At 64.6% G+C, this 115,343-nt stretch carries 100 protein-coding genes, 3 tRNA genes, 1 pseudogene and 1 riboswitch (1 of these 105 running past the window's edge); of the genes and pseudogenes, 61 read left to right on the top strand and 43 right to left on the bottom strand.

Going from position 1 to position 115,343, the window contains the following annotated elements:
• From HK353_RS09190 to HK353_RS09180, 3 genes are all read left to right on the top strand, one after another.
• A protein-coding gene (locus tag HK353_RS09190) for a hypothetical protein (protein WP_173155431.1) crosses the window boundary here: on the top strand, positions 1-295 show its final stretch. Its footprint begins 641 nt before the window's first position; 295 of the gene's 936 nt are visible here — the last part of the coding sequence; its start codon lies beyond the left edge, outside the window; it ends in the stop codon at positions 293-295.
• Positions 296-362: 67 nt separating this feature from the next.
• Entirely contained in the window at positions 363-1,112 is a 750-nt protein-coding gene (locus tag HK353_RS09185; protein ID WP_173155429.1) for an SDR family oxidoreductase, read from the top strand.
• Positions 1,113-1,214: 102 nt separating this feature from the next.
• Positions 1,215-1,754, top strand: a complete 540-nt coding sequence (locus HK353_RS09180) for a DUF421 domain-containing protein (protein WP_173155427.1) — start codon at positions 1,215-1,217, stop codon at positions 1,752-1,754.
• Positions 1,755-1,757: 3 nt separating this feature from the next.
• On the opposite strand, the gene HK353_RS09175 is transcribed toward HK353_RS09180, so the two are convergent.
• Positions 1,758-2,768, bottom strand: a complete 1,011-nt coding sequence (locus tag HK353_RS09175; protein WP_342589868.1) for an amidohydrolase family protein — start codon at positions 2,766-2,768, stop codon at positions 1,758-1,760.
• A gap of 86 nt (positions 2,769-2,854) precedes the next feature.
• Here HK353_RS09175 and HK353_RS09170 point away from each other — a divergent pair, with 86 nt between their 5' ends.
• Positions 2,855-3,697, top strand: a complete 843-nt coding sequence (locus HK353_RS09170) for a ribonuclease FAU-1 family protein (RefSeq protein ID WP_173155425.1) — start codon at positions 2,855-2,857, stop codon at positions 3,695-3,697.
• 75 nt (positions 3,698-3,772) lie between these two features.
• A complete protein-coding gene (locus HK353_RS09165) occupies positions 3,773-4,795 on the top strand; it encodes an NADP-dependent oxidoreductase (RefSeq protein WP_173155423.1) in 1,023 nt (340 codons plus the stop codon).
• Positions 4,796-4,917: 122 nt separating this feature from the next.
• Here the strand turns inward: HK353_RS09165 and HK353_RS09160 are convergent, their stop codons facing one another.
• Positions 4,918-5,919: an asparaginase domain-containing protein gene (locus HK353_RS09160; RefSeq protein WP_173155421.1), complete on the bottom strand. Its 1,002-nt coding sequence runs from the start codon at positions 5,917-5,919 to the stop codon at positions 4,918-4,920.
• Between the two features lie 53 nt (positions 5,920-5,972).
• Between HK353_RS09160 and HK353_RS09155 the strand changes: the two genes are divergently transcribed.
• From HK353_RS09155 to poxB, 8 genes are all read left to right on the top strand, one after another.
• Positions 5,973-6,404, top strand: coding sequence for an MmcQ/YjbR family DNA-binding protein (locus HK353_RS09155; RefSeq protein ID WP_173155418.1), 432 nt, complete (start codon positions 5,973-5,975; stop codon positions 6,402-6,404).
• Positions 6,405-6,459: 55 nt separating this feature from the next.
• Positions 6,460-7,923 (top strand): DUF3375 domain-containing protein, encoded by a 1,464-nt coding sequence (locus HK353_RS09150; protein ID WP_173155416.1) that lies wholly within the window; start codon positions 6,460-6,462, stop codon positions 7,921-7,923.
• Positions 7,924-7,979: 56 nt separating this feature from the next.
• Entirely contained in the window at positions 7,980-8,636 is a 657-nt protein-coding gene (locus tag HK353_RS09145) for a DUF4194 domain-containing protein (protein WP_173155728.1), read from the top strand.
• On the top strand, positions 8,633-12,166 hold the full coding sequence (locus HK353_RS09140; RefSeq protein WP_173155414.1) for an SbcC/MukB-like Walker B domain-containing protein: 3,534 nt from the start codon (positions 8,633-8,635) through the stop codon (positions 12,164-12,166). Before HK353_RS09145 ends, HK353_RS09140 begins: the two co-directional genes overlap by 4 nt.
• Positions 12,163-13,440, top strand: a complete 1,278-nt coding sequence (locus tag HK353_RS09135; protein WP_173155412.1) for a Wadjet anti-phage system protein JetD domain-containing protein — start codon at positions 12,163-12,165, stop codon at positions 13,438-13,440. Before HK353_RS09140 ends, HK353_RS09135 begins: the two co-directional genes overlap by 4 nt.
• A 67-nt stretch (positions 13,441-13,507) precedes the next feature.
• Complete coding sequence (locus tag HK353_RS09130; protein WP_173155410.1) at positions 13,508-13,756, top strand: hypothetical protein; 249 nt, start codon at positions 13,508-13,510, stop codon at positions 13,754-13,756.
• A complete protein-coding gene (locus tag HK353_RS09125) occupies positions 13,753-13,998 on the top strand; it encodes a hypothetical protein (RefSeq protein WP_173155408.1) in 246 nt (81 codons plus the stop codon). Before HK353_RS09130 ends, HK353_RS09125 begins: the two co-directional genes overlap by 4 nt.
• A gap of 129 nt (positions 13,999-14,127) precedes the next feature.
• Positions 14,128-15,843 carry a ubiquinone-dependent pyruvate dehydrogenase gene (poxB, locus tag HK353_RS09120; protein ID WP_173155406.1) on the top strand — a complete coding sequence of 572 codons (1,716 nt, stop codon included), beginning with the start codon at positions 14,128-14,130 and terminating at the stop codon, positions 15,841-15,843.
• Positions 15,844-16,038: 195 nt separating this feature from the next.
• Here poxB and ribH read toward each other — a convergent pair whose 3' ends face one another.
• The 5 genes from ribH to HK353_RS17075 all read right to left on the bottom strand — a co-directional run bounded on the left by ribH (position 16,039) and on the right by HK353_RS17075 (position 20,307).
• The gene (gene ribH / locus HK353_RS09115) at positions 16,039-16,509 is read right to left on the bottom strand and encodes a 6,7-dimethyl-8-ribityllumazine synthase (protein ID WP_173155404.1); all 471 of its coding nucleotides are present in this window, start codon (positions 16,507-16,509) and stop codon (positions 16,039-16,041) included.
• A gap of 64 nt (positions 16,510-16,573) precedes the next feature.
• Positions 16,574-17,992 (bottom strand): GTP cyclohydrolase II, encoded by a 1,419-nt coding sequence (gene ribA, locus HK353_RS09110; RefSeq protein ID WP_173155402.1) that lies wholly within the window; start codon positions 17,990-17,992, stop codon positions 16,574-16,576.
• Positions 17,985-18,632 carry a riboflavin synthase gene (locus HK353_RS09105; RefSeq protein ID WP_173155400.1) on the bottom strand — a complete coding sequence of 216 codons (648 nt, stop codon included), beginning with the start codon at positions 18,630-18,632 and terminating at the stop codon, positions 17,985-17,987. The genes ribA and HK353_RS09105 overlap by 8 nt, the downstream gene beginning before the upstream one ends.
• A gap of 52 nt (positions 18,633-18,684) precedes the next feature.
• Positions 18,685-19,779: a bifunctional diaminohydroxyphosphoribosylaminopyrimidine deaminase/5-amino-6-(5-phosphoribosylamino)uracil reductase RibD gene (gene ribD / locus HK353_RS09100; RefSeq protein ID WP_245395903.1), complete on the bottom strand. Its 1,095-nt coding sequence runs from the start codon at positions 19,777-19,779 to the stop codon at positions 18,685-18,687.
• A 114-nt stretch (positions 19,780-19,893) separates the two neighbouring features.
• A riboswitch (FMN riboswitch) is annotated at positions 19,894-20,022 on the bottom strand.
• 57 nt (positions 20,023-20,079) lie between these two features.
• Positions 20,080-20,307, bottom strand: a complete 228-nt coding sequence (locus HK353_RS17075; protein WP_245395932.1) for a hypothetical protein — start codon at positions 20,305-20,307, stop codon at positions 20,080-20,082.
• On the opposite strand from HK353_RS17075, the gene HK353_RS09095 reads away from it, so the two are divergent.
• The 3 genes from HK353_RS09095 (at position 20,227) to HK353_RS09085 (ending at position 22,886) form a co-directional block, all read left to right on the top strand.
• Complete coding sequence (locus tag HK353_RS09095) at positions 20,227-20,637, top strand: MarR family winged helix-turn-helix transcriptional regulator (RefSeq protein ID WP_342589881.1); 411 nt, start codon at positions 20,227-20,229, stop codon at positions 20,635-20,637. The two genes, HK353_RS17075 and HK353_RS09095, sit on opposite strands and share 81 nt — an antisense overlap.
• A gap of 89 nt (positions 20,638-20,726) precedes the next feature.
• On the top strand, positions 20,727-22,040 hold the full coding sequence (locus HK353_RS09090; RefSeq protein ID WP_173155396.1) for an MFS transporter: 1,314 nt from the start codon (positions 20,727-20,729) through the stop codon (positions 22,038-22,040).
• Between the two features lie 279 nt (positions 22,041-22,319).
• Positions 22,320-22,886, top strand: coding sequence for a DUF805 domain-containing protein (locus HK353_RS09085; protein ID WP_173155394.1), 567 nt, complete (start codon positions 22,320-22,322; stop codon positions 22,884-22,886).
• A gap of 80 nt (positions 22,887-22,966) precedes the next feature.
• On the opposite strand, the gene HK353_RS09080 is transcribed toward HK353_RS09085, so the two are convergent.
• A complete protein-coding gene (locus HK353_RS09080; RefSeq protein ID WP_173155392.1) occupies positions 22,967-23,344 on the bottom strand; it encodes a TDT family transporter in 378 nt (125 codons plus the stop codon).
• A gap of 365 nt (positions 23,345-23,709) precedes the next feature.
• On the opposite strand from HK353_RS09080, the gene HK353_RS09075 reads away from it, so the two are divergent.
• On the top strand, positions 23,710-24,567 hold the full coding sequence (locus HK353_RS09075; protein ID WP_173155390.1) for an ATP-binding cassette domain-containing protein: 858 nt from the start codon (positions 23,710-23,712) through the stop codon (positions 24,565-24,567).
• Between the two features lie 40 nt (positions 24,568-24,607).
• Positions 24,608-26,785, top strand: a complete 2,178-nt coding sequence (locus HK353_RS09070) for a YhgE/Pip domain-containing protein (protein WP_173155388.1) — start codon at positions 24,608-24,610, stop codon at positions 26,783-26,785.
• Positions 26,786-27,252: 467 nt separating this feature from the next.
• On the opposite strand, the gene HK353_RS09065 is transcribed toward HK353_RS09070, so the two are convergent.
• Positions 27,253-27,852 (bottom strand): LysE/ArgO family amino acid transporter, encoded by a 600-nt coding sequence (locus tag HK353_RS09065; protein ID WP_342589867.1) that lies wholly within the window; start codon positions 27,850-27,852, stop codon positions 27,253-27,255.
• 70 nt (positions 27,853-27,922) lie between these two features.
• Between HK353_RS09065 and HK353_RS09060 the strand changes: the two genes are divergently transcribed.
• A complete protein-coding gene (locus HK353_RS09060; protein ID WP_245395902.1) occupies positions 27,923-28,822 on the top strand; it encodes an ArgP/LysG family DNA-binding transcriptional regulator in 900 nt (299 codons plus the stop codon).
• A 37-nt stretch (positions 28,823-28,859) separates the two neighbouring features.
• On the opposite strand, the gene HK353_RS09055 is transcribed toward HK353_RS09060, so the two are convergent.
• Positions 28,860-29,444 carry a TetR/AcrR family transcriptional regulator gene (locus tag HK353_RS09055; protein ID WP_173155382.1) on the bottom strand — a complete coding sequence of 195 codons (585 nt, stop codon included), beginning with the start codon at positions 29,442-29,444 and terminating at the stop codon, positions 28,860-28,862.
• Positions 29,445-29,592: 148 nt separating this feature from the next.
• Here HK353_RS09055 and HK353_RS09050 point away from each other — a divergent pair, with 148 nt between their 5' ends.
• The 3 genes from HK353_RS09050 (at position 29,593) to HK353_RS09040 (ending at position 32,630) form a co-directional block, all read left to right on the top strand.
• Entirely contained in the window at positions 29,593-30,066 is a 474-nt protein-coding gene (locus tag HK353_RS09050; RefSeq protein WP_173155380.1) for a hypothetical protein, read from the top strand.
• Between the two features lie 21 nt (positions 30,067-30,087).
• Positions 30,088-30,417: a hypothetical protein gene (locus tag HK353_RS09045; RefSeq protein ID WP_173155378.1), complete on the top strand. Its 330-nt coding sequence runs from the start codon at positions 30,088-30,090 to the stop codon at positions 30,415-30,417.
• 74 nt (positions 30,418-30,491) lie between these two features.
• Complete coding sequence (locus HK353_RS09040) at positions 30,492-32,630, top strand: RecQ family ATP-dependent DNA helicase (protein WP_173155376.1); 2,139 nt, start codon at positions 30,492-30,494, stop codon at positions 32,628-32,630.
• A 2-nt stretch (positions 32,631-32,632) separates the two neighbouring features.
• Here HK353_RS09040 and HK353_RS09035 read toward each other — a convergent pair whose 3' ends face one another.
• The 3 genes from HK353_RS09035 to HK353_RS09025 form a co-directional block, all read right to left on the bottom strand.
• Complete coding sequence (locus HK353_RS09035) at positions 32,633-32,929, bottom strand: hypothetical protein (protein WP_173155374.1); 297 nt, start codon at positions 32,927-32,929, stop codon at positions 32,633-32,635.
• 331 nt (positions 32,930-33,260) lie between these two features.
• The gene (locus HK353_RS09030) at positions 33,261-34,022 is read right to left on the bottom strand and encodes a VOC family protein (RefSeq protein WP_173155372.1); all 762 of its coding nucleotides are present in this window, start codon (positions 34,020-34,022) and stop codon (positions 33,261-33,263) included.
• A 66-nt stretch (positions 34,023-34,088) separates the two neighbouring features.
• A complete protein-coding gene (locus HK353_RS09025) occupies positions 34,089-34,862 on the bottom strand; it encodes an isocitrate lyase/PEP mutase family protein (RefSeq protein ID WP_173155370.1) in 774 nt (257 codons plus the stop codon).
• A 99-nt stretch (positions 34,863-34,961) separates the two neighbouring features.
• Here HK353_RS09025 and HK353_RS09020 point away from each other — a divergent pair, with 99 nt between their 5' ends.
• Positions 34,962-35,696, top strand: a complete 735-nt coding sequence (locus HK353_RS09020) for a DUF998 domain-containing protein (RefSeq protein ID WP_173155368.1) — start codon at positions 34,962-34,964, stop codon at positions 35,694-35,696.
• Between the two features lie 4 nt (positions 35,697-35,700).
• Here HK353_RS09020 and HK353_RS09015 read toward each other — a convergent pair whose 3' ends face one another.
• Complete coding sequence (locus HK353_RS09015; RefSeq protein WP_173155366.1) at positions 35,701-37,425, bottom strand: amidase; 1,725 nt, start codon at positions 37,423-37,425, stop codon at positions 35,701-35,703.
• 143 nt (positions 37,426-37,568) lie between these two features.
• Between HK353_RS09015 and mobA the strand changes: the two genes are divergently transcribed.
• Complete coding sequence (mobA, locus tag HK353_RS09010; RefSeq protein WP_173155364.1) at positions 37,569-38,180, top strand: molybdenum cofactor guanylyltransferase; 612 nt, start codon at positions 37,569-37,571, stop codon at positions 38,178-38,180.
• Positions 38,181-38,186: 6 nt separating this feature from the next.
• On the opposite strand, the gene ykgO is transcribed toward mobA, so the two are convergent.
• Both ykgO and HK353_RS09000 read right to left on the bottom strand, forming a co-directional pair.
• Positions 38,187-38,309 carry a type B 50S ribosomal protein L36 gene (gene ykgO, locus HK353_RS09005; RefSeq protein ID WP_039212194.1) on the bottom strand — a complete coding sequence of 41 codons (123 nt, stop codon included), beginning with the start codon at positions 38,307-38,309 and terminating at the stop codon, positions 38,187-38,189.
• Between the two features lie 78 nt (positions 38,310-38,387).
• A complete protein-coding gene (locus HK353_RS09000) occupies positions 38,388-38,921 on the bottom strand; it encodes a hypothetical protein (RefSeq protein WP_173155362.1) in 534 nt (177 codons plus the stop codon).
• 94 nt (positions 38,922-39,015) lie between these two features.
• On the opposite strand from HK353_RS09000, the gene HK353_RS08995 reads away from it, so the two are divergent.
• Positions 39,016-39,384, top strand: a complete 369-nt coding sequence (locus tag HK353_RS08995; RefSeq protein WP_342589866.1) for a CobW C-terminal domain-containing protein — start codon at positions 39,016-39,018, stop codon at positions 39,382-39,384.
• A 105-nt stretch (positions 39,385-39,489) separates the two neighbouring features.
• Here HK353_RS08995 and HK353_RS08990 read toward each other — a convergent pair whose 3' ends face one another.
• Positions 39,490-39,891, bottom strand: coding sequence for a Fur family transcriptional regulator (locus tag HK353_RS08990; protein ID WP_173155358.1), 402 nt, complete (start codon positions 39,889-39,891; stop codon positions 39,490-39,492).
• 216 nt (positions 39,892-40,107) lie between these two features.
• Here HK353_RS08990 and HK353_RS08985 point away from each other — a divergent pair, with 216 nt between their 5' ends.
• Complete coding sequence (locus HK353_RS08985; protein ID WP_173155356.1) at positions 40,108-41,265, top strand: CobW family GTP-binding protein; 1,158 nt, start codon at positions 40,108-40,110, stop codon at positions 41,263-41,265.
• A gap of 73 nt (positions 41,266-41,338) precedes the next feature.
• On the opposite strand, the gene HK353_RS08980 is transcribed toward HK353_RS08985, so the two are convergent.
• The gene (locus HK353_RS08980; RefSeq protein WP_173155354.1) at positions 41,339-42,124 is read right to left on the bottom strand and encodes a FadR/GntR family transcriptional regulator; all 786 of its coding nucleotides are present in this window, start codon (positions 42,122-42,124) and stop codon (positions 41,339-41,341) included.
• 236 nt (positions 42,125-42,360) lie between these two features.
• On the opposite strand from HK353_RS08980, the gene HK353_RS08975 reads away from it, so the two are divergent.
• The 3 genes from HK353_RS08975 to HK353_RS08965 all read left to right on the top strand — a co-directional run bounded on the left by HK353_RS08975 (position 42,361) and on the right by HK353_RS08965 (position 46,645).
• Positions 42,361-44,049: an L-lactate permease gene (locus HK353_RS08975; protein WP_173155352.1), complete on the top strand. Its 1,689-nt coding sequence runs from the start codon at positions 42,361-42,363 to the stop codon at positions 44,047-44,049.
• 100 nt (positions 44,050-44,149) lie between these two features.
• Positions 44,150-45,418, top strand: coding sequence for an alpha-hydroxy acid oxidase (locus HK353_RS08970; RefSeq protein WP_173155350.1), 1,269 nt, complete (start codon positions 44,150-44,152; stop codon positions 45,416-45,418).
• A gap of 198 nt (positions 45,419-45,616) precedes the next feature.
• The gene (locus tag HK353_RS08965; protein ID WP_173155348.1) at positions 45,617-46,645 is read left to right on the top strand and encodes an ABC transporter substrate-binding protein; all 1,029 of its coding nucleotides are present in this window, start codon (positions 45,617-45,619) and stop codon (positions 46,643-46,645) included.
• A 53-nt stretch (positions 46,646-46,698) separates the two neighbouring features.
• Here the strand turns inward: HK353_RS08965 and HK353_RS08960 are convergent, their stop codons facing one another.
• Genes HK353_RS08960 through HK353_RS08950 form a run of 3 tightly spaced genes read right to left on the bottom strand, consistent with a single transcriptional unit; the run spans position 46,699 to position 49,522 of the window.
• Positions 46,699-47,862 carry a PDR/VanB family oxidoreductase gene (locus HK353_RS08960; protein WP_173155346.1) on the bottom strand — a complete coding sequence of 388 codons (1,164 nt, stop codon included), beginning with the start codon at positions 47,860-47,862 and terminating at the stop codon, positions 46,699-46,701.
• A gap of 19 nt (positions 47,863-47,881) precedes the next feature.
• The gene (locus HK353_RS08955; protein WP_173155344.1) at positions 47,882-48,334 is read right to left on the bottom strand and encodes a hypothetical protein; all 453 of its coding nucleotides are present in this window, start codon (positions 48,332-48,334) and stop codon (positions 47,882-47,884) included.
• A 6-nt stretch (positions 48,335-48,340) separates the two neighbouring features.
• Complete coding sequence (locus HK353_RS08950; RefSeq protein ID WP_173155342.1) at positions 48,341-49,522, bottom strand: aromatic ring-hydroxylating oxygenase subunit alpha; 1,182 nt, start codon at positions 49,520-49,522, stop codon at positions 48,341-48,343.
• 181 nt (positions 49,523-49,703) lie between these two features.
• On the opposite strand from HK353_RS08950, the gene HK353_RS08945 reads away from it, so the two are divergent.
• The 6 genes and pseudogenes from HK353_RS08945 to HK353_RS17070 all read left to right on the top strand — a co-directional run.
• Positions 49,704-50,360 (top strand): GntR family transcriptional regulator, encoded by a 657-nt coding sequence (locus tag HK353_RS08945; protein WP_173155341.1) that lies wholly within the window; start codon positions 49,704-49,706, stop codon positions 50,358-50,360.
• Positions 50,361-50,517: 157 nt separating this feature from the next.
• A complete protein-coding gene (locus HK353_RS08940) occupies positions 50,518-51,564 on the top strand; it encodes a M14 family metallopeptidase (RefSeq protein ID WP_245395901.1) in 1,047 nt (348 codons plus the stop codon).
• Positions 51,565-51,674: 110 nt separating this feature from the next.
• Entirely contained in the window at positions 51,675-52,502 is an 828-nt protein-coding gene (locus HK353_RS08935; protein ID WP_173155337.1) for an ABC transporter substrate-binding protein, read from the top strand.
• Positions 52,503-52,540: 38 nt separating this feature from the next.
• A complete protein-coding gene (locus tag HK353_RS08930; RefSeq protein WP_173155335.1) occupies positions 52,541-53,500 on the top strand; it encodes an amino acid ABC transporter permease in 960 nt (319 codons plus the stop codon).
• Positions 53,497-54,303 carry an amino acid ABC transporter ATP-binding protein gene (locus HK353_RS08925; RefSeq protein WP_281063467.1) on the top strand — a complete coding sequence of 269 codons (807 nt, stop codon included), beginning with the start codon at positions 53,497-53,499 and terminating at the stop codon, positions 54,301-54,303. Before HK353_RS08930 ends, HK353_RS08925 begins: the two co-directional genes overlap by 4 nt.
• Positions 54,304-54,500: 197 nt before the next feature.
• Positions 54,501-55,822 (top strand): annotated as a pseudogene (locus HK353_RS17070) (excinuclease ABC subunit UvrA); the annotation flags it as partial.
• Positions 55,823-55,995: 173 nt separating this feature from the next.
• Here the strand turns inward: HK353_RS17070 and glsA are convergent.
• The gene (glsA, locus tag HK353_RS08915) at positions 55,996-57,024 is read right to left on the bottom strand and encodes a glutaminase A (RefSeq protein WP_173155331.1); all 1,029 of its coding nucleotides are present in this window, start codon (positions 57,022-57,024) and stop codon (positions 55,996-55,998) included.
• A 583-nt stretch (positions 57,025-57,607) separates the two neighbouring features.
• On the opposite strand from glsA, the gene dnaK reads away from it, so the two are divergent.
• The 5 genes from dnaK (at position 57,608) to HK353_RS08890 (ending at position 62,819) form a co-directional block, all read left to right on the top strand.
• Positions 57,608-59,470, top strand: coding sequence for a molecular chaperone DnaK (dnaK, locus tag HK353_RS08910; RefSeq protein WP_173155329.1), 1,863 nt, complete (start codon positions 57,608-57,610; stop codon positions 59,468-59,470).
• Complete coding sequence (locus HK353_RS08905; RefSeq protein WP_173155321.1) at positions 59,470-60,144, top strand: nucleotide exchange factor GrpE; 675 nt, start codon at positions 59,470-59,472, stop codon at positions 60,142-60,144. The genes dnaK and HK353_RS08905 overlap by 1 nt, the downstream gene beginning before the upstream one ends.
• A 181-nt stretch (positions 60,145-60,325) precedes the next feature.
• Positions 60,326-61,339, top strand: a complete 1,014-nt coding sequence (locus HK353_RS08900; protein ID WP_173155319.1) for a DnaJ C-terminal domain-containing protein — start codon at positions 60,326-60,328, stop codon at positions 61,337-61,339.
• A 14-nt stretch (positions 61,340-61,353) separates the two neighbouring features.
• On the top strand, positions 61,354-61,794 hold the full coding sequence (locus HK353_RS08895; protein WP_173155317.1) for a heat shock protein transcriptional repressor HspR: 441 nt from the start codon (positions 61,354-61,356) through the stop codon (positions 61,792-61,794).
• 149 nt (positions 61,795-61,943) lie between these two features.
• Positions 61,944-62,819 (top strand): DUF1206 domain-containing protein, encoded by an 876-nt coding sequence (locus HK353_RS08890; RefSeq protein WP_173155315.1) that lies wholly within the window; start codon positions 61,944-61,946, stop codon positions 62,817-62,819.
• A 144-nt stretch (positions 62,820-62,963) separates the two neighbouring features.
• Here the strand turns inward: HK353_RS08890 and HK353_RS08885 are convergent, their stop codons facing one another.
• From HK353_RS08885 to HK353_RS08875, 3 genes are all read right to left on the bottom strand, one after another.
• The gene (locus tag HK353_RS08885; protein ID WP_173155313.1) at positions 62,964-64,307 is read right to left on the bottom strand and encodes an LPXTG cell wall anchor domain-containing protein; all 1,344 of its coding nucleotides are present in this window, start codon (positions 64,305-64,307) and stop codon (positions 62,964-62,966) included.
• A gap of 241 nt (positions 64,308-64,548) precedes the next feature.
• Positions 64,549-66,726, bottom strand: a complete 2,178-nt coding sequence (locus HK353_RS08880; RefSeq protein ID WP_173155311.1) for a hypothetical protein — start codon at positions 66,724-66,726, stop codon at positions 64,549-64,551.
• 222 nt (positions 66,727-66,948) lie between these two features.
• Positions 66,949-68,064, bottom strand: a complete 1,116-nt coding sequence (locus HK353_RS08875) for a diacylglycerol/lipid kinase family protein (RefSeq protein WP_245395900.1) — start codon at positions 68,062-68,064, stop codon at positions 66,949-66,951.
• Between the two features lie 81 nt (positions 68,065-68,145).
• Here HK353_RS08875 and serS point away from each other — a divergent pair, with 81 nt between their 5' ends.
• A complete protein-coding gene (gene serS, locus HK353_RS08870; RefSeq protein ID WP_173155309.1) occupies positions 68,146-69,426 on the top strand; it encodes a serine--tRNA ligase in 1,281 nt (426 codons plus the stop codon).
• A 111-nt stretch (positions 69,427-69,537) separates the two neighbouring features.
• Positions 69,538-70,398: an HAD family hydrolase gene (locus HK353_RS08865; RefSeq protein WP_245395899.1), complete on the top strand. Its 861-nt coding sequence runs from the start codon at positions 69,538-69,540 to the stop codon at positions 70,396-70,398.
• 68 nt (positions 70,399-70,466) lie between these two features.
• On the opposite strand, the gene HK353_RS08860 is transcribed toward HK353_RS08865, so the two are convergent.
• From HK353_RS08860 to ilvA, 5 genes are all read right to left on the bottom strand, one after another.
• Positions 70,467-71,309, bottom strand: a complete 843-nt coding sequence (locus HK353_RS08860) for an HAD family hydrolase (protein ID WP_173155307.1) — start codon at positions 71,307-71,309, stop codon at positions 70,467-70,469.
• The gene (locus HK353_RS08855) at positions 71,306-71,902 is read right to left on the bottom strand and encodes a hypothetical protein (protein WP_342589865.1); all 597 of its coding nucleotides are present in this window, start codon (positions 71,900-71,902) and stop codon (positions 71,306-71,308) included. Before HK353_RS08855 ends, HK353_RS08860 begins: the two co-directional genes overlap by 4 nt.
• On the bottom strand, positions 71,899-72,495 hold the full coding sequence (locus HK353_RS08850) for a proteasome activator (protein ID WP_173155305.1): 597 nt from the start codon (positions 72,493-72,495) through the stop codon (positions 71,899-71,901). The genes HK353_RS08855 and HK353_RS08850 overlap by 4 nt, the downstream gene beginning before the upstream one ends.
• 3 nt (positions 72,496-72,498) lie before the next feature.
• Positions 72,499-73,503: an NAD(P)H-quinone oxidoreductase gene (locus tag HK353_RS08845; protein WP_173155303.1), complete on the bottom strand. Its 1,005-nt coding sequence runs from the start codon at positions 73,501-73,503 to the stop codon at positions 72,499-72,501.
• A 216-nt stretch (positions 73,504-73,719) separates the two neighbouring features.
• Positions 73,720-74,991 (bottom strand): threonine ammonia-lyase IlvA, encoded by a 1,272-nt coding sequence (gene ilvA, locus HK353_RS08840; protein WP_173155716.1) that lies wholly within the window; start codon positions 74,989-74,991, stop codon positions 73,720-73,722.
• A gap of 265 nt (positions 74,992-75,256) precedes the next feature.
• Here ilvA and HK353_RS08835 point away from each other — a divergent pair, with 265 nt between their 5' ends.
• On the top strand, positions 75,257-77,779 hold the full coding sequence (locus tag HK353_RS08835; protein ID WP_173155301.1) for a maltokinase N-terminal cap-like domain-containing protein: 2,523 nt from the start codon (positions 75,257-75,259) through the stop codon (positions 77,777-77,779).
• A gap of 174 nt (positions 77,780-77,953) precedes the next feature.
• Positions 77,954-78,041 (top strand) — tRNA-Ser (locus HK353_RS08830).
• 315 nt (positions 78,042-78,356) lie between these two features.
• On the opposite strand, the gene HK353_RS08825 is transcribed toward HK353_RS08830, so the two are convergent.
• From HK353_RS08825 to HK353_RS08815, 3 genes are all read right to left on the bottom strand, one after another.
• Positions 78,357-78,896, bottom strand: a complete 540-nt coding sequence (locus HK353_RS08825; RefSeq protein ID WP_173155299.1) for an MOSC domain-containing protein — start codon at positions 78,894-78,896, stop codon at positions 78,357-78,359.
• 331 nt (positions 78,897-79,227) lie between these two features.
• Positions 79,228-80,604: an APC family permease gene (locus tag HK353_RS08820; protein ID WP_173155297.1), complete on the bottom strand. Its 1,377-nt coding sequence runs from the start codon at positions 80,602-80,604 to the stop codon at positions 79,228-79,230.
• A 2-nt stretch (positions 80,605-80,606) separates the two neighbouring features.
• Positions 80,607-80,816 carry a hypothetical protein gene (locus HK353_RS08815; protein ID WP_173155295.1) on the bottom strand — a complete coding sequence of 70 codons (210 nt, stop codon included), beginning with the start codon at positions 80,814-80,816 and terminating at the stop codon, positions 80,607-80,609.
• Positions 80,817-80,915: 99 nt separating this feature from the next.
• Here HK353_RS08815 and HK353_RS08810 point away from each other — a divergent pair, with 99 nt between their 5' ends.
• Both HK353_RS08810 and HK353_RS08805 read left to right on the top strand, forming a co-directional pair.
• Positions 80,916-81,998, top strand: coding sequence for an MBL fold metallo-hydrolase (locus HK353_RS08810; RefSeq protein ID WP_173155294.1), 1,083 nt, complete (start codon positions 80,916-80,918; stop codon positions 81,996-81,998).
• 94 nt (positions 81,999-82,092) lie between these two features.
• The gene (locus HK353_RS08805) at positions 82,093-83,241 is read left to right on the top strand and encodes a C45 family autoproteolytic acyltransferase/hydrolase (RefSeq protein WP_173155292.1); all 1,149 of its coding nucleotides are present in this window, start codon (positions 82,093-82,095) and stop codon (positions 83,239-83,241) included.
• 15 nt (positions 83,242-83,256) lie between these two features.
• Here HK353_RS08805 and HK353_RS08800 read toward each other — a convergent pair whose 3' ends face one another.
• Together HK353_RS08800 and HK353_RS08795 are read right to left on the bottom strand one after the other, a co-directional pair.
• A complete protein-coding gene (locus HK353_RS08800) occupies positions 83,257-84,273 on the bottom strand; it encodes a hypothetical protein (RefSeq protein ID WP_173155290.1) in 1,017 nt (338 codons plus the stop codon).
• A 97-nt stretch (positions 84,274-84,370) separates the two neighbouring features.
• Entirely contained in the window at positions 84,371-85,033 is a 663-nt protein-coding gene (locus HK353_RS08795; RefSeq protein ID WP_245395897.1) for a TetR/AcrR family transcriptional regulator, read from the bottom strand.
• A 202-nt stretch (positions 85,034-85,235) separates the two neighbouring features.
• Between HK353_RS08795 and HK353_RS08790 the strand changes: the two genes are divergently transcribed.
• Positions 85,236-88,196 carry an MMPL family transporter gene (locus HK353_RS08790; protein WP_173155288.1) on the top strand — a complete coding sequence of 987 codons (2,961 nt, stop codon included), beginning with the start codon at positions 85,236-85,238 and terminating at the stop codon, positions 88,194-88,196.
• On the top strand, positions 88,193-90,565 hold the full coding sequence (locus tag HK353_RS17465) for a YhgE/Pip family protein (protein ID WP_173155286.1): 2,373 nt from the start codon (positions 88,193-88,195) through the stop codon (positions 90,563-90,565). The genes HK353_RS08790 and HK353_RS17465 overlap by 4 nt, the downstream gene beginning before the upstream one ends.
• A gap of 443 nt (positions 90,566-91,008) precedes the next feature.
• Here the strand turns inward: HK353_RS17465 and HK353_RS08780 are convergent, their stop codons facing one another.
• Together HK353_RS08780 and HK353_RS08775 are read right to left on the bottom strand one after the other, a co-directional pair.
• Entirely contained in the window at positions 91,009-93,288 is a 2,280-nt protein-coding gene (locus HK353_RS08780) for an FAD/NAD(P)-binding protein (protein WP_342589864.1), read from the bottom strand.
• A complete protein-coding gene (locus tag HK353_RS08775; protein WP_342589863.1) occupies positions 93,285-95,564 on the bottom strand; it encodes an LCP family protein in 2,280 nt (759 codons plus the stop codon). The genes HK353_RS08780 and HK353_RS08775 overlap by 4 nt, the downstream gene beginning before the upstream one ends.
• A 606-nt stretch (positions 95,565-96,170) precedes the next feature.
• Between HK353_RS08775 and HK353_RS08770 the strand changes: the two genes are divergently transcribed.
• From HK353_RS08770 to HK353_RS08755, 4 genes are all read left to right on the top strand, one after another.
• Positions 96,171-96,259: transfer RNA gene (locus HK353_RS08770), tRNA-Ser, on the top strand.
• A gap of 186 nt (positions 96,260-96,445) precedes the next feature.
• A complete protein-coding gene (locus HK353_RS08765) occupies positions 96,446-97,060 on the top strand; it encodes a hypothetical protein (protein ID WP_173155284.1) in 615 nt (204 codons plus the stop codon).
• Positions 97,057-97,659: an OmpA family protein gene (locus HK353_RS17055; RefSeq protein WP_173155282.1), complete on the top strand. Its 603-nt coding sequence runs from the start codon at positions 97,057-97,059 to the stop codon at positions 97,657-97,659. Before HK353_RS08765 ends, HK353_RS17055 begins: the two co-directional genes overlap by 4 nt.
• 226 nt (positions 97,660-97,885) lie before the next feature.
• Positions 97,886-98,890, top strand: a complete 1,005-nt coding sequence (locus tag HK353_RS08755) for an Ldh family oxidoreductase (protein WP_173155280.1) — start codon at positions 97,886-97,888, stop codon at positions 98,888-98,890.
• An 87-nt stretch (positions 98,891-98,977) separates the two neighbouring features.
• Here the strand turns inward: HK353_RS08755 and HK353_RS08750 are convergent, their stop codons facing one another.
• Positions 98,978-100,687, bottom strand: a complete 1,710-nt coding sequence (locus tag HK353_RS08750; protein ID WP_173155278.1) for a PucR family transcriptional regulator — start codon at positions 100,685-100,687, stop codon at positions 98,978-98,980.
• Between the two features lie 113 nt (positions 100,688-100,800).
• Here HK353_RS08750 and HK353_RS08745 point away from each other — a divergent pair, with 113 nt between their 5' ends.
• The 5 genes from HK353_RS08745 (at position 100,801) to HK353_RS08725 (ending at position 106,944) form a co-directional block, all read left to right on the top strand.
• Positions 100,801-102,285: a CoA-acylating methylmalonate-semialdehyde dehydrogenase gene (locus tag HK353_RS08745; protein WP_173155276.1), complete on the top strand. Its 1,485-nt coding sequence runs from the start codon at positions 100,801-100,803 to the stop codon at positions 102,283-102,285.
• A 78-nt stretch (positions 102,286-102,363) separates the two neighbouring features.
• Positions 102,364-103,794 carry an aspartate aminotransferase family protein gene (locus HK353_RS08740; protein ID WP_173155274.1) on the top strand — a complete coding sequence of 477 codons (1,431 nt, stop codon included), beginning with the start codon at positions 102,364-102,366 and terminating at the stop codon, positions 103,792-103,794.
• Positions 103,795-104,122: 328 nt separating this feature from the next.
• The gene (locus tag HK353_RS08735; RefSeq protein ID WP_173155272.1) at positions 104,123-105,550 is read left to right on the top strand and encodes an inorganic phosphate transporter; all 1,428 of its coding nucleotides are present in this window, start codon (positions 104,123-104,125) and stop codon (positions 105,548-105,550) included.
• Positions 105,547-105,780 (top strand): hypothetical protein, encoded by a 234-nt coding sequence (locus tag HK353_RS08730; protein ID WP_173155270.1) that lies wholly within the window; start codon positions 105,547-105,549, stop codon positions 105,778-105,780. Before HK353_RS08735 ends, HK353_RS08730 begins: the two co-directional genes overlap by 4 nt.
• A 618-nt stretch (positions 105,781-106,398) precedes the next feature.
• On the top strand, positions 106,399-106,944 hold the full coding sequence (locus HK353_RS08725) for a hypothetical protein (RefSeq protein ID WP_173155268.1): 546 nt from the start codon (positions 106,399-106,401) through the stop codon (positions 106,942-106,944).
• A 211-nt stretch (positions 106,945-107,155) separates the two neighbouring features.
• Here HK353_RS08725 and HK353_RS08720 read toward each other — a convergent pair whose 3' ends face one another.
• Positions 107,156-108,988, bottom strand: coding sequence for a phosphoenolpyruvate carboxykinase (GTP) (locus HK353_RS08720; RefSeq protein ID WP_173155266.1), 1,833 nt, complete (start codon positions 108,986-108,988; stop codon positions 107,156-107,158).
• Positions 108,989-109,366: 378 nt separating this feature from the next.
• Between HK353_RS08720 and HK353_RS08715 the strand changes: the two genes are divergently transcribed.
• Together HK353_RS08715 and HK353_RS08710 are read left to right on the top strand one after the other, a co-directional pair.
• A tRNA-Arg gene (locus HK353_RS08715) sits at positions 109,367-109,439 on the top strand.
• A gap of 113 nt (positions 109,440-109,552) precedes the next feature.
• Positions 109,553-110,266 (top strand): hypothetical protein, encoded by a 714-nt coding sequence (locus HK353_RS08710; protein WP_173155264.1) that lies wholly within the window; start codon positions 109,553-109,555, stop codon positions 110,264-110,266.
• A 79-nt stretch (positions 110,267-110,345) separates the two neighbouring features.
• Here the strand turns inward: HK353_RS08710 and HK353_RS08705 are convergent, their stop codons facing one another.
• The 4 genes from HK353_RS08705 to argG all read right to left on the bottom strand — a co-directional run bounded on the left by HK353_RS08705 (position 110,346) and on the right by argG (position 114,378).
• Positions 110,346-111,812: an anion permease gene (locus HK353_RS08705; protein WP_173155263.1), complete on the bottom strand. Its 1,467-nt coding sequence runs from the start codon at positions 111,810-111,812 to the stop codon at positions 110,346-110,348.
• 229 nt (positions 111,813-112,041) lie between these two features.
• On the bottom strand, positions 112,042-112,242 hold the full coding sequence (locus tag HK353_RS17295) for a DNA alkylation repair protein (protein WP_281063465.1): 201 nt from the start codon (positions 112,240-112,242) through the stop codon (positions 112,042-112,044).
• 7 nt (positions 112,243-112,249) lie between these two features.
• Positions 112,250-112,750, bottom strand: coding sequence for a DNA alkylation repair protein (locus HK353_RS08700; RefSeq protein WP_281063464.1), 501 nt, complete (start codon positions 112,748-112,750; stop codon positions 112,250-112,252).
• Positions 112,751-112,956: 206 nt separating this feature from the next.
• Positions 112,957-114,378 carry an argininosuccinate synthase gene (gene argG, locus HK353_RS08695; RefSeq protein WP_173155261.1) on the bottom strand — a complete coding sequence of 474 codons (1,422 nt, stop codon included), beginning with the start codon at positions 114,376-114,378 and terminating at the stop codon, positions 112,957-112,959.
• A 130-nt stretch (positions 114,379-114,508) separates the two neighbouring features.
• Between argG and HK353_RS17050 the strand changes: the two genes are divergently transcribed.
• On the top strand, positions 114,509-114,769 hold the full coding sequence (locus tag HK353_RS17050; RefSeq protein WP_245395896.1) for a GNAT family N-acetyltransferase: 261 nt from the start codon (positions 114,509-114,511) through the stop codon (positions 114,767-114,769).
• Between the two features lie 33 nt (positions 114,770-114,802).
• On the top strand, positions 114,803-115,021 hold the full coding sequence (locus tag HK353_RS17045; RefSeq protein ID WP_245395895.1) for a hypothetical protein: 219 nt from the start codon (positions 114,803-114,805) through the stop codon (positions 115,019-115,021).
• Positions 115,022-115,343 lie beyond the last annotated feature (322 nt).

Genomic DNA, 115,343 nt, shown 5'->3' with positions numbered 1-115,343 from the left:
GGGAACCGTCGACCTCGACTTCACCGATCAGGCGATGCCCACCGGCGGAATCATCGCGAAGACAGAAGAAGGCTCGATCGACATGCGAGTGCCGAATCTCAAGCTCACCTCAGAAGAGCTTGATAAGGACTTCTTCTACCGGATCAACGCGAAGTCCAATGACGGCACCGTCGACCTCGCTTCCGATCTGAAGAAGTACGATGTGGCGGACGACCCGAAGGAAGCCAAGGGCAAGATCCTCGTTCCGATCTCGGCCACAGCCGATACTGGTACCGTCACAGTCAACCAGAACTGAGAAACGACCGGCGCACGGGCGGGTTCGAATTCGGGCCGCCCGTGCGGCGTCTGAGGGGTCGACGATCATGCAGATCACCGTCTATGGAGCCACCGGAACCTTCGGCGCGCAGTTGGTGCCCCAGCTGCGGGAACGCGGTCACAGAGTCATCGCCGCTCATCGCGGGAGCGGGGTCGACACGGTGACCGGTCAGGGAGTCGCCGAGGCGGCCGAGGGCAGCGACGTGCTCGTCGACTGCGTCAACCAGCTGACGATGAACGCCCAGAAAGCCATCGACTTCTTCTCACGCAGCTCCCGTTCGATCGCCGAGGCGGCGGCCGAGCAGCCCGGCACCTCCGTGGCCGTCCTGTCGATCGCGTTCCGCCCCGAGGCCGCCGAGTCGCGGCTGATGGGCTATTACCAGGGCAAAGCCATGCAGGAGCGGATATTTCGCCGGCTCGTCCCGGACAAGCGGCTGCTGATGTTCCGGTCGGCTCAGTGGTTCGAACTCGTCGACACGATGACGGTCAAGGCCGGGCCGCTGCGCTTCGTGCCGAAGATGCGCGTGCAGGCCCTGGCCGTCACCGAGGCGGCCCGCATGATGGCCGAAGCCATCGACGCACGCGAGCGCGGCACCATCGAGGTCGCCGGTCCTGAGATCAGCGACTTCGCCGAGATCGCCCGCCGACTTGCCATGGCACGTGCCCGGAGAGATGGGACCAGGCGTTCGAGGGTCGTGGGCATTCCCCTGCCCGGACCGATGGCCCGTGACGGCCTCATCCCACCGTCACCGAGAATATCCGATAAGACCGTCGACGAATGGCTGCGGTCGGTCTGAGTCCCAGATGAGGCGCTGAACCGGGTGCGAGGCGCTGAACTCCAGGCACAATGCACAACCCCGATCTCGGGGAACGGCGTATTATCCGTTCCGGAGGTTGTCATGGATTGGATGGAATACGGGCTCAACTGGGTCGATGCGGTCAGGATCGTCGTCTCATGCGTGGCCTTCTACTTGGGGATCATTCTGCTCTTGCGCATCTTCGGTCAGCGCACTCTGGCGAGCCTGTCGAGCTTCGACGTGGCCGCGATCATCGCGATGGGAGCGATCATCGGGCGGTCCATCCTCGGTGATACCCCGACCCTGGCCGCGGGCATCCTGGGTCTGGCGACCCTGCTGATCCTGCAGGCGCTCAGCGGATTCGGCCGACGCTTCGGATTCGTGCGCAGCGTCGTCAACTCCCCGGCGGTGGTGCTCATGGCCGGCCCTGAGATCCTCACGGACAACCTGTCGAAGAGCCACGTCGACCATGACGAACTCATCGCCAAACTGCGATCGGCCGGCATCCGCAACCGCGACGAGGTGGCGTGCGTGATCCTCGAATCGACCGGTCAGATCAGCGTCATCCGACGCGGCGCACCCATCGCCGAGGAGATGCTCACCGGGGTCGTCGGCGCCGACCGAGTGCCCCGCGACGGCTGAGACTCAGTCGAGCCCGAGCACCTTCGCGCCGTTGGTCCACAGCACCGAGCGCATCCAATCATCGCCGAGGCCCAGGGCGGTCAGGCCTGCGATCTGGTCGACGTAGGGGTAGGGAATGTTCGGGAAATCAGAGCCGAGGATGACCTTGCCCTCAAGCTTGGCCAGGCGTTCGCGGTAGGCGGGGGTCACCTCGGCGGGGGTGGAGAAATACCCGGTGGCGAACATCGTCGTATCGAGATAGACGTTGTCGAATCTCTCTGCGAGATCGGCGAACTCGCCGTACTCGGGCATGCCCATATGGGCGATGACGAACGTCAGCTGCGGGAACTTGGCCAGGACGTTCGCCACCGCCTGCGGCCCGGTGTACGTGCCCGGCAGGGGAGCGGATCCGGCGTGGATGACGATCGGCACTCGGGCTTCTTCGAGCGCCTTCCACGCGGGGCCGAGGACCTCATCGTCGGGGGAGAACACACCGACCTGGACGTGGACCTTGAACAGCTTCGCACCGGCGGCAATCGCGGCCGGGACGTAGTCGGCTGATTCGGGTTCGGCATAGAGGGTGCCGCAGTGGATGACATCGTCGTGGGCGCCGGCGAACTCGGCATTCCATTCGTTGAGCCACGCGGCCATTCCGGGTTTGTGCGGGTAAGTCAGGGCCGGGATCGCGCGCAGGCCGAGCTCGCGGACGATATCCAGGCGGGTGTCCGTGTCGTACCGGTAGGTGATCGGCCAGTCGCGGCCGTAGTTGTCCGCGGCATTGTCGAAGTACTCCCACACCTTGTCGAGCACGTTCTGCGGAAGGAAGTGGACGTGGATGTCGGCGAGGCCCGGCAGGCCGAGGGCGCGGACGTAGTCGGGGACATCGGCATCAGTGCGCGGGGGAGCGGTCATCGTCTCCGGGACCTCGAAAGTCCGACCGATCGTCGTCTCCGGGGCAGGGTTCGCGGTCGGGGGAGTGGGTGCGGTCTGGGCTGCCGAGGGGGTCTGAGTCGCTGCGTCATCGGAGTCGTTCATGGCCCCACTCTATGGCCTCGCCGCCCAGGTCTTCACGGGTGGTCGGTATTCAGCGCTCGCCCATGCCCGACGCATAGACTGCCCGCATGAGCCTGCGCGATCCGTTCACGATCCCCACTCCGTCCCAGGTCAGACCCGTGGGGAAGGCGCCGTACTGGACTCCGGGGCAGACCGTGGCCTGGACCTTCCGGCGTTTCGATTTTGACCGCGACCTCGCCGAGGTGGCCCGCCCGATGCGTGTCATCGCCGACGGGCCGTCCGGCTCTGTTCTGTGGTTGGCCGGGGGTACGCCGACGCAGGAGACCCGCATCGTCGGGTGGGAGGACACGAACGCCCACGATGTGCCGTTGAAGGCACGGTTCCGACCACTGGCCGAGGCGCCGACAAGGATCAATGTCGAGGGCACGTGGCGGGGCCGTGGTGTGCTCAAGATCGTCCCGCCCGAGGTTCCGTTCTCCGTGTGGGTGCTGCTCAAAGATGCTGGGGATGATGTCGATCGTCCAGAGTCTGGCGGCGTGCGGGTCGAGTGGTACATCAATCTTGAGTCCACGCACCGACGCACCGATGATGCGCTGTTCACCAGCGATCACATCCTCGACATCACCTTCCCGATCGCGTCTATTCCTCTGCACGCAGAGGACGGCCGGCTCGACCCGACCGGCGCCGTGTTCAAGGACGTCGACGAACTCGCTGCGGCGGCGAATTACGGCGCGTGGCCGAAGGAATGGTCGGAGACCATCCGGGACAATGGCAGCCATCTGCTCGACCACCTCGGCGATTTCGGGTGGGCCTTCGAACTCGAATGGGAGACGGTGGCCCGCGATCTGGTTGGGAAGGCCCGACTTGGTGCCGCCTCGGCGTCAGAAAAATCGTTCGATCAGGAACATCGGGTGATCCCGAATGGTTGTTATGACCGACAGCATCGGTGATCGCCGCGGATGCGCCTGTCACCGCAAAGAAGCACACAAGTGAAGAATGATCTGCTGCTGAAAGGAACCGTCTCCATGACGACCAACCATCGGATTCGCCTGAACTCGCGCCCCGTGGGCGCTCCCACTGCAGAGAACTACCTGCTCGACGAGGTGCCTGTGCCGACGCCGGGCGAGGGGCAGGTGCTGCTGCGCACCCTCTATCTCTCGCTCGATCCGTATATGCGCGGTCGGATGTCGGACGCGAAGTCCTACGCCAAGCCCGTCGAGGTCGGCGATGTGATGGTCGGCGCCACCGTGTCCGAGGTCGTCGAGTCCAATGCCGAGGGCTTCACCGCCGGTGAGATCGTGCTCGGCTACGGCGGTTGGCAGGAGTATTCGGTCGAGTCGACCGGACACTTGCGCAAGATCGACCCGGAGATCGCACCGATCTCCACCCACCTCGGTGTGCTCGGCATGCCCGGGTTCACTGCGTACGCGGGTCTGCTCGAGATCGGTCAGCCCAAGGCCGGCGAGACTGTGGCCGTGGCCGCTGCGACCGGTCCCGTCGGATCCGTCGTCGGTCAGATCGCGAAGATCAAGGGAGCGACAGCCGTCGGCATCGCCGGCGGGCCGGACAAGGTCGCTCACCTGCGTGAGCTCGGGTTCGACGTGGCACTTGACCACCGCACGGGGAACCTGCGGCAGGAGCTGAAGGAGGCGGTGCCGCAGGGCATCGACGTCTACTTTGAGAACGTCGGCGGGGAGGTCTTCGATGCTGTGCTGCCGCGGCTCAATACGTTCGCTCGCGTGCCCGTGTGCGGTCTCGTCGCCAACTACAACCTCACCTCGCTGCCCGAGGGGCCGGACCGTTCGGGAGCGCTCATGGGCAACATCCTGTCGAAGTCGCTGCTCGTGCGCGGATTCATCCAGACCGAGTTCGCCGAGCGTCTGACCCCGCAGTTCCTTGAGGACATGAGCGGCTGGCTCAAGGAGGGCAAGGTTCGCTTCCGCGAGGACATCCGCCCCGGTCTCGAGAAGGCTCCCGAATACTTCAACGATCTGCTCACCGGCGGAAACTTCGGCAAGATGGTCGTCGCCGTGGGTGCCGAGAGCTGAGGCTGTCGGTTCATCCCTGAATCGGAAACGAGGAGGCGGCGTCGGCCAGTTCTGGCCGACGCCGCCTTTCTTTGTTGGTGAAGTCGGTATTGCCGTTCAGACGGGCATGTGCCTCGGCGAACTCACGCGAAGTGAGCGAACACCTCGGCGGGGTCAAGGCCGAAGCTCAGCGCCAGGTTGAGCACGATGCGAGCCTTGCGGGCATCGAGGATGCCAGCGGGCACGAGGCCCGCTTCGAGCAGGCCGATCTCTCCTCCCGGATAGCCGTAGGTGCGGTGCAGGCTCGCACCCGAACCGGTGCGTGAGGCCAGCACCACGGGCATCCTCTCCGCCAGTCGAGCCACAGCGGGTAGCAACTCCTCGGGGACGTGGCCCCCGCCGACCCCGGAGACCACGGCGCCGTCGAGGCCGGAACCGGCGATGAGATCAAGGGTCTCTTCCGGTTCGCCCATCCCCACCTCGGCGAGGGCGACCTTGCTCAGCTGAGACGGACGGGGAAGTCCGGCGAACGGGGATTTCGGAGCCTGGGGCGCGTGGGGGAGGTGGAGGTCGTCCTCGCTCAGCCATCCGATCGCGCCGAGGATGGGCCCGGAGGAGAACGCGGCCGTCGAGGTCGTGTGCGACTTCGAAACGAACCTCGGATCGTGGACTTCGTCGTTGAAGACCAATGATGACGGCAGTTGGCTGACCTGGTCGGACAGAGCAGTGAGGGCGGCGGAACGGACGTTGGCCGGTCCGTCGGCTCCGGGCAAGGTCGGGTTGCGCATGGCCCCGGTGACAGAGATATGCGTGCCCGAGTCATTGAGCAGCCAGAGCCCGAACGCGGACTCTTCAAGAGTGTCGGTGCCTTGGGTGAGGACGATGCCGTCGGCCTCGGTTGAGCGGGCGAGCTCGACGACATCGAAGAGCATCTCGAGGGTGACATTGGCGCTCGAGACCTGAGCGACCTGAGTGAAATCGGCCTGCAGATCCGGCCAGACCTGATCGAGTCCCGATGCTGCAGCGATCTCCGCGCCGCTGAGGGCTGGAGCAACCCCACCTGATGCATTGGCGGTCGACGCGATGGTCCCGCCGAGAGCGGCCAAGAGCAGGTGAGGGGCGGTGTGGAGTGAGGTCTCAGGCATGATTCGAGTCTATCGTCATCTCCCGCGTCAGTGGCCTTTGCTAGTCTCCACGCATGGACCCCGCCACCGTGCTCCGCTTGGCCAACGACCAAGCCATGCAGTACCCCTCGGTCGAGCTCGACCACCCGTTCGGGCCTGACAATGCCGTGTACAAAGTGCGCGGAAAGATGTTCATGATGGCATACGAGCTGCGGGGAGTTCCGAGTCTCAACCTCAAGATCGATCCCCTCGACGGTGAGGTGCTGAGCGACGCCTATGCGGAGATCTCACCCGGCTATCACATGAACAAGAAGCACTGGATCACCGTTGCAGGGGAGGAGGGTGGAGTCGGCGACCCCGGCGTTGCAACTGCCGGCGAGCGTCTCGATCCCGATCTTCTCCACGACCTCGTGCTCGAGTCCTATTGTCTTGTCGTGGCCAAGATGCCCAAGAAGGACCGACCTGTTGACCCTGACACCTTCGGAGGGAGGAACGACAGCCGTTGACCTCACTCGACTCGCGAATTGGCGCGCACCCGCCTAGGCGCAGAGAATAGTTCCTATGTCCGCCCTGTCATCCGCGCTCGCCTACCGGCGACTGCTCGAATCGAATGCCACCCTGCGCATGCTCCGGGCCGACAACCTCGCGGTCATGGCCGGAACCCTCGACGCGCATCTCGGCAAGCCCGGCACCAGGATGAACACTGAGGATCTGCACGAAAGCATCGATGCCGACCTCGAGGAGCTCCGCGACCACTTCGACCTTTCGCTGCGGACAGCGAAGGCCTACTGCGATGACTGGCGTCGCGCCGAAATCCTCGTCCGCCGTCCTGCCACCGCCGCCAGAGGCGAAACCTACGAACTCTCCGCCGCCGGCTTCGATGCCATCCGCATGCTCGAACAGCTGCGCACCCCACCACAGACCGCCACCGAATCCCGGCTGGTCAGCCTCGCCCAATCCGTGCGACAGCTGGCCATCGACACCGACCCGGACAGCTCTCGCCGCCTCGCCTCCTTGCGCGCCGAACGCGACCGCATCGACGCCGAGATCGCCCGTGTGCGCCGCGGCGATCCGCGCTCAGTCGTCCTCGACAGGCGCCGCGCGAACGAACGCGTCTCCGACATCCTCCAGCAGGCGCAGGGGCTGCCCGCTGACTTCGCCCGCGTGCGCTCCCGCTTCGAAGAACTCAATCAGGAACTGCGGGTCTCGATCCTCGCCGCCGAGGACTCCCAGTCCCAAGTACTCGACGAAGTGTTCCGCGGCGTCGACCTCATCGAGTCCTCTGACGAAGGTCGGACGTTCTCGGCGTTCTCCGCCCTCGTCCGCGACCCCGAACAGTCCGCGGCCTTCGACGACGACATCGCCGCCATCCTCGACCGGGACTTCTCCGCCACCCTCTCTTTGGCCACCCGCCGTTCCCTGCGCACCCTGATGCGCCAGATGAAGGACGGGTCTCATGAGGTTTCGGACATCCTCACCGAGTTCGCCCGTGGACTGCGCCGCTACGTTCACTCCCACGAATTCCAACGTGACCGCGTCATGCGCACTCTCCTCCAGGAGGGTCTCGCCGCGGCCGCGCCCGTGTCGCAGGAGCTCAAACCCTACGACGAGATCGGCATCGACCTCGAACTCTCCAGCGTCTCACTCGGCAGCGTCGGCGAGGTCATCCTCCACGACCCCGAGGAGTTCGACGCCGGAGCGGAACTCGGCGAGGCCACGGACTCCGAGATCGACTTCGCCGAACTCATCGCAGTCGCCCGCGAATCCGAGATCGATTTCGCCGAACTCACCGAGAACATCAACTCCGTCGTCACCTCCACCCACGAGGCCTCCGTCGCGGAGGTGCTCGAAACCTTCCCCGCCACACAGGGCCTGGCCAGCGTCGTCGGCCTGTTGTCCCTGGCCAGCACCTATGGCCACGTCGATGTCGGCAACCGTGAAATCCTCACCTGGGCCGGCATCGACGGCATCGTCCGCACCGCCGCGATCCGCCGCCACTACTTCACCGAAGGCATCACCCTATGAGCCCCACCCACCACGACAACGACACAGCCCCCGCCGAGGTGGGGGCCGCCTCGGCGATGGAATCCACCGATTCTGCGGACGACCTCAGCCACAACCCCAGCGGTCTGTGGTTCGGTGACACCGGAACGCTGGGGGAGCGCACCCGCCGAGTGCTGCTCGAACTGCTCAAAGGGCCGTATGTGTCCGGGACGCAGGCCCCGCAGCTGTGGGCAGCTCTCGTCGCGGACGAGAGCCTCGTCCGTTCGCGCCTGCACGATCTGTTCCTGGACCTCGTCATCGACCGGGTCGACGAATTCGCATTCACCCGCAAGATCGTCACCGACGAGATCGACGCGCCCGCCGCGGTGCGCAGCGAACGACTCACCTTCCTCGACACGGCAATGCTGCTGGTGCTCCGGCAGCTCCTGTTGGCCGCGCCGGGGGAGAAGCGCGTGATCGTCGATCGCGAAGAGGTCTATGAACGCCTCGCGATCTACCGCACAGGGGACGAATCGACCTTCCAGCGCAATCTCAACGGCGCGTGGTCGCGGATGAGCAACCGACTGCGTGTGCTCCACAAAGCCGGTGAAGACCGCTTCGAGATCTCTCCCATGGTGAAGTTCCTCATCGACGAGGACCGCGTGCGCGAGCTCATCGCGGTCTACGAACGCATTGCCGCTGGTGAGACCGATGCTGGAGAAATCGACGCCGACACCGAGGAGGACGAAGCGTGACAGAGGCACTCTTCCCGCTCGACGCGGCGTTCGTCGCCGACCAGGCGCGTGCTCGCGGAGCGAACCGACCCGACGTCGGCAGCCAGTGGCGCCTGAGCGAGATCCAGATCGCGAACTGGGGCACCTTCGACGCCGACATCCACCGCATCCCCGTCTCCCACAAGGGCCACCTCATCACCGGTCCCTCGGGCTCGGGCAAGTCCTCCCTCCTCGACGGAATCGCCGCAGTGCTCACCCCGGACAAGTGGCTGCGCTTCAACGTCGCCGCTCAGACCGCGGGCGCGCGCCTCGACCAGCGCAGCCTCGTCAGCTACGTCCGCGGGGCCTGGACTCGCACCGCGGATTCCGAAGAGGACCGGGTCGTCAGCAAATATCTGCGTCCGCGCGCCACCTGGAGCGGAATCATCCTCCGCTACGACAACGGCAGCGACAAGCCCCTGTCGTTGGCCCGACTCTTCTTCATCAAGGGTTCGGGCACGAAAACGACGGACCTCTCCGACGCCTGTGTCCTCGAGCGCGCGGACCTCGACCTCTCCGACCTGCAGCACTATGCGCGCTCCGGACTCGAGACCCGCAAACTCAAGGCCGACCATCCTGATGCGGTGGTCACGTCGAACGGCCACCACGGGAAGTTCTATGCACGGATGCGCAAGACCTTCGGCATGGCCGACGAGTCCGCACTCCAGCTGCTGCACAAGACACAGTCGGCGAAGAGCCTGGACAGCCTCGACCGGCTCTTCCGAGACCATATGCTCGAAAGTCCGGTGACCTTCGACCTCGCTGAGACCGCCGTCGCCCAGTTCGGTGACCTCAAGGACGCTCATGACCATGTCGTCGAACTGCGCAAACAGCGAGATCATCTGCTGCAGCTGCGCGAAGCCGCCTCCCGTTTCGAGACCGCCAATGACATCGCCGCGAAGTCGATCGCGCTCAGCGAAGCTCTGCTGCCGTACCAGAAGCGGCGCGAGCTCGATATCCTCCGCGCCGACCTCTCGGCGCTGACCAGGCAGATCGTCGAACTCGAAGTCACCGCCGACCGCGCCAAACGTGACTTCGACGCCGCAGTCGACGAATACGACTTGGCCCGACGGGCCACTTTGGAACTCGGTGGTTCCGAGGCCGAGCACCTTCAGCAGCGCATCGACACCGCCGAAACCGAACGCCGCGCCATCGCCGAACGCTGGTCTGGGCTGGCTCGCCAGCTTGAGCAGGCCGGCATCGAGCACGCCCCGACCACGGCCGCCGAGTTCGCCGAACTGCAGGCTCAGATCGTCTCCAGCCTCGACGACGCCACGCAGGTCGCCGGACCCAGCCACGCCGATCACGACCGGTTCTCCCAGGCAAGGGCGAAGGTCCGCGAACTCGAAGGGGAGATCGACTCCCTGCGGCGGTCCGGATCGACCGTGCCGAACAACCTCATGACCATCAGGTCCGAGCTCGCCGCCGGCACCGGACTGAGCGAGAAAGCGCTGCCGTTCGCGGCCGAACTCATCGAAGTCGACCCCGCCGAGGCCCGGTGGACGGGTGCCGTCGAGAGGGTGCTGCGGCCCATGGCACTGACTGTCCTCGTCCGTTCTGAGAACCTCTCGGCCGTGCGCACGTGGGTGGATTCCCACCGCATCCGCGGTCGCCTCGTCTTCGAGGAGATCCCGCGCTCAGTGCCGAGCCCCCGCCCCGTGGGCAGTGAGAAGTCGCTGGTCAGCAAGGTGAATGTCAGCGACACCGGCTTCGGCGACTGGGTCCGGACGACCTTGTCCGAACGCTTCGACTTCGCCTGTGTCGACCACCCGGACGAACTCGACGACCATCCGCGCGCCGTCACCGTCAAGGGCCAGGTCAAGACCTCACGCACCCGGTACGAGAAGGACGACCGGCGGGCCATCGACGATCGCAGCCAATGGGTCCTCGGCGACCGCGAAGCGAAACTCGAAGCCCTCGTCGAATCCCTCAAGGAGGCTCAGTCGGAACTGGCCGCGGCCGAACAGGTGGTCGCGGCTGCTGATGCCGAAACCGCACAGGCTCACCGTCGCCGCGGCATCCTCGCCGGTATTCGCGAACAGTCCTGGCGCGACGTCGACCGAGACGGAGCGGCCGAGAAGGTTGCGACTCTCGAGCGGCAGCTGGCCGAACTCGAAGATGCCGACGGCGACCTGCAGCAGGCGATCGGCGCCGAACGCGAAGCCAAGGCGGTCAAGGACGAAGCCGAGAAGGCGAAGAACGACGCCGACTATGCTCTTCGCCGAGCGAACGAGGAATCGACGGGTCTGCGCTCGAACATGACCCGGATCGAAGACGACGTCAATTCCGGTCGGGTCGCGGAAGTCGAGGGCCACCTCGGCGAACAATTGGACGAACGGTTCCGGAAGATCCAACGCAGCATCAAGCGGGAGAACCTCGCCGAGGTGGGCCAGCAGGTCTCGCAGGTGCTGCAGGAGGAGAAGGACCGGGCGCAAGCCGATGCAAGTCGGTCGGGGCAGTCCGTGACTCGGTTGGCTGCCGAGTTCAAGGCCGCATGGCCGTCGGTATCGTCCCAGCTCACCGCGGAAGTCGATGATCGTCGCGCCTATCTATCGATGCTCGATGAGATCCTCGCGCACGGCTTGCCTGATCATGAGAACCGGTTCCGGGATCTGCTGCAGCAGCGGTCCCGGGATCTCATCGGCGAACTCCTCAACGAGATCCATGCGGCTCCCCGGGAGATCGAGGACCGGGTCGCGCCGATCAACTCCTCCTTGCTGCGCTCGCAGTTCGACGAGGACCGGTACCTGCGGCTGAAGGTCAAGACCCGTCGGCCCGAGACCGTCAATGCCTTCATCGCCGATCTCCGCCTCGTGGCGAGCGGCAGCTGGGGTGAGGACGATATGGAGACTGCGGAGAGGAAGTACGACACCCTCGCCGAGGTGATGCGCCGATTCGCGTCCAGCGAACACGTCGACAAGGTCTGGAAGAACCAATGTCTGGACACACGCCTGCACGTGAGCTTCCTCGCCGAGGAGATCGACGACCACGGGCGCGCGCACGCGACCTACGATTCGGGTGCGGCGATGTCCGGCGGTCAGCAGCAGAAGCTCGTGATCTTCTGCCTGGCGGCAGCGCTGCGCTATCAGCTCGCCGACCCGGATGAGGCGATCTCGAAGTACGGCACGATCATCCTCGACGAGGCCTTCGACAAAGCGGATACGCGGTATACCCGTATGGCCTTGGACATCTTCATCGAGTTCGGGTTCCACATGGTGCTGGCGACTCCGCAGAAGCTGCTGCAGACGATCGAACCCTATGTGGGTGCGGCGACCTCGATCGAGAATCCGAGCAGGCAGAAGACCCTGACCTCGACGATGGTGTGGGACGAGTCCGTGCGCGGGGACGGAGCTGGCGCGGAGCCGGGCACGGAGTCAGAATCGGCTGATCGCGCGGGCGAGGAGTCCGCTGGGCCTGGTGGGTTAGGTGTTTCCAAGGGTTCGGACAGTTCAGAGAGTGTCCGTGTGACCGGTGAAGTCGAGCTTGAGTTCGAGGAGTCGGACGCCCGATGACGATGCTCTCCGTCGCCGAGGCTCGGACGAAGGCACGTACTCGCCTGAGTTCGTCCATGGCCTCGTGGGCGGCGGAGGCAACAGGTCAGGTGCGTGTTGAGATCGCCCTCCAACCACCGACGGAGAAGCAGGTGCTCTCCGATCAGGCTGCTGCCGCCGACTGGGCCGGCAGTTGGCGGGCGGTCCGGGAGCGTGCGGGGGCGGCAGCCGCGGGCGCACCTGCAGAGCTCGAGGTCGATTGGGAAGAACGCAGCTGGGCTCGCGTCGGAAGTCAACGCGTGCCGGTCCGACTGCGACTGTTGACCCCTGATGCAGTGGCCGCTTTCGTCGGCGGCGACACCGCTCGAGAATGGCGGAGACTGCGAGACCGTGCCGTCGGCATCCGGCAGCGACTCGGGTCCGTGCCGAACGGCATCGCGGCGACTCGCGACGCGGACGCAGAGGTCAGCTCGGAGGAGGACTCCCTTGCCGCGGCGATACGTTCCCAGTCGAAACGGATCCTCTCCCTGTCCGACGCTGCGTTCGTTACTGTCATCGACGTCGTCGACTGGCTGTGCACCCATCCGCTCGGATCGCTGCGACCCAGACAGCTGCCCATCCGCGGGGTGGACTCGAAATGGTTCGAGACCCACCGCAGCCTCGTCACCGCCCTGCTCGGAGGGATCGGCCACGCCCATGCGGTGACCGTCCTCGACGCCGAACCGCGACTGCGGCTGCGTATCCTCGACGGGACCCTGATCGGCGCCGCGGATCATGAGGTCACCGTCGATCGCACCTCGGTCAGAGCAGCCGCCGCGCCCCTCGACGATGTGACCGCTCTGATCTCCCAGCTCGGTCGACTGCCCATAAAGCCTAGGGTGGTCTTCGTCTTCGAGAACCTCGAATCCGTGCTCGCCATGCCGGATTGGCCGGGCGCCGTGGCCGTACACGGCTCCGTCTATGGCGTCGACGGGGTCGCTCGATTGGACTGGATCGTCGGTGCGCGTGTGATCTATTGGGGCGACCTCGACTCCCATGGTTTCGCGATCCTCAACCGTTTGCGCAGCCACCTGCCGGAGGTCGAATCCGTGCTCATGGACGAAGCAACACTGCTCGCGCACCAGGATCTCTGGGTACCGGAACCGAAGCCGAGCACCGGCACTTTCGCGCATCTCACCGGCACCGAGGCACGAGCCCTCGAACGACTACATGCTGAAGGAGGCGTCCGGCTCGAACAGGAACGCATCCCGTGGGATACGGCTCTGAACCGCCTGCGGACCGCGGTCGAGGTGTAGACCTCGGGTCACCTCATCGAAGGAACGGGACCTGGCGTGGGAACGGAGCACCGCCTCGGCGAGTGCCTTGACGACGACCGATAAGCCGCGCGGGGGACTGGCCGCCCTCTGCGTCGCCGAACTGGTGTGCTGGGGCCTGCTCTACTACTCCCTGCCGGTGGCGGTCACCCCGATCTCTGACGATATGGGTTGGAGCCACACGACGGTGACGGTCCTCAACCGCACCTGGACCGACGAGGCGGCCGACCGCACCGAACGCCCGAGCCGGGCCGAACTGCTCCACGTCACCCGCGGTTCATCACCCTCCAGATCGTGATCGCGACCTTCACCCTCTTCGCGGTGACGATCAACATCATCCCGCTCATCATCGAACGCGGTGCCGACTACGGTCTGGCGGCCATCTCCCTCGGCCTCGTCGGCTTCGGTCAGGTGGCCGGCCGATTCAGGTACCCAAGCCTTGAACGGCACTCGTCGACACGGTCGCGGACGGTCGTCCTCTCCGCCTCGGCGAGGCCGTTCCCAGACCGATACGGGAGATATTCCCGCATTCGGGGGTGAGGAATCGGACAGCCGCCCTGCTGGACTTCGGGGCTAGACTGAAAGTGCTGTCAAGGTCTCGATCACGGGGCCGCCCCTGCCGGGGCTGTGAATGCACCCCCGGTGCCATGGTTCAACGGAAGGAAGTCAATGCCCACCGTCGCCAGAAACATCGTCGATACCCTCGTCGCCAGCGGAGTCAAGCGCGTCTACGGCATCCCGGGAGATTCGCTCAACGGATTCACGGATGCCCTCCGCGTGAACCCGCAGCTCGAATGGGTTCACGTCCGCCACGAGGAGGCCGCTTCCTTCGCCGCCAGCGGCGAGGCCGCCCTGACCGGTGAACTCGCTGTCTGCGCCGGCAGCTGCGGACCCGGCAATCTCCATCTCATCAACGGGCTCTTCGATGCCCAGCGTTCGCGGGTTCCCGTGCTGGCCATCGCCGCCCAGATCCCCAGCGACGAGATCGGCTCGAACTACTTCCAGGAGACCCACCCGACCGAGCTGTTCCGTGACTGCAGCGTCTACGTCGAGAACGTCTCCTCGGCCGAGCAGATGCCCCGACTGCTGCGCATCGCCATGCGCGAAGCGATCGAGAAGCGCGGTGTCGCTGTCCTCGTAATCCCCGGTGACATCGGTCTGTCCGAAATCGACGCCGCCGCCGAGGTGGTCAAAGGCTACCAATCGCACATGATCCCGGCCGAATCCCAAATCGAGGCCGCTGTCAAGGCGCTCAATAAGGGCAAGAAGACGACGATCCTCGCCGGTGCCGGCACCGAGGGTGCCCATGATGAGCTGCTCGCGATCGCCGAGAAGCTCCAGGCTCCGATCGTCCATTCGCTGCGTGGTAAGGAATTCGTCGAATACGATAACCCCTACGACGTGGGCATGACCGGACTGCTCGGATTCTCCTCCGGTTACGCTGCGCTCAAGGACTGCGACACCCTGCTCATGCTCGGCACCGACCTGCCCTACCAGCAGTTCTACCCCGAGGACGCGACTGTTATCCAGGTCGATGTGCGCGGTTCGCAGATCGGGCGGCGCACGAAAGTCGACATCCCGCTCGTCGGAACGGTTGCCGACACCGTCGAGGCCCTGCTGCCGCAGCTCAAGCCCAACCGCAGCAGCACACATCTCAAGGCGATGACCAAGCACTATGCGAAGACCCGCAAGGATCTCGACGAGCTCGCGACCCCGTCGAAGCGGAGCATCCACCCGCAGTACCTCACCCGGCTCATCGACGAGATGGCCGATGACGATGCGGTCTTCGTTCCCGACGTCGGATCGCCGGTGGTGTGGGCGGCCCGATACCTGACGATGAACGGCAAGCGCCGCCTCATCGGCTCCTTCAGCCACGGCTCGATGGCCAACGCACTGTCGCAGAGCGTCGGCGTCCAGTCGGCGTTCGACAGCCGGCAGACCATTGCGCTCGCCGGCGACGGCGGCCTGTCCATGCTGCTCGGTGAGCTCATCACGCTCACCCAGAACAAGCTGCCGGTGAAGACGGTCGTGTACAACAACTCCTCACTCAACTTCGTCGAGCTCGAGATGAAGGCGGCCGGTTTTGTCACGTTCGGCACCGACCTCGACGATCCCGACTTCTCCACCATCGCCGAGGCGGTCGGGATCAAAGGCTTCCGGGTCGAGAAGTCCAAGGACCTGCCGAAGGTCGTCAAGGAATTCCTCGCCTACCCGGGGCCGGCTGTCCTCGATGTCGTCACCGAACGCCAGGAGCTGTCGATGCCGCCGTCGATCACCGTCGAGCAAGCCAAGGGCTTCGCGCTCTACGCGATCCGCACGGTGCTCTCGGGCAAGGGCGACGAACTCATCGATCTCGCCCGGACGAACATCCGCCAGCTCTTCTGAGCTGAGTAAGGTCGCAGGTCCTGCGCCGCCGGCGCAAACTGGCGCAGACCACGATAAGTGTGCGCAGATTGCCACTTGGGACACCCAAACGGGCAATCTGCGCACACTTATCCTTGGGGGAAGCAGGCTCTGCGGTCCGATCGGTCTGAGGAAGGCAGGGGCGGCCGACCCACTCACCCGTGGAGGCCCCGCCACTCAACCCAGCGAGTAAGACACCAGTGCCTGAGCGGTGACGAGGGCGGCGGTCATCGCCTCATGCCCCTTGTCCTCGACAGACCCTTCGAGCCCGGCACGGTCGAGCCCCTGCTGTTCGGTGTCGCAGGTCAGGACGCCGAATCCGACGGGCTTGCCGGAGTCGATGGCGACCCGGTTGAGGCCGTCGGTGGCGGCTTGGCAGACGTAGTCGAAGTGCGGGGTGCCGCCGCGGATGACGACTCCGAGGGCGACGACCGCGTCGAAGTGCGGTGCCAGGCGGGCCGCGGCGACGGGCAGTTCGAAGCTGCCGGGCACACGGATGAGCGTGGCTTCGGCTTCGGCCTCGGCGGCGGCGCGCTGGGCCCCGTCGACGAGCCCGTCCATGATCTGGGTGTGCCAGGAGGCGGCGACAATAGCGACGCGCAGGTCAGCGGCGTCGACGGTGAGTTCTGGTGCTCCGGAATGAGCCATGATTGTGTCCTTTGTTCGAAGGCTCCGAAGAGCCTGGTTCGTGTTCTGAGTGGGTGCGCGGGTTTCAGCTGGCGACGGCCCCGGCGGCACCTGCACCGTTGCCCGCGCCCGTGCCGACAGTACCTGCGCCAGTACCGGATGTGCCCGTGACCTCCGGCAGTGAGAGCACATGGTGCATGCGTTCGCGCTTCGTGGCCAGGTAGTGCGTGTTCTCCGGCCGCGCCGCGACCTCGAGCGGAACCACAGCTTCGACCGTGATGCCCAGCTCTTCGAGAGCCGAGGTCTTCGCCGGGTTGTTCGTGAGCAGGCGGATGCGAGTCAGCCCGACCGAGTGCAGGATGGTCGCCGCGGCACGGTAGTCGCGGGCGTCGTCGGTGAACCCGAGGTCCCGGTTCGCATCTACGGTGTCCCGCCCCTGATCCTGCAGAGCGTAGGCGCGCAGCTTGTTGCGCAGCCCGATTCCGCGACCCTCGTGTCCGGTCAGGTAGAGCACCGCCCCGCCGTGTTCGGCGATGAGGTCGAGCGCCAGGTCGAGCTGCTCACCGCAGTCGCACCGGTGCGAACCGAAGACGTCCCCGGTCAGGCACTCCGAATGCAGCCGCACGAGAGGCGCCGGACCCTCCGTGCCGGAATCCGGGGGTCCCGCAAGAACGCCGAGGTGGTCATGCCCGTTGATCGTGAACGCGCGGGCCCGCAGGCTGCCGTGCTTCGACGGCAGAGCCACCTCCGCGGTCGCCTCAACCGACTCGTTACCGCCAAGGGCACCGGCAGCCGTCACCGAGGCGGTCGCCTCAGTGCGGGAATCATCCGCCGCCGACGAGAGGGCCGCCGGGGAGTCGTTCGACGCATCCGCGTCACGCAGCTCGAGGTAGGCGATGAGCTGTTCGATCGAGACCATGACGAGGTCGTGGTCATCGGCGAACTCACGGACGGCGTCGAAGCGCATCATCGACCCGTCGTCGTGGACCACCTCGGCGATCATCGCCACCGGCTGCGCACCGGCCAAAAGCGCGAACTCCACCCCGGCCTCGGTGTGGCCGGGGCGCTCCCGGACACCGCCGTCCTTCGCGATGAGCGGGAAGACATGGCCGGGCCGCGAGATCGCCGCCGGATCAGGGCGGGCGGCGGCGAGGACCCGACCGGTCTCGGCGCGTTCGGCGGCGCTGATTCCCGTGGTCACCCCCACCGCATCGCAGCTGACCGTGTAGGCCGTGCCCTTCGGGTCCTCGTTGTCGCTGACCATCGGCGGCAGGCGCAGGGCGTCGGCCCTGGCGGCGGTCATCGGTGCACAGATGACGCCCGAGGTGTGGCGGACCAAGAAGCCCATCGTCGTGGCGTCGGCGAACTCGGCGGCCATGATGAGGTCGCCCTCGTTCTCCCGGTCCTCATCGTCGACGACGAGGATGGGCCGGCCGGCGGCGACGGCTGCGATGGCCGCATCGATGGGATCGAGGCGGCTGGCGTGAGCGATGGGATCAGTCATGATCGACTCCTTGCTGGGTGTTGGTGCGGAAGGACAGGAGACGCGCGGTGTACTTCGCGAGCACATCGACCTCGATGTTCACGGCCGCGCCGACCGGCATCTGTCCGAACGTCGTGTGCGTGAGCGTGGCCGGGATGAGTCCGACCTCCACCCACGCGGAGGATACGCTCGGCTCGGACACGGCCGTCACGGTCAGTGACACCCCGTTGAGAGCGATCGAGCCTTTGACCGCGGTCAGTGGAGCGAGCTCGCTCGGGATCCCGATGCGCAGGGTCGACCAGTCGGGACGGTCGGTGCGGTCGAGGAGTTCGCCCCGGCCGTCGACGTGTCCTTGGACGACATGGCCGTCGAAGCGCCCCGAGGCGGGTGTGCAGCGCTCCAGATTGACTCGGTCGCCCGTGCCCAGAGTGCCGAGTCCGGTCAGGCGGAGGGTCTCGCCCATGGCCTCGGCGGTGAAGAGGCCGGGGTGCTGCTCGGTGGGCCGCCTCGTCGAGGTCAGGCAGACGCCGTTGACGGCCAGCGAGCCGCCGAGTTCGAGGTCGGCGACGAGGGCGCCGGCGTCGATGGCGATCGCGGCCGAATCGTTCGTGTGCTCGATGGACTCGACGGTGCCGAGCCCTTCGATGATTCCGGTGAACATGTGACTCCCGATTCTCAAGCGGTGGTCGGTGGTGGCTGTAGGAGTGCGGCGGCTAGGTGACTGATTCGGGTAAGCCGGTTGAGTCAGGTCCCGGATCCGCAGTTGCGAAGTGCAGCAGGAAGTCCGGGCCGAGCCGTGACACCGCCGGTGTCTCCGTGTCGTCGGGGATCAGCTGCAGCGCCTCGGACAGGGTGCCGATGTCCAAGCCGTCGACGCTGCCGCGGCCGGGTCCGATGAGCAGCGGAGCCTGATAGCAGAAGACCTCGTCGACGACCCCTGCGGAGAAGAACGCGCCCAGCACTGTCGGCCCGCCTTCGACGAGGAGGTGGCGCGCTCCGGCGGCGTACAGCTCGTCCAGGGCCTCACGGACATCGTGGGTGCGCAGATGCAGAGTGTTGGGATTGAGGGCGAGGAACGATGTGACCGGCAGCTCCGAGGTGCCGAGCACGACAGGCCGCGGCTGGTCGTCGAGTGCGATTCCGTCCGGGCCGCGGGCGTTGAGACGCGGATCGTCGGCCGCGGCGGTGCCGGTGCCGACGAGGATGGCGTCGACGCGTGAGCGGACCTCGTGAGCGTGTGCGCGAGACTCCGCCGAGGTGATCCACTGACTGGTCGCGTCCGCGGCGGCGACGGCACCGTCGAGGCTCTGCGCGATCTTGGCCGTGACGAACGGGCGGGCCTCGGTCAGGGAGCGCACCCACCGCGCATTGAGTGCGCGGGAGTCCTCTTCGCACAGTCCCGAGCGGACCGTCAGCCCCGCCTCGGCTAGGGTCTTTCCACCGCCCGCTGCCAAGGGATTCGGATCGGGGGAGGCGAAGACGACGGAGGGGATCTCAGCGGCGAGGATCGCCTCGGTGCAGGGCCCGGTCCGGCCGTGGTGGTCGCAGGGCTCGAGCGTGACGAGCAGCGTCGCGGTGGTCAGATCGATGTCGAGGTCGTGAGCGGTGGTGATCGCGTCCACCTCGGCGTGGGGTGTTCCCGTTCCTCCATGGTGACCGGTCACGATCTGCCCATCGGCTGTTAGGATTGCCGCGCCCACCAGCGGATTCGCTCCGCGAACACCTTCGCGGGCCGCGTTGAGAGCGGCGGTCATCGCCGCGGATTCGAGATCCGTGAATTCCGCTGCGTCGCCTGGCCGCGCGCCCATGAAAAAACCTCCCGAGCCTTCGCCGGGAGGGAGGATATTGCGGGTGCAACCATCAGGGCGTCTCAGTCGCGTGCGACGGTGCGGTCGAATGCACCAAACACAGCGGCCGAGGCCACCATGCTCCTCCCATCCAGACTCTGACTGTCGGTTTCGGAATTTCACCGAATCAACCGCCTGCACGAATGCGAGCGGCTCGCGGACTGTGACCGCCGGTACGGAATTTCACCGTCCCCGGAACATGTGAGGCCAGAGTAGCATGACCATCACCGAGTCGTCCGCGAGGTCTGTCACATAGTGACATCAGGGCGGGGCTGCGCTCGCGATGACCGTGATTTGCCAAAATGCATAACCTGGGTATATAAAGAAGTTATGGATGATGTGGATTCGGCCGAACTCGTGTCGCGGCTCGTTGTCGTCTCGTCGCGCCTGACCAGAGCGTTTCGACGAGTGATCGGCAACGAGAATTCTTTGGCGGCGCTGCGTGCGCTCGCCGTAGTCGAGCAGTATCAACCCGTTCGTGTCGGTCATTTCGCGCAAGGATATTTGAGTTCTCAGCCCGCGGCGACAAAGCTTCTCGCCAAGCTCGAGGAAGCCGGGCTCGTCGTGCGTGAGCCCAGTCCGACGGACGGGCGCGCGTCGCAGTTCTCGCTCACCGAAGCCGGGCGGGAGAGGCTGGCGGAGAACCGCTCGATCATGATCGAGCAGATGCAGCCCTACTTCGAGTCGCTGAGCGTCGAGGAGCGGCAGAGCGTCGATCGTGCGCTCGGACTGGTCTCGGACTTCCTCAAGGACCGTCACCCGGTCGACGGCGTCGACGAACCCGACGACGAATCGGACTTCGACTCGGCCACGGGCTAGCCGTCGAGCACATCTCAGTTTTTCAATCACGTTTCCGAAGCGGACTTCGCAAGCGGAACGCACCATAGGAAAGGGGACGCGACCAGCAGATGAGAGCGTCAGCAGACAACGAAACAACAGGGGACGAAACACCCGGCGATTCCGGGGCGGGAGCGTCGATCCTTCGCCAGCCGCGTGCCGTCTGGGCGGTCGCGTTCGCCGCGGTCATCGCCTTCATGGGCATCGGCCTGGTCGATCCGATCCTGCCGGCCATCTCGGCCGAGCTCGACGCCACCCCCGCCCAATCGATGCTGCTGTTCACCAGCTACCTGTTCATCACCGGTGGAATGATGTTCTTCACGAGCTTCCTGTCATCCCGCATCGGTGCGAAGACCACGCTGCTCATCGGTCTCGTCCTCATCGTCGCGTTCGCGGCTCTGGCCGGATTCTCCGGTTCCGTCGACCAGATCATCGGCTTCCGTGCCGGTTGGGGTCTCGGCAACGCGCTGTTCATCTCCACCGCTCTGTCGACGATCGTCGGTGCTGCGTCCGGTGGTGCTGAGAAGGCGATCATCCTCTACGAGGCGGCTCTCGGCGTCGGCATCGCCACCGGCCCGCTGCTCGGCGGGCTCCTCGGCGGAATCTCCTGGCGGGGGCCGTTCTTCGGCACCGCCGTCCTCATGGCTATCGGCTTCATCGCGATCATCGTGCTGCTGCCCAGCGGCACGAGCTCGAACGGAGCGTCGGCGGAGCCGATCAGGCTCAGCGCCACCTTCCGTGCGCTGGCTCGCCCGGGTGTGGCCATCCTCGGCGTCTCCGCTCTGCTGTACAACTTCGGCTTCTTCATCCTGCTGGCCTACAGCCCATTCCCCGTCGAGGCTGCCGCCGCGAAGCTGGGCATGGAGGACTTCGGCGCCATGGGCCTCGGCTACGTCTTCTTCGGTTGGGGCATCTGCGTGGCGATCACCTCGGTGTTCGGCGCTCCCGTGCTGACCAAGCGGATCGGGCGTCGTCGCAGCCTCATCGTCACCCTGGTCGCACTGGCCGTGCTGCTTGGCGTGATGTCCTTCCTTGTCGAGTCGCTGGCCGGGATCATCGTCTGCATCATCGTGGCGGGCATGCTTCTGGGCGTGCTCAACACGGTGTTCACGGAATCGGCGATGGAGGTCAGCGACCTGCCTCGTCCGGTCGCATCTGGCACGTATTCGGGTGTGCGCTTCATCGGCGGTGCGGTGGCGCCGATCGTCGCTGGTGCGGTGTCGGAATCGATCAGTGCAGGATCTCCGTACCTCTTCGGTGCGGGGGCCGTGCTGCTGTCGGTCCTCGTCATCTCACTAGGGTGGAAGGCGCTGCGCCGCGTCGACGGGCACATCGATGAGTCGCCGGTCGACGAGGCTTATGCCCTCACCGGAGGCGACGCCTGAGTCTCACGTCCGTTTCGAGGCTGGGCACCCGGGACTGAACCCGATGTGGAGTGCGGCGCCCGCGCAGACAGTTGATCTGTGCGGACGCCGTTTCCGTGTCCGGACCATGACAAATGAGTGAATCATGCGCTGTGTTGCAGATCTGAAACCGCTTCGACAAATGATCGACGCAGAGCCTAGGGCAGAATAGAATTCGCGCAATCTGAAGATCGACTGAGAGAACTCTGCTTATCGACGACGGAATGCGACCAGAAACGTCACCTACAGATGAAGGTCATCATGTCCTACGACGCGAATGCAGCATACAACTCCGGCACACCCGGTCAAGGAGCTCCCGGTGCCGCCGGCCAGGGCTACGGAGGGCGGGTCTTCGGTGGAGCGCCACGCGGCGCCGCCAGCCCCGATGACCTCTCGCTGCCGCTCTACGGCGCATCCTTCGGCCAAGCCGTCAAGCGCTTCTTCAAGAACTACGCGAAGTTCAGCGGGCGGGCCTCGCGCAGTGAGTTCTGGTGGGCGACGCTGTTCTGCGTTCTCGTTGCGCTGGTGCCCTACATCCTCGTCGTCATCGGAGCCGTGATGATGGCGGCGTCTGCTTCCGCCGATCCCTACGGGGGCGGGGCGCCCTCAGGCGGCGGCGTTGCACTGATGGGCATCGGCGGAGTCCTTCTCGGCGTGTTTGTCCTGGCCACGATCGTGCCGTCGATCGCTGTCTCCTGGCGCCGACTCCATGATGCAGGCTTCTCCGGCCTCTTCTACCTGCTCAACCTGACCTCTATCGGCGGAATCGTTGTGCTCGTCATGGAGATCATGCCGCCTAAGCCCGAGGGTCAGCGCTTCGACGTCTGATTTCGAGGTCTGACTGCGGCGCCTGCGCTCAGACGGAGCATCACGTCTGGTTGCTGACACGTAACACAGCTGCGCGGTCATCACGCCCCGTCAGTGTCATCTCGCACCGTTGCAAAGGTGCGAGATGACACCGGCGGGGCGTTGTGCTGCTGGGAGGGCGCACTGCGAGGACCAGGGCGAGGTGCGACGTGTGGTGCGAATTGAGCACGGCGGTGCCCGATGCGCGACTGCAATCCCCTCGCCGAGGAGGCGCCGACCAGCACACGTGTCGCCTCGAGCAGGGAAGAGTCGCCGATAGAGAACAGACCGACTGACAGCGTAGGCAGCCCTTTGAGCTCGGCACCGATCGACATGACGCCGGTCGCCATCACCGAGGCGAAACATCCGGGTGCCAGCGTCGACGGGCTCAGCCCCCACCGTCTGCGCAGTCCGGTGAGGTTGCGATCGGCCGTGCTCATTCGCTTCTCATTCTCGTCGCCGTGTGTCAGGGGACATCGACGTCTTCGATAGTACGACCCCACCCCTGAAACCGCGTTGCAGCCCCGGCTGTCTAGAGGGTGCCGCGGTCCCATCGAAAGACCGCCCGATAGCCTCTGTACAGAGAATCGATGTGCAATTCGTGACATCTGGGTCTTCCCAAGTCACTCTCCCAGCATTTCCATGAGAGAATTCACTGGTGTTACCAACAAGTAACTTCATGTGGAGTCGCCCGCTTCACATCCCCACGTGCCGGTGATGGCGTAGTCTGCAGTCACCTGCGCGGTTCAGAATTCTCCGGCACTGGCCGGATCGACGAGGGCACAGACGATTGGGAGCGATGGCTATGGAGAGCACAACGAACACTCTCGCCGAGGGCACCGACATCGACGCGCCAGCGGTCGCGCTGCACGGTTGGTCGCTGTCCGGCAAACAGGGCGATGTGTTCACCGATATCGACCTCGAGGTGCCGACCGGTGCCATCGCTGTCGTCCGTGGTCCCGCTGGCAGCGGGAAGACCTCTCTCCTCCTGTCCTTGGCAGGAAGGATGCGGGTCTCCGATGGGGAGGGCCGCCTCGGCGATATCGATATCCGCAAGCAGGCCCGCACCGTGCGCGGACAGGTTGCGGTCGGACATATCGGCGGGCTGACGGACCTTGAGGACGATTTCACGGTTGCGCAGCACGTCGCAGAACGACAGATCATGCTCCAGCCCTGGTACAAGCCGTGGGCGTCGAAATCGACCTTGCGTGAGGTCATCGGTCTCATTCGGGACACCTTCACCACGGCCACGGAGATCATTGACGAACTCCCGCCGGGGACGTTCTCGAAGCAGGACGCCCAGCGCGCGGACTTCCTCATCGACGATGACGGAGAGGTATTCGTCTCCGAGCTGAGCGAGCTGCAGAAATTCTTCCTCGAATTCGGGCTGGCAAGCCTCAGCCGCCCACCTGTCGTCGTCATCGACAACATCGACTACCTGCGCGAATCCGCCGACCGAGCCCGTGCTTGGGCCGGGATCCTCATCTACCAGCAGCTGCGCAGATCACGGGATCCCGAGGACCTGCTCACGGTCATCGTCTCCTGCGAGGACTCGAGCGAACTCGACATCGCCACCAGGTCGCTCGGCTCCCGCGCGGAGCCATCGATTGTCGAACTCGAACTGCCGCCCCACCCTCCCGCTCATCGCGGGTCCAAACACTGAACCGCCTGCCCCACGTATACGAATCCGAGGAGATTCCCGAATGTTCTCCCTGCCCTGGTTAGAACTCTCACGATTCAAACGCCACACGATCACGCGCTTGGCGATGATCGTCATCATCGTCATCCCGTCGATCTACGGTGGGCTCTACCTCGCCTCGAATTGGGATCCGGCCGGGCACCTCGACAAGCTGCAGGCAGCGATCGTCAACGAGGATACCGGCGCCGAGAAGCCCGACTCGGACGGAGAGAGGCTCGACGCCGGTCAGGAACTCGTTGACGAGATCACGCCGAAGGGCGAAGGCGGATTCGACTGGCAGGAGACCAGCCGGAAAGAAGCCGACGAGGGGCTGGCTGAAGGGAAGTACTTCGCGGTCCTCGAGATCCCCTCGGACTTCTCCGAGATGCTCGTGTCGACCGGCGGTGACGATCCGGAGCAGGCAGGGCTGCGGCTGCGCACCGACGACGCCCACAACTTCATCGTCGGGCAGATGGCCGGGACCATCCTCTCCGAGATCAAGGACGGACTGAGTAAGACGACGACCGCCGAGTACGTCAACCAGGTGTATCTCGGATTCAACGATATCCACTCCGAGACGGAGAAGGCCGCGGACGGTGCGGCCGAACTGCACGACGGAGCGGGCCAACTCCACGACGGTACCGGCGAACTCGTCGGTGGGACGACGAAGCTCGACAAGGGCATCGGAACCCTGCAGACAGGGCTCATCGACCTCGATAAGGGCGCAGGTGAGCTGAAGAAAGGCAGCGGCGACCTTGCCGACGGTGCCGACACCCTGGCCGAATCCACTACAGAGGCGAAGAACGGTTCGAAGAAACTCGCCGACGGCGCAGGGCAGGTCGCCGACGGCACCTCGGAGCTGCGTGATACCGCCGACGAGGCCACGAGGAAGGCCGAGGACGTCAAACGCAAGGCCGATGACGTCGTCGATGGGGCCCGCCCCAAGCTCGAGCGCGCCGAAGGGGACTTCGACGATGCCCGAACCACCGTGCGAGGGGACATGGACGACCGGATCAAGCAGCTGCAGGAGGACTATCCGGACGACCCGAACGTCAAGAAACTCGCCGAGGATGCCAACGGCCTCGGCGAGGACCTCGATTCCGCGCACAAGCGCGCCTCCGATGCCAAGGATGAAGCCAAGAGCCTCGAGGACAAGCTGACCGACGCGGTCGACGGGGTGATGGACAAGATCCGCACGGCGGATAAGAAGATCGGTCAGCTCGACGACGGAGCGCAGAAGGTCGCGACCGGTGCCGACGACCTCCACTCCGGGCTGATCAAGCTCGACGCAGGTGCGGGAAAGCTCGCCAAGGGAGCCGGTGACCTCCATGATGGTGCCGTCCAGCTCAAGGACGGCACGGCGAAGGCTAAGGACGGAGCCGGTGATCTCAAGGACGGTTCGGAACAGCTCGTTGACGGGTCGACCGAACTCGACAAGGGCGCGGGCAAACTCGATGACGGCTCCGGCGAACTCGCCGACGGGCTGGAGAAAGGACTCGAGCAGATCCCGACCTATGACAAGAAGGACCGGGAGAACCGTTCGGAGGTCGTGGCTGTTCCCGTCGATGCAGACAAGGTCAAGGACAACGCGGTCGACGCCTACGGCGAGGGACTGTCCGCGTTCTTCGTCTCCTTGGCCCTGTGGATCGGCGGAATGATCACCTATATGGTCATCAACGCCATCCCATACCGAGCACTGTTCTCATCGGCGACTTCGTCGCGCATCGCATGGGCCGGCTACGTTCCCGGGCTCCTCTTCGGTATCGCTCAAGTCGCAGTTCTCTATGCGATCCTCGCATTCACCTTGGACTTCTCGGCCGGAGCGTGGCTGTGGACGCTGCTGTTCTCGATGCTCGCGGCGGCGTGTTTCCACTCCGTGCACCAGTTGTGTGTCGCGGCCTTGGGCGGTGTCGGCAGGCTGATTGCCCTCGTTCTGCTGATGCTGCAGATCGCATCGGCAGGCGGGACCTATCCGGTGGAGACGGCGCCGAAGATCTTCCAGATCATCTCGCCGTTCCTGCCGATGACGCACGCGGTCAAGGGCCTGCGGACCCTGGTCGCCGGCGGTGACATGTTCATCGCCGCGCAGGCGTCAGTGGTCCTGCTGCTGATGACTGCAATCTGCCTGGTCGCCACAACCGTGGTCTGCAGTCGCAAGCGTATGGTCACTCTCACTCAGCTCCACCCGAGCCTGCAGCTGTAGGCGGGGCCGGGTGCAGGGCGTGGGGCGGGATTGTCCACGGCCCGCAGCCGAGCGGGTACTGGGGTGCCAGGGCGCTGCCAGCGGCTGGCGCCAGACGCTGTCGGCGCATTGTTGGGTCGATCCGCGGTGTTTCTACGGCGTGAAACGCCGCGGATCGACCCAACAATCCAGCGAAACCCTGTGGGGAAGTGGTTGAGCAGGCGCCGCCGAGGTGTTTGGGGATCTCTCAGGTGCAAACTGCGCGTGTCAGCAGAGCAAGGAGTGGGTCAGAATGTCGCGGACGGCCGGCAGTTCGCGCAGCCAAGGGCTCAGCTCCCGAGGGGACAGGGCATGCTCGGCCACAGTACGCAGTGGCAGGTCGACGCGGGGATCCATGTCTGGGACGGTATCGCTCGGCTCCGACACGATCGCGGAGCCTCCGTCTGCATGCCGACCCGAGTGCCAGCTCCCACCGGGGCGACTTCCCGCTACTCCATTGCCAGCCGCGCGGCCAGCAACACGAGCACGACGGCGATGATGACGTCGAGGACCTGCCAGACTCGCGGCCGCCCCAAGTAACGGGAGAGCCCACGGGCGCCGTAACCGATGACGAGGAACCAGCTGATCGAGCCGAGCATTGCCCCGAATGTGAACGGCCACACCCCGCCCGGACCCTGCTGATTCGCGAGATTGCCGAGCATGACGACGGTGTCGATGTAGACGCCGGGGTTGAGGAACGTCAGCGCCAGAGTGGTGACGATGATGGACTTGAGGGACCGCTGATGAGTGTCAGCCTTCAGCCCGGTGGCTTCGCGCGCCGATTTCAGGCTCGTCCACGCGAACCACAGCAGGTAGGCCACGCCTAACCAGCGCAGGACCTCGAGCGCCCACGGCGCGAGCAGAACGATCGCCCCGATCCCCACCGTGCCTGCTGCGATGAGCAGTACGTCGGCGACGATGCAGATGGCGACGACGACACCGAGGTGCTCGCGCCGGATCCCCTGCCGCAGCAGGAGTGCGTTCTGCGGGCCGACGGCGATGATGAGGGACCAGCCGGTGAGGAGTCCGATGACGAGATGAGTGAGCACGGGCTCAACATTAGAGACCGACTGATCAGAAGAAAAACAACAGAATATGCATCTGATGCACAATTGCTTCATGAACATCGATCACGTCAAAGCGCTCGCCGCCGCTGTCGACGAAGGCACCGTCGAGGGTGCGGCCTTCGTCCTCGGCATCACTGCCTCGGCGGCGAGTCAGCGCATCCGCACACTCGAGTCCCGCCTCGGGCAGGTGCTCATCCGACGAACGAATCCGATCACTGTCACCGAGGCAGGGCAGGCGATCCTCCGCTACGCCCGGCAGGTCGAGCTGCTCGAGTCCGAAGCGCTCGACCGGCTGCACGGCATCGACGCCGACTCCCTCGGTGCGGGCGGATCCGGTGCGGGGCGGAGCGAGCCCACCGTACTTCGGGTGGGTGTGAACGCCGATTCGATGGCGACGTGGTTCCGCCCGATCTTCGCCGAGGCGGCCAGCTGGGACGACGTCGTCCTCCGCATCGAGATGGTCGACCAGGACAAAGCGCTGCCGCTCTTGGCCTCGGGGGAGGTGCTCGGCACGATCACCTCGACGGCGACCGGCGGGTACGGGACGACGGTCGCCGAGCTCGGGACGATGCGCTACACCGCCGTGGCCGAACGCTCCCTGCTCGAGCGGCATTCCATCGGCGCCGATGCGGATCTGACCAGGTTGCCTATGGTGAATTTCGGACAGGACGACGACCTGCAATTCGAGTTCCTCAGCCGCTGCGGTGTCGACGGTCGGCCGCCGATGTCGGTCGTGCCGGGATCGGCGGAGTTCGCAGCCGCAGTGGAGGTTGGCCTCGGTTGGGGGATGGTTCCGGTCATGCAGCGCGACGGTCTCGAATCCGACCTCGTCGAGATCGGTTCCGAGCCGCATATCGACGTCCCGCTGTACTGGCACCACTGGACTCTGGCCTCGGACAAGCTCTCTCGCCTGACTGGCGCGCTGCGCCGCGCTGCCGCCGACATGCGGTGATTCGGCGGCGGAGCTGAACTGCCCTCTGTTGGTCCGCTCAGGAGCTGAGGAGCTTGCTGATCGTCCACTTGACCTGCTCATGTGCGGCGTCGACGGTCATGGTCTCGGGCGAGATTATCGAGTGCAGGGCGATGCCGTCGACGGTGGTGAAGAGCGCTGTAGCGGTCGGAACCACCTCGGTGGGGTCCAGATGCCCCTCCTCGGCGAGCAGATTCAGCCAGCGATGCAGGCTGTCATAGGTGACACGGTGACCGTGTTCGAGGAGGCGCCGAGAGACTGCCCTCTTCTCCGCCCCGAGGGCATGCAGGTGCATGGAGAACCAGGTTTCAAGCTGCACGTCACGATGCTCATGGGTCGGCAGGAACTGAGCGCAGCACTCATAGAGCCGGTCGGTCGGGTCGCGGTTCGCATCAGCGATGGAGAAGTCCTTGACGACGGTGTCGATGGAGCGCCTCGCGACTGCTTCGTGGAGGTCTGCCTGGGTGGGGAAGTAATGGCGCAGCGTCGATGGTCCGACCCCTGCTTCCTTGGCCACGGCGCGCACACTGAGGTTCGCATGCCCAGGCTGCGACCCCTCAGCCAGGCGGATGGCTGCGGCGACGATCTCGTCTCGCTTCGACAACCGTGACTCCTCGCTTCATTGACAACGATAGTTTCGTTCAGTGTATAGTACGTTGTACTAGTACGGTGTGCCAAGGCGTCGAAACGGCGCGGCAGGAACAGTGTGCTGACCCGACCAGAGGACCCGAACGGAAGAAGAGAGAGCCCTCATGATCGACAGTCTGCAGGAATTCGCCGGAAACATCCCCGACTGGCTGCAGTGGGCAGGCATTCTGCTCGTCTCGGCCATCCCCTTCGTCGAGTCGTACTTCGGCGCTGTCATCGGCGTCGCGATTGGGCTCCACCCCGTGGTCGCCATCCTCATGGCCATCATCGGCAACGTCATCTCAATGCTCGGCTTCGTCTACGGGGCCGGTGCGATCCGGGACAAGGCGACGAAGAACAAAGAGGGCGAGGGGAAGCCGAAACGACAGCGGCTCAAGCGCATGTTCGACAAGTTCGGCGTGCCGGGAGTCTCGCTGCTGGGCCAGACGCTTCTGCCTTCGCAGATCACCTCGTCCGCGATGGTCGGTTTCGGTGCCAACCGCAATGTTGTGGCCTTCTGGCAGGTCATCTCGATCATCCTCTGGGGTGTCCTCTTCGGAGTGCTCGCCACCTTGGGCATCGAGCTGGCGCTGCGCTGATTGGTCAATTTCGGAGAGACGATGAACCCCGCCCTGGATGACCTCGCACAGAAACTGACGTCGATCGGTCATGTCGACCGCATCAGTGAGACATCCTTTGCTGTCCGCACTGCTGATCCGGTGCTGCCCAGGTCGGCGATCGTGGAAACAACTCAGGCGGATCTCGAGTTGCGGCTCACCGACCTAGCCAGCGGGCACCCGGAGCAGATCTGGGGCCAGCTTGGGCTGACGTCTGACGTGGCAGCCTGGAGGCTGCTGGCTGTGCATGTGGAGGAGGTCATCGACTGCATGGACGAGGATGGTCAGACGGTTGTGATCCTCGCGGGCGGTGTTTCGGTCAAGGGCAGGTAGCCCTTCCCCGAGGCGGCCGACCGTCAACTGCCCGTGCAGACAGTCGTGTCACACCCTCCACCTAGACTGGCCCCATGACGGAATCCACCCCGACATCCCCACCCGTTGCCGAGTCGCCCGAAACCCCTGACGGCTTCGCGATCGAGGCGCAGCGCATCCTCGCCGAGCTCACCGCGAATCCGAACGCGCAGTTCCGCGACGGCCAGCTCGAGTCCATCCGCGACCTCGTGCAGGCGAAGAAACGCGTCCTCGTCGTCCAGCGCACCGGGTGGGGCAAGTCCGCGGTGTACTTCGTGGCTACTCGGATGCTCCGGGCCTCCGGGACCGGGCCGAGCCTCATCATTTCCCCGCTGCTGGCGCTCATGCGCGACCAGATCGCCGCGGCCGAACGCGCCGGAGTCCGTGCCGCCAGCCTCAACTCCTCGAACGTCACCGAATGGGACTCGGTGCTCGAGGACCTCAAAGCCGGCAGCCTCGACGTCCTCCTCGTGTCCCCGGAGAGGCTGAACAATCCGCAGTTCCGCGACGAGGTGCTGCCGCAGCTGCTGGCCTTCCTTGGCCTCATCGTCGTTGACGAAGCCCACTGCATCTCCGATTGGGGCCACGATTTCCGTCCCGACTACCGCCGCATCGGCCGGATCCTGTCCGAACTGCCACGTGACACCCCGGTGCTCGCGACGACAGCGACCGCGAACTCCCGCGTCGTCGCCGACGTCGCCGAACAGCTCGGCGACGACACCACCGTCGTCCGCGGTGAACTCGCCCGAGATTCCCTGCGTCTCGGCGTCCTGCCCGGGCTCGACGCCAGTGCCCGCATCGCCTGGCTGGCCTCCCATCTCAACGACTTCACCGGGTCCGGAATCGTCTACACGCTTACAGTCTCCGCCGCCGAGGACATCACCCGAATGCTGCGCGAACAAGGCCACGAGGTCCGCGCTTATACAGGCCGCACCGATGCCGAAGAGCGGGCGGAACTCGAGCAGCAGCTCAAGGACAATCGGCTCAAGGCGCTGGTGGCCACCTCGGCGTTGGGCATGGGATTCGACAAACCCGACCTAGGATTCGTCATCCACATCGGCGCGCCCTCCTCAGCTGTGGCGTACTACCAGCAGGTCGGTCGCGCCGGGCGCGCCACAGACTCCGCAGACGTCCTCCTGTTGCCCGGCCCAGAAGACGAACAGATCTGGGAGTACTTCGCGACCGCGTCGATGCCCAACCAGGATGATGCGAACGCCGTGCTCGCAGCCCTCGCCGCGGCGGACGGCCCCCTGTCCGTGGCCCGCTTGGAGACCTTGGTCGGAACCAAACGCTCCCGTCTCAACCTGCTGCTCAAGACCCTCGAAGTCGAAGACGCAGTATCGAAGATCAAGGGCGGATACGTCTCAACGGGGCTGGGGTGGACCTATGACCGGGAACGCTATGAGAAGGTCGCAGCCGTCCGGGCCGAAGAGGCCCAGGCCATGCTCGATTATGAGGCGACCGGGCAGTGCCGGATGGAGTTCCTCATCCGTCAGCTCGACGATCCCGACCCGCGGCCGTGCGGCCGCTGCGACAACTGTGCGGGAGTGTGGTTCTCTGCCGAGGTCTCCGACGAACAGCGCCAAGCGGCGGCCGGAAACCTGCACAAGATCGGTTTGCCGATCGAGCCGCGCAGCACCTGGCCCAGCGGCCTGGCCAACATCGGCGTCCCGCTCAAGGGCCGGATCCCGGCAGAGGAGCTCGCCGATGAAGGACGTGCCATCGCCCGCCTGTCCGACCTTGGTCAGGGGCAGACCCTCCGGTCGTTCCTCGCCCCTGACGCTCCCGATTTAGAAGTGCCCGGTCAGATCGGCAAGTGGTGTCTTGAAGTCCTGGCACAGTGGGATTGGAAAACACGGCCCGAGGTGGTCGTATCGATCCCGAGCAATCGTCGACCCGTGACGGTGCGGTCCTTAGCCGCGAATCTCGCTTCGGTCGGCCGCCTCGTCGACGGTGGCGAACTGCTGCAGGTCGGCGACCATGGCACACCTGATGTCAACAGTGCCTTCCGCGTCAAGGACCTCTATGAAGCGTTCGTTGTTCCTCCCGAGGTCGAGGGGGCAGTGGCGGGGAAGTCCGTGCTGCTCGTCGACGACGAGGTCGTCTCGCGGTGGACGATGACGGTCTGTGCACGATTGCTGCGGCGGGCGGGAGCCACCTCGGTGCTGCCATTCGCCCTTGCACTCCGGGCCTGAGGTCAATTCGACGAGCCGTCCCGGAGCTGACCCCAGCCGAATTCGGTCTCCGATATTTCATCTCGAAGATCTTCGAAGAATCGATCTCGCGCCTCATCCATGCTTTCGTGCATATAACAATCTGAAACGATGACGCTGAGGGTCTCTCCGCATGCCTGAATAGACGCTACGAATCGATCGAGCCTAGGCCCCTCAGATTCGATAGTAAGTTGTTCGAATTCGGCATCAGTAAGCAGCTTCTGAATCGCTGGAATTACTATATATTCGAGCCTGCCATTCAGTTCCGTGCTGATGTCCAAATGGATCCGCCCTCTTTGACTTCCAGACGTGCGACACTCTCGGCCGTCGGCTTGTTGGTTTCGAGCTTAATCGTCGGGAATGAAGATGCCATAAATACAGAGACTGTCGCGATGTTCATTCTGAGACTATTCAGTGACCGCATGATTTCAAAGCTCACCATCAAGGTCTTGGAATCGGGGCCGGCAGATGATGCCGAGCGACCAGCCAATAGACTCCGGCTTGGACGAGGATGAAGAGCAGAGGTTCAAAGCGGTCGGCAGCGGTCACGGGCGGTTCAGCGACTGCCGCAATGCGGCCGACCGGAACTGAACCGAGCCGCCTCCGTGACAGTCACAGATTCTGCTGGAGCTGGAACGTCGCGCCTTCCGGATCGGTGACCGTGACGATGCGTCCGTACGGGGAGTCTTCCGGACCAGCGAGCACCTTGCCGCCGAGCTCGGTCACCTTCGCGGCAGAGGCATCGGCGTCTTCGACGTTGAAGTAGGTGCGCCAAAAGGAATTCTGTGCCCACTCGCTGGCATCGCAGATTCCGGCCACGGCCTCGTCGCCGTCGCCGTGCGTCGAATACGGGAAGCCCTCCATCGGGGTGATGTCGAATGAGAAGACGTTGCCGTAGAACTCGTTCGCAGCCTGGTAGTTCGTTGTCATGAGTTCGAACCACACGGGGGTTCCCGGGGTGAGCGGAGTATCGAAGCCGGAGAACTCGCCGGGCTGCCACATGCCGATAGGTGATCCTGTCGGATCGACGACGACAGCCATTTGGCCGAGCGGGCCGACCGGCATGGGGCCGACGACATCGGCCGCCTCAGCGGCCAGAGCTGCTTGGTGGGTTCCGGCGATGTCCCCGGTGTGCAGGTAGGTCGACCAAGCCGTGGGCATCTCCGGGCTCGGGGTGCCGTCCATGTTCATGGCTCGCATGGCGCCGCCGACGTTGCCTCCGTCCTTCGTAATCATGTTGTAGTGGCCGAAGTCCTCACCCATGTCGGTGAATTCCCAGCCGAAGAGCTGATTGTAGAAGTTCTGGGCGGCCTCGAAGTCCTGACAGACATAGTCGATCCAGATGGGCTGGCCTTCGCGGGGGTTGGCAGGCATTGCGTCTCCTCTTGTGATGGGTGGAGGTGAGTTGCAGCTAATGGTGCCGACGGCAGGGGGATGATCCTACTGCCAAGCGCGCGTGAAGTCCGCGAAGCAGTCGGTCAGCGCCGCTTGCAGAAGCGGACCGAAGGTCACGCGCCCGACCCCGAGCTCAGTGAGCTGAGCGAGGTCGAGTTCTTCGGGCACCGCGCCCTTGATCGGGTGCGCGGTGACATTGAGCGGCAGAGTGATCTGCGCGAGGATCGACTTGAGTGTGCCCACATCGGGCAGACGGACGGGGTAGGCGGAGTCCGCGCCGGCGTCGGTGCACAGACGCAGACGTCGGACCACCTCGGCGGTGGGATCCTCGAAGTCGCCTGGATATTTGAACACATCCGTCCGGGCGTTGATGACAACATGGACCCGCTGTGCTTCCGCGGCTTGGCGCAGGCTCCAGATGTATTCGGCATGCTCCTCGGGGCTGCGCATGCTGCCCCGGCTGTGCACCGTGTCCTCGATGTTCACACCGACCGCTCCGGCATCGAGGAGGCCGGCGATGAGCTCGGGAGCGGGGGTGTCGTATCCGGACTCGAGATCCGCGGTGACGGGAACGTCCACCGCCGAGGTGATCCGTGAGATCCCCTCGAGCGCTTGCTCGAGCGTCATCTGCTCACCGTCGCCGTGGCCGAGCGAATCGGCGAGCGGGTGTGACCCGATGCTCAGAGCGTTGAAACCGACATCGACCATCGCACGAGCCGACCAGGCATCCCAGACAGTCGGCAGCACGAGAGGTTCGTCCTGGTGATGTCCCTGCAGGAGGGTGAAAGCGCGTTCAGCGAGAACCGTGTAATCGACCATGGTCAATACTTTTCCACTGTTGTGCCTCGACACGCCAGGGGTCGGACTGGTTCACCAGAAGGTTTCAGGCAGGCGCAGTGATAGCGTGAACAACATCCGATGTCGTCGTACGGAGGAGCAGAGGTGGCCGGTTCGGGCACCATCCGCGTTTCGCCCAAACCCGAGCGGGTATGGGCACTCCTCGCCGTGCTTGCCGGCATGGCCACGATCCTCATCGAGATTCCCGCGGCGCTGATGTCCGAATCCGGCTATTCGTTCACTCGGCAACCCATCAGTCATCTGGGGATGACCGGATGTGGGGACTGGGGAGACGTCGGAACTCCGATCGAGGTCTGCTCGCCAGCTCATCCCTTCGTCAACGGTGTTTCCATCATCGCCGGATCGATGCCCGCGATCATCGCCTTCATCTGGCATGACTGGATCGCCCCGAGTCGCTGGGGCAGGTGCGGGTCCTTCCTGCTCGCCGCCGGCGGAATGCTGTTGGCCGGAACCGGGATGGTCCCCGCCGACATCGATCCGACTCTGCATACTGTCTTCGGTTTCGGCGGATCCGCAATCCAGAATCTCGGTCTGCTCGCCGCCGGCATCGCCTTGAGGCGTTGGCCCGAGAAGCGCTGGATCGGCCCCGTCGAATTCGGCGGGCTCACGCTCGGGCTGGGCGCTTTCGGTCTCGCCGGGGTACTGTTCTTGGCCGCTCCCGAGACCTGGAACCTGCCCATCGGCATCGTCGAGAGAGCCGCGTCCTACCCGTTCCTCATCTGGTTCATCGTCGCCGGATGGATGCAGCTGCGTGACGCCTCCAGGCGAAAGCGCGAACTCGCTTCCGGGCGTTGAGGCTCTACAGCCGCGGAGTCCGCGGCGGCACCTGGCGACGGTCGCCCGTCGCCTCGAACGCTGCGGCGATCTCGATGAGCGCAGAATCGTCCCAACCCCGTCCGGCGATCGTCAGGCCCACGGGAATCCCGGTATCGGACATGGTGCCCATCGGCACCGTCACCGAGGGGATGCCCAGATGCCTGGGGACGAGGTTGCCGTTGGCCACCCATGTGCCGTTGCGCCAACCGAGGTCGGCAGACGCTTCGTTGACGTCCATATCGGCCGGTCCCACATCGGCCATTGCCGGGAAGATCACCGCGTCGAGGCCCCGCTCATCCATCCATTCCTCGAGGTCGACCCGCCTCGTGTCCTCGAGCCCGCGCACACCGGATTCGAGCTCGGGGATCTCCGTGACCGAGGCGTAGCGATTTGTGCGCACCTGCTCCGGGTAGGTTGCGATGTCATCGTCGAACCCAACGTAGCGATCCGGCAATGCACCAGCTGGGCGGGGGAAGATCAAGGATCCGTCCACCTCGGCGAGGGTGGAAAGCTTCGGATCGCCGTTCGCGGCGAGGAAATCATCCCAGGCCCACGAGGAGAGGTCATTGATCTCCCGGTCGAGATAGTCGGCGGTGACGAACCCCCGCGTCGCGATCGACGGGGCACCGGGACGGTCGCCCTCGTAATTGCTCACGACCGGGAAGTCGGTCTCGACCACCTCGGCGCCTGCGGATTCGAGATCGGCTCGCGCCGCCTGCCAGGCTCCCATCACCGAGGCGCGAGTCTCGACGCGTTGTCCCGTGGGCCCGCCGATACCACCGTCCGGGTTCGTTCCGGCCCCGTCATCGGCGTTGATGTACATCCGCGGAACGGCGAGGCGTTTGCCGGCCAACACCGTCTGTGCCGCTGCGAGCGATTCCGGCAGCAGCGCAGCATAGGAGTCAGGGCGCACCGCGCTCGTCTTCGGGATCTCCACCCAGGGTTGGACGCGCCAGAAATCTCCGCGAGTCTGCTCGTCGTCGGCGACGATGACGTCGAGAACCTCAGCCAGGTCGGCCATCGTGCGAGTGTGGGGGACGACGACGTCCATGGTCGGCACGAGCGGCCAGTTCCCGCGCACGCTGATGACCCCGCGCGAGGGTGTGTACGCGATGAGGGCGTTGTGCGAGGCCGGGGCGCGGCCGGATGACCAGGTCTCCTCGCCGAGACCGAAGGCAGCGAAGCTCGCCGAGGTGGCCGTGCCCGAACCGTTGGACGATCCGGAGGCGAAGGCGCTGGTCAGCCAGTCGGCGTTATAGGGGCTTTCGGCGCGGCCGTAGAGTCCGCGCTGCATGCCGCCGTTGGCCATCGGCGGCATGTTCGTCAGACCCAAGCAGATGGCGCCGCCGGCGCGCAGCCGTTCGATCGTGAACGCATCTTTCTGTGCCACGAGATCGGTGAAGGCCGGTGATCCAGAGGCCACGGTGAGGCCCGCGACCATATAACTGTCCTTCGCGGTGTACGGAATCCCGTCGAGGGGGCCGAGCGTCTGTCCCGCGGCGCGCCGTTCGTCGGAGGCGGCCGCCTCGGCGAGGGCTTGCGGGTTCTTCACGATCACGGAGTTGAGCTTCGTGTCGGTGTCGGGACCGTCGAACGCGGCGATCCGGTCCAGATAGGCCTCGACGAGCTCCACCGAGGTGGTGCGGCCGTCCTCGAGGGCGGCTCGCAGATCGGCGACGGACGCTTCGACGACATCGAACTTCGACATGATCTTCCTCCGGGCACTCGACGGTGCCTGCGCGATGTGGGTGTGTTCCAGCCCAGAGTAGCGCCGATTCGCCGAGGATGGGCTGCGGATTTTGTTGTCTTCTAGGTGCTGAGTGCGGTATTCGCGGTCTGTACGATCGAGGCATGACGGTCAACGCGATCATTCTCACCGGCGGTCGCTCGCGACGCTTCGACGGTGTTCACAAACCCGGCGTCGAGGTCGACGGACGGTCGACGATCTCCCGGATCCTCCAGAGCGTCCGCGGTGCGGCAGCCGACGCCGAGGTGTGGGTGGCCGGACCCGCAGACGGGCTCACGGAGGCGGAGCAGAAAGGCGTCCGCGTCGTGCGGGAAGAACCCGAGTTCGCGGGCCCGTTGGCCGGGATCGCGGCCGCAGTCGCAGCGATGCCGACGGAGACGGCGTTCCCTACCGAGACGGCCGATGTCACCCTTGTCCTGGCCGGGGACATGCCGATGATCACGGCGGGCCACCTCGGTGAGCTCATCTCTGCGTGTCGTGCCACCGGGCGTCCGGTCACGGGCACAGACGATCGAGGGAAGGCGCAGTTCCTCTGCGCGGCTTGGCCGACTCGGCTGCTGCGTGCCCGTCTTGCGGAGATCGGCGACCCGACGGATGGGGCGGTGAAGCTGCTCTTCGCGGGACTCGAGCCGGTCGCGGTCGCTGTGGACCCGGAGGTAGTGAGCGACTTCGACACTGCAGCCGAGCTCGAAGTGATTCGTGCCCGGCTGGAATAGCCGACGTCAGCCCTGGCGGGCCTTGAACCGAGGATTCTTCTTGTTGATGACGTAGACGCGACCGCGGCGGCGGACCACCTGCGAACCGGGCTGGGACTTCAGCGAACGCAGCGAACGACGAACCTTCATGAGCGTGACTCCTTAATGAGAATGAGTATCATTAGCGTCAATACTATGTTCTCGAGCGAAGGGAAGCGAATGCAGGGATCAGTTACGCGAGGGCAGGGCCCTGTCGCCGACGGAATCGAAGCGATCGCCGTCGTCGGACTCTGCGCGGCCGAGCGCAGACGCTACGCGATGGGTCCGGTCCGTGACCGTGGTTATGTCTTCGTGCCTGCGGAGCAGACCGTCCAGGGCATCGATGCGATCGACCGCCTCGTCGATCTGGTCGGAATGACTTCCGGGGTGCAGGGGTTCATTCTCGAATACGGGGAAGGCGCGGACTGCGCGGAGATCATCGGGGGCCTGAGCAACCCCGAGGCGCGGGCTGTCCTCACCGACCTCGTCTGCGTGCTCGACCTCGCGTGCCTGCACCGCGATCTCGATTCGGAGACACGTGCCGGAGCGCTCGTTGCGCAGATCGAATTCGCTTCTACCCTGGTCCTGTTGGCCCCCGATGGTGCGGATTCGGGCGAGGTCGATGTGGCCATCGGGCTGATCTCGCACTTGGCGCCCGAGGCCGAGCACTGTCTTCTGCGCGACGGTGTGGTTCATGAGCCCGTGTGCTGGCAGTTCGGGCACCGACCTCCAGCCGCAGGGGTGGACGGCGATACTCAACTCGGAGTTTCAGCCCCCGGCCCGATCGGGCAGTGTCCGGGCCTGCCGGTTCGAATAGGTGCGCCCCTTTCATCCGCAGCGACTGCAGGCAGTGCTGAATGCCGCACTCGGCGAAGGCTGCTGGGGGCGCATCGTACGATCTGCTGGCTTCGCGAAGCTCGCTTCCCGGCCCTACGTGACCGCACACTGGGACCAGATGGGCACGCTGCTCGCGCTCTCACCGCTGTCCGTCGATCCTCTTCCAGGCGCAGAACTGTTGGCTCTCGGTCAGGAACTCGCATTCATCGGCATCGACCTCGACGAGGCGGGACTGCGTGAAGCGCTCGACCGGGCCGTCCTCACAGATGCCGAGCTGCTGGCAGGCCCGATGGCCTGGCTGGAGTACCACGACGAGTTCCCCGCATGGGATTCCGCGCACCGAGGCTGACCTCTCACCGGCTCGGTGGCGAAATGCCTGCTTGGTGAACCTGCATCAGCTCGGCCCCTGCGCCAAGCTGATGCAGGTTCGCCAGGCTGATAGCCGAACTTGAGGTCAGCCGGCCGCCCGGCAGTCGGCGCACAGGCCGAAGATCTCGAAGATGTGATGTGTGATCTCGAAGCCGTTCGACGCCGCGATCTGACGCATCCAATCCTCGCTCGGCGGGTCGATCTCGACGGCGGTGCCGCAGCGCTCGCAGACGAGGTGGTGATGGTGCTCGCTCTGTGCGCAGGCACGGAAGAGCTGGGTCTCGGCGATGGTGATGGTATCGGCATCACCGCTGTGCGCGAGCGCATTGAGCTGTCGGTAGACGGTGGCGAGGCCGACACTGGCACCTTCGTCTTCGAGGCGGCGGTGGAGCTGCTTGGCGGAGACGAAGCGGGTCTCGGATTCCAGAGCAGAGCGGATGAGCGCCTTCTGCGTGGTGCTGCGCGTCTTCTTCTGTGGAGCTGCCATGGTGAGTCCTCCTCGGTCGTCTCTGCCGAACTGAGCGTCTTGGCCCGAGCGCATATGCGTGAACGTGCATATGCGAGAGAAATAATGAAACACGTTACCATTAACGGGCGGTTCACCCCACTGCGGTGAGGTTCACTCCCACCCCTACGATGGACCACGTACGCACAGCAGAGCCCGCGCTGCCGAACCACCGAGCACGACCACCGAGGAGGCACTATGAGCGGACCCCAACGCAAACCTGCGATCCCGGTCATTCTCCTCACCGGCTACCTCGGGGCCGGAAAGACGAGCCTGCTCAACCACCTGCTGCGCCACCCCGATGCCCGCATCGGCGTCATCGTCAACGACTTCGGCGACCTCAACATCGACGCCGGACTCGTCGTCGGCCAAGTCGACGAACCGCTGTCGATCTCGGGCGGATGCGTGTGCTGCCTGACAGATGACTCCGAGCTCGAAGACGCGCTTGTGGCGATGACGAACCCCAAGCTGCGCCTCGACGCGATCATCGTCGAAGCCAGCGGATTCGCCGAGCCCCTGACCCTGGCCCGCATGATCACCCGCATGGGCCACCACCGATTCCACCTCGGCGGGGTCATCGACGTCGTCGACGCGACCATGTACTTCGACACCGTCGATACCTCGAATCTGCCGCCTCTGCGTTTCGCCGCGACGACATTGGCGCTGGTCAACAAGCTCGATCAGGTGCCGGCCGCCGACCGTGACGCCACGGTCGACGCCGTGCGCGCCCGCGTCCACGAACGCAATCCGCGCGTCATCGTCATCGACACCCATCACGCCCGCCTCGACCCCACGCTGATCTTCGATCCAGGCGTTGGAGAGCAGGACCGTCGCCGAAGCGGCTCCGACGCCGGTGACGACCCGATCCAACCTGAGCTGCCGATCCGGGAACTGCTGCGTCAGGCCTACGCCGAGGCGGCGGCCGACGAGATCGGCGACGACGAGGTCGAGGCGGAAACCATGCCCCACCGCCACGCCCAGTCGGTGACCGTAGCCGGCCACGGTCCTGTCGATTCGGATGCGGTGATGGATTTCGTCGAAGACCTCCCGCCCGGGGTATACCGGGTGAAGGGCACCGTGCTCGCGGCTGTGGGATCCCGCCGGCGCAGCTTCGACGTGCAGGCAGTGGGCCCGAACGTCTACGTCGCCGAGGCGGCCCGACCTGTCCCGGAGGCTCCGTCCTCGAGTGCAGGGAATGGTGATCGGTCGGATGCCGACAGCGTCCTCGTCGCCATCGGAGAGGACTTCGACACCGAGGCGGCCGAAGCCACTCTGACCGCCGCGCTCAACGGCGTTGCCACAGACCGACCCGACCGCACCGAACGCTTCCTCCACCACGTCCGCCTCCACACCTAATTGCTACCTGACGGCGGCCTAGCAACCTGGCGCCAGGTTGCTAGGCCGCCGTCAGGTAGCAATTAGGTGTGGGTTAGGTGTCGGAGAGGCCGGGTAGGCGTGAGGCGGCGAAGCGGATGTGTTCCTCGGTCAAGGCTGCAGCCTCCTCGGCGCGACCGGCGGTGACGGCGTCCATGATCCCGTGGTGTTGGGACTGCAGCTTCGCCATCAGCGCCTGCTGGTCGTCGACGCGGCTGAACGAGGAGAAGATCGACTTCCGCAGAGAAGTGCGGATGGCCCCGGTGAGGTCGGAGAACAGCTGATTGCCCGCCGCCTGCGCGATGGCGACGTGGAACGCGGTGTCCGCGTCGTTGAAGGTCTCCAGGCTGATCCCGGGAGTGTCCATCATCGCCAGCTGCGCATTCACCTCTGCCAGTGCGTCCTTATCGGCACGGGTCGCCGCGAGGATCGCGCTCGAGCGTTCGAGCTGGATGCGCGTCTCCGTCACGTCATCGATGCTGAAGTTCGTGAGCGCCACATGAAGACGGAGGAACCGGGTGAGCGCGGCCGAGGGCATGGCGGCGATGAACGTGCCTGCCCCGCGGCCGGACCCGCCCGAGGACCGGACGACTCCGAGGCTGTCGAGGACGCGCAGCGCCTCGCGCACACTGGCGCGACTGACGCCGAGCTTCGTCGCCAGGTCGCGTTCGGCAGGAAGAGGGTCTCCGACCCCCAGCGAACCGGTCATGATCTGCTCTTCGACGGCATCGATGACGAGCTCATAGGTGCTCGCACGGTTCACGGGTTTCCAATTGGGGCCCGCAGCCGCCTCGGCGCCGCATGCCTGATCCGGGCGGACCTCGTTCGTATCATCATTCATGGTCGTCTCCACCGCGCCATCATGTCATGCCTCTCATTGCTCATCGTCCTGCCCGTGGGGATGCGACCCGAACCGCCGCCGGAGAACATTTGACGCAGATCACACCCTCGACCTATGCTCAGATTAATGGTCTGACCTCACAAAGGCCATACTGAACATTTTGATCTTTCGAGTTCGGAGCGCGTTCACAGGGGAACGGACCCGATGTGGGCATGCCCGGCCGATTTGGAGAAGCCATGTACACACCTGAAATCGCACCGGTGTCCGACAGCCTGCTGTGGTCGTCCCTGCTGGCGATCCTGCCGCTGCTGACGATCTTCGTCACCCTCGGCGCACTCAAATGGAAGGCTCACTGGGCCGGACTGACCGCCGTCGGCGTCGCTCTCATCGTCGCGATCGCCGCCTACGGGATGCCGGTCGGGCTCGCCGCACTCTCGGCGACGCAGGGGTTCGCCTTCGGACTGTTCCCGATCATGTGGATCGTCATCACCGCGATCTGGCTCTACGAACTCACTGTGCGCTCGGGGCACTTCGAGGACCTGCGGTTGGTCATCAACGTCATCTCCGATGACCCTCGCATTCAGGCCATCATCGTCGCCTTCTGCTTCGGCGGCCTCCTCGAAGCGCTCGCCGGATTCGGCGCCCCGGTAGCGATCACCGGTGTCATGCTCGTCGCCGTCGGCTTCACCGCTATGCGAGCTGCCGTCGTCGTCCTCGTTGCCAACACCGCCCCCGTGGCCTTCGGCGCCATCGCCATCCCGATCATCACCGCCGGCACTCTGACGGGAATCGACTACCAGGACATCGGTGCCATGGTCGGTCACCAGACCCCGTTCCTCGCCGCAGCCGTGCCGCTCTTCCTCGTCCTGCTCGTCGATGGGCGTCGCGGGCTGAAGCAGATCTGGCCGCTGGCCCTCGTTGTGGGCATCGCCTTCGGCCTCGCCCAGTGGGTCTCCGCCACGTTCCTCTCCGTCGAACTCACCGACATCATCGCCTCCCTCGTCGGCCTCGCCGCGGTCGTCATCATGCTGCGCTTCTGGAAGCCGAAGGGCGGTCAGGACGCACTCGATCGTATGGCCGACGAGCGCAAGCACGAAGGCGCCGACGTTCCCGATGCCGGCGGTGCCTCCGCGGCCGTGGCCACCGACGTCAATAAGGAGACCGCGCCGCTGACCGGGTCCCGGGTCTTCCTCGCGCTCTTCCCGTACCTGCTCGTGATCGTCATCTTCTCCGTGGCCAAGCTCGTGCCGGTACTCAACAACTGGCTGGCATCGACCGATGTGAAGATTCCGTGGCCCGGACTGCACGGGAACATCCTCAGCGCCGCCGGCGAAGTCTCGACCAGCACGGTCTACAACTTGCAATGGCTGTCCTCGCCGGGCACTCTGCTGCTCATCTCCGGCATCATTGTCGCGATCGTGTACAAGATGTCGGCGAAGGACGCCGTCGATGTCTTCATCGTCAACGTCGTGAAGATGAAGTTCTCGATCCTCACCGTCGGCTCCGTTCTCGCGCTGGCCTATGTCATGAACCTCTCGGGCCAGACGATCACCATCGGCACCTGGATCGCCGGCACCGGAGCCTTCTTCGCCTTCCTCTCGCCGATCCTCGGCTGGCTGGGCACTGCTGTGACCGGTTCGGACACCTCGGCGAACGCACTGTTCGCGACCCTGCAGCAGACCGCCGCACACGAGGCCGGGCTCAATCCGCTGCTGCTCGTCGGCGCCAACAGCTCCGGCGGCGTCCTCGGCAAGATGGTCAGCCCGCAGAACCTCACTATCGCGGCCACCGCCGTCGGACTGCTCGGCAAGGAGGCCTCGATCCTCCGCCGCGTCATCGGCTGGTCCCTGGGCATGCTCGTCGCCATGTGTCTGCTGGTCGGACTCCAGTCGACGGTGCTGTCCTGGATGGTTCCCGGGCACTGAGATCGGCTCGGCGCCGCCGACACGGTGACCGGGCCGCTTGCACTCGACGAACCCCCGGCCGCTTCCAATAACCAACCCCGCTTAAGAAGGAGCGATAAACATGGTCAAGAGGCAGATTCCTCAGCCGGCCGAGATCTTCGAACTGATGAAGTTCAAGAAGTTCGAACTCGACCCGAAGAAGCGCCGCCTGGAGAATGCGCTGACGATCGAGGACCTGCGCACGATCGCCAAACGCCGGACCCCGGCCGCGGCCTTCGACTACACGGATGGGGCCGCCGAGGGCGAGATCTCGATGGAGCGCTCGGTCCAGTCCTTCCGCGACATCGAATTCCACCCCTCGATCCTCAAGGACGTCACGAACGTCGACATCTCGACCCAGATCATGGGCGGCAGCTCGGCCATGCCCTTCGGCATTGCGCCGACCGGCTTCACCCGGCTCATGCAGACCGAGGGTGAGACCGCCGGTGCCGGAGCCGCCGGTGCCGCGGGAATCCCGTTCACGCTCTCGACGCTGGGCACGACCTCGATCGAGGACGTGAAGAAGACCAACCCGCACGGGCGCAACTGGTTCCAGCTCTATGTGATGAAGCAGCGCGACATCTCCTATGGCCTCGTCGAGCGCGCGAAGAACGCCGGATTCGACACCCTGTTCTTCACCGTCGACGCTCCCGTCGCCGGTGCCCGACTGCGCGATACCCGCAACGGCTTCTCCATCCCGCCGCAGCTGACCCCGCAGACGATCCTCAATGCCATCCCGCGTCCCTGGTGGTGGTGGGACTTCCTGACCACCCCGAAGCTCGAGTTCGCCTCCCTGTCGGAGACCGGCGGCACCGTCGGCGAGCTCCTCGATTCGGCGATGGACCCCTCGATCAATTTCGATGATCTCGCGGAGATCCGCGCTATGTGGCCGGGCAAGTTCTCCGTCAAGGGCGTGCAGACGCTCGAGGACGCGAAGAAGCTCGCCGACCTCGGCGTCGATTCAATCGTCCTGTCCAACCACGGCGGACGTCAGCTCGATCGTGCGCCCGTTCCCTTCGAACTTCTCCCCGAGGTGGCTCGTGAGATCGGCAAGGACGTGGAGATCATCATCGACACTGGAATCCGCAACGGCGCCGACATCGTCGCGTCGCTCGCATTGGGTGCTGACTTCACGCTCATCGGCCGCGCCTACCTCTTCGGCCTCATGGCCGGCGGTCGGGCCGGAGTGGACCGGACGATCGAGATCCTCGTCGAGCAGGTCGAGCGCACCATGCGCTTGCTCCAGGTCGCCGATGTCTCCGAGCTCAACCCCTCACACGTGACCCAGCTGCGTCAGTTCAACCGCGACGAGCGCGCGGAGATCATCAGCTCCCATCCCGCGAAGAAGTGATCGCCAGGAATTGAGCGCCAAGCGATGCTCGCGAAGGTGGCTGCCAGTACCGAATGACGTTATCGGCCCTGGTGGAAGTTCGAAATCGGTGTCATCGGTTCTATTTCGTGTGCTCAGTAGCAGGTGGGGTCTTCATCACATTTAGGCTATGTGAGCCTAACCTAAGAACTGAGAGGCTGGTCAGGTTAGACTGCCCTTATGACGATTTCTTTTCCTCGGAGCGCCGCGGCGCTTGCTGCAGCAACCTTGACCATTGCCCTCCTCGCAAGCGGCTGCGCCGCCGATGGTGACCAGGGAGGTAGCAGCGAATCGGGCAACAAAGATGTCGCCACTGGTGGTGAGGCCTTCGGAACCGCGGATGAGGAGACTGCGAAGCTCGGCACCGACGCCGAGGCGGGGGAGTTCCCACGCACGATCAAGCACGCGAACGGGTCGACGGAGATTGAAAAGAAGCCTGAACGGGTCGTCGTCCTCGACACCGGCGAACTCGACGACGTCCTCTCGCTGGGCATCAAGCCTGTCGGAATGGTGACCACCGAAGGGGCAAACCCGGTGCCGAGCTACCTTGAAGACAAGGTCGACGGTGTCGAGACCGTCGGTACGATCAATGAGCTCGATCTCGAGAAGATCGCCTCGCTCGAACCCGACCTCATTCTCGGCAGCCAGCTGCGGGCAGACAAGCTCTACGATGAGCTCGACTCGATCGCCCCGACCGTATTCTCGATCCGACCTGGGTTCCCGTGGAAGGAGAACTTCCGCCTCGTCGGCGACGCCTTGGGAATGGAGAAAGAGGCCACCGCGGACCTCGAGGAATATGCGGAGGAAGCGAAGACGCTGAAGAAGTCCGTCGACGGCGACCCGACGATCTCTCTCGTACGGTTCATGCCCGAGAAGCTGCGCCTCTATGCGAATCAGTCACTCATCGGAGTCATCCTCGGCGATGCCGGCTTCAAACGCCCGGAGAAGCAGGACGTCGACGAGCTCGCCGTTGAGATCTCACCGGAGAACCTCGACCAGGCCGGCGGTGACTATATCTTCTACACGAGCTACGGTGATCCCAGGGCCACAGGCGAGGACAAGGCCCTCAAATCGAGTCAGTGGAAGGGTCTTGACACGGTAAAGGACGGCAAGGCGATTCGTGTCGAGGACGATGTGTGGTTCCTCGGCCTCGGACCCACAGGCGCTGGGCTCATCCTCGACGATCTCGACGAGTACCTGACTAAGTAAACGTGCTGGGCAGTGCCCCGGTGGCTGCTACGGCAGCAGATGCCTGAAACCGGTCATTCGAGTTCGAGAGTGAGGCCGGAAGTTCCACACGAACGCGAGACGCAGATCATCATCGTCTCACTGTCCGTCCTCTCCTCCTCGGACAGGAGGCTGTCGCGGTGATCGACCTCGCCGTTGATCACCGCGGTCTCGCAAGTGCCGCAGATTCCTTCGCGGCACGAGCTCAGGGGTGCAAACCCTGCGTCTTCCAGTGATTCGAGAACCGACCTGTCAGCGGGTACCTCGACCGACTCGCCTGTGGTCAGCGTGACAGTAAAAGGAGCATCGCCGGTCGATCTGCTGTCGTCGGGGCCGTCGAAGAGCGAAGCTCCCGATTCGGCACTGCTCGGCCCGGTGCCATCTGAGCCGACACCGGCAGTGGTTGAACCGTCGGAGGGCTGAGCCAGGAACAGTTCGGTGCGTAGCAGATCGGGGTTTTCCCATGACTCCGCTGCTTCGGCCAGCTCATTGAGCAGCCCCGCCGGTCCACAGGCGTATGCCAGCTCCCCGGCGTCCGGTTCGATGAGATGTGCCCCGAGATTGAAGCGACCGTCCGCGCCGCTTTCATGGATGTACACGCAGTCGCCGAAATCTTCGAGCTCAGCGACGAAGGCCATTGTCTCACGCGATCTTCCGAGGTAGTCGAGCGTCCAGGAGATGCCCCGTCGATGGGCCTCGCGCACCATGGCGATGATGGGCGTGATTCCGATCCCCGCGGCGATGAATCGATAGTGCTCGGCGGGCTCGAGTGGGAAAGTGTTCTTGGGGCCACGCAGCCTAACCTGAGAACCCGGCCGAAGAACCTCATGAACGTGAGCTGATCCGCCGCGCGATTCGGGTTCGCGCAGCACGGCCACCTTCAGAGGCTCCCCCGGTCGGGAGCACAAGGAGAACTGGCGCACCAGTCTCTCGCCCATGAGGACGTCAAGGTGCGCTCCGGGCTCCCAGCGGTGGAGGTCCACAAGTGATGGTGTCCCGGCTTCGCTCTCGCTCGGCGTGAACTCGACGGACAGCACGCCATCGGCTTCCACTCGCATCTGCGTGACGTATGCGTCGAAGAACGACAGCCGTGTGCGCGACCGGGGGCCTGCCTCGGCGGGGGTGTTGGATTCGGCGCCGGCGCCGGCTCCATCGCGAAGTTCTGCTGCGGCGGTGGGCGTCTCGACTGTTGATGGCATTCTCAACTCCTTGTGCGCTTCAGGGGACCCAGCGAAGAGCAGCGGTCCTGGTGGGGGTGAGGCAGTAGACGGTTGCGGTCGATTGCGTGTCGGTGAGCTCGACACGAATGGTCTCGTTCACTTCGCCCTCGAGGACGAAGGAGTCACCGGGATGGATTCGCCGCTGCCAGGGACCATCGGGCACCGTGATGAGCGCGTCCCCCGTCTTGACAGCGACGACGATGACATCGCCGGTGCATCGTGTGAGCACAGTCGAGCAGTGGATTTCGTCGAGAAGCTCGACCGTGTGGACGACGAAGGACTCATCAGTCTTCACAGAGGTGCTTACCCCGTCCGGTGACGTATGAAGAGTGATCGACCAGCGCCACGGGTCGCCGCGTTCGGCGCTGTCAGGGTTGGCGGCCAGGACGCGGCTGCCATCGGGCATGGTCGGTGCGGCGCTGAGGGAGTTCGCGCGCTCGAGCATCCACATCCCCGATCACCTCCCGCCGGCTGCGGTGCCCATGGCTTCCGCCGAGGTGGTCGACTCGGCTGCGGACCTTCCCGCCCCGGCTGCCGCCGCTTTCTGCGCTTGTCGGCGAGCTGCTGCACCGATGGGCTTTGTATTCGCCGGCGCGCCGGGTCGGCGAGGTTCCTTCGCCTCGCGTTCCTTGGCTTCCTTCTTCAATAGCGCCTGGTGGATGCGACGGGCCTTGGCGACGCCGCCGTCCTGGGCAATGAGGACGTCGAACTCCTGACCGGGGCGTGTCTGCATTCCCAGCTCCTGCGCCTCGAGCGCGTCCTTGTCCTCTTCGAGCACCAGACCCAGACCCTCACGAAGCTGCTCGGTGGCTTCGACATTGTCGACGGCGAAGTTGCGGGCGAATGAATAGTAGTACCAGCAGGTATGAGCATCGATCGGGGTGATGGCGTTGAGCACTTTGATGAGGTAGCCCTCGTCTCGTGGCGCGCCCTCTGCCGTGATGCCCGAGTGAAGTGTGAGATTGTTGGGGACAAAGAATTCGGTGGCGTGGAAGCGATCCCAGTTTCCGTCGATTCCCATCGTATCTGCGTACAGTGGCGGTGCGGGTACGGAGGGCATGAGTCTGTCCACCAGCACCACATTGTCGTCGACTTCGACTGTGATGCCGTATTCGTAGATGTAGTCGTCGCCGACAGTCGTCTTGTGGAGGAAGGACTCGTGGGTGAGGTCGAGCAGATTGTCGTGCACGAGTTCGGCTCGACAGTCGACTTGGAGGGAGTGCTCGACGGAGGCCCAGTTGGGATCATTCATCCAATGGGTGTCCGGAATATCGCTGGGATCGGCATCCGCAGGGTCGTCCCCCATCCATACCCAGATCCAGCCGTCCTTCTCGTGAAGGGGGTAGGAACGGACGACTGCCCGCTCTGGCAGCGTCGTCTGGCCGGGAACCTTCGTGCACCGCCCATCAGGTCCGTAGATGAAGCCGTGGTAACCGCATTCGATGGAGTCACCCAGCATTCGACCTTTGGACAAGGGGAACGCCCGATGGGCGCAACGGTCGGCAAGCGCCTTGGCCTGATCATCGGAAATGCGGTAGAGAACGATGGATTGTTCGCAGATCATTTTCCGGATGGGTTTGTTCGTCACTTCATCCGACCATGCAGCAACGTACCAGGTGTTAAGGATGTAATCAGCCATGGGGGAGCCTCCTTGCTTGAGTAAGCAGAACTTCTTCAGTCTACTGTATACAGTGTGTACTGTGTCGACATGATTTTGCAATCCGAGGCAATCGCGGAAGAGTAGAGGTAGCAGCAGCGCGGATCACGAGGATCGTGGTCGGCGGATCGAGCACGGACGCTGAGATCGCCGGGAGGAAACGATGGGCACGGAAGACGCGGCAGGCAAGCCGTTGGCCGAGCAGGTCTATGAGAACGTCAGTCGATTGATCGTGAGCGGGGAACTGGCCGCCGGTGAGCCTCTGGTGCAAGAGAAGATCGCGGCGCAGTTCGACGTGTCCCGGACTCCTGTGCGCGACGCGCTGACTCAGCTGACGACCGATGGTCTGGCGACCTTGGTGGCCTCGCGCGGGTACTTCGTCACGGATCTCTCGCGAAATCAGGTCGAAGATGTCTTCGAGGTGCGCGCGGCTCTCGAAGAACTCGCGCTCCGATCGGCTTTCGGCCGGCATACACCCAAGGACCTGCTTCATCTGCGAACCCTTGCTGCTGAGGCGAGGCTGTGCAGCCCGACGGATGGTATGGAGGTTTTCGACGTCTCTCTCCGGTTCCATCGTCGATTGGTTGAGCCGTGCCCCAATGGCTACATGCTCGAGCTCCTGGGCTCGGTCTGGAGCCACCCTGTGCAGCGACGCATCGCACTGACGTACAAGCCGGGGCAGGAGCATGTGGAGCGGGTCGCTTCCGATCATGAACGGATCATAGACGCCTTGGAGGCGCACGATCTGGCGAAGGCCACGGAGATTCTGCGGATCTGCCACGATCCCGCGGACGAACGTGGAGGCCCCATCGTGGAATGACCGCCGCCGATACGATTCGCCTCCGGCGCGATGTTGCCGACTGAAACGTTTCTGTATACAGTGTGTCCAACACTGGAGAGGCTCGGGTTCTATCAATACGGTGAGAACATTCCCGCCAGGAATTCGAGCGATGCCACTACCGCGCAAAAGGAGCGTTATGACGGTCATTCGAGGCATCGATTTCGAAGAATTCGGAGTCCAACACGGATATATCGGACTCACTCAGTCGGATAATGTCAACGATTCTGCTCTGATCCCAGTCCCGGTCACTGTTGTCTCGTCAGGGGCAGGTCCTACTGCGCTCCTGGTCGCGGGCACCCATGGCGACGAATACGAGGGGCAGGTGGCACTGCAAGCGCTTGCCCGGGAACTGACGCCTGAACACATCAGCGGAACGGTGATCATCGTCCCTGCGGCCAATGCGCCGGCGGTCCGAGCCGGAACCAGGGTTTCGCCGCTCGACGGTGCCAATCTCAATCGTTCTTACCCCGGTTCGGCCGAAGGTGCTCCGACCTGCCAGGTTGCGGAATTCATCAGTCGACAGCTGCTTCCAAGAGCCGATGCGGCATTGGATCTGCACTCCGGAGGCAGCAATTCCGTCTATGTCGATGCGGCTTTCGTCTATCGGGGGCCGACGAAAGAGTTGTGGCAGACCAAATCGCAGATCGCTCGCCGTCTGAACCTTCCGTATGTCATCGTCGTGGCAGAGAAATTCGAACCGGGATCGATCAACTCGGCGGGGGACGACGCGGGGATTCCCGTCGTCGCCACGGAGCTCGCCGGGGGAGGCACAGTCGACCGCCGGACTCTCGCTGACATCCGCAGGGGTCTGCGCCAGTTTTTGACTGATCAGGGAATCCTGTCTGAGGACGTCGAGCTCGCGGCGCTCGCCGGCATCGCGTCGCCTCGAGTCGGTGAAGTCGATCGGCCGGCTCAGCAGTGGCTCGAGCTTGTCTCTGAATCGGGGATACCGGCTGAGATCCCGGGTCTCGTCGAACCGCTCGTCGGCCTCGGCGACGAGGTACTCCAGGGCGATATCGTCGCTCTGGTGTACTCGGTTGACGATCCGCATCGAACACCGGTCGAGCATCGTGCCGAAGTCGACGGTGTGGTCGCGGTGGTTCGTCACCCGACACTCGTAACGCGCGGTAGCTTCGTCATGCACATCGCTCGTCGAATCGATGCGCCCGAGGGGTTGAAATGAGATTCGCGAGGCGGTCGATCGGCAGGTCCATCGTTGCATTTGCGCTGCTGGGCGTCACCGGATGTGGTCTGCAAGGGCACCATGGGAATGTCCCTGAGGCGCCGATGGATATGTCGGTCACCGTCGTCGATATGCCCGCTGACCCCCGCCTGCAGGCTGCGCTTCCGGATAAGTATCAGCAGAACGGTCGGCTGCTCATCGGCACTGATCCCACCTACCCGCCTTTTGAGTACTATAACGACGACAACACGACGATCATCGGGTGGGACATCGATTTCGCAACGGCGGTCGCACAGGTCCTCGGCGCAGAGCCTCGTTTCATCGCTGCGAACTTCGACACAACGCTCCCTGGCCTTTCGTCGGGCAAGTACGACCTCAGTATCTCGGCTTACGGGGTCACTGCTGAACGACTGGAGAAAGTCGACTTCGCCAGCTACCTCGCAGGTGGCAGCGGGTTGGCGGTTGCGGCAGGGAACCCTGAGGAGCTGTCGTTGACCGACCAGTCCGTCTGCGGAAAGAAGGTCGCGGTCCAGATGGGCACACTGCAGGCTCTCACCCAACTGCCCGACCTGTCCGCTGAATGCGAAGAGGCGGGCAAGCCGGAGATCGATGTCCACATGTATCCGACTCAGTCGGACGCGAATCTCGCGCTCACCGCAGGTCGCGTCGACGGAACCTGCGCGGACAGCATCTCGCTGACCTACCAGGGACTGCTTGCGAACAACGAATTCGAACTGGCCCCCGGCCCAGAATACGACCCTCAGCCCACTGCGATCGCCCTGCCAAAGGGCGGTGCGCTGACCGCGCCGGTCGCCGAAGCTGCCAAGCAGGTGATCGACAGTCCTGTCTATGACCAGATCAATGCCAAATGGCACATTCCTGACAGCGCGAAGATCTCACCCGAAGAGGTGCTAGACCATTCGGCCATCACTGACTGAGACGGCACGGTGTCCGATCTCGGAATTACGGAGCAAAGATGTCAACTCTGACCACTTCAACATTTGGCAAGAGCAGTCGGTCCTCTGACGGTTTCACGATCGTCAAGGCCAAGCATCCGGGGCGCTGGATCGCGGCTGGAGTGCTGCTGGCCCTCGTCGCCCTCGTCCTCTATTCGGTATTCACCAACGATCGCTTCGGCTGGCCGGTGGTGGCCTACTACTTCACGGACTTCTCCACTGCGCGGGGGCTCCTGATCACGCTCGAACTGACCGTTATCAGCATGGTTATAGGTATGGCGCTGGGAGTGATCCTGGCGGTCATGCGTCTCTCGCCCAACCCCGTCGTGCGTATGGCCGCCGCCGCCTACGTGTACTTCTTCCGGGGAACACCTGTGCTCGTCCAGCTTCTGTTCTGGTACAACCTTGCGGCTCTGTATCCGACCATCAATCTGGGGATTCTCGGCCTTCAGTTCGACGCTAACGCCGTCATTACCCCGATGTTCGCTGCTATTCTCGGGCTGGGCCTCAACCAGGGAGCCTACATGTCTGAAATCGTACGGGCAGGCCTGTTGTCAGTCGACAGCGGCCAAGTCGAAGCCGCTGGGGCGTTGGGGATCAACCGATTCCACACACTGCGTCGGATCGTGTTGCCGCAAGCGATGCGTGTCATCATCCCGCCGACTGGCAATGAGACGATCGGAATGCTCAAGACCACCTCGCTGGTCAGCGTCTTGGCCGTGCCCGAAGTGCTCTATTCGGCGCAGGTGATCTATGCACGTACATTCGATACGATCCCGCTGCTCATCGTCGCGAGCCTCTGGTACATCGTCGTGACGACGGTCTTGTCGATAGGGCAGTACTACCTCGAACGGCACTTCGCCCGCGGTTCACAGCGCGAGTTGCCGCCGACTCCGTTGCAGAAGATTGCGTATCTCTTTCGAGTTCACGACCGACGTCTGCCCGTTTCCACCAAAACCGATCAGGAGAACAGCCGATGACGATGCAAGCGGAACCTGCAGAGGCTCAGGCTGCCTCGGGATCGAACCGGATGATCTGGGCCGATGCCATCCACAAAAGCTATGGCCGAAATGATGTACTCAAAGGCATCGACCTCGAAGTCGCCGCCGGTGAAGTGGTCTGCCTAATTGGGCCGTCCGGCTCCGGGAAGAGCACATTCCTGCGGTGTATGAATCACTTGGAGACTGTAGACGACGGAATCATGTGGGTCGCTGGTCGGGTAGTCGGCTATGAGATGAAGGGCGACAGGCTGCGCGAACAGTCCTACGCACAGGTCTGCAGGAGCCGGACGAAGATCGGAATGGTCTTCCAACACTTCAATCTGTTCCCGCATATGACCGTTCTTGAAAACATTATGGAAGCTCCGACCGTCGCCCTGCGGCAGAAGAAGTCTGTGGTGCGTGAGCGAGCGATGCGTTTACTTGAGCAGGTCGGACTCGCGGAGAAGGCGCAACACTATCCGCGCCAACTCTCAGGGGGTCAGCAGCAGCGTGTCGCTATTGCCAGAGCTCTGTGCATGGAGCCCTCACTCATGCTCTTCGACGAGCCGACAAGTGCGCTGGACCCCGAACTGGTCGGTGAGGTCTTGAAAGTGATGAAGGATCTCGCTCGAACGGGAATGACGATGGTCGTTGTCACGCACGAAATGAACTTTGCTCGCGAGATGGCCGATCGTGTGGTGTTCATGGACGGTGGGGTGATCGTTGAGGAGGGTCCCGCGGCTGAGCTGATCACCAATCCCCGGCACCCGAGAACGAAGGAGTTCCTCGCGTCGGTGCTCTGAGCGTATGTTGTGTTCCGAACCTGCCGGAGCAAAGATAGCCAGCTGACCTGTCGGCCTCGAGTTTCCGGGGCCGACAGGTGTAGGATCTCGCCGAACTTGTCAGCGGCATGCCCGGCTGACCTGCGATGTGACACTGTGGCAAGCTGCTACGCGTCTCGTTATTTCGTCGGAATCCTCATCGAAATGACGGTTGGGTCGCTTCGCTCTTCGGCGTCGTTTACGTGATGGACGAACCCTCCGCCGGGCTCCACCCGCAAGATGTCAGCGCGCTGTTAGCCATCCTCGACGGCCTCGAAAAACGTGGAAACAGCCTGTACATTGTCGAGCATTCCGTTGACGTGATGCGGCATGCGGATTGGCTAGTCGACATCGGCCCCGCTGCCGGTGAACGAGGAGGTCGGGTCATCTACAGCGGCCCGACCATGGCTTGGCCGAAATCGAAGAATCCGCCACGCGAGGTTACCTCCTCGGCGGCAGTGGACTCCCTCCGCGTGAGCCAAGGACGTCACATGAGTGGTTGCAACTTGAAAATATTGCGCGCGACAACCTTCAGAACGTCTCTGCCATAATCCCCTTGCGAGCGTTCACAGCTGTGACCGGAGTATCGGGGTCAGGTGAATCCAGCCTCGTCAGCCAGGTTCTCCCAACCTTGGTCGGTGAGCACCTCGGGCGCCCCAATCAAGCGGATGAGCCAATGCCCGACGGTGATGAAATGCTGTTCTCCGACGAGCCCGAGGAGTTGCAGGGTTCCGTCGCAGGAGGCCTCACCGGAGTCCGCCGGGTCGTGAGCATCGACCAAAAACCCATCGGACGCACGCCCCGGTCGAATGTCGCAACTTACACTGGCCTGTTCGAACATATACGGCGCCGATTCGCCGAAACCCCGGAAGCTCTTGCACGCGGCTACAAACCAGGCCGATTCTCATTCAACGTTGCCAACGGCCGGTGCCCGACCTGCGAGGGAGAGGGATCAGCCATGGTCTTCCTCCCGTCCGTATATACAGAGTGCCCGGACTGCCATGGCGCCCGTTACCAGGCGAGCACTCTCGAGATCCTCTGGCACGGACGCAACATCGCAGAAATCCTCGCTATGAGCGTCGAGGAAGCACACGCGTTCTTCGAGGGAGAATTCGACATCATGCGCTCACTCACCGCTCTCATCGACGTCGGACTCGGCTACTTGCGTCTCGGCCAACCGGCAACTGAGCTCTCCGGCGGTAAGGCCCAGCGGGTCAAGTTTGCCAGCGAGCTCCAGCGGGCCCTACGCGGCGACACGCTCTACGTCCTCGATAAGCCCACCTCAGGATTGCACTGCGCTGATGCGGACAGGCTCGTCACTCGCATGCAAACACTCGGCGACGCTGGGAACACAGTTGTCATGGTCGAGCTCGACATGCGCGTGATCGCCGAGGCTGATCACGTCATCGATCTCGGCCCGGGTGCCGGGGGCAACGGTGGACAAGTCGTTGCGACCGGCACTCCGGCAGAGGTCTCTACATCGTCTCAGAGCGCTTCGGCACGGTGCCGCCGCCGTTTCCGCAGCGGAAACTATCGTTTCCTGAATGTTCGTGCTCGTGTAGTCATGTCTTTTAACACCACCTCGTACATGCATCCTGTCCGCTGCGCCCTGGTCAGCAGCCTTGAGAGTTCGCTGATGACAAAGGCGTCGCTGGCTCTCCTTGTTCAGCCTCGCTATCGCGGTGTCGAGGAAAAGAGGTTGAGACCAAGCTTTCGGGAGAGATGGGCAGTCGCGTGTATTCCGCGCACACTGTTCCCGGCCGCGTCGAGGGGCGGAGAGAATATGGCAAGGCTTCCTTTGCCCGGTGCGACTGTGACGACGCCGCCGGCGACTCCGCTCTTTCCTGGCATGCCGATCTCGTAGAGCCAGTCCCCACTCGCTTCGTACATTCCGGTGGTTGCCATCACCGAGAGGACGTCTTGGCTGACAGCGGGACTGACTACTGATGCTCCGGTCACCGGATGGGCGCCACCGTTCGCCAGCGTAGCTCCCATGATCGCAAGATCTTCGGTCGTTACGCGAAGTGAGCACTGACGTGTGTACAGCTCAGTGACACAGGCTGGGTCCACGGCGATGTGGCCGTAGCTCTGCAACAGTCGAGCGATGCTCAGGTTGCGCAGATTCGTCTCCATTTCCGACTGATACACATCGTCATCAAGTACCAGGTCACGCCCAGCGAAGGCGGACAGTCCCGCATGGATGAATTCCCACTTCTGGTCCCATGATTCCCCCGGCACGAGCGACGTCGTCGCCAAAGCCCCGGCATTGACCATAGGGTTCATGGTATGTCCCGCATTCAGCTCGATCGCCATGACGGAGTTGAATGGCAGACCCGTGTTATTTACACCGATCCGCTCACGGACCTCATCGTGGCCGACTGAGTCGCACACGAGCGCATAGACGAACGCCTTTGAGATCGACTGGATGGAGAACTCTTGTCTCGAATCACCGGCGCTGAAGGTGCTGCCATTTGTTGACGCCAAAGTGAGGCCGAACCATCGAGGGTCTGCCTCTGCGAGCTTCGGAATGTAACTTGCAACGTTTCCCTCCTCGAGGCCTGCGTACATCGAGTGGGTCTTCTCCATCATCTTCTCGACGATTGCCGGCGCAGGGAGGTCTCCAGTTGAAACGAGGCTCGGCTCCACCGCGACGCGATCGCGTTCGTACGGGAACGGTACTGGATTCCTAGGATGATTCGACATAATGCAAGGTTAGCGGTGGGTGCCTGCGTACGGAATCTCAGCAATGTTACAACCGAACTGAACGTGAGCGGCGCCGCAGGCTCGAAAGCCTCGGGAGCACGCCACGGTGATCGCGCCAATCATACGTAGATGTATTGCCTGTAGGGTTTGATCAACTCGGAGCGGCTTTCATCCATTCTGCTTTCGTCGCCGGTGTCCGCGGCAGCTGGCGCCGGAGCACGGGCCCTTTTGAACTGATCCGCCGAACGCAGTATCACCGCAAAACCATTAAGCTCAACGACGGTCCATGCTGTTCCTTGGTACCAGAGTCGGGATCCAAAGTGAGAAAGTGACAACTTAAACGAGAACCTACAACAGTCGTCTGAAAAGAAATTCTCTCCCGCCGGAATAAAACCATCCTCAGCAAAGTTGAGTCTGGTGTACGCAACTTTGATGAGGTCGACTTGACCGTCGGAACCTCGGAGAGAATACTTGAGTCCAGTTGGCTCAATGTGTGCGGTCGAGTGGTTCTGACCCAAGGGCCGGAGCCGCCCGATCGCACACATTCGAGTCGAAGGAACTCACGAACTAAGGAGAGAAAACTATGGCACGTGCAGTTGGAATCGACCTCGGAACCACGAACTCCGTCGTTGCAGTCCTCGAAGGCGGCGAGCCGAAGGTCATCGCGAACGCCGAAGGCGGTCGCACGACCCCGTCCGTCGTCGCAGTCAACAAGAACGGCGACTGGCTCGTCGGCGAGATCGCCAAGCGCCAGGCCGTCACGAACGTCAAGAACACCGTCGCATCGGTTAAGCGCCACATGGGCACCGACTGGTCCACCGAAATCGGCGGCAAGAAGATGACGGCTCCCGAGATCTCGGCCCGCATCCTCCAGAAGCTCAAGCACGACGCCGAGGAGTACCTGCAGGAGAAGGTCACCGACGCGGTGATCACCGTCCCTGCCTACTTCAACGACGCCGAGCGACAGGCCACGAAGGACGCTGGTGAGATCGCCGGACTCAACGTCTCGCGCATCATCAACGAGCCCACCGCTGCCGCTCTGGCCTACGGCCTCGAGCGTGGCAAGGAAGACGAACTCATCCTCGTCTTCGACCTCGGTGGCGGAACGTTCGACGTCTCGCTGCTCGAAGTCGGCAAGGACGAAGACGACTTCTCCACCATTCAGGTCCGTGCGACCTCAGGTGACAACCGCCTCGGCGGTGACGACTGGGATCAGCGGATCGTCGACTGGCTGGTTGAGCAGATCAAGAACAACTACGGTGTCGACCTGACCAAGGACGCCACCGCTCTGCAGCGCCTCAAGGAAGCCGCTGAGCAGGCCAAGAAGGAACTGTCCTCGGCTACCAGCACGAACATCTCGCTGCAGTACCTGTCGATGAGTGAGAACGGACCCATCCACCTGGATGAGACCCTCACCCGGGCGAAGTTCGAGGACCTGACCAAGGATCTCCTCGAGCGCACCAAGGCTCCGTTCCACGCTGTGATGAAGGATGCCGGCGTATCCGTTAAGGACATCGACCACGTCGTCCTCGTCGGCGGATCGACCCGCATGCCCAGCGTGACCCGGGTCGTCACCGAACTCACCGGAGGCAAGGAACCCAACAAGGGTGTCAACCCCGATGAGGTCGTCGCGATCGGCGCCGCCGTGCAGGCCGGTGTCCTCGTGGGTGAGCGCAAGGACGTTCTGCTCATCGACGTCACCCCGCTCTCGCTTGGACTCGAGACCAAGGGCGGCGTGATGACGAAGCTCATCGAGCGCAACACCCCGATCCCGACCAAGCGTTCGGAGACCTTCACCACCGCAGAGGACAACCAGCCCTCCGTGTCGATCCAGGTCTTCCAGGGTGAGCGGGAGTTCACTCGCGACAACAAGAACCTCGGCACTTTCGAGCTGACCGGTATCGCTCCGGCTCCGCGCGGTGTGCCGCAGATCGAGGTCGCCTTCGACATCGACGCCAACGGCATCGTCCACGTGTCTGCCACCGACAAGGGCACCGGCACCGAGCAGTCGATGACGATCACCGGCGGTTCCGCGCTGCCGAAGGAAGACATCGACCGCATGGTCCGTGAGGCCGAGGAGCACGCAGAAGAGGACAAGAAGCGCCGTGAGGCTGCCGACGTCCGCAACAATGCGGAGAATCTCGCCTACCAGACCGAGAAGCTGCTGACCGACAATGCCGACAAGCTGCCGGAAGAGCTCAAGACCGAGATGCAGGGCGATGTCGACGCCGTCAAGGAAGCCCTCAAGGGTGAAGACGACGACGCCGTGAAGAGCGCCTACGACAAACTCGTGGAGAACCAGCAGAAGATCGGCGAAGCCATCTACAGCCAGCAGGGCGGTGCCGAAGGCGCCGAAGCTGCCGGTGAAGGTGCCGCCGATGCAGGCGCAGACGACGATGTCGTCGACGCCGAAGTTGTCGACGATGACGATGAGGAGAAGAAGTAATGACTGCCGAGGGCAACGACAAGTCGTCCGAGGAGCCAGGCTTCACCTTCAGCGACAAGCGCCGGGTCGATCCGAACAGCGGTGAGGTCCGTCCCGAGGCCGACGCCCAGTCGGCCTCGGCCGGGGCCGGCGAGGAGCCGAGCGCGGACGCGAATGCCGAACAGGCTGCCGCGGCCGATGCCAGCGACCTCGGGGCGGACATCCCGTCCGATGCCTCGGGTCTCGAGGACATCGAGCCGGAAGCCGAGCCCGAACCGGGCTCGGAGGCAGCGGGGTACCTGGCCGACCTCAAGCGCATCAACGCCGAATATGCGGCGTATCGGATGCGCGCCGACCGCGAACGTGAGCGTGCGGCGCTCGGCGGCACGATCAAGGTCGTCGAGGCCCTGATCCCCGTGCTCGACGAGGTCAAGCTCGCTCGCGACAACGGCGATGTCAGCGGGCCTTTCGAGACCCACGTGAACAAGCTCGTCGAATCGCTGAACAAGATCGGCGTCGAACAGTACGGAGAGGTCGGCGACGAGTTCGACCCGAACATCCACGAGGCGCTCATGCAGCAGCCTTCGGATGAGGTCGAGAATCCGACGCTCTTCCTGGTCATGCAGCCGGGCTACCGGATCGGGGAGCGCATCATCCGCGCCGCCCGTGTCGGTGTCCAGCAGCCGGAGGACTGAGCGACGACCATGATCGCCGAGGCGGCCGCCCGCCCCTTACGCCGGTTCACCGACGTACGGGGCCGGGGAACCGCCTCGGCGGCGGTCCGGATCTTCGGGGCAGTGCCCCGGGGATGCGGATTGTGAGAGGACAAGTGAATACCGTGATGACAGGATTGATTGGAAGGAAAGGAGGTGCCAGGTGAATACCGGACCTCAGAATGATTGGTTCGATAAGGACTTCTACAAAACCCTCGGCGTCTCCAAGGATGCTTCCGACGCTGAGATCAAGAAGGCTTATCGCAAGCTCGCGCGCAAGTATCACCCGGACGCCAACCCCGGTGATGAGAAGGCCGAAGAGAAGTTCAAGGAGATCGGCCAGGCCCACCAGGTGCTCTCCGACAAGGAATCCCGGGCCCAGTACGATCAGGTCCGCGCCATGGGCGGCGGTGCCAGGTTCAGCGCCGGTTCCGGTGGACCGGGCGGGGCTGCCGGCGGCGGATTCGACGATGTGTTCTCCGACCTCTTCGGAGGCGGCGGACGCACCAGGACCCGCACGACCTACACCGGTGGGGGAGACGTTCCCCCGGACCTGGCGGATCTGCTCGGCGGATTCGGCGGAGGTTTCGGCGGTGGCGGTTACGGCGGCTACCAGCCTCCGGTCAAGGGCGGCGACATCAAGTCGAGTACGACGCTGTCGTTCACCGAAGCGATCAACGGTGCCTCGGTGAAGCTGAACATGCCGGGTGGGAAGCCGCTGACCGTGCGGACACCGATCGGGGTCAAGGACGGGCAGAAGATCCGCCTGGCCGGCAAGGGCAAGGCCAGCCCCAACGGCGGCGAGCCCGGTGACGTCATCCTCACCGTGCACGTACGCCCGCACCCGGTCTTCACCCGCGATGGTGACAACCTGCGGATTGAGCTGCCGATCAGCTTCGACGAGGCGGCCCTCGGCGCCGAGGTCAAGGTGCCGACCCTGGGCGGAACGCCCGTCAAGGTCAAGGTCGCACCGGGGACACCCTCGGGACGGACCTTGCGCGTGCGGGGCAAAGGTGTGAAGACGAAGAAAGGCACCGGCGATCTGCTGGCGACAGTCCAGATCGTGGTGCCGAAGAATCTGTCCAAGGAAGCCAAACAAGCGGTCGAGTCCTTCAAGGCCGCCACCGAAGGTGAGGATCCACGCGCCGGTTTGCTGGACAAAGCCAAGGCCAGCTGAGGTGGTTAATCACAATGCACATTTCATCGAGTGCGGCGGTGTATGTCATCTCGGTGGCCGCGGATCTGGCGGGCATGCACCCGCAGACGCTGCGGCAGTATGACCGACTGGGTCTCGTCACTCCGGATCGCACTGCGAGCCGGGGCCGGCGTTATTCCGGAAGGGACATCGCCAAGCTGCGACTGATCCAGCAGCTGTCGCAGGACGAGGGAGTCAACCTCGTCGGGATCAAGAAGATCATCGACCTGCAGAATCAGGTCGATGCGCTCAAGAGCCGCAACGAGGAGCTCGAGGACGAGGTTCGGGCACGCCGGTCGGCGCAGGAACGCGATGCGCGCGTCTTCGCAGCCGGCACCGTGGGCGGAGACGTCGTCTCGATCTCGAGGGGACGACGCCCACAGGGTCGTCCTGAACCGGGAGCCTTGGTGCTGTACAACCGATACCGACGCGGCTGAGCCTGACGGGGACTGGCTGGGACGCTGAGAACAGCGCCGAGGCGGAGTGCGAACCGAACTTTCGGTTCGCACTCCGCCTTTTCGCGTTACTCGACGAATCCAGTTCATTGCGGCATGTAAAAGTACAGGTGCTGTGCGACACTGACTCTGTGAACGAGAACGAGAAGGTTCGTCAGGTCGCCGATGGCGCTGATTCGGCGGCTCAGGAAGCCGCGGACAGCCGCTGGTTCGAGCGGGTGGCGCGTGCGGGTTTCATTGCCAACGGGTTGGTCCACGCGATCCTCGGTGCGACGGCTGTGACCATCGGGCTGGGGCAGGGCGGCGGCGAAGCCGACCAGGCGGGAGCGGTCGGCCAGATCGCTTCACAGCCCTTCGGTATGGTGCTGATCGTCATCTGCTTCCTCGGCTGTGCGCTGATGGCGTTGTGGTGCTTGGTCAACGCGTTCTTCGGCTCATCCTCGCTGCGCGGAGCCGGAACTCGGGACCCGCAGGAGAAGCAGGGGAGGAAGCAGTGGATCGACTTCTTCTCGATGGTCGGTTCTGCCATTGCCTATGTGGTGGTGGCCGCGACTTTCTCCCAGTTCGTCGTTGGCGGAGGATCCGACTCTGGCAAGGCGAGCTCTCAGGCCTCGATGACCGTGGCGAAGGCTCCGGGCGGACTGTATATCCTCATGGCTGTCGGCGCCGTGATTGCGATCATCGGCATCGTGTTCTGTATCAATGGTCTGCGCCGGAAGTGGAAAGATAAGCTTCGTCGGCCGCGCAGCGCGTTCACCCGCTTCCTCGTCGGTTTCACCGGTGTTGTCGGGTATCTGGGCAAAGGTGCGACGCTGCTGTCGGTGGGCACCCTCATCGTGGTGTCTGCGGCGACCGGTGATCCGGAGGAGTTCACTGGTATCGACGGTGCGCTCAAGGGCATGCGCGATCAGCCGTTCGGGCCGTACCTGCTGTTGGCGGTGGGCTTGGGCCTGGTCCTCTACGGAGTCTTCCTCGCCCTGCGCTCGAGGTACGACCGCATGGATTGAGCAGTATTCTGCTTCATCTGCTTCATCTGCTTCATCTGCTTCGCTGCGGCGCAGATAAGAAGGGCGCGAACCCGGGTGGGTTCGCGCCCTTCTTCGACTCACGCCCAGCTCAGTCGAGCCGGCACGCTCTCAAGCCAGTCGCAATCAGATCTCTGCAGGATCCTGAGCAGTCTTCTTGCGACGCATGGTCAGAGCGACTGCGACTCCACCGATGAGGAGGAGGCCCGCGCCGCCGACGAGGCCGGTCAGCTCGGTACCGGTGCGGGGCAGGTCGCCGCCGTTGCCGGCATCTCCGTTGTCGCCGTCGTCGTTTCCGCCGTTGCCGTCATCGTCTTCGCCACCGGCGTTGGCATCCTTCTCGACCGAGAAGTCACCGGTCAGTTCCTCATCACCGCAGGTGACGGTCACATCGTAGTCGCCGATGTAGGCCGAAGCTTGCGAAGCGTCTTCGCCGAAGACGTTGACGCTGGCCTTGCCTTCGTCGTCTGCTTGGACGGGCTTGTCGAAGGCGGTGACGCTCGACTCGCCCTTGGGGTTGACGAGGAAGCGGACATCTTCACCGGGTTCGCAGTTCTCGACGGCGAGGGTGACGCCCTTTTCTTTCTTGACGAAGTCAGCAAGCGTGATCGACTCGGGGGAGACGGTCAGCTTGGCTTCTTCAGCCGGAGCGGTGGGTTCTTCGGTCTCGTCTTCGGTGATGGTGAAGTCCTGAGCCGGGGACCTGGTCTCGGCTTCGGGGTCGAACGCCCAGACTGAGTAGTCGCCGGCGGGGAGGTTGCCATCGCCTTCGAACTTCAGTGTTGTGGAGAACTTTCCTTCGCCGTCAGTCGTGACTTCCTTAGTGGCGAAGGGCGACTGTGCGTTTCCGCCGACGACGTTGATTGCGGTATCCGGAGCGAATCCTTCACCGGTGACCTTGACACCGTTCTCCGCAAACTCGCTCTCCGTGAACTTGTCGGCGTTGAGCGAGACCTTCGGGTCGGTCTCAGGAGCTTCGGGCTCGTCGGAATCACCTTCGGTGACGGTGAAGCTCGCCGGGATCTCCTGCTTTTCGCCATCGCGTTCGACGATGACCGTGAAGTTGACCTCATCGGGGTCGATTGCGCTGGGATCCCCGGTGGTGTTGTAGATGGTGTAGGTCAGAGTGTCGCCTTCTGCGGTGTCGGACTGACCCTCCTTGTAGGAGATGTTGTCAGAAACCTTGTCGCCTGCCTCGAGGCCGGTGACGGTGACCTGGACACCCTTTTCCCGGTTTGCGAGATCTTCCTGCGAGACCTTCTGGGGCGAAACGCTGGCCTTGACGTCTTCAAGGGCTCCTTGAGCTACCCCGGTGCCCTTGGCGACGCTTGCTTTAGCGAACTCCGCCGAGGCACTCTTGGCGGGCTGAGTGTCGGCCGAGGCGGGGGCCTCGGGAGCAGCGATGACTGGGGATGCGGCCAGGCCGGTGATGGCGATGGCCACCGCGGGGGCGAGGGCGAGCTTCTTCATGTATTTCCTTAGAAAATTACAGCTGGGTGTGAAGTATTACGAATGTAACAGTAATGCAACATTCACCACACACATAGTTGTGGTCGTTTTGTTCAGCTCTGAGTTCGGTTCTGGCGCAGAGTTCATTCTCCATTCATCCTGACCGCCCGGTTCGTCGCAGACTGCAGAACAGAAGGAGGGGCGGCTCAGCGTGTGCTGAGCCGCCCCTCCTTCTGGATTCAGGTCATCCGCCTGGCTCGGATCAGAAGCTCGTCGGAGTCTGTCCGATCTTGTTCTTGCGGCCGGTCAGCGCGATCGCGGCACCACCGACGAGGAGGAGCAGGGCGCCCGTCGTCAGCCCGCCGAGGTCGGCACCGGTGCGCGGCAGCTGGCTGCCGTCGTCTCCACCGTTGCCGGCGTTGCCGTTGTCGCCGCCTCCGGAGCCGCCGCCGTTTGCGCCTTCGGTGACCATGAAGGAGTCCTTCATGGTGTCATCGCCGCAGGTCGCAGTCGCGGTGTAAGCGCCGACGTAAGCCGAGACATCCGACGAGGTGCCGAAGACGTTGACCGATGCATTGCCTTCGTCATCAGCCTTGACGCTGTTCTCGTAGGCGGTGACGTTGATGCCCTTCGGGTTGACCTCGAAGTGGACATCCGCGCCGGGTTCGCAGTTCTCGACAGCGAGGGTGACTCCCTTCTTCTCGTTGGCGAAGTCCGCCGCCTCGATCGTCTTCGGAGAAACCTTGAAGGTCGCCTCGGCGGGCGCCTCCGGGTTGTCTCCATCGTCGTCACTGTCCTCGGCGACGATGTTGATGTTGCCGTTGAGGGTCTCCGACTCGGTGCCTTCGCGGTCGATGGTGACGGTGAAGGGAACCTTGCCTGCTTCGAGGCTGTCGGGGTTGCCCTCGTACCAGAGGTGGAGCTTGTAGTCTCCGTCGGCGTCGGCGATCTCGGTCTTCCCGGTGAGGGAGTCCTTGATCTTATCGCCCTTCTTCACGCCCGTGACGGTGACGGTCACGCCCTTGTCCTTGTTGGCGAGATCCTCGGCGGTGATCTCCTTTGGATCGACCTTGAGGGATGCGTCGATCGCATCGACGGCCTCGTCTTCATCGACGACGTTGATTTCACCGTTGAGAGTCTCCGACTCGGTGCCTTCGCGCTCGACATTGACGGTGAACGGAAGTTTGCCGACTTCGAGATCTGAAGCCTTGCCCTCGTACCAGAGGTGGAGCTTGTAGTCGCCGTCGGCATCGGCGGTCTCGGTCTTTCCGGTGAGGGAGTCGGTGATCTTGTCGCCCTTCTTCACGCCCGTGACGGTGACGGTCACGCCCTTGTCCTTGTTGGCGAGATCCTCGGCGGCGATCTCCTTGGGGTCGACCTTGATGGATGCGTCGATCGGGGTCACGGAATCGTCGGTCACAGTGAACTCGACGGACTTTGTGGAACCGGTCTTGGGATCGACAGCGTATACGAGGTACGTGCCGGCTTCGAGGTATTCGGCTGCAGGCGCGTTGAGGTGGCCTGAGATGTTTCCTTCGGCATCTGCGGTGGCCGTATCTTCGCCGCCGTGCCAGACCCCCTTGCCGTGGCCGCCATAGACTTTGATCTGAGCCTCGGGTGTAAAACCAGCTCCGCTGTAGTCGATTCCGTTCTTCTCGAAATCCTCAATGGAAATTTCGTTGGTGGGGAGGGAGATATTGCCGGGCGCCGGCCCCTGCCTTTTGAGGTTCAAAGTGTCGGCGACCGTATCAGGGGAGGTGCCTGCCCGCTGCACCTGGACAGCGTAAGCAACGGATTCCTGGCTGAGTTCTTTCGCGGAACGCAGCTTCATTGTCGCGGTCGAACCCTGAGCGGTGACTGCCGGACCGGTCAGGCCGGACTTCGCCGAGACCTTATCGCCCTTCTCCAGGCCAGTGACCTTGACGGTCACGCCATCTTCGTGGAGCTCCTCGGCGGTGACATCGCCGGAGACGACCTGCACCGAAGCATTGATCGGATTGACCTTGTCCTCGGAATTGTCGTCGTCCTTGGCGTCCTTGTCCTCATCTTTGGGGGCAGGTGCGGGCTTCGGGGCGACCTTCTTCGGCGGCTTCTTGGCGTCGTCCTTCTTGTCCGCCTTGTCCTCGGCGGCCTTCTTCTCATCCGCCTTCTTCTTTGCAGCGGCCTTGGCGTCCTTGGCCTTCTTGTCCGCGGCAGCCTTCTTCTCTGCCGCAGCCTTCTCCTTGGCCTTCTTATCGGCTTCGGCCTTCTTGGCGGCCGCTTCCGCATCAGCCTTCTTCTTGGCTTCGGCCTTCTTGGCCTTGTGTGCTTCGACCTTCTTCTGCTCAGCGGTCTGCGATGAGGTCGACTGTGCGGACGTCGATTCCGCGGCAGCGACCGGGCTCGCGACGAGACCGGTGAACGCGAGCGCGACTGCCGGCGCGAGGATGATCTTCTTCATTTGAGTGCCTTCAATCTCTGTGGCGAGGGGTGTGATACGGCACTCATCTTAGGTTCTGAGGATTTTCCAAACTATTTCTGTACGTTTTGTTCAGGTTTAAAAGCGGTAACACTTAGGTGAATTCCTTTGATCGTTTCGTGACCTACTCGTCGGTAAAAGAATGACCGTCAGTGCCGCCTCGGCGCGGGGACGTGTCGGCCGCGCGAATTCAGCGCTTCTGAGCTAGACCGGCCACGCCTCGGCGCGGATCTGCTTGCGCTGTTCGACGGTGGGCACGCGGACGGTCAGGGCGGAGGGGTCGACCTCCATCTCGAGGTAGGACGACTGACCCAGCGGGTCTCCGTCGATCTGGATATCGACCTCCTCGCCGGCTTCGATGACGACCTTTCGGCACTTCCGGATGTTCGTGTGCAACCCGCGTGAGGCTCGGCGGCCGGCGATCGAAGCGAGCACGCCGACCCATTGGCCGAGGTTCTTCGGGCTGACGATGAGCACGTCGAGCATGCCGTCGTCGATGACGGCCTGCGGAAGCAGCTGGATGCCTCCCTGCAATCGGCCGCAGTTGCCGCCGAGCACCGAACGCACCCTTGCCGAGATCCGATATTCGTCGTCGAACGTGACCTTGACATGACTGGGTTTGCCGGTGAGCTTCCGCGATCCCGCTTCGACGTAGGCGAGCCATCCGAGACGGGCCTTGAGATCGTCGTTGGTATCGGCCATGACCGCGGCGTCGAAACCGAGTCCGGTCATCACGGTGAAGACATGGGTATCGCCGTCGGGGGCGATCTTCGCCGTCCCAACGTCGATCTCCCGGTTGCGTCCCCACAGCGCGATCCGCAGCGCCCATTCCGTCTTGTCGAGGACGAGGTCGATATTGCGGGCGAGCAGGTTCCCGGTCCCCAACGGCACGATCCCCAGCGGAGTGGAGGTTCCGGCCAGCGCCGAGGCGACCGCGCGGATGGTGCCGTCCCCGCCGGCGGCGATGACGACGTCGACTCCCTCGTCGAGGGCACGGGCCGTGGCCCCCTCACCGGAATCCTCGGGGGTCGTCTCGAGCACGAGCGGAGGGTTCCACCCCTCGAAACGGCAGATCGCCTCGGCGGTGGCGGCCAATTTGCGCACATCGGTCTTCGTGGGATTGACGATGAGCGCGGCACGGTATCGGGCCGCATCATCGACCGCCTCGTCGGAGAGGTTCGGCGGGTGGGCGTAGCGTCTCATCGTATTGAGCGTGCGTCGCACGCCGCAGCGGCGGCCGATGAGGAACGCGGCCGCGAGCACGGCGAGGGCACCGATGACGATGACCCAGGTCATCAGGGGGTCCAACTCGATGATCATGCCCCAAATCTACCGCGTCGAAGTCGTGTGCAGGCTGAGCGCCGAATGTCGAAAACACGCCCGGCCCGTTAAGCTGAGAGGGTGATCGATCTAGCGCTTCTCAGAGACAACCCGGCCCTGTTCAAGGCATCGCAGGAGGCTCGCGGGGCATCCGTCGAGCTCATCGACGAAGTCATCGCCGCCGATTCCGCTCGTCGTGCGGCCATCACCGCCTTCGAAGACGCTCGTGCGGATCAGAAGTCGTTCTCCTCCCAGATCGCGAAGGCGTCGAAGGAGGACAAGCCGGCGCTCATCGCCGAGGGCAAGGCGAAGTCCGAGGCAGTGAAGTCACTGGCGGCCGAATCCGAAGAAGCCACTTTCGCCTTCGACCAACTCGTGTCGAAGGTCCCGAACCTCATCATCGACGGCATCCCTGCCGGCGGCGAAGAGAACTTCGTGACGCTCAAAACCGTGGGCGAACCCCGTGACTTCGCCCCTGAAGGCTTCGAACCGCTCGACCACCTCGAGATCGGCGAGAGGCTGAAGGCCATCGACACACAGCGGGGAACGAAGGTCTCCGGGTCGCGGTTCCACTACCTCACCGGCTTCGGCGCGAAGCTGGAGATGGCCCTGCTCAACCTCGCCCGCGACGTCGCCGAGGAGGCCGGGTTCAGCCCGACCATCACCCCGACCTTGGTCCGTCCCGAGGTCATGCGCGGCACCGGGTTCCTCGGTGAGCACGCCGACGAGGTGTACCGTCTCGAAGCCGACGACCTGTTCCTCGTCGGCACCTCCGAGGTGCCCCTGGCCGGCTACCACATGGACGAGATCATCGACCTCTCCGACGGTCCGCTGCGCTACGCCGGCATCTCCTCCTGCTACCGCCGCGAGGCCGGCTCCTACGGCAAGGACACCCGCGGGATCATCCGCGTCCACCAGTTCCAGAAGGTCGAGATGTTCGCCTACGTCCCGGTCGAGGACGCCGAAGCCGAACACGAGCGGATGCTGTCGCTGCAGGAGAAGATGCTCGGACTGTGCGAGCTGCCCTACCGGGTCATCGACACAGCTGCCGGCGACCTCGGCGATTCGGCCGCCCGCAAATTCGACTGCGAAGCCTGGGTGCCGACTCAGGGCACCTACCGCGAGCTGACCTCGACATCGAACTGCACGACGTTCCAGGCCCGCCGCCTGCAGATCCGCGAACGCCGCGACGGATCGACCCGCCCCGTCGCCACCCTCAACGGAACCATGGCCAACACCCGCTGGCTGGTGCCGATCCTCGAGAACCATCAGCAGGCCGACGGCTCGGTCACGGTTCCTGCGGCACTGCGGCCCTACCTCGGCGGGATGACCGCACAGGGACCGGAAGGACCGCGCTACTGAGCCTGTGCCGGGACGCGGGGCACTGACCGTACGGCGGAACTCAGCGGGACTCGGTTGGGTACGGTCGCCTCGGCGCCGGGAAGAACGACGACAAGAAGATATACGCATACGTTGGGAGACACATTGACCCCGCACCTCATCGCACTCGATGTCGACGGCACGATCGTCGGATACGACGGATCCCTGTCGGAGTCGGTGAAGCAGGTGCTCGATCGGCTCGCCGAGGATGGCCACCACCTCGTGGTCTCCACCGGCCGAGCCCTGCCGGGAGCGCTTGAGGTCGTCCACGCGCTCGACCTCAAGCACGGCTTCATCGTGTGCTCGAACGGATCCGTGGTCGTGCGCCTCGACCCGGAGCTGCCGTTGGGATGGGAGCTGCACCACGTCGTGTCCTTCGACCCGAAGGATGCGCTCGAGCAGATGCACGCGGCACTGCCGACGGCGCTGTTCCTCGTCGAGGATCCGGACCTCCACCGATGGGCGTCCGGACCGTTCCCGGTCGGCGAACTCGCCGAATCCGACACCCTCGACATCGTCGACTTCGACGAGCTGCTGACCAAGCAGGCTACCCGTATCGTCATGCGCGAGGTCAACGGCACCGCCGAGGAATTCGCCGCCGCCGTGGACTCGCTCGGACTGCATGAGGTCAGCTATTCGGTGGGCTGGAGCAACTGGCTCGACATCGCCCCGGACGGGGTCTCGAAGGCCAGCGGTCTGGAGATCGTGGCCGAGGAACTCGGAGTCAAGCACGCCCACACCGTGGGAGCCGGAGACGGACTCAACGACCTCGAGATGATCGAATGGGTCGAACACGGAATCGTCATGGGGCAGTCGAAGGACGAACTCAAGGTGCTCGCGAGCGTGGTCACCGATTCGGTCGACGACGACGGACTGGCAGTAGCACTGGTCGATTACTTCAGCCTCGACACGACTCTCCTCGAAGCAGAGGGCACCACCAACACCCGCCCCTGATTACTACCTGACGGCGGCCCAGCAACCTCGCGCGAGGTAGCTGGGCCGCCGTCAGGTAGCAATTAGGACTAGTTTGGGTGGGTGTCTAGGACGGCGTCGAGGTAGCGTGCGACGCCGTCGTCGTCGACCTCGTCGGTGACGGCCGCGGCGATCGCCTTGACCGATCCCAGCGCATTGCCCATCGCGACCCCGTGCCCGGCCCACGACAGCATCTCGATGTCATTGGGCATATCCCCGAACGCCATCACCTGAGCCCGCGCCACTCCGAGGTGGTCGCACAGGTCGGACAGCGTCTTCGCCTTCGTGATCCCATGCGGTGCCAGTTCGACGAGGCCGTTGTCCGGTTCGGAGAACGACGCATGACAGGTGCCGTCGACGAGCGGATCGATGAGGTCGTGCATCGCCTGCGAATCGCTCGTCTCCAGACGCACGAGCACCTTGACGACGTCCTCGCCGGCGAGTTCGGAGACATCGCCGATGATCCTGGCCTCACGCGGTCGGCCGGTGACGAACTCCCGGTCGATGAAACCGCCGTTGAGCGTCTCGTAGGCGAACCTGGCCTCGGGATGATCGACGCGGACCGCCGCGGTGATCTCCGCCAGCGTCTGTGAGTCGATAGTGTGCGCATCGACGACGGACCGAGTGGCGATGTCGTAGACGACCGCCCCGTTGAGGCAGACGACCCGACCGAGGTCGGGGATCTGGTCGGCGATCGGCGCCAACCATCGCATGGGCCGTCCGGTCACGAGCACGAACGGGATTCCCGCGTCCTGGCAGCGGTGGATCGCATCGATCGTGGCCGTCGAGATCGGCTTCCAATTCAGCAGCAGAGTGCCGTCGATATCGCTGGCGACGAGGCCGAGGTCGAAGTCATCGGGCGGCAGGATATCGGGGCTGATCGGAGTTCTCATTGTGCCTCCACCTTAGCGAGAATCTCCCGCGCCCGCCCCAGCAGCTCCTCGGCATCCGTGATGAACCGAACCGTGGCCTCCGCGCTCGAGTCGATCGACCGTCCCGATGACTCGTCCGCCCGTGCCATCGATGCCGCGAGCACTGCCTCGCCGACCTTCGATGAGGCCTTCGTCAGCAGCTCCGGTGAGTCGCCGACGGCTTGCCGAGTGGGTCCGGGCACCACCTGACCGGTGACTGGGTGGCGGGCGTGGAGGGTCGCGGTGAGGTCGTCGACGACGTCGACGAGTGCGTTGAGCCGGTGGGTGCCGTCGACGATGACGTCGATCGGATCCTTCGCCGGGGCGGCCGTGACCGAGCCGTCGGATGACCCCGCCGAGGCGGTTCCCGAGATGGCTCCCGAGGCGGTTCCCGAGATGGCGCTGCCACCGGAGTCCCGTGACTCGTGGAGGGCCACCGCGGTGGTGTAGTACCGGTCGACTGCGCGGATGAAGCGGTCGCGGTTGTGGCGCCACAGACCGGTGCCGAACCGGTCATCGTCCTTGACCGCGGTCGGAATCGCCTTCTTGCGCAGACCGGAGAAGAAGCGCTTCACAGATAGTTGCCGGTGCCGCGATTGTCGCGGTCCGACTCCTGCTTTTCGCCGGGCTGCCCGTCGGCCGGCGTCATCCCCGGCGGAACTATTCCCGGAGGCAGTTGGCCGCGTCCGGCCATCTGCTGGGCCATGGCCTGCTGTGCCACGATCGCGGTCTGGATGCCGTGGAAGAGACCCTCTAACCAACCGACGAGCTGAGCCTGTGCGATCCGCAGCTCCGAGGTCGTCGGGGGACCGTCGGCCGAGTCGAAGGGCAGATCGAGGCGCTCGAGCTCCTCGATGAGGTCCTTCGACAGCCCATCTTCGAGTTCGTCGATGGAACGGCGATGGATCTCCGCGAGTCGCTGCCGTCCCTTCTCATCGAGCTCGGTGCCGCGGACCTCCTCGAGCAGCTGCTTGACCATGGTGCCGATGCGCATCACCTTCGCCGGTGACGAGACATCCGCCTGATCGTGCTGCGCCTTGGCGAGGCCGGCCTGCGCTCCGTCGGCGTTCGGCACACCGTGTGCGTTCCCAGCCTCGTCTGTGTTCGCGGCGCTCGTCTCACCCGAGGAGTTCTGGACGCCGTCCGCGGACTCGGGATTCTCAGTCATTGGTCATGCACCTTCCTCATCGACGATGAGCAGAACCTTGCCGATGTTCGCCCCGTCCTCCAGCGTCTGATGAGCACGGACGACGTCGGGCAACGGCATGGCTTCGTGGATGATGGGGCGGATGTCGCCCGAGATCACGGCTGGCCAGAGACGGTCGGCCACCTCGGCGACGATGGCGATCTTCTGTTCTTTCGGTCGTGCCCGCAGGGTCGTGGCGGAGACTGACTTGCGCGGCTGCATGAGCCAGCCGAGGTTGATCTCGGTCTTCGTTCCGCCCTGCATGCCGATGATGACGAGACGGCCGTCGGTGCCCAGCGCCTTGATATTGCGCTCGAGGTACTTCGCGCCGATGATGTCGAGGATGACATCGGCGCCGGTCGATCCGTCGTCGTGGTTGCAGATCTCGCGGACCCGTTCGACGAAGTCCTCTTCGCGGTAGTTGATGACGGCATCGGCACCGAGTTCGCGGCAGAATTCGGCTTTTTTATCGGTGCCGACGGTCACAACGATCTTCACGCCGAGGTGGCGCGCAATCTGGATCGCGGCCGTGCCGATGCCGGAGCCGCCGCCGTGGACGAGCAGCCACTCACCGGCCTGCACTTGTGCGCGGCCGACGATGTTCGACCAGACGGTCGATAGCACCTCGGGCAGGGCGGCCGCCTCGGTGAGGTCGAAGTCATCGGGGACGGGAAGCAGCTGACCGGCGGGAACGGGCACGTACTCGGCATAGCCGCCGCCAGAGAGCAGGGCCGCCACCCGGTCGCCGACCGACCAGCCGGTGACGTCGGCGCCGAGCTTTTCGATCGTGCCGGAGACCTCGAGCCCGGGAATCAGGGTGGCCCCGGGTGGGGGATCGTAGAATCCGCGGCGCTGCAGCAGGTCGGCCCTGTTGACGCCGGCGGCATGGACGCGGACGAGGACTTCATCGGCGGCGATGTCAGGTGTGGGTTCGTCGGTGACCTGCAGGACCTCGGGCTCACCGGGGGAGGAGATCGTGATAGCGCGCATACATCCACTCTAGTAGCTGGGTACGCGAGTGGGCAGGGGCATTCGCGAGGTGGGGTTCGGCGGAGGGCCACTCGGGATGAGGCAGGGCGGCACAGGATGCTGCACGGCTCGAATTGGGGTCGCTATCGGATACTGGCCCTCGAATGTAGGTCGCTATCGGATACTTCTGGAGCTCAGAAGTATCCGATAGCGACCTACATTCGGCAGCGAAGCCACTCAGGCGAAGAGCCGGAACATCGGCGAGTTCTGGTGGACTCGCTCGACCTCGATATTCGAGGCCTCCATCCTCTCGAGCAGGTTCGGCAGGTCTTCGGCATAGCCGAGCTGGATGCCGACGAACGCCGGTCCGGTCTCCCGGTCGGAGCGTTTGACGTACTCGAACATGGCGATATCGTCCTCGGGCCCGAGCACCTCGTTGAGGAATCGGCGCAGGGCACCGGGTTCCTGCGGGAAGTCGACGATGAAGTAGTGCTTGAGGCCTTCGTGGACGAGTGAGCGTTCGAGGATCTCCGGGTAGCGGGAGATGTCGTTGTTGCCGCCGGAGACCAGGCACACCACGGTCGACCCGGGTTCGATCGTGATGGGCTTGTCCGAGTCCGGGCCGCCAATTCCGGCCGAGGCCAGGGCGCCGGAGGGTTCGGCGATGATGCCGTCGACCTGGTACATATCGAGCATCTCGGTGGCCACCGCGCCCTCGGCGACGGGGCGGATGTCGAGGCCGAGGTCGGCGATGACGTCATAGGTGATGTTGCCGGCCCGGCGCACGGCGGTACCGTCGGCGAAACGGTCGATGTTCTCCAAGGTCACGGGGTGGCCGGCCTTGAGTGCTGCGATCATCGAGGCGGCTCCGGCGGGTTCGGCGCCGACGACCTTCGTGTGCGGCATCCGTTCGGCAGCATAGGCGGCGATTCCCGCGAGCACTCCGCCGCCGCCGACGGGCACGATGATGTAGTCGGGATCGGTTTCGAGCTGAGCGTGGATCTCCGCGGCCACGGTGCCCTGCCCGGCGATCGTGCGCATATCGTCGAAGGCCGAAACCAGGAGTGCCTCATTGCGTTCGGCGAACCGGTGCGCCAGCGCCGAGGCGTCATCGTAGGTGGAGCCGGCGATCTCGATCGTCACCTGCTCCCCGCCGAAGTGGCGGACGCGTTCGATCTTCTGCTTCGGCGTCGTCTTCGGCACGAAGATCGTGCCCTGGATACCCAGTTCCTTACAGGCGCGGGCGAAGCCCTGGGCATGATTGCCCGCCGAGGCGCAGACGACACCGCGGGCGCGTTCGTCGGCATCGAGCTGGAGCATGAAGTTGAAGGCGCCGCGGATCTTGTAGGACCGCACCATCTGCAGGTCCTCACGCTTGAGGTAGACCGTGGAACCGGTTGCGGCCGTCAGCCGCTCGCAGATCTGAAGTGGCGACAGGATGACGGAATCGGAAATTCGCAGCGCAGCCGCCTCGACCTCGCCGGCGAGTGTGAGCTTCTGGGGTGCCATATCTGTTTCAACCACCTGACTATTGTGCGCCCTTTGTCTTGCCATCTGGCAACTCGTATCGACATGAGGACAGCCGCGGGGCCGCTGAGAACCCGCCCCGGCCCGCCCCGCAATGAGCGTCCCGCGTCCCTCCCGTACTCGCCTCACAACTACCCGAACCCCGTGATTCGTCTTGCGACTTCGGGGTTTCGGGTGCGCCCTGGACCCCGAATACCCCATATCATGATTGGATGGAGGATGCCCGTAATCCCTTCTAGGAGACGTCATGGCCATCAGCAGTGAGCTCGAACAACTGTTAGCCAGCTGGATACCCCGACAGCCGTGGTTCCCCAAGCTCGCAGCAGATTTCGGGACCGACCCCGACATCACCCCCATGTCGGTGGCCCGCGCGTTCACTTACACCGCCGAGGAGCTCGGCGGTTTCGCCGGTCTCGTGACTGTCATCTCCGTCGGCGATGGACCCACCCTGCGTCGCCTCAACATCCCTCTGACCCTGCGCGGCGCCGAGGACATGCACCTGCGCCATGCCCTCATCGGCCGCGTCGACGACCTCGCACTCGGCACCGTCTACGTCTACGACGGCGCCGCCGATCCCGTCTTCGTCAATCTCATGGCCGATGCGATCACGAAGCGTAAGGTCTTCGACGGCGGGCAGCTGTCCACCGAATCCCTGCGCCACAGCCAGGAGAAGACCGAAGCCTGGGACCGTGCGCCGATGCCGTTCCCGGTGACCGCGAACGGGGCGGCCGCCTCGGCGAATGGATCGACGAACACCGCCGCCGAGGCGGTCCCACCGAAGCCGTCGATCGGTGACCTCACGGTGGGGGCGGAGGACGTCATGCCCGTCGAGATCCGCCCGATCGAGGTCTCGGACTCCGGGCAGCACAAATCGACCGTCATCATCCACGACGAATACGAGCCGCTGGAGCTCTCGTTCTTCCGCGTCCTCGAGAACGGAATGCCGTCGTCGCTGACGATTCCGGTTCTGCTCACCGAGGCGGGTTCGCGCAGCGTGCCCGAGGTCATCGGCTGGGGTTCGGGCCGCTGGTACGACATGTTCGAGGTCCAGGAGATGGAGGCACCGATGGCGCTGCTCTCCCACGTCGATGTCGACGCCGAACCTGCATGGCGGGAGGCCGTGAACACGGTGTGCGCCGTCGACTCCGGTTCGATCGGGGCCTACAACGCCCACGCCGCAGAGATGGGGCGGCGCATCGGCGAACTCCACACGGACATGGCCGCCGAGTTCGGTGTCGTCGAAGGCGCTGGTGCGCCGACGAAGCAGCTGGTGCAGAAGTGGGTCGAACGCATCGACTGGGCACTGGGTCGGGCGCCGCTGGCCCTGGATTCGCTGGTGCCGGAGCTGCGCGGCCACCGTGCCAGGCTGCAGAGCCTCGAGACCATCGGCACCCTGCAGAAGATCCACGGCGAGCTGACGCTCGACCATGTGGTCAGCTCATCCACCGACGGTTATTCGGTCGTGAAGTTCACGGACTCGACGGACTCGGACCCTAAGCCCGCTGCCTTCGACCTCGTGGCTCTGCTGCGCAGCATCGACTACGCCGCCGGATTCGCCCGCCTGCAGCGCACCGATGCGCTCGACTCCGAGGACGGCTCGCTGGTCGTCAGCGGTTTCGGCAATGATCCGGGAGCGCTGCGCGCGATCTTCGATTCGCCCGAATATCTGTGGGCCTCTCAAGTGCAGAACTCGTTGCTGTCCGGCTATTCTCGGGTGCGGGGCGACAGCATCGGTCTGAGCGATCCCGTGCTGCGCGCGGCGCTGGTCGACCGGCTTCTCGTCGAGGTCGTCACCGAGCTGCGCAACCGCCCGAACTGGCTGTCCGTGCCGTTGGCCACGCTCACCCTCGTCCTCAAGGGCAAGCCCGCCCGTACCGAGGAGGCTGCTGAGACCCGCCCCACCTGGGCTGAATCCGCCGAAGCGGGGTCCGAAGCAGCCGAGGGCTTAACTGCATCCGGAGGCGCAGCCGGTGCTGCTGGCGCTTCGGGCGGCGAAGGCTCGGCCTCGGATCCGGATGCTGAGTCGAGTGACTCGTTCGCCGTGGCACCTGCAGCCGACGAGGCGACCGTCGCCGATTCGGAATCGGTCGCTGCCGCACCCCGCGGCACCTCTGGCGCCGTCGCGGCCGCGATCGCGAACTCAGATGCCGATGCCCCGGACGCCGAGGACTTGGCAGCCAACAAATCCGAAGCCGGTGAAACCGAAGCCGACGGTTCCGTGACCAATGAGTCCGAAGCCGGTGCCCCCGGTGCCGACGAGGTCGAAGTCGCCGATACCGCGGAGAACACCGTTGACGCGGTCGCGGATCCCGACATCGATGATGTCGAGGACTCCACCGTGGTCCCGCCCCAGGCCGATGCACCCGAAGCGGCTCCAGCTCCGGCTCCTGCTGAAGTCGAAGAATTCGTAGACGAGGAAGAACCGGAAGCTCCGGTCCGCCGAGTCCCGGCTTCGTTCGCGGCGCGCGGCGCCACCTCGGAGGACGCTGACAGCATTGGACTCGAATCGCAGCCGGCCAAGCCGAAGGACGCACCGAAGCTCGGCCACACGTGGAGCGAGCGTTCGCAGAACTCCGGCAGCGACCGCGGAACATTCGGCGAGCAGATATCCGAGCGGCCGGACAAGAGTCGCGACGACTCCGCGGCACGGCCCGACGAATCAGCGGACAAATCCCGGGACGATTCGAAGCCTGCCGGCGGGTCTGTGTTCGATGACCTCCTGGGCACTGACCGTAAGCGGAACCGGATGAAGAAGCGCAAGAAGGACTGACCGCCTCCGCTGACTCTTCGCCTCGGCCTCGGCTGAGCCCCGAGGCGGTGACGTCCGTCCACGCAGCCGCCAATTGGCAGATGCTGTTGCGGTTGTGAGAAACTATGGTGGCTCGACCTCGCGTCGAGCAGGCCGGGTTCGCTCCATTTCCGTCACAGGCTTGGAAGAACCGAGGGAAGCGTGTCCGAGCGGCCGAAGGAGACGGTCTTGAAAACCGTTGTGCGGCAACCCCGCACCGTGGGTTCGAATCCCACCGCTTCCGCCCCGTGAAAAGCCCCCGAGCTCTTCGTCAACAGCGAAGAGTTCGGGGGCTTTCACATGCTCACCACGGCGCTTCACCACGCGCGGCGAATCCTCTGCTTCCGCTCGTTCAAGGCTGAGCGCGCTTTTCGCTGGGCAGACCTACCGATAACCGCGCTTGGCCTTGAACGACGGGATTCTCGCGGTGCAGCGCTTGAACGACGGTCCTCGCGCTGCCGCTGCTGCAGACCGTGTCGCGCAGACTCGGTCGCGCAAGAGTCCTTCTTGACCAGGACCGCCGGAAACGCCGGGTGTCCAAGTGCCTTCAGCGAGTTTGTCAGACGGTGGTGAGCGGATGATGCGGCAAGGGTGGAAGCTCGACGGCGATCGGGTCGCCCGGACGAACCACTCCGCCTCGGGCGACGATGCCCATGACTCCGGCAAGCCGGCGAACATGGCCGTCGTCGTCCTTGGACACGAGGCGCTTCATCAGGCCAGGCTGCAGGTCATCGATCTGACGGCACGGGTTGCGCAGACCGGTGACGATCACTGTCGCCTCACCGATTCTCAGCCGAGTGCCGACCGGCAGTTCGAGCAGATCAACTCCGCGCGTGGTGATGTTGTCCCCGAGGCTGCCCGGCTCCACGTTGAACCCGACCTCGTCGAGGTGCTCGAAGAGTTCGCCGTGGATGAGGTGGACCTGTCGGAGGTTAGGTGCGCTCGGGTCCCTGGCCACTCTGCTGCGATGCTGAACGGTCGTGCCTGCATGAGCGTCACCGGAGACGCCGATACCTTCGACGAGCGTGATCGAGGGCATCGGCTCTTTGCTGAAGTCATGCGTAGGGCTGGAGTGGACTGCGCTAACCGAGGACACCATGGAACTGATTCTCCCATGCGACCAGCCCCGCGACAGAGACTCCGCTTCCGCTCGTTCAAGGCTGAGCGCGCTTTTCGCTAGGTAGACCTACCGATAACCGCGCTTCGCCTTGAACGACGGGATTTCAGCGATGCAGCGCTTGAACGGCACGCCCAGCGCCAAGTGTCATAACTCGCGGGTTCGAATCCCACCGCTTCCGCCCCGTGAAAAGCCCCCGAGCTCTTCGTCAACAGCGAAGAGTTCGGGGGCTTTTGCCTTCCCAATTACTACCTGACGGCGGCCCAGCAACCGCGCGCGTGGTTGCTGGGCCGCCGTCAGGTAGTAAGAAGGGTCAGGGTTGGGCTGGTGCCTCGGGTTCGGACATCTCGGCGTCGGCCTCGGGGTCGTCGAAGCTGCGCACCGAGCGCTTGAATCCGCGGGTCAGCACGGCCAGGTACACGATCCCGATCGCCAGCCACACGAGGCCGCCGATGAGCGCGGTCCCGTGCAGGCTCACCCACAGGATTCCTGTGAGGATCGCGCCGATGGCCGGCATCACGACGTAGGTGAACGCCGATTTGAAGTCCTTGACCTGCTTGGTCCGGAAGGCGTAGTGCGCAATGACCGTGAGGTTGACGAACGTGAAGGCGATGAGCGCACCGAAGTTGATGAGCGCCGAGATGAGTTCGAGGCTGAACGACATCGCCAGCAGGCACACCGCACCGACGAGCACGATATTGAACACCGGAGTGTGCGTCTTCGGGTTGATGTATCCGAAGGCCCTGCGCGGCAGCACCCCGTTGCGGCCCATCACGAGCATCATCCGCGACACCGACGCATGCGAGGCCAACCCCGAGGCGGCGGTCGCAGCGAATGCCGCAGCCACGAAGAACAGCTGGAACACGTGGCCGCCGGTGATCATGCCGATCTCCGGCAGCGGATCGTCGACGATGGTGAACTGCGAATTGTCGGGGAAGAGCAGCTGCGCGAAATAGCCGGCGACGAGGAAGATGAGACCGCCGGCGAGAACGGTGAGCATGATCGCCTTCGGCATGAGGCTGACGTGCTTCGCCTCGTTCGTGTACATCGTCACCGCATCGAAGCCGATGAACGAGAAGCACACGACGGTCGCACCGGTGAGAACCGCGCCGAGGTGGACGCCCTCATGGATGAACGGCTCCGGACTGAAGACGACTCCGGCCCCTTCGCCGGCGTTGAGCTGCATGACGGCGAGCACGCAGAACGTGGCGACGAGCACGACCGCGAAGACGAGGAGGACGCCGTTGATGTTGGCTGTCCCCCGCATCGAGGACAGAACGATGCCGGTCGTGACGATCGTATAGACGATGACCCACACCCACGGGGGAGCATCGGGGACCATCGACTCCATGTAGAGCCGGATGATGAGGCAGTTGACCATCGGCAGCAGCAGATAGTCCAGGAGAGAGGTCCACCCGACGAGGAAGCCGAGCCCCGGTGACATCGTCTCCCGCGTATAGGTGTAGGCCGACCCCGCGGTCGGGAAGACCCTGACCATCTTGCCGTAGCTGAAGGCCGTGAAGATCATGACGATGAGAGCCGCGAGGTACGCCGCCGGAACCGCTCCGTTCGTCTGTTCGGAGACGATTCCGAAGGTGTCGAAGACGACCGTCGGCGTCATATAGCCGAGTCCAAGTCCGACGATGGACCACAGTCCGAGGTTGCGCTTCAGTGAGCCAGAGGCAGCCATATCTATCCTCCCCGATGGGTCATGCCGCCCACCGGGCCGTCGACGTTGCCATCGATGACCGGCCCGGAAGTGATGTGCGTCATGATCTTAACGCCCAAGGTACTGAAAACGAAACCATCGCCGAGGATCGGGACGGGTATCAGTGTGAAATCGTGACCTTTCCGATGAAAATCGTCAAAATCAGCAACGATATCGGTAGTGCCGGCGGTCATCACGATGACCAGTTATCGAACGAACCGTCAGCGCCGACTCGAAACAGAGTAGATTGCAGTCAACGGACAATGTGGCCCCACGAGAGGTGTGAGAGCAGTATGGCGATCGAAACGCTCAGTTCCCAGCAGTCGACGGCATGGAGAGACCGAGTCCTGCCTCCGGTCGAAGAGGTGGCCGAAGGCGTCTGGGCCCTGCCGGTCCCGATCCCCAACAACCCTCTCGTCTACACCTACTGCTATGCCCTCGCAGACGGCTCCGGCGTCGTCCTCATCGACCCGGGCTGGGACGGCAAGGACCAGTACCTGGCGCTCACCTCGGCGCTTAACGACCTCGGCTTCACGGTCGCCGACATCCACGGAATCGCGATCACCCACTATCATCGGGACCACATCGGGCTCGTGCCCGCACTGCTCGCGAAGAACCCCGACGCCTGGGTCGCCATGCACGGCGAGGACCTGCGCGCGATCAAGCGCTTCTACACCAACGCCGTCGACCTCGGCACCGGCATCGATCCCAATCTCAACATCGCTCGCGCCTACGGAGTCCCCGAAGATCGCTGGGCCGAAGTCGAAAGCCTCCAGGTCGGATCGAGCAAGGGCGGGTCGAAGAGCGACTCGATGAGCCTGTACAGACAGGCGATGAGCCAGCTGCCGGAGAACATCCACGTCCTCGATGACGGCACAGAGCTCCCGCTCGACGAGGGTCGGGTGACGGCCATGTGGACTCCGGGGCACACCTACGGACACTCGGCGTTCGTCCGCGACGAGGACAAACTGTTCTTCTCCGGTGACCACGTGTTGCCGACGATCACCCCGAACATCGGCCTCGATTCCGGGGCGATCACGCACAGCCTCGGCGACTATCTGCGCTCGCTGGAGAAGATCGGCGAGCTCGACGAGGACGTAGCGGTGCTGCCGGCCCACGGCTTCCGCTTCACCGGACTCCATGATCGCAAGGTCGAACTCGTCGAACACCATCACGAGCGCCTCGGCGAGATCCGCGCCCGCATGGAGGCCACCGACGACCACAGCGTCTACTCGATCGCGGCGGGCCTGCATTGGTCCCGCGGCTTCGAGAGCCTGCACAACTTCAACCTCTTCGCCGCCCTTGCCGAAACCGCCGCGCACATGCATTATCTCGGTATCGACATCGGCGTCGGCTCTCTCGTCGGCAAGGACTGAGCCGGGCCCGGCCGCAAGAAACTGAACCGGGTCCGGCCAAAGGAAGCTGAACCGCGCCCGGCCGGAAGAAGAGGGAAAGCAAGGAGGAACCAGCATGAGCACCGAATTCGTTCCCGCCGCCGAGGTGCGGCCCGTGACCTTCGCCGTCCATGCGAGCGACCACGTCGAACGTGGTCACCGCCGTGGCGAGGAGCTGCGCACGGGAATCGCCTCCACCCTGGAGGCGTATCGGCGCTACTTCGCGCACCTGTCCATCACCGAGGCGGCCGTGGAATCCTCGGCCGCGTCGAGTTGGCAGCGGTTGCAGGAATGGTGGCCGACCGGGGCTGAGGAAGTCGTTGCCGTGGCCGCAGGCGCCGGCATCGACGTCACCGAGCTCATGGAGATCGTCGCCCGGACCGAGATCATGACCCAGGCACCGGCCGCGCCGACCGAATGCTCGACCGTGAGCCACACCAGCCCGGGCACCTCCGTGGCCGCGCAGAACTGGGATTGGGCGGCGGACTTCTCCACTCTGTGGCACTTCAACGATGTTGGTGCCGTGCCCGGGCAGCACCGGCATGTGGGCATCGCCGAGTTCGGAATGCTCGGCAAGATCGGTCTCAACGAGGCCGGCGTCGGCGTGCTGCTCAACATCCTCAAGCACACCCGCGACACGGACGGGGGAGTGCCCATCCACATGATCCTCGCCCGGGTCCTGGCCGAAGCAGGCACCCTCGCCGAGGCGCTCGAGATCATCGACTCAGCCCCAACCTCATCGTCGTCGATCATCACCGTCATCACCGCCGAGGCGGCCGTCCAGGTCGAGATCGCCGGTGCACACAAGCGCGAGCGACGGGCCCGCGCGGTGCACGGGGCCGACGGGGAGACGGGGGAGTCCGGGTTCCTCATCCACACGAACCATTTCCTGCACCCGGATCTGCTCGACGGTGCGCTCGAGCTGCGTCCCGATTCGACCTCGCAGGAACGTTACCGTCACCTCGCCGAGGCGGTCGTGCGCTTCGAAGCCGAACGTGCGCTGGCGCGCGGCGGCAGGGCCGTCACGGTCGCAGATCTCACGAAGCTGGTGACGACAGGGCCGGGAGACGCGCCTGTGTGCTGCACTCCGGCGCCCGGCGCCGCCTACGGGGATCGTTCGGCGACCCTGGTGAGCGTGCGCATCGATCCCGCGCGCAAACAGATCGACCTCGCACCCGGCTCACCGGCCGACGGTCTGCACGGAAACCGCCGCTTCCAACTCTGAACCTGCGGCGGTCGCTCAGTCCTCGTCTGCTCCGTCCGCCGCACTGGCGGAATCATCGGAACTCTCGTCCGCCTCGGCGGCTTCCTGCTCGCGCATCTCGATGACCGCGTCGAGGGCAGACGCGATCGCATCGTCGTTCTCCAGTGCTGCCTGGATGAGCCGCCACGGCACGAGGTCGAGATTCTGATCGCCGATGACGAAGCGGATGAACGGCTGCTTGCTGCGAGGATCATCGGCTTCGAGTTCGGCGCCGTAGCGCCACTGGCCGAAGGCGATGCGGCGCACCGTCTCACCGATGAAGCGCATGGCGCCGGCGGTGAAGGGGGTCTCGTCCTCGGCGATCATGTCGTCGGGGCCGTCGTAGCGGACCGCGACCTGCTTGCCCAGACGGGCGAGGCTCTCTCGGTCGAAGCCCCACGAACTCGGGTCGGCCTGCTCCTGAGTCCAGGCGGCGATGCCAGGTTCGACGGTGCCGATGAAGCGGGTGAGGAATTCGACCTCCTCCTCGCTCGAGTTCTCGGCGTTGAGCACGCCGAGGGAGAGCCCAGTGCACTTGCGCCGCGGCTGTCCGTCCCCGCCGAGGAGCTCCCTGGCCTTGTCGAGCACTGCGGTGAACACCTCGGCGCTGCGCTGATCGACGGCAGCCAGCACGATCCCCACCAGCGGGATCGGCTCACCGGCGGCAGGGCCGTCGGCATTGTCGGGGCGGATGAACGGCATCCCGTTGCCTGTCGACTCGTCGTGGTCCCAGATCCCGCCGATCGCACGCAGATAGGTTTCGCCGAGGTAGCGGATGAGTCCTTCGAAGAAGCGGCGGTTCTCCGGCTTGAGGATCTCTTCGGTGTTCGGGAACTTCGAGAGCACGAAGAGTTCGAGCATCGGCAGTGATTTCGGCCCGAAGTCCTTCGGGAACTTCACGGTCTCCCCGTCCTCCTTCTCGAAGGTCTCCGGGAGGTCGGCGAGGACGAACGCGCCGAGGCGGACGTCCATATTATTGATGAAAGCAGAGAATTCGCGTTGGAGTTCGTTCACGGGCACCACCTTAGTGCCTCGAACCGGTTCGTCGAGTGCGTTCAGACCTTGTTATAGGGGCGATCGCCTCCAGTCATCGCTGTCGGGGCAGACTCGTTCAGCCATCGCTGTCGGGACAGAAGTCGATGAGGTGCATGAGGACCTCGACGATGAGGCTCGGATCGATGGCGACGTGCTCGTCCATCTTCTTCCCGGCTGCCGCAGTCAGGGCGATCCGGTTGAACACGGAGATGATGACCGTGAGGAAGTCGCCGATCGGCTGCTTCGTCGTGGCGCCGGCGACGTCGAGGGCCGTGGTCACGAGTGCGGCCAGTCGGTCGAGCTGAGGGGCGTTGAGTTCGACATAGCGGGCGTGGAGATGCGGGATCCGCAGGCAGTAGAGCTCGATCTCCTGTTCCGTGAGCGTCTCGGCCACGGTCTGCTTCTTCTCATTGAAGACATCGTCGATGAACTGCGTCATCAGAGCTTTGATCTCAGGCACCTCGGCAGTGGCCATGAGCTGCTCAGACCACCGCCGGACTGTGTCGTCGAGGCGATCGAGGTTCTCCGAGGTGCGCATCTCGATGATCGCGAGTACCAGATCGTCACGGCTGGAGAAGTTCGAATAGAACGCCCCGCGGGTCAGGCCTCCGGCCTCGCAGATCTCCTCGATCGAGGCGCCGTCGATGCCGCGGACGGCGAAGACCGAGGTGCCGGCCTGGACGAGGGTGGATCGGGTCTGGCGTCTGCGTGGGCTGAGTTCGTCTGTGTTCATCGTCATTTCGCTGCGGTGGGGTCGGCGACGGCCAAGGTGGTGCAGTTCTCTGTGCCGGATCGGAGCCGGCAGCAACGGCGGGGCGGAGAGCGAGGCGCCTGAGCATCTCATGGGAATCCCCGCTCAACCTGGGATCCATTTGCATGGAGGGTGGGTATTGCACAACAATACAACACTGTATCCAATACACTTTCGTATCGAGGTTTTCGTGTCAACTTTCCTCTACGCCCTGGGCCGTCGTGCGTATCGGACCCCGTGGCGCTTCATCGCCGCGTGGCTGCTGATCTTCGTCCTGGTCGGAGCCGGAGTCGCCGCCTTCTCCAAAGACTTCGACGATGACTTCACACTCCCGGGTTCGGAGGCGCAGACCGCTCTCGACTCGATGAAGTCGACGTTCCCCGAAGCCGCCGGTGTCTCCGCCTCGGTGATCGTCGTCGCCGACGACGGCGATTCGGTCGAGGATGCGAAGTACAAGGACGCGATCGAAGACGAGATCGACCGCATCGAAGACCTCCCGCACGTCGACACGGTGACCTCTCCGTACTCCGACCTCGTCGAAGGTGCCATCAGCAAGGACGAGACGGCGGCGATGATCTCCGTCCAGTACGACGGCACTCAGCAGGACGTCGGGGAGGACGCCGGCGACAACCTCATCGAGGCGCTCGACCCGCTGCGCGACGCCCTGCCCGGAGCGCAGATCGAAGGCGGCGGTGAGCTCTTCCAGATCACCGGTGTCGAGATCTCCTGGGTCGAAGGCGTCGGCGTCGTCATCGCCTTCATCGTCCTCCTGCTCACCCTCGGTTCCTTCCGCGCCGCGGGAATGCCGCTGATCACCGCGCTCATCGGCGTCGGCATCTCTGTGCTCCTCATCGTCGGGGCCACCGCGTTCGCGACGATCAACTCCTCGTCGATCATGCTCGCGCTCATGCTCGGTCTGGCCGTGGGCATCGACTACGCCCTCTTCATCGTCTCCCGTGCCCGCGACCTCCTCGCCGAGGGCCACGACCCCCTCGAGGCGACCGGACGCGCCGTCGCGACCGCCGGATCCGCAGTCGTCTTCGCGGGCATGACCGTGATGATCGCACTTTTCGGCCTGTCCCTGGCCGGAATCCCCTTCCTCACGATCATGGGCATCGGCGCCTCCGGCTCCGTTGCCGTGGCCGTGATGATCTCCCTGACGATGGTCCCCGCCCTGCTGGGACTCGCCAAATCCAAGATCACTCCGAAGCCGACGAAGCGCTATCGGAAGGCCTACGCCGCGGCCGCTCAGCGGGCGACGACGGGCACGACCGCCTCGGCGAAGGGATCATCGACCGGCACCGAGGCGGGCGACGGATCCACAGGAACCCCCGCCGAGGCGGCCGACCCGGCACTGCGGGAGAGGATCGCCGACGAGGCGCGCGCCGAGGGCGGCGACCCGTACCCGCCGACGATCATGAACAAGTTCTTCGCCGGGTGGCTCAAGGTCGTCACGAAGATCCCGCTGCTGACGATCGTCGTCATCGTCGGCGGGCTCGCGCTCTTCGCGATCCCCGCCACTCAGCTCCAGCTGTCCCTGCCCACCGCGGGCGACCAGGAGCAGGGCACCCCGGCGCGGGCGACCTACGACCTCATCGACGAGCACTTCGGGCCCGGCTACAACGGACCCCTGGTCATGACCAGCCAGATCGTGACCAGCGACGATCCGCTCGGAGACGTCGAGGAGATCGAGAAGCGCATCGAGAAGGTCGACGGCGTCGAGCAGGTCATCATGGCCACCCCGAACCGGGACGCGACCGTCGGGCTCTTCCAGATCATTCCGACCACCGCCTCCGACGATCCGGCGACCCTCGACACTGTGGATCGGCTGCGGGACCTGAGCACGGAGATCGAGGACGACTTCGACTTCGACACCGCCGTCACCGGTGCCACCGCGATCCAGATCGACGTCTCGGACCAGCTCGGCAAGGCTCTCGTGCCCTTCGGCATCTTCGTCGTCGGACTCTCCATCATCCTGCTCATGATGGTCTTCCGCTCCGTGGCGGTGCCGATCAAGGCCACCGGCGGGTTCCTCCTCTCCGTCTTCGCCTCCTTCGGCACGGTCGTCCTCGTCTTCCACGACGGACTCTTCGCCGGCCCCCTGGGCATCGACGGTACCGGACCGGTCATCAGCTTCCTGCCGATCATCGTCATGGGCATCCTCTTCGGCCTCGCGATGGACTACGAGGTGTTCCTCGTCTCGGGCATGCGCGAAGCCTATGTCCACGGCTCCTCGGCCAAGGACGCCATCAGGGCCGGGTTCGCCTCCTCCGCCCGCGTCGTCTCGGCTGCGGCGATCATCATGTTCTCCGTCTTCGCGGCTTTCGTGCCCGCCGGCGAACCGATCATCAAGTCGATCGCGCTCGCCTTGGCCTCCGGCATCTTCGTCGACGCCTTCCTCGTGCGCATGTCGCTGGTGCCCGCGATCATGCAGCTGCTCGGCGACAAGGCCTGGTGGCTGCCGAAGTGGCTCGATCGGATCCTGCCGCGCCTCGACGTCGAAGGCGAGGGCCTCGCCCACGAAGTGGCCCTGCGCGACTGGCCGGAGCCGAACTCGGACTACCGGGTCTACGGACGCGGAATCGGCGTGTACTCCGGGGACCGCGGCTTCGCCCGCGTCGACATCTCCCTGCTGCCGGGCCAGATCCTCGTCGCCAGCGGCGATGCCCGCCGGGCTCTCCTGCTCGCTGTGTCCGGCCGCGTCGGACTCACGGCCGGGGAGATGAAGATCGACCAGAACGTTCTGCCCGAACACGCCGGACGGGTCCGCCGACAGGTTCCCTACCTCGACCTCAACCGGGGTGAAGCCGACCGGATGATCAGTCCGCGCGACATCTCTCGGATGGCCGCCTCGGCGCCGGATCTGCTCGTCATCGACGGGGCGGAGAAGCTCGCGGCCGGGGCACGGGAATCGGCCGGACCGGCACGGGACCTGCGCGATCTGCTGCCGCAGCTCGTCGCCGAAGGCACCACCGTCATCCTCGGCCTGCCCGACGGGGATGTGACAGGGATCTTCGATCCCGAAACGAACTACTTCCACCTCGACCTCGACGAGGCTCGACCCGATGAGCGGGGCGGAACCGACAGCGAATCAGACGGCGAACACACCCACGCCGTCGACAGCACCAACATGGAAGGTGTGCAGTCGTGAGACTCGAACGTGCGAACTCGAAGAAGCCGGTGAACTGGCTCTCCCTCCTCGGCCTTGTCCTCATCCCGATCATCGTGGCGGCCGGATTCATCCTCGCCACGTGGAAGAGCGGCGATCGTCTCGAGACCATTGAGGCGGCCATCGTCAACAACGACGACGGGGCGAAGGTCGACGGCAAGACCGTGCCGATCGGCCGTCAGCTGACCAGCGGTCTGGTGGGTGAGGACGATAACAACATCCACTGGGTGATCACCGACGAAGAGGATGCGCAGAACGGGCTGTCCGACGGCACATACGCCGCGAAGCTGACGATCCCCGAAGGCTTCTCCCGCGCCGTGACCTCGGTCGATGATGCGAAGTCGGCGACGCAGACGCAGCTCGACGTCGACGTCTCCGGGACCGCTCCCGCGCTCGATACGCAGATCTCCCGATCCGTCGCCGAGGTGGCGCGGACGACCTTCAACACGCAGATGACCGAGAACTACCTCGACAACATCTACGTCGGCTTCAACAAGATGGGTGACCAGATGAAGGACCTCGGCGACGCCGCCGGGGAACTCGACAAGGGTGCCGAAGGCCTCAAGGAAGGCACCGGACAATCGGCCGAAGGCGCCGGCGAACTGTCTACGGGCATGAAGCAGCTCAGTGACAACGGCGGCGAGCTCAAGTCCGGAGCCACGGAGCTGTCGAAGGGCGCCGGCGAACTGTCCAAGGGCGCCTCGGAGATGTCCGGGGGTCTGAACGAACTCGACAAGAAGACCTCGAAGCTGCCCGAGAGCACGCAGAAGCTGGCCGACGGCTCCGGTGAGCTCTCCGACGGCGTCGACGAGTACACGAAGTCCATCGACGAGATCATCAAGGGCTTCGCCGGATCCGGAGACTCGGGTGAAGGCGGCCTCGGTGACATCACCAAGGGCGGCAAGGAGCTCGAGGAAGGCGCGAAGGACCTCTCCACGGGCGTCTCAGGGCTCTCCGATGGACTGCACCAGTATCGTGACGGGCTGAATGCAAAGTCCACCGCCGCGAGCAGCGCCATAAGTCTTGACGACCTGGTCTCGGACAAGGTCATTACCGACGATGATGCGAAGAAGATCCGCGCCGGTCTCTGTCCCGCCGGTACTCCGGAGCAGTCATGCAAGGCAATGGAGACCGCTTATGCACAAGGACTCTCTGGTGGGATGAAAGGCGCGGCCGACGGGCTCGAGCAGGAGGACTCGAAGACCGAGAAGTCCCTCCTCAGCGCAGCCGACGAGCTGAAATCGGGTGCGAAAGCACAGAGCAAAGGCATGACCAAGTTCGTCAGGGGACTTGAGGACGGCCTCGGTGAGCTGACGAAGGGCATGGAGGATATCTCGAAGAACGCTCCGAAGCTCCTCGAGGCCTCGAAGGGACTGCGTGACGGAGCTGCCGGGGTCGCCGACGGCAACCAGCAGCTCGCCGACGGCATGCCGGCCCTGTCCAAGGGCATCGGCAAGGTCGCCGACGGCTCCTCGGAGCTCTCCGACGGTGCCGGGCAGCTCAGTGATGGCCTGAGCGAATACAGCACCGGTGTCGGCAAGTACACCGACGGCGTCTCCGAGGCCGCGACCGGCACGTCCGAACTCGCGGCCGGCCTCGACAAGCTCGATGAGGGCACGGGCAAGTACGCGAAGGGCGTGAGCAAGTTCTCTGACGGCGTCAAGGACGGTGCGGACGAAGTGCCGTCCTACACGGCTCCGGAACGTGACCGCTTGGCCAAGGTCGCCTCGGCGAATATCGATTCCCCGGACACGGACAGCGTCACGGATGTGCTGGCGGGATCGACGATCGCGCTGCTCATCATGCTCGCCCTGTGGATCGGCGGACTGGTGACCTACACGGTGCTCAAGCCGATCCCGGCGTGGGCTCTGCTTTCGACGAAGTCCTCGTTCGCCGTGTGGGCGCGCGGACTGCTGCCCGGCCTCGTCGTCGGGGTGCTGCAGGCGCTCGTGCTCTCGATCCTCGCGGTCACCGTGATGGACATCGACGCGATCCAAAGCTTCGACATCGCGGTGCTCACGTTCGTCTCAGCGATCGTGTTCATGATCCTGAACTTCGCGCTCGTGGCGTGGTTCGGAGGAGTGGGCCGGTTCCTGTCGGTCATCGCCGTGGTGCTGGCCGTGGCGGGCCGGACGATCGGGGCGGTGCCGCAGTTCTTCGACTTCGTGGCGCCGATCCTGCCGCTGACTCCGTCGATGAACGGCTTCGCCGCGATCGCCGCGGGCACCACCGGACAGGCTGCCGCGTACGGCGGACTGCTGGCCTGGGCGGTCATCGGCATCGTGATGTCGTTGCTGGCCATCGTCCGGGCACGGACTACGAAGCCCGAAGCCGCCCTCGAAATGGCGTAGCCGCGCTTCGTGGCCGCGGCGCCTGGCGCTCCCTTGCCCGGGAGCGCCTCGCCCGCGTGCAAACGGCCCAGCGCAACGCGTCGCCTCTCGTCGCCTCTGCGAACAGCCCAGTCTGAGTTGAATAGCCCATGTTTGAATCTGGGCCATTCACTCTAGACTGGGCTGTTCGCGTTCGGTGCTCGGCCCCCGAGTCCGTTTCGGGACATCCATTTCTGAAATGCTCACTTTCCTCCCTGTGCATTACAGAGCTGGGTGTATCGAACCTGGCCTCGTGCATTGTGCGGTGTGGAGGTCGGCAACTGCCGCGGGTGGTGTGCGGCGCTGGCGGAACTGGGCCGTTGGCGCCCGTGGGGCCGCGGGTGGGGATGGGCGGGCCGAGAGTTCGCGGCGACTGTCCTCCGGGGAGAGCCTGCTGGGTCTCAGAGGAGGACGACTACGCGGCCTCAGAGAAGGTCGAGAATCGCCTCGGCGGCTGCGTGCGAGTCGTTGAGCGTGGCCGCGTTCGTGCCCGGGTTCGCTGCGATCGCCAGCCCCCACTGCTTCGACGACAGCTGGATCGACAGAGCGAACCTGCGCGGGTGGACGTTGCCCTCGACATCGATCGTGCGGTACGGGCGAGACGTGAGCGCGAGTCCATTGAGGAATTTCTCTCGGCCGTCGTCCAAAGTCAGTCGGGCCGCGGTGAGCTGACCGCGCTCGAGCATCCCGTACAGCAGGACATCGGCTGCACGTGAGACGGAGTTCGTCGGGGACGCGGCATCGATGACGACGCTGCCCGTGATCGCTCCGGCGGCCTGCGCCGAGGTCACCGTGAAGATCTCCGGCCGCGGCCGCTGCGCCTCATCCGTGAGCCTCAGCGCTTCGGCGGTGGGACTCTCGACCCCTTCCGGGGGTGCAGCGATGCCGGAACTTGCGTTCTCTGCCTCAGCTTCGGGCGCCTCCTCAAACTCGCGGAGAGCGTCAGGGTTCTCTTCGATGCGCATATCGGGGCCGATGAAGGACACGATTCCCGCCTCGGCGAGGGCGATGAGTTCGGCGATCCGCTGCGGGGGAGGACCATCGCAGATACCCGAGACGAAGCCCTCGAACCAGCCGAGGATCTCCATGTCGATGCTCACACGGTCGATATGGCCTGCGACGATGAGCTCCTTGAGCAGCAGGCGGGACTGCCACAGCACGGTGAAGAGCGCCTTCTCCGGGCTGCCGGTCGGACCTGCCAGAGAGCTGCGCAGGTCGGTGCGCAGGAAGTCGAGCATCCACTCGTGCAGAGAGCCGGCCTCGCCCGGCTCGCGGCTGGTGAAGAGCTCACCTTCGAGCGGGTTGAGCAGGGTGTGCAGTGACATGCGGTCGGCGGGATCGGGTACGAGTGCCTCTTCGATCTCCGACCAGGCGAAGGCCTCGCGGGTGACGCGACCCTGCCGGGCGGCATCCTCGGCGGTCGTGGCGCTGGCTGTTCGTGCAGCGCTGGTCGTGGTCGTGGCGCTGGCCGCGGTACGAGCGGGCGCAGCCGTCCGAGCCTCGTCAGCACCGGCTTCGCCCGACTGCGGGTGGGTCTCCTGCCAGGTGCGTCGGGTCAGGTGGCGTGAGACGGCTTCGCCGATGGCCTCGCGCAGCTGTCCGGGGTCATCGGCGAACGCTTCGGGACGGACCTGGGAGAGCGTGTGATAGTACGCCAGACGCAGGTCGGCGAGGATGAGCGGCCACAGCTGATCATTGAACCGGGCACCGGCCTTGCGCTCCCCGTCGAGGTCCTCGATCCCGGCGAGCAGAGCGATATTGTCCTTCGTGAAATACCGCAGGGGCCAGTCCCGCCGAGGATGTTCACGGCAGATGGGTTTGCTGCGGTACGGGATTCCACGTCGTGATCCCAGCGCCAGCCGCGGTTCGTCACCGCTGGGCACATACCGCAGCAGTCCGCCGGGCTGTGTCTCATAGCGACCGCCGCGCTCATGAGTGAACAGAGTCTGCAGGTCGAAGTAGTTGAGCCCCATGCCACGGACGATGACCCGCTCACCGGGAGCCACCTCGGCGACAGGGGTTTCCGCGGGCAGACCCTGCGGCAGGTACAGTCCGCCGCCCAGTTCGGCGAAAGCGGCGAGGCGGGCGCGCTCCTCCGGCTGGGCGCTGGGGATGTGTCCGACGGCGAGCACGACGGCGCTGGCGACGATCGTCGTGCCGTTCTGGCAACGTACGAGCTGTTCGGGGACAGCGGCTCGTGATCCTTCAGCAGCCGATTGGGGGAGGTCCATCGCGGGCAGGTCGATGACGGATTCGGCCTTCGTCGGGTGTTCGACGATCTCGATGAAGTCCGGTGCGCCCTCGCGGATGCGCCGGTAGGCGTCGCGGAGGTAGCGGCCGTAGAGGCTGCGGCTGGGAAACGTCGAGTGCAGCGGTTCGGTGCCGCCGTTGGCGAGGTACCACTCGGCCATGGACGGACCGGGCGCCTCTTCGTCGGGGCCGAGGAAGCTGCAGCTGGAGTCGGGGAAGACGGTCTGTTCGGCGATGGTGGTGTTCATCAGCAGAGACTCGGGCTGGTCGGTGCGCCACACGATTCCCGCACCGGGCGGGTACGGGTCGATGAGGTGGATGGTCAGCGCGGTCTCGGTGGCGCCGGCGAAGCGCTTCGCCGCCAGAGCCACGAGCCTCTCAAGGACCGTGAGACCCCGCGGTCCGACACCGATGATCGCGACCGCGGGGACGGGAGTCTGTCGGTCCTGACTCACCCCTGCTCGCCGGTTCCGCCGTTGGGTCCGGGGTAGCCGGGGAAGTCGTCACCGGGCTTGTAGCCCTTCGGGTAGCACTTGCCTTCGGCGTTGGGCTCACCCGGCGTCGTCGTTTCGGTGGCGTCCGCCTCGGCGCCGGCCTCCTCCGTGGATCCATCCGCGGAATCGGCCGGTTCCTCGGTGGCGGTGTCTTCGGTGCTGTCCTCGGACGAGCCGGTGCTGTCCTCGGATTCCTGGGACTTGCTGCCGTCGTTCGTCGGCTTCGGTGTCTCCTCTCCGTCGGACGCACCCTTGACTTCGCCGAGGATCCACTTGTGGAGCACATCGTAATCGGGGTCGTAGGTCGGGGTGACGTCATTGTTGATCTGGACTGTGGTGACGTCGCCCTTCTGCATCATCATGGCGAGTTCGATGAAGGCCGGGATCTCGTTCTGTGGGATCGACGTGGCGATGTTCCGTGTCGCGGAGTTCGCGAGCTTCGGATAGGCCGTGGCGATCTCCTGCGGGTCGATCTGCTCGAGCGTGGTCTTGAGCATCCGCTGCTGACGGCACATGCGGTCGTAGTTGTCGCTGCCTTCGCGGGAGCGGACGTACCAGAGTGCGTCCTTGCCCTTGAGCGTCTGCGGGCCCGGATCGACCCAGCCGTAGACCTCGTTCTTCACACCCGACATCGACTTGCCGCCGCCCATCGGAATCGGGCGTTCGACGTCGATCTTCACTCCGCCGATGGCGTCGACGACGTCTTCGAATCCGGCCATGTCGACCGATGCCCAATAGTCGAGGTTGAGGCCCAAGGAGCCTTCGACGGCCTGCATCGTCGTCCACATGCCCGGTTCGAGCCCGTGCGCATTGCCGATCTGGTCGGGGTTCTGCTCACCCCACTGCCACACGGCGTTGATGAGGTCCTGAGACGAGTCACCGGAGGGGCGGAATCCGTCTGGCCAGGCCTTTTCGAGTTCGCTGCCTTCGGGGAAGACCGGGAACGCGAGGTTGCGGGGCACGGAGATGAGCGCGGCGTTGCCGGTCTTCGTGTCGATGGAGGCCACGAGCATCGTGTCCGGACGGGTGCCTTCACGGTCGTCGCCGTTGTCGCGGCCCATGAGGAAGACGTTGATATAGGGCTTGTCCGCCCAGAGCTCCTCGGCGCTGTGGGCTTTGCCGGTGCTGTCGCCGAAGAGGCTGGCCACCGTGTCGGACTGCACGCGGGCGAAGACCGAGCCGACGCCCAGCGGGATGCCGATGATGAGGGCGAGGGAGACGACGAGGACGCCGGCCATCTTGTTCTGCCAGGGCCGGTATCGGTGCCCGCGGCGCAGCCCGAGGTGGGATACGACCATCACGAGAATCCAGATCACGGCCACGAGCACGGCGGCGATGGCGAGGAAGTTCAGCAGCGAGGGGCTGGCGACGATCGTGGCGACCGCACGCACCGGTCCCTTGACCAGCAGGTAGACGAGCCCGACGAGCAGAGTGATGACGAAGAGACCGAAGACGATGAGCCCGGCGGGCCGGAAGCGTGTGCGCAGCAGTCCGACACCGGGCAGAAGGGTGCTCAGAGAGGTCCAGCCGATGAGGCTGGGGAACGATTCGCCGAGGCGGGAGGAATGGCGACGGGCACGTCCCGGTTCGTGACCGGTGGACTTCTCGTCGTGGGCGGAGCCGTTGTCGTCAGCTCCTCTTGCGGCAGACGATGCGCCGCCCGCGGCCGCCGTGCCGCCCGCGCCCACCGCTGCTGCGGCCGCGGCGCTGCGCGCGCCTCGTGCGGCGGATGACTTCTTGCGGCCCCGGCCGCGGGATTCGGCTGCGTGCCGTTCACGGGCGTCGCGGCGTGTGGTCGGGGCAGAGTCCGGCTCGGCGTCGTCGTCCGTGCGGTCGAAACCGCGGGAATCCCTCGCCGAGGCGGCCGATTCGTCCCGTGCGAACGTGCGCGGGGCATCGTGGGCAGGACCGCGCCGTGAGCCGGCGCCCGGATCATCCGGTGTATTCGAGCTTGCTGCCGCGGCAACTCCGGCCGCAGAGGCTCCGCTGGCTGCGGCTGCGCGCAGCATGCGGGCTTCGCGGCGAGTGCGCGGGGCGACCGGCCGTGGAGGCGGAGCATGCGGGGAGCGGGACGATGATCCTGCGTCACGGTTGCTGTCGCCGGGTCGGTTGTCCGACGCCTCGCCGGATGAGCGGGAGCTTGTGCGGAACGAATAGTCGGATCGGGCATCGGCGGACCGTTTGGAGTCCCGACCGGGATTCTGATCGGAGCTCGTGTGGGACCGGCGAGGGTTCACTGCCGACGTCGGCTGCTGTTGCGAGTCACGGCGCTCGGATCCCGAGCGGCGAGGCTCAGACGGTCGAGAATTCTGCTGCGGCGAGCTCGACTGCGGTGTCGAGTCGCTTTCGCTGGCGGCAGTGTCGCCGCGGAACCGAGGGCGAGCGGAGGCCCGGAGCCGACGACCTGTTGTCTGGGAATCGGGGTCGCTCCCATGCGGTCCGTGCTTGTCAGGGGGAAACTCTGGCAAGTTGTCTACTCCTCAAAAACTGTCTGCTCGTGCAATACGGCCCGCTCGCCGTTCTCGTCTCCGGCGCAGGGCACACCACGGCCATCGGATTTCCGACCGGTGTTTCTGCGAGGATCTGAGACCAGACCGCAAAGCACATCACGCCGATTTTACGCCTGCACATTGATGAATGCTGGAATTCCGGTGTGGGGGAGCGGTACAAAGGGGGCGTTCGGCCCGAATTCGCGCCCGTCACGGGTCGACTCGACTATGACGAAGCCCACTCTCCACGGTTGCACTTTGCCCTGGGTGGCTCCTTTCCCTTAGGCTGTATCCCGTAGTGCTGGAGGGTCTGTCGGTGTGCATTTCTCCGAAGCGGATCGCAGCATTGCGGATGGAGTCGTGGCTGAGCGGCCGAAAGCGTCACCCTGCTAAGGTGAAGTCCTCCAATAGGGGGACCGTGGGTTCAAATCCCACCGGCTCCGCGTTTGGCAGGACCCCTGCGATCTGGATCAGGTCGCAGGGGTTCTGCTTTTCTGTTCGTCTCGACTTACGTTCGATGTAGTGAAAGTTCACCTGTCCGGGGTAAGTTGGTCCGCGTCCGCCCGCGCCACCGGAGCTCACCAGCAGAGATGCCGCTCCGGCGAGTACTGAGGAGAACTCCCATCGCTATGCCCCTGATCCGCAGGACAGCTCTGTCCGTTGCCGCCGCCCTGGCTCTGACCCTGACCGCCTGCTCGTCCGGGAGTGACGCAGAGGAGCCGAACGCCGAGGGCGCCGAAACCCAAGGTGCCGCGCAGGAGTCCGGTGAGGATGCAGGTTCGAAGGGTGAATCCGGATCCGCCGAGGCGGCCGGCCTCGACCCGAATGATCTGCCCGATTCTGTCGCCTCCCAGGAGATCCCCGCCGCCGTTGACGGCGATGACAAGGCAACGATGACTGTCGAACTGTTTCCTCTGAAGCGTCAGGGTGAGACGGTCGTGGCACAGTTCGCGTTCACCGTGAACTCGGAGAAGACCGACGAGGACGACGGCGACGATCTCTACGGATACCTCGGCGATGCAAGTTGGAATCCTTTCCTCGTCGACTCGCGGAACCTGCGCAAGCACAACGTGTTGGATAAGTTCCCGCAGCGAGCGCAGACTTCCTACCAGAGTACGAAGTTCAAACCCGGCCAGACCCACTACGCCTTCGCTGTCTTCGCGGCCCCGCCGCCGGATGTAGACGAGGTCGAGGTCGCGGTCGTCGACGGTATGAACCTCGCCACCGGAGTGAAGATCTCGTGAAGCCGGCAGCCGCCGGTCCTGCAACGGTGATTCTGGCAGCTGGACTTGTCATCGCCGGCCCGCCCGCACTCGCTCTCGCAGACTCCGTGACTTCGCAGGACATCGCCAATCGAGATGACCCGACGCCGGATGACTTCACCGATCCCGACCAGTCGAAGATCGACGAGAGCATCGTCGAACTCGAACCGGAGATCTATGATCTGGATAAAGGCATCGAGGATGTCGAAACGACGAAGGCCAGCGGCGGCAACACCGTGGTCACGCTCGACACCGATATCCTCTTCGACTTCGACTCGTCCGAACTGAGTGACACGGCGAAGAACAAGATCAAAGAGCTCGTCACGGATCTGCCGACCGACTCCGAGATCACTGTCGGCGGGCATACGGACTCCAAGGGCGAAGACGACTACAACAAGAAGCTCTCCGAAGACCGCGCGAAGGCCGTCGCCGAGGTGCTCACCTCGGAGAACTCGGACCTTGACGTGACAGCAAAGGGTTTCGGCGAGTCCGAGCCCGTCGAGTCGAATGAGAAGAACGGTAAGGACGACCCCGAGGGACGGGCGAAGAACCGCCGCGTCGAAATCCGCTACGAAGACTGAGCCCGTCCCCAGCCCGACGATCCGTTCCCTGCAGGCTCCACCGTCGGTGACACCCGGGAGCGGCGGCACGAGCGCTGCTGTACCCGCAGATGAGAACTGAGAACCCGCAGACGAGAACGGAGGGACGGTCAAGGAACTGCAGGGCCGATGACTGATCGAGCGGTAGTCTGCTGATTACGGGCAATGGTCGACGCCGACACGATCGGCCGCAGAGGAGGAGCGCACAATGACGAACGAACCCGACTGCATCTCTTTCGATGATCTTGTCTCGGCGATCGAAGCCAAGCTCACCGCCGCAGGAGCCTCCTCGGCAGTTGCGAAAGTGCTGGCGACCAACTGCGCCACTTGTGAACGCGACGGCACTCTCAGCCACGGAGTCTTTCGCGTGGCCGGATACCTCGATTCGCTGACCCGCGGTTGGGCAGATGGGACAGCAGAAGCGAGCGTCGACGTAGTCGGCCCTTCCTATATCCGCATCGACGGTCACAACGGCTTCGCCCAACCCGCACTCGCCGAAGCGGGGTCGGTGGTCGACCAGGCGCTCGACGACACCGGTGTCGCCGTCATCGCTCTGCGCAATACCCATCACTTCAGTGCCCTGTGGCCCGACCTCGAGGCCTTTGCGCGCGACGGCCGGGTGGCGATGGGGATGATTGCCAGCGGTAAGCTCGCCGTCGTCCCCGAGGGAGCCACCCGTCCGGTCTTCAGTACCAATCCGTTCGGTTTCGCCACACCTGTGGCTGACGGGGACCCGATCGTCTTCGACTTCTCCACCTCGTCGATGTCCCATGGAGATCTGCAGCTGCTGCGGGCCGAGGGGCGGGAGGTTGCGGTCGGAACCGGAGTCGATTCGACCGGCGCGGACACCACGGACCCGAATGCGATCCTCGATGGCGGCGGCATCCGTCCCATTGGCGGTCACAAAGGTGCGCTGCTGTCATTTATGATCGAAACACTGGCTGCAGGACTGACCGGCGGCGCTTTCACCTATGAGATCGACGCGGAGGCTCCAGACGGTGCCCACACCTTCCGCACCGGCCAGCTCTTCATCGTCATCGACCCAGAGCGCGGCGGCAACGACGCCTACCTGGGGCGAGTCCGCGAATTCGTCGACATGCTCCGCGACGCAGGTATGGATCGTCAGCCCGGTGACCGTCGCTACGCCAATCGCGCAGCGGCGGCCGAACGCGGAATCCCAATCACCGACTTGATTCGCTCCCTGTTCGATTGAATGGCCGTCGACCGACCGAAGCCTGCTCTGTCCCGAACGGCACACGACCCCGCTGGCAGGAGTCGTCGACTCCGTCGAGTACGGGCCTCAGCCGTACATCCGCCACCACAGCAGCGCCACGTGCAGTGCCGTGCGCGACTCCGCATCGTCGAGTGAGACGCCGAGGCGGTCCTGCAGACGCGTGATCCGTGCGTAGAGCGCGGGCCGGGACAGGTGCCCGGCCCGCGCCATCGCCGACTTGTTGCCGCCATGGGAGAGATAGAGCTCGAGGAAGTCGAGCAGTCCGTCGTCTGCGGCGTCCGCAGCGGATGGCAGAACGCCGTCTCCCCGCCGGTCATCACCCGTCGATTCGCCGAGCAGCGGCCCCAGCTCTCCCTCAGCGAAGGCACGCAGCCGCGAGTCCTCGGCCAGCAGAGACAGCAGCCCGCGGATGCGCACGTCCGAGGAGCGGTAGAACGCACGCTCACGCACATCGAGCGTCGCCGCAACCTCCGCGACGTGCGAAGCCGCTTCGAGACCGGCGACAGCGCGAAGCAGAGTAGTGCTGCCGCGGCCGACCCCAACCACCCAACTCGCAACAAGCCCCTCGAGCTCGGCGAGAAGGCGGTTGAGGCGGTCGTCGGCCTCCGCAGTACCACGCGGACTCGGCTGTGACCGTCGGTTTCTTCCGCGACCAGGCCCCAGAACGAACCCGAACGCACCCGACTGCAGACTCGTCATGAGCAGACACAGATTGAGGCGCGAGGCGGCAGAGGCGATCTCCTGCGTGAGACCGCGCTCCTGCAGCTGCACCCGAGTCGGATCGGTGTCGGCCTCACGATCGATGCGGACGACAACCGGGGTGAGCTCGGCCCCTTCCGCAGGAGTGAATCCCAGAGAGCGGGCGCGCTCCCGTGCCGAACGCTCGTCGATGCCCTCTGAGTCGGTGATCTCTCGGATCAGGCCGCTTTGGGCCTGCAGCAGCAGATCCTGCTCATCGCGATCGGCCATTCGAGTCAGCGTCAGGGCTTCACCCGCGCGTTCGATGACCTGCTCGAGATCGGCGACGGACTCGGCGGCGCCGGGCACGACGAGCCGGCCCCACCGGCGAGAGCGCAGCCCCACCGGCGTCTGCCGCCACTGCGACGGCGCGTGACCGCCGGGTGTCGTACTCGCCCCGCTGACGAGGTCGACCCACTTCTGCGCGAGAGCCTGCGAACCGCGGCCGGAATGTGCGAGAACCCGATGGGACACATCCTCGAGGACCACCGCCGTGCCCAACAGCTCGGCCGTACGATCGACGATCGTCTGTGCCTCGGCCCGATCGAGGCTCAGCTGCGTGTACGTCTCGTGGATCTCCCGGGCATGTTCGAGCCGCGAGATCTGCTGCGCGAGAAGGCTGCGGTGCGCGAGCTCGGTGATCCTGACGAACTTCACCCGTCGCGGCAGGACGATGACAGGCAGTTCCCTCGCCGAGGCGGCCGCGGCCGCGATCTCGCGCGCTTCCTCATCGTGTGTCGAGTTCTCATCGACGAGTTCGATGATCGTCCCAGCGGCACCTGCCCGCTCGAGCTGGTCGAGGAACTCTGACATCGCCTCGGGGCGGTGTCGAAACGCCGTGGCCGTGGTGAGCACGAGCTCCCCACCTTCGAGGAAGCGCTCGACATGCTCGGAATCGGCGATGTGGACCCAGCGGATCGCCCGGTCGAGGCCTGCTTCGCCGGCAAGCACCGCGGGCTCTGCAGCCTTGATCTCCTCGAACTCGAGCAGACCGGCGATGCTCAGCGATGCCCCGCTCGACTCCCGTGCAGTGTCCATTGACACAGTGTAAAGCCGAGGGCGAAGATTCTGACACCCTGACACTTCTGAGATCGGCAGAGCGGACCGAGGATGGACTCAACCGACGCACCGACGACGCAGAAGGACACCACATGGCAACGCTGACCCATTGGATCAACGGACAGACCGTCACCGCGGACACCGACACCCGCCTCGGCGACATCACGAACCCCGCCACCGCAGTCGTCAGCGGCCAGGTGGCACTGGGCTCGAAGGCGACCGTGGAATCGGCGATCGCCGCGGCCTCGGCCGCCTTCCCTGCCTGGCGCGACACATCCCTGGCCAAGCGGACCGCTGTCCTCTTCAACTTCCGGGAGCTGCTCAATGCACGCAAGCATGAGCTGGCCGAGATCATCACCGCCGAACACGGCAAGGTCGTCTCCGACGCCCTCGGCGAGGTCGCCCGCGGTCAGGAGGTCGTCGAATTCGCCTGCGGCATCGCCGGCCACCTGCGCGGCGGTCACACGGAGAACGCCTCGACGAACATCGACGTCCACTCCCTGCGCCAGCCGATCGGCGTCTCCGCGATCATCTCGCCCTTCAACTTCCCGGCCATGGTCCCGATGTGGTTCTTCCCCGTCGCCATCGCGACCGGCAACACCGTCGTGCTCAAGCCCTCCGAGAAGGACCCGACGGCCGCGAACTGGCTCGCCGAGCTGTGGAAGGAAGCGGGCCTGCCCGACGGCGTGTTCAACGTCGTCCACGGCGACAAGGAAGCCGTCGACACGATCCTTGAGAGCCCCGACGTCGCCTCGGTGTCCTTCGTCGGATCGACCCCGATCGCAAAATACGTCTACGAGAACGGCACGGCCGCCGGCAAACGCGTCCAGGCACTCGGCGGAGCGAAGAACCACATGCTCGTCCTGCCCGACGCGGACCTCGACCTCGCCGCCGACGCCGCCGTCAACGCCGGCTACGGGGCAGCCGGTGAGCGCTGCATGGCGATCTCCGTGGTCGTCGCCGTCGACTCCATCGCCGAGGAGCTCGTGGCGAAGATCGCCGAACGCACCACGACCCTGCGCGTGGGCGACGGGGCAACCGAGCCGGACATGGGACCGCTCGTCACCGCCGCCCACCGCGATAAGGTCGCCGGCTACATCGATGCCGGCGCCGAGGCGGGAGCAACGGTCGTCCTCGACGGTCGGGAGAACGTCCCGGCCGACGGGTTCTTCCTCAACCCGACACTGTTCGACGACGTGACCACCGACATGTCGATCTATCGCGATGAGATCTTCGGCCCCGTGCTCTGCGTCGTCCGCGTCCCCGGCTACGACGAGGGCCTCGACCTCATCAACGCCAACCCGTACGGCAACGGCACCGCGATCTTCACCAACGACGGGGGAGCGGCTCGCCGCTACGAGAATGAAGTCGAGGTCGGCATGGTCGGCATCAACGTCCCGATCCCCGTGCCCGTGGGCTACTACTCCTTCGGCGGGTGGAAGAACTCGCTGTTCGGTGACACCCACGCCTACGGTGACGAAGGCGTCCACTTCTTCACCCGTGGGAAGGTCGTCACCTCCCGCTGGCTCGATCCCAGCCACGGCGGACTCAACCTCGGGTTCCCGACCAACGACTGAACAGACCCCTCGGACGTCCGCCCCGATCACGGGGCGGACGCTCACGCAATGACGAACCACCTCGGCGAAGGAGCAGCCATGACCACTACCGCGGATTCCCCGCTCACCGAATCGCACCTCGACGCTGATCGCACCAGCGCCTACAGGATCGGCCCCGACCGTATCGAGGCCGGGCGACGTGCCCACGAACTCGACCAGGCGCACGTCTTCCACTCCTGGCAGGCACAGGGACTGTTCGACCCGATGACGGTCATCGACGCCGAAGGCTCCTATGTCTGGGACGGTGAGGGGCGAAAGCTGCTCGACATGTCATCGCAGCTGGTCAACACGAATATCGGCCACCAGCACCCGGCCGTCGTCGCGGCCATCCAGGAGCAGGCCGGCCGGCTGTGCACGATCGCGCCGCAGCACGTCAACGACGCCCGCTCCGAGGCGGCCCGACTCATCACCGAACGCACCCCGGGCGACCTCGACCACGTGTTCTTCACGAACGGGGGAGCCGACGCCAACGAGCACGCGATCCGGATGGCCCGGCTGCACACGGGGCGGACGAAGGTGCTTTCGGCCTACCGCAGCTACCACGGCGGCACGCAGCTGGCCGTCAACGTCACCGGTGATCCGCGCCGGTTCGCCAACGACTACTCCGCTGAGGGCATCGTCCACTTCATGCCCGCCTACCCTTATCGGTCGTACTTCAACTCGACGTCCGAGACCGAGGAGACACAGCGGGCGCTGGCCCACCTCGAAGACCTGATCACTCTCGAAGGGCCCGGCAATATCGCCGCACTCGTCCTCGAGACCGTGCCGGGCACCGCAGGGATCTACGCCCCGCCGGCCGGCTACCTCGCCGGCGTGCGCGAGCTGACGGCGAAGTACGGGATCGTCTTCATCGCCGATGAGGTGATGGCCGGCTTCGGTCGCACCGGTCGCTGGTTCGCCCTCGACCACTGGGATGTCACCCCGGATCTCATCACCTTCGCCAAGGGCGTGAACTCCGGATACGTCCCGCTCGGCGGGGTCGCCATCTCGGAGGCGATCTTCGAGACCTTCCGCGATCGGGCCTACCCGGGCGGACTGACCTATTCGGGACATCCGCTCGCCTGTGCGGCAGCGGTCGCGACGATCACCGCCATGGAGGATGAGGGGATGATCGCCAACGCCGACCGCCTCGGCGAGGACATCATCGGCCCGGCTCTGCGGGAGATGGCGCATCGTCACCCTTCGGTCGGTGATGTCCGGGGTCTCGGCTGCTTCTGGGCCATCGAGCTCGTGAAGGACCGGACGACGAAGGAGCCGCTGGCGGCGTACGGCGGCAGCTCGCCGGAGATGAACGAGGTCATCGCAGCGCTCAAGGCCGAAGGCGTGCTGCCGTTCGCAAACTTCAATCGAATCCACGTCGTCCCGCCGCTGAACACCCCGGATGAGGACGTCAGGTTCGGACTCGCCGCCCTCGACCGGGCTCTCGACGTCGCGGATCGGCACGTCACGGAGCAGATTCGTCACGCGTGAAGGAGGAGTCGCCTCGGTGATGTCCCGCCGCGGTTTCCGCGGGTGGGTCGGCCACGATTTCCGCGGATGACTGCGTGAGGCGGGGAGCCGCCTCGGCGAGGGACTGCTGGTTTCAGGCCACGTTCGGATGTGAGTGCTATTGCACTCTCAGCCGGTCGGGGCCCGTTTGCGCACGTCAGAAGTGAACAAAAGGTGAACGAGGTGGAGTAGGGTCGAATTGCGGGTGAAGAGCGGTTGAATCTGTGGGTAGACTTCTGCGGGATAGTGATTGCTGGCCGTCAGCTGCATCATCCACGGTCCGAATAGTGTCTACACCCAAGGTCGATTAGTGGAAATCATCTTCGTCGTCGTGCTAGTCATCGCACTGGCACTGTTCTTCGACTTCACCAATGGCTTTCACGATACGGCCAACGCCATGGCCACACCGATCGCAACCGGGGCCATCAAACCGAAGACAGCGGTAACGCTTGCCGCGATTCTCAACCTCGTCGGTGCCTTCCTCTCCACCGAGGTGGCCAAGACCATCTCGGGCGGCATCATCAAGGAAGGCGGCGGGGGAGTGCAGATCACTCCCGACTTCATCCTCGCCGGCCTCATCGGCGCCATCATCTGGAACATGGCGACATGGCGCTTCGGCCTCCCTTCCTCCTCGTCCCACGCACTCTTCGGCGGCCTCATCGGTGCGGCCATCGTCGGTGCCGGACTCAACTCCGTCGACTACGGAGTGTTCCTGTCCAAGGTCGTCATCCCGGCTCTGGCCGCCCCGCTCATCGCCGGGTTCAGCGCCTATCTGTGCACGAAGATCGCCTACGCGATCACTCGCCGCAACGAGGAGGGCAAGACCGCTCGCCGTGCACCGTTCAAGTACGGGCAGATCTTCTCGTCCTCGCTGGTGGCGCTCGCCCACGGAACGAATGATGCGCAGAAGACGATGGGCGTCATCACCCTCGTGCTCGTCTCCGCAAACCTGCAGGAGCACGGCACCGGCCCGCATATCTGGGTGATCACCGCCTGTGCTCTGGCGATTGCGCTGGGCACCTATGTCGGCGGTTGGCGCATCATCGACACCCTCGGCACGAAGCTGACGACGGTCAAGCCCGCTCAGGGGCTGTCGGCCGAGACCTCGACGGCCGCGGCTATCCTCGCCTCCTCCCACCTCGGCTTCGCTCTGTCGACGACTCAGGTCGCCTCCGGTTCCGTGCTCGGTTCGGGACTGGGTCGCAAGGGCGCCGATGTCCAGTGGTCGACGGCCGGACGGATCGCTTCCGGTTGGCTGCTGACGATTCCGGCCGCCGCGATCGTCGGCGGGATCGCCGCCGGCATCGCCCACTTGGGAACGGTCGGCGTCGTCGTCGATACGGTCATCGCAGTCGTCGTGGTGCTGTGGATCTACCTCAGCTCCCGACGGGTCGAGGAGACTGACATCTCGAACTTCGACACCGTCGGCGAGGCCGTCAACATCCGCGGCCGCAAGCGCAAGCTGCGCAAGGACCGCAACCGCAAACGTGCTCAGGAGAAGCGGGCAGCCCGCTACGAGGCCTGGGCGGAGAAGCAGGCGGCGAAAGAGAAGCGCCGTGCCCACCGCGATGCGAAGAAGAACGGGGCGGTTGCCGTCGACATCCCCTCGGGTGCCGGTTCGTCGGCAGAGACTTCAGCAAACGGATCTGATGCTGGCCATGGCTCGAGCAATGGGGCAGATGCGGGCCGGGCAGACGCTGGCCGAGCAGATGCGAGCGATAAGGGAGACGCGAAATGATCGAGTGGAGTTCGTTCGCCATCGTTGCGGCCGCGACCTGGGTCTCGGCCATCATCGTCATCACGCTGTTCTCCGTCGGAGTGAGGATGCGCGCGACACATCTCGATCGGGTCGACGAGGGCCGCAGCAGCGCAGGGCTGCCGGTCGCCTACTGGACGGTCTTCGGAATCTGCGGAGCAGTCGTGCTGCTCGGCGTCTACCTCATCGTCCCGGCCCTCCACGGCGCCTGACACTTCGGGCGCCGACCGCCTGGCGCTTCCGACGCCGCTTGACGCCTCGGGCGACGACCGCCTGACGCCTCCGTGCTGCGGGCCATGTGTCGTGTCTGAAGTATTCGCCTGAGCTCTCTGGCTGATCCCCGCGTGACGGCTCGGGCGGCGATCGCTTGCCGTCGGCAGCTGCTTTTGGGCGACCATCACTCACCGGTAGCGTCACGTACAACCTCTAGCGCACCATCCCTCGCCCTTAGTGGCTGTGCCTACAGCTGCAACGGTGCAACGTGCCGCCGCGACGGTGTTTTGCTCCCACCGGTGCTTAGCGACTGCAACGGTGAGGGATGCTCCAGGCCATGTGCATGGAGCATCCCTGCGTCACGAGAGGAAGCGCCACTGCCAGATGGCTGTGCCGCCGACGGTGCGGGATACCCGAGCGTTGGAAACGGGGGGCGGCTCAGTGAAAGCAGCTGCGGGTGGCTTTCCTAAGACTCTTGCGCCTCAGCTTAGACTCGTGGTGTGAGAACTCCGGCGCGCAACACTCGATACTTCGCCGATCTGCAGAAGGAGGTCGCCAAAGCCGACCGCCGCCGTATCGACCAATGGCATGCGGCGATGCGGCGCGATGGATGCGTCGTGCTGAAGACGAACCTGTTCAAGATATTCGCTCTCGCGCTCGTCTGTTGGCTGTTCGTCGGAGCGATCATCCTCACCTTCGCCGTCACCCCCGCCTCGACGTGGAACCCGATGTCCCCTGGCTTCGGCGGGTGGCTGGTGTTCTTCTTCCTTGTGGTCTTCGCCATCGGTTTGGCGTTGTTCGGCGTCGGAGCGCTGTTGTGGACTTTTGTCTTTCCCTTTGTGCGACCACAGTTCGTCGTGTCGAGATGGGGCGTGGAGTCCTCATGGTGGAAGCCTGGCGGGCGGGTCAGGCAGTTCCCAACGCCGTGGTCAGGCGTCGTCGACATCGGGGGAGAGTTCGAGTGGAGGAAGTACCCGCTTCCGGACGCCCTGTTCGTGACGATCACCGCCCGCGGGGCGACCGTTCATCAGAACGCACTGATCGGCAAGCCAAGGAAGCCTGAGGAAGTCACCTATCGCGTGTTGAGGGAGCTCAAAGCGAAACCGCGTGATGTCTTGGTATTTCTTCGTGAGGTTCATGTGGCGCAGACGGCGCATCGCTGAGTCTGCGCGGCTTCGGCCCTACATCCCGGAGGCACTGACGGATCAGCGGCGGGCCCAAACGGTCGAACGCGCACCCGCAACGAAATACGACAATCCCCCAACCACCTCGGCGGCGGTTGGGGGATTGTCGATGAACGGACGGCTCAGACAGTCAGCGATGAAGCCAGGCAGCTCAGGCTAGCCACACAGCCGAGCAACTCAGCCGAACGGCTCAGGCGAGGCCGAGGCGCTCGCGGAGGTTGTCGACCTCGGCGCGGAGTTCGGCCGGAACCGAATCGCCGAGCTCGGCGTACCATTCCTCGATGAGGCCGAGTTCGGTCTCCCACTCTTCGGGCTTGATGGCGAGAGCCTTGCGGAGCTGCTCGTCGGTGAAGTCGAGGCCCTCGGTGTCCAGGCCGCCTTCGACCGGGGTGAGGCCGAGCGGGGATTCCTGAGCATCGGCGGTGCCGGTGACGCGCTCGAAGACCCACTTGAGAACACGTGAGTTCTCGGAGAATCCGGGCCACAGGAACGAGTTGTCGTCGTCGCGGCGGAACCAGTTGACGTAGAAGATCTTCGGCAGCTGAGCGCCCTCGGTGTTGCCGATGTTGATCCAGTGCTGCAGGTAGTCACCGACGTTGTAGCCGATGAACGGACGCATCGCCATGGGATCACGGCGGACGACGCCGACGGCACCCGTGGCAGCCGCGGTGGTCTCCGAGGAGAGCACCGAACCCATGAACACACCATGGGTCCAGTCCTGGGTCTCGGTCACGAGCGGCATCGTGGTCTTGCGGCGACCGCCGAAGAGGATGGCCGAGATCGGCACACCGTTCGGGTTGGTCCACTCGGGAGCCAGGGTCGGCACGTTCGCGATCGGGGTGCAGAAACGCGAGTTCGGGTGAGCCGCGGGGGTGTCGGACTCGGGAGTCCAGTCGTTGCCCCTCCAGTCGGTGAGGTGGGCAGGTGTCTCATCGGTCTTGCCTTCCCACCACACGTCACCGTCGTCGGTCAGCGCGACGTTGGTGAAGATGTTGCCGCCTGCCTCGATGGCGCGCATCGCGGTCGGGTTCGTGGTGTAACCGGTGCCCGGGGCGACTCCGAAGAGTCCGAATTCGGGGTTGACGGCGTAGAGCTGGCCGTCTTCGCCGAAGCGCATCCATGCGATGTCGTCACCGAGGGTCTCGGCTTTCCAGCCGGGGATGGTCGGTTCGATCATGGCGAGGTTCGTCTTGCCGCAGGCCGAGGGGAATGCGGCGGCGACGTACTTGACGACTCCTTCGGGGTTCGTCAGCTTGAGGATGAGCATGTGCTCGGCCAGCCAGCCTTCGTCCCGGGCGATTGCGGAGGCGATGCGCAGTGCGTAGCACTTCTTGCCCAGCAGCGCGTTGCCGCCGTAGCCGGAGCCGAAGGACCAGATGGCGCGATCCTCGGGGAAGTGGGTGATGTACTTGGTGGTGTTGCAGGGCCAGGCGACGTCTTCCTGTCCCTCTTCCAGCGGAGCGCCGACGGAGTGGACGCACTCGACGAACTTCGCGTCCTGTGCGTCGATCGCATCGAGGGCGTACTTGCCCGAGCGAGCCATGACGAGCATGGAGAGGACGACGTAGGCCGAATCGGTGACCTCGATGCCGAACATCGGCTGGTCCGCCTCGGCGTGGCCCATGACGAAGGGGATGACGTACATGGTGCGTCCGCGCATCGAACCCTCGAACAGACCGTTGAGCGTTTCCTTCATCTCCGCGGGAGCGACCCAGTTGTTGAGTGGACCGGCATCCTTCTCGTCTTCGGAGCAGATGTAGGTCCGGCCCTCGACGCGGGCGACGTCCTCGGGGTCGGAGGCCGCGTAGTAGGAGTCCTTGGTCCCGTTGACGCGCTGGATGGTGCCGGCTTCGACGAGCTTCTCAGCGATCTCGTTCTTCTGTGCGTCGGAACCATCGATCCAGACGATGTCGTCCGGGGTGGTCAGGGCTGCGATCCGGCTGACGAACGAGAGCACTGACTTGTTCTCGGTCGGTGCGTTCTTCAGCTGGTCAGCGACGACATCATGGTCGAGGACAGTCATGAGTGGTCTCCTGGTGGGTCGTGTGTGTGTGGGGTCTCGTCTCAGGCGGCTGGCGTCCGTCGAGCGGTTGGTACATATCCACCGTAGGATGGGGGCATGCGCTGAAATCCCTGGTTTCGGTCACTCGAAGATGTGCATTGGATCACAGCCAGAGGGTGATTGACGCAAACACAGCAAGTGAATGCCGTGTTGTTTCAAGTGATTGACGGTTTGTTTCACCAATGAGCGACGGCTGAAATCTGCGATTTCATCCCCGTTCGCCGAGGCGGCTCTGACCGTGAGTGCGAATGTGGCGAAGCGCACGTGGGTGCGATTTGAGCTTCGGCGAATCTGGTGTGTATAGTTGTTCGAGTTGCAGGGCGAGAGTCCGAGCGACATGCGCCACTAGCTCAACGGATAGAGCATCTGACTACGGATCAGAAGGTTGGGGGTTCGAATCCCTCGTGGCGCACAGAACGAGAGTCCCTCACCTGGCAGGATTGCTGGTGAGGGACTTTTTCGTGTGCCCCGGAGTCAGGATTATCCGGGCGTTGATCCGAAGGTTGGATTCTGTTGGGTGCTGAGATGAGAAGGGCCCGTCGCCACCGTGAGGAGCTCGGTGAGGTCATCGACGTCTTCGCCGACCGCCCGGGGCCGAAGACCGTGACGGCATTCGTCCTCGGGTGGGTGCTCTTCACAGCTCTGACATTCATCAACCCGGGGGAGACGCCAATGCTGGCGGTTGCTCCGGGCATCATCTTCGCGGTGATGTTCGGTCTGATCCTTCTCTATCTCTCGGGTGAGCGACTCATCGTCTGTGAGCGCGGGATACTTGTCGGATCCACTGCTCCTGGCATTCGTCCCTACGCCATTCCCTATCAGCAGATCACGCCCGGCAGCATTGCCGGGGTCGCTGGTGCGAACAGATATCTCAAAGAGGTCGGACTGCAGGGGCAAATAGCGCAGTCGACGCTGCGAGCGTCCTGGTGGACGAAGAGCGGTGTCCACTTCGTCGCCTGCTCGGCCGAGGATGCCAGACGTGGACGCAGGCGCTTCACTCTTGCGCTCGACCCGATTCCGCGGTCGATCGACGGCCGTTGGATCTGGTTCGCCGGGACCGGGCGGCAGCCCGCGAAGTCGGCGATCGATGCCATCGCCAGGACCGCCTCGGCGGCGGGATATCCGCAGCTGGCCGAGGCGGCCGTTGCACGAGGCGTCGTCGAGCTCACTGGCAACCCCGAGGATGCGGCCAACCAGCTGCCCGGCCATCCGCCGGTCCGCAGTGGCGGGGTGCGGTAGCTGGCACACTGACTGAGCGTCAGCGAACACCGGCCTACTCGGCTGCCAGAGCGGGCGGGAGGCCGCCTCGGCGAGGTGATCAGCCCCACATGCCGAGCAGTGACATCCACCCGCCGCCGATGAGGCTCCAGATGAGAATGTTGACGACGGAGGCGAGGAAGCCGACCTTGAACCACTCGGCTGTCGTGACGTAGCCGGAGCCGTAGATCACGCCCGCAGGTCCCGAGGCGTAGTGCGAGAGCCCGCCGATGAGGTTGCCGATGAAGCCCAATGCCAGTGCCGCGAACAGCGGGGGAGCGCCGGTGGCGATCGCGGCGCCGAGGAACACGGAGTACATCGCGACGATCTGGGCGGTGTTCGACGCGAAGAGGTAGTGGACGTAGAAGTAGACGAGGCTGAGGACGGCGAAGGCGAGGATCCACGGCATCCCGCCGACCAGCCCCGCGACCTCGTCGCCGATCCACCCGATCACGCCGAGGGTGTTGAGATGGGTGGCCATGCCCACCAGGACCGAGAAGAAGATCAGCGTCGACCAGGCGCCGCTGTTTGCCGCCATGTCCTTCCAGGTCAGTACCCTGCTGATGAGCAGGATCGCGACGCCGACGAAGGCTGCCGCGGTCGCGTCGACTCCGATTGTGCTGCCGAGCACCCACAGGATGAGCAGGAGGACGAAGGTCGTCAGCATGGTCCACTCACCGCGGCTCATGGGTCCGATCGCCTTCAGCTCCTGCCGTGCGTGGGCGGGAGCATCGGGGGTCTGTGACAGGCCCGGCCGGTAGATCTTCGACATGACCCACGGCATGACGATGAGCGCGACGAGTCCGGGCACGATCGCGGCCAGCGCCCAGGTGCCCCAGGAGATCTTGACGCCGGCGTCGGCCGCGAAGCCCACGGCCAGCGGGTTGCCGGCCATGGCGGTGACGAACATCGCCGAGGTGATGGTGTTGACCTGGACCGAGGTCAGCGAGAGATATGCGCCGAGCTTCTTCCGCGATTCGTCGCTGGCCGGGTGCGAATCGTTGACGGTCGCCAGTGATTTGACGATGGGGTAGACGACTCCGCCCGCTCGGGCCGTGTTCGACGGCGTTGCGGGGGAGAGGACCAAGTCGGTCAGGGCCATACCGTAGGAGAGGCCGAGGGAGGACTTGCCGAGCAGGGAGACGAACAGCAGCGCGATGCGGCGTCCCAGGCCCGTGAGCAGGAAGCCGTCAGCGATGAAGAAGGCCGCCACGATGAGCCAGATCGTTGAGTTTCCGAATCCCTGCAGCGCCTCGGTCTTGGTGTCCATGGTTCCGGTGATCATGGCCGCGGCCAGCCCGATGAGCGCGACCGATGCCGTCGGCAGAGGCTGCAGGATGAGGCCGAGGATGGTTCCGGCGAAGATTCCGGCCATGTGCATTCCGCGTGGGTCGACGCCCTCGGGAGTCGGGAGGAAGTAGATGATCAGCGTGAGGGCCAGAATCGCTGCGATCTTCCACACCATCGTCACGCGAGTGCGGTTCGGCGTGGCCGTCTCCAGCGTCTTCGTGCTGGACTTGCTGGGCATTGGAGTTCCTCGATTCTCGTTCGGCATGCGCCAGCGCCGTCGGAATTCGCGTTCTGCCGGAGGCGTTCGCGGTCGGCATCAGCGACGGCGTCGGCGTTCGGCGGGACCACGGAGGACAGCTCTCCTGCGGCGGGCGCTCTGCCCGTGGTCGGCCTGTCCATCCTTCGCGGTCCGATCTAAGAGTAGACCCGAGAACGGCCGTTGAGAGCGTCCTCGGTCGAGGGAAATATCACCTGGCGTTCGGTGCCCGTCGGTGGTAGCTGTGAGACACGTCATCGCGTGGAACCCAGCCGATGGCCTTGCGGATGAAGAACTTCTTCTCCTCGAGCATCGCATCGGCGAATCGGGAGAACCTGTCGAAGTCGCCGCGGCCGTGTCGCAGTGGGACCAGGTGCGCCAACAGGGCCGAGGCGAATCCAGAAATCCTCATCGCTCGCTCAGCGCTCCAGGACGGGGCCGAAAGCGGCATCCCGTTCGCTCAACGGCCCGATGAGATCCCCGGCCAGAGGGTCGATGAGCGCCCAGGTCTTCGCCTCGCGGAGCCGGCCCTCGATGAAATCCGCATCTCCGCCGCCGAGGCGGTCCTTCGACTGTATGAGCACCATCGTGGCCGCGGCGCGCCGTTCATGGACGGGAGTGGGGCGCCCTGCTGGCCCGGCGACTGTTGAGTTGCCGTTGCCGGCCGAGTCGTCCGAGGAAGTCGGCGCGGCCCAGAGGGTTCGGGTGAGATCGATGACCTCATCGTGGCTGAGCTTCGCCGTGCGCAGTGCCGCCCGAACGACGGCACGAGTGTCGGGCACGCTCACCCCGTAATGGAGGAGTTCGCTCTTGAGGTAGGCCCTTTCCTTCTGGGCGCGTTCGCTGCCGCCACGGGCGCGCAGATCTCGGTCGACCGCCTCGGCGATGGTGTGGGTCCGGTTCCGGGAATCGGAAGTCATGGAATGAATCTTTCCACGGCCCCGCCGCCTGCGGGTACAGGTACCGCAGTTTGCGGTGAATGCGAAACGGCCGGCAGGCGGACTCCGTCGATCACGATGATCGGGGAGTGCGCCTGCCGGCCGTTCTCTGTTCTCAACCGGAGGCCGCGAGTCTCATGCTGCGCAGTGTCTCCGGAAGTTCTGGGGACCTTCGGTTTGGGCTGACCTCAGTCCGTGCCGGCGTCGAATGCGGCGGAGAGCCCGGCAAGGTCGCCGGCTTCGTCCACCTCGGCGTTGGAGTTCGCGATCTCCTCGGCGCCTCCGGCTTCAAGGGAGCCCACGAGCTCCGAAGTCGGACCGGAGACGATGCCCATGGCCGCGTACTGCTCGAGGCGGGCACGCGAGTCGGCGATGTCGAGGTTGCGCATGGTCATCTGGCCGATGCGGTCCTCGGGGCCGAAGGCGGAGTCGCCCACGCGCTCCATCGACAGCTTCTCCGGGTGGTAGGACAGGTTCGGGCCTTCGGTGTTGACGATCGTGTAGTCGTCGCCGCGGCGCAGTCGTAGGGTGACCTCGCCGGTGATCGCCGAGGCGACCCACCGCTGCATGGACTCGCGCAGCATGAGCGACTGCGGGTCGAGCCAGCGTCCCTCATACATCCGGCGGCCGAGGCGGCGGCCCTCTTCGTGGTAGAGGGCGATGGTGTCCTCGTTGTGGATGGCGTTGAGCAGGCGCTCATAGGTCACGTGCAGCAGCGCCATGCCGGGAGCCTCGTAGATGCCGCGGGACTTCGCCTCGATGATGCGGTTCTCGATCTGGTCGGAGACGCCGAGTCCGTGGCGGCCGCCGATCTCGTTGGCCTTGAAGACCAGGGCAACGGGATCGTCGAAGACTTCTCCGTTGATGGCGACTGGGCGGCCGGCCTCGAAGCGGACCGAGACCTCTTCGGACTTGACCTCGACGTCGTCACGCCAAGCGGCGACGCCCATGATCGGTTCGACGATGTCGAGTCCGGCGTCGAGGAATTCGAGGGTCTTCGCCTCATGGGTGGCGCCCCAGATGTTCGCATCCGTGGAGTAGGCCTTCTCGGCCGAGTCGCGGTAGGGGTAGCCGTGTTCGACGAGCCATTCGCTCATCTCCCGACGGCCGCCGAGCTCCTCGACGAAGTCCGAGTCCAGCCAGGGCTTGTAGATGCGCAGCTTCGGGTTGGCCATGAGACCGTAGCGGTAGAACCGCTCGATGTCGTTGCCCTTGTAGGTCGAGCCGTCGCCCCAGATATCGACGCCGTCTTCCTTCATGGCGCGGACCAGCATGGTTCCGGTGACGGCGCGGCCCAGCGGTGTCGTATTGAAGTAGGTCTTGCCGCCGGAGCGGACGTTGAACGCACCGCACTGGAGGGCGACGAAGCCTTCTTCGACGAGCAGGCGCTTGGCATCGACGAAGCGAGCGATCTCGGCACCGTATTCCTTGGCGCGATCGGTCACCGACTCGAGGTCGGGCTCGTCGTACTGGCCGATGTCGGCCGTGTACGTGCAGGGGACGGCACCCTTGTGGCGCATCCACGCGACCGCGCAGGAGGTGTCCAGTCCGCCGGAGAAGGCGATTCCAACGTGCTCACCGACTGGGAGCGAAGACAGTACTTTCGACATGACACCAGCGTAACGTGAGTCTCTGACGATTGTCGAATTGTTATACATAGGAATGTATTTTTATGTGAATGAGGTGTGTGAGGCGCTCGAATCTCGCCGAGGCAGCCACGCCGATTGCTATCGTGAGACGGTGACGAATCCTCCCGCACCTCAGTTCACCGTCCGCCCAGAGGCTTCCGGTGATATCGACGCGATCCACGCGCTGACCGCGGCAGCTTTCGGCCAGGTTGACGAGGCAGAACTCGTCGACGCCCTCCGCGCATCAGGCAGTGGGATCGAAGGTCTGTCGTTCGTCGGCGTCCTCGACGGTGAGGTCATCGCCCACGCCATGCTTTCCCGATGCTTCGTCGGTGAGGCCCCAGGCGTCTGCCTGGCGCCCTGTTCCGTGTGACCCGAGCACCAACGGACCGGCGCAGGCACCGCGGTGATCGAAGCGCTCCTCGCCGAGGCGGCCCGCCGTGGTGAGGCATTCGCCGTCGTCGTCGGTCACGCTGAGTACTATCCGCGCTTCGGGTTCACCCCTGCTCCAGGCTTCGGCATCACCCTGCACGTCGACGTCCCCGATGAGGCGCTCATGGCTATGCCGCTGGCCGGCGAAGTGCCTGCGGGCGCCCTGGCCTTCGCCCCCGAATTCGGGGTCTGACCCGCGGCCGGTCAGGGGAGAGCGTGGCCACCCCGTTGCCTGACCGCCGCACGCGGTGACCCGGGGGCGGCGCTCTCCCGGTTTGCTGTCATCTCGCCTCCTCCCGCTGCATCTGCCCACGCGGCTGGCATCAGGCGAAACAGTAGGTCGCAATCGGACATTTGCGCCTGAATGTAGGTCGACATCGGATACTTTCCGGCGGGCGGGCTCAGGGTTCTAGTGCAACACCGTGGTGCGTTTATCCTACGTTTTCCATCACGATGCCGGCGAGCACCTCAGCAGGAGTCGCGTACTCCAGAACCTTACGAGGCCGCCGGTTGAG

Source organism: Brevibacterium permense (genome assembly GCF_013280495.1).
Lineage (GTDB): Bacteria > Actinomycetota > Actinomycetes > Actinomycetales > Brevibacteriaceae > Brevibacterium > Brevibacterium permense.
The sequence above is the reverse complement of the archived record's forward strand: the minus strand, read 5'-3'. Positions and strand labels throughout refer to the sequence as shown.

Excerpts from the sequence above, each read along its gene's own strand:
- HK353_RS09185 (WP_173155429.1), top strand. The coding sequence starts at position 363 with ATGCAGATCACCGTCTATGGAGCCACCGGAACCTTCGGCGCGCAGTTG.
- HK353_RS09180 (WP_173155427.1), top strand. The coding sequence starts at position 1,215 with ATGGATTGGATGGAATACGGGCTCAACTGGGTCGATGCGGTCAGGATC.
- HK353_RS09175 (WP_342589868.1), bottom strand. The coding sequence starts at position 2,768 with ATGAACGACTCCGATGACGCAGCGACTCAGACCCCCTCGGCAGCCCAG.
- HK353_RS09170 (WP_173155425.1), top strand. The coding sequence starts at position 2,855 with ATGAGCCTGCGCGATCCGTTCACGATCCCCACTCCGTCCCAGGTCAGA.
- HK353_RS09165 (WP_173155423.1), top strand. The coding sequence starts at position 3,773 with ATGACGACCAACCATCGGATTCGCCTGAACTCGCGCCCCGTGGGCGCT.
- HK353_RS09160 (WP_173155421.1), bottom strand. The coding sequence starts at position 5,919 with ATGCCTGAGACCTCACTCCACACCGCCCCTCACCTGCTCTTGGCCGCT.
- HK353_RS09155 (WP_173155418.1), top strand. The coding sequence starts at position 5,973 with ATGGACCCCGCCACCGTGCTCCGCTTGGCCAACGACCAAGCCATGCAG.
- HK353_RS09150 (WP_173155416.1), top strand. The coding sequence starts at position 6,460 with ATGTCCGCCCTGTCATCCGCGCTCGCCTACCGGCGACTGCTCGAATCG.
- HK353_RS09145 (WP_173155728.1), top strand. The coding sequence starts at position 7,980 with ATGGAATCCACCGATTCTGCGGACGACCTCAGCCACAACCCCAGCGGT.
- HK353_RS09135 (WP_173155412.1), top strand. The coding sequence starts at position 12,163 with ATGACGATGCTCTCCGTCGCCGAGGCTCGGACGAAGGCACGTACTCGC.
- poxB (WP_173155406.1), top strand. The coding sequence starts at position 14,128 with ATGCCCACCGTCGCCAGAAACATCGTCGATACCCTCGTCGCCAGCGGA.
- ribH (WP_173155404.1), bottom strand. The coding sequence starts at position 16,509 with ATGGCTCATTCCGGAGCACCAGAACTCACCGTCGACGCCGCTGACCTG.
- ribA (WP_173155402.1), bottom strand. The coding sequence starts at position 17,992 with ATGACTGATCCCATCGCTCACGCCAGCCGCCTCGATCCCATCGATGCG.
- HK353_RS09105 (WP_173155400.1), bottom strand. The coding sequence starts at position 18,632 with ATGTTCACCGGAATCATCGAAGGGCTCGGCACCGTCGAGTCCATCGAG.
- ribD (WP_245395903.1), bottom strand. The coding sequence starts at position 19,779 with ATGGGCGCGCGGCCAGGCGACGCAGCGGAATTCACGGATCTCGAATCC.
- HK353_RS17075 (WP_245395932.1), bottom strand. The coding sequence starts at position 20,307 with ATGACCGACACGAACGGGTTGATACTGCTCGACTACGGCGAGCGCACG.
- HK353_RS09090 (WP_173155396.1), top strand. The coding sequence starts at position 20,727 with ATGAGAGCGTCAGCAGACAACGAAACAACAGGGGACGAAACACCCGGC.
- HK353_RS09085 (WP_173155394.1), top strand. The coding sequence starts at position 22,320 with ATGTCCTACGACGCGAATGCAGCATACAACTCCGGCACACCCGGTCAA.
- HK353_RS09080 (WP_173155392.1), bottom strand. The coding sequence starts at position 23,344 with ATGAGCACGGCCGATCGCAACCTCACCGGACTGCGCAGACGGTGGGGG.
- HK353_RS09075 (WP_173155390.1), top strand. The coding sequence starts at position 23,710 with ATGGAGAGCACAACGAACACTCTCGCCGAGGGCACCGACATCGACGCG.
- HK353_RS09070 (WP_173155388.1), top strand. The coding sequence starts at position 24,608 with ATGTTCTCCCTGCCCTGGTTAGAACTCTCACGATTCAAACGCCACACG.
- HK353_RS09060 (WP_245395902.1), top strand. The coding sequence starts at position 27,923 with ATGAACATCGATCACGTCAAAGCGCTCGCCGCCGCTGTCGACGAAGGC.
- HK353_RS09050 (WP_173155380.1), top strand. The coding sequence starts at position 29,593 with ATGATCGACAGTCTGCAGGAATTCGCCGGAAACATCCCCGACTGGCTG.
- HK353_RS09045 (WP_173155378.1), top strand. The coding sequence starts at position 30,088 with ATGAACCCCGCCCTGGATGACCTCGCACAGAAACTGACGTCGATCGGT.
- HK353_RS09040 (WP_173155376.1), top strand. The coding sequence starts at position 30,492 with ATGACGGAATCCACCCCGACATCCCCACCCGTTGCCGAGTCGCCCGAA.
- HK353_RS09030 (WP_173155372.1), bottom strand. The coding sequence starts at position 34,022 with ATGCCTGCCAACCCCCGCGAAGGCCAGCCCATCTGGATCGACTATGTC.
- HK353_RS09025 (WP_173155370.1), bottom strand. The coding sequence starts at position 34,862 with ATGGTCGATTACACGGTTCTCGCTGAACGCGCTTTCACCCTCCTGCAG.
- HK353_RS09020 (WP_173155368.1), top strand. The coding sequence starts at position 34,962 with ATGTCGTCGTACGGAGGAGCAGAGGTGGCCGGTTCGGGCACCATCCGC.
- HK353_RS09015 (WP_173155366.1), bottom strand. The coding sequence starts at position 37,425 with ATGTCGAAGTTCGATGTCGTCGAAGCGTCCGTCGCCGATCTGCGAGCC.
- mobA (WP_173155364.1), top strand. The coding sequence starts at position 37,569 with ATGACGGTCAACGCGATCATTCTCACCGGCGGTCGCTCGCGACGCTTC.
- ykgO (WP_039212194.1), bottom strand. The coding sequence starts at position 38,309 with ATGAAGGTTCGTCGTTCGCTGCGTTCGCTGAAGTCCCAGCCCGGTTCG.
- HK353_RS08990 (WP_173155358.1), bottom strand. The coding sequence starts at position 39,891 with ATGGCAGCTCCACAGAAGAAGACGCGCAGCACCACGCAGAAGGCGCTC.
- HK353_RS08985 (WP_173155356.1), top strand. The coding sequence starts at position 40,108 with ATGAGCGGACCCCAACGCAAACCTGCGATCCCGGTCATTCTCCTCACC.
- HK353_RS08980 (WP_173155354.1), bottom strand. The coding sequence starts at position 42,124 with ATGAATGATGATACGAACGAGGTCCGCCCGGATCAGGCATGCGGCGCC.
- HK353_RS08975 (WP_173155352.1), top strand. The coding sequence starts at position 42,361 with ATGTACACACCTGAAATCGCACCGGTGTCCGACAGCCTGCTGTGGTCG.
- HK353_RS08970 (WP_173155350.1), top strand. The coding sequence starts at position 44,150 with ATGGTCAAGAGGCAGATTCCTCAGCCGGCCGAGATCTTCGAACTGATG.
- HK353_RS08965 (WP_173155348.1), top strand. The coding sequence starts at position 45,617 with ATGACGATTTCTTTTCCTCGGAGCGCCGCGGCGCTTGCTGCAGCAACC.
- HK353_RS08960 (WP_173155346.1), bottom strand. The coding sequence starts at position 47,862 with ATGCCATCAACAGTCGAGACGCCCACCGCCGCAGCAGAACTTCGCGAT.
- HK353_RS08955 (WP_173155344.1), bottom strand. The coding sequence starts at position 48,334 with ATGTGGATGCTCGAGCGCGCGAACTCCCTCAGCGCCGCACCGACCATG.
- HK353_RS08950 (WP_173155342.1), bottom strand. The coding sequence starts at position 49,522 with ATGGCTGATTACATCCTTAACACCTGGTACGTTGCTGCATGGTCGGAT.
- HK353_RS08945 (WP_173155341.1), top strand. The coding sequence starts at position 49,704 with ATGGGCACGGAAGACGCGGCAGGCAAGCCGTTGGCCGAGCAGGTCTAT.
- HK353_RS08940 (WP_245395901.1), top strand. The coding sequence starts at position 50,518 with ATGACGGTCATTCGAGGCATCGATTTCGAAGAATTCGGAGTCCAACAC.
- HK353_RS08935 (WP_173155337.1), top strand. The coding sequence starts at position 51,675 with ATGTCGGTCACCGTCGTCGATATGCCCGCTGACCCCCGCCTGCAGGCT.
- HK353_RS08930 (WP_173155335.1), top strand. The coding sequence starts at position 52,541 with ATGTCAACTCTGACCACTTCAACATTTGGCAAGAGCAGTCGGTCCTCT.
- HK353_RS08925 (WP_281063467.1), top strand. The coding sequence starts at position 53,497 with ATGACGATGCAAGCGGAACCTGCAGAGGCTCAGGCTGCCTCGGGATCG.
- glsA (WP_173155331.1), bottom strand. The coding sequence starts at position 57,024 with ATGTCGAATCATCCTAGGAATCCAGTACCGTTCCCGTACGAACGCGAT.
- dnaK (WP_173155329.1), top strand. The coding sequence starts at position 57,608 with ATGGCACGTGCAGTTGGAATCGACCTCGGAACCACGAACTCCGTCGTT.
- HK353_RS08905 (WP_173155321.1), top strand. The coding sequence starts at position 59,470 with ATGACTGCCGAGGGCAACGACAAGTCGTCCGAGGAGCCAGGCTTCACC.
- HK353_RS08895 (WP_173155317.1), top strand. The coding sequence starts at position 61,354 with ATGCACATTTCATCGAGTGCGGCGGTGTATGTCATCTCGGTGGCCGCG.
- HK353_RS08885 (WP_173155313.1), bottom strand. The coding sequence starts at position 64,307 with ATGAAGAAGCTCGCCCTCGCCCCCGCGGTGGCCATCGCCATCACCGGC.
- HK353_RS08880 (WP_173155311.1), bottom strand. The coding sequence starts at position 66,726 with ATGAAGAAGATCATCCTCGCGCCGGCAGTCGCGCTCGCGTTCACCGGT.
- HK353_RS08875 (WP_245395900.1), bottom strand. The coding sequence starts at position 68,064 with ATGATCATCGAGTTGGACCCCCTGATGACCTGGGTCATCGTCATCGGT.
- HK353_RS08860 (WP_173155307.1), bottom strand. The coding sequence starts at position 71,309 with ATGAGAACTCCGATCAGCCCCGATATCCTGCCGCCCGATGACTTCGAC.
- HK353_RS08850 (WP_173155305.1), bottom strand. The coding sequence starts at position 72,495 with ATGACTGAGAATCCCGAGTCCGCGGACGGCGTCCAGAACTCCTCGGGT.
- HK353_RS08845 (WP_173155303.1), bottom strand. The coding sequence starts at position 73,503 with ATGCGCGCTATCACGATCTCCTCCCCCGGTGAGCCCGAGGTCCTGCAG.
- ilvA (WP_173155716.1), bottom strand. The coding sequence starts at position 74,991 with ATGGCACCCCAGAAGCTCACACTCGCCGGCGAGGTCGAGGCGGCTGCG.
- HK353_RS08835 (WP_173155301.1), top strand. The coding sequence starts at position 75,257 with ATGGCCATCAGCAGTGAGCTCGAACAACTGTTAGCCAGCTGGATACCC.
- HK353_RS08825 (WP_173155299.1), bottom strand. The coding sequence starts at position 78,896 with ATGGTGTCCTCGGTTAGCGCAGTCCACTCCAGCCCTACGCATGACTTC.
- HK353_RS08820 (WP_173155297.1), bottom strand. The coding sequence starts at position 80,604 with ATGGCTGCCTCTGGCTCACTGAAGCGCAACCTCGGACTGTGGTCCATC.
- HK353_RS08815 (WP_173155295.1), bottom strand. The coding sequence starts at position 80,816 with ATGACCGCCGGCACTACCGATATCGTTGCTGATTTTGACGATTTTCAT.
- HK353_RS08810 (WP_173155294.1), top strand. The coding sequence starts at position 80,916 with ATGGCGATCGAAACGCTCAGTTCCCAGCAGTCGACGGCATGGAGAGAC.
- HK353_RS08805 (WP_173155292.1), top strand. The coding sequence starts at position 82,093 with ATGAGCACCGAATTCGTTCCCGCCGCCGAGGTGCGGCCCGTGACCTTC.
- HK353_RS08795 (WP_245395897.1), bottom strand. The coding sequence starts at position 85,033 with ATGACGATGAACACAGACGAACTCAGCCCACGCAGACGCCAGACCCGA.
- HK353_RS08765 (WP_173155284.1), top strand. The coding sequence starts at position 96,446 with ATGCCCCTGATCCGCAGGACAGCTCTGTCCGTTGCCGCCGCCCTGGCT.
- HK353_RS08755 (WP_173155280.1), top strand. The coding sequence starts at position 97,886 with ATGACGAACGAACCCGACTGCATCTCTTTCGATGATCTTGTCTCGGCG.
- HK353_RS08750 (WP_173155278.1), bottom strand. The coding sequence starts at position 100,687 with ATGGACACTGCACGGGAGTCGAGCGGGGCATCGCTGAGCATCGCCGGT.
- HK353_RS08745 (WP_173155276.1), top strand. The coding sequence starts at position 100,801 with ATGGCAACGCTGACCCATTGGATCAACGGACAGACCGTCACCGCGGAC.
- HK353_RS08740 (WP_173155274.1), top strand. The coding sequence starts at position 102,364 with ATGACCACTACCGCGGATTCCCCGCTCACCGAATCGCACCTCGACGCT.
- HK353_RS08730 (WP_173155270.1), top strand. The coding sequence starts at position 105,547 with ATGATCGAGTGGAGTTCGTTCGCCATCGTTGCGGCCGCGACCTGGGTC.
- HK353_RS08720 (WP_173155266.1), bottom strand. The coding sequence starts at position 108,988 with ATGACTGTCCTCGACCATGATGTCGTCGCTGACCAGCTGAAGAACGCA.
- HK353_RS08710 (WP_173155264.1), top strand. The coding sequence starts at position 109,553 with ATGAGAAGGGCCCGTCGCCACCGTGAGGAGCTCGGTGAGGTCATCGAC.
- HK353_RS08705 (WP_173155263.1), bottom strand. The coding sequence starts at position 111,812 with ATGCCCAGCAAGTCCAGCACGAAGACGCTGGAGACGGCCACGCCGAAC.
- HK353_RS17295 (WP_281063465.1), bottom strand. The coding sequence starts at position 112,242 with ATGAGGATTTCTGGATTCGCCTCGGCCCTGTTGGCGCACCTGGTCCCA.
- HK353_RS08700 (WP_281063464.1), bottom strand. The coding sequence starts at position 112,750 with ATGACTTCCGATTCCCGGAACCGGACCCACACCATCGCCGAGGCGGTC.
- argG (WP_173155261.1), bottom strand. The coding sequence starts at position 114,378 with ATGTCGAAAGTACTGTCTTCGCTCCCAGTCGGTGAGCACGTTGGAATC.